83 protein-coding genes and 16 pseudogenes (1 of these 99 only partly in view) are annotated in these 115,343 nt (G+C 69.2%); 43 read left to right on the top strand and 56 right to left on the bottom strand.

Annotated features, from left to right (window positions below; genetic code table 11):
- Together PBV52_RS04550 and PBV52_RS04545 are read left to right on the top strand one after the other, a co-directional pair.
- On the top strand, positions 1-964 hold the 3' portion of the coding sequence (locus PBV52_RS04550; protein ID WP_274236966.1) for an SGNH/GDSL hydrolase family protein. The gene continues 125 nt to the left of window position 1, outside the view; the window shows 964 of its 1,089 coding nt (coding positions 126-1,089); the start codon falls outside the window, past its left edge; it ends in the stop codon at positions 962-964.
- A 295-nt stretch (positions 965-1,259) separates the two neighbouring features.
- Positions 1,260-1,502, top strand: coding sequence for a hypothetical protein (locus PBV52_RS04545; RefSeq protein WP_274236965.1), 243 nt, complete (start codon positions 1,260-1,262; stop codon positions 1,500-1,502).
- Here the strand turns inward: PBV52_RS04545 and PBV52_RS04540 are convergent.
- Complete coding sequence (locus PBV52_RS04540) at positions 1,496-2,461, bottom strand: glycoside hydrolase family 6 protein (RefSeq protein ID WP_274236964.1); 966 nt, start codon at positions 2,459-2,461, stop codon at positions 1,496-1,498. The two genes, PBV52_RS04545 and PBV52_RS04540, sit on opposite strands and share 7 nt — an antisense overlap.
- 212 nt (positions 2,462-2,673) lie before the next feature.
- Here PBV52_RS04540 and PBV52_RS04535 point away from each other — a divergent pair, with 212 nt between their 5' ends.
- The gene (locus PBV52_RS04535; RefSeq protein ID WP_274236963.1) at positions 2,674-3,354 is read left to right on the top strand and encodes an ABC transporter permease; all 681 of its coding nucleotides are present in this window, start codon (positions 2,674-2,676) and stop codon (positions 3,352-3,354) included.
- On the opposite strand, the gene PBV52_RS04530 is transcribed toward PBV52_RS04535, so the two are convergent.
- Together PBV52_RS04530 and PBV52_RS04525 are read right to left on the bottom strand one after the other, a co-directional pair.
- Entirely contained in the window at positions 3,290-4,243 is a 954-nt protein-coding gene (locus tag PBV52_RS04530) for an expansin EXLX1 family cellulose-binding protein (RefSeq protein ID WP_274236962.1), read from the bottom strand. The two genes, PBV52_RS04535 and PBV52_RS04530, sit on opposite strands and share 65 nt — an antisense overlap.
- A 228-nt stretch (positions 4,244-4,471) precedes the next feature.
- On the bottom strand, positions 4,472-6,703 hold the full coding sequence (locus PBV52_RS04525; RefSeq protein ID WP_274236961.1) for an alpha-L-fucosidase: 2,232 nt from the start codon (positions 6,701-6,703) through the stop codon (positions 4,472-4,474).
- A gap of 456 nt (positions 6,704-7,159) precedes the next feature.
- Between PBV52_RS04525 and PBV52_RS04520 the strand changes: the two genes are divergently transcribed.
- The 12 genes from PBV52_RS04520 to PBV52_RS04465 all read left to right on the top strand — a co-directional run bounded on the left by PBV52_RS04520 (position 7,160) and on the right by PBV52_RS04465 (position 18,838).
- Complete coding sequence (locus PBV52_RS04520) at positions 7,160-8,221, top strand: sugar ABC transporter substrate-binding protein (RefSeq protein WP_274236960.1); 1,062 nt, start codon at positions 7,160-7,162, stop codon at positions 8,219-8,221.
- 48 nt (positions 8,222-8,269) lie between these two features.
- Positions 8,270-9,835 (top strand): sugar ABC transporter ATP-binding protein, encoded by a 1,566-nt coding sequence (locus PBV52_RS04515; RefSeq protein WP_274236959.1) that lies wholly within the window; start codon positions 8,270-8,272, stop codon positions 9,833-9,835.
- Entirely contained in the window at positions 9,828-10,871 is a 1,044-nt protein-coding gene (locus PBV52_RS04510; protein WP_274236958.1) for an ABC transporter permease, read from the top strand. Before PBV52_RS04515 ends, PBV52_RS04510 begins: the two co-directional genes overlap by 8 nt.
- 95 nt (positions 10,872-10,966) lie before the next feature.
- Positions 10,967-12,292: an L-fuconate dehydratase gene (locus tag PBV52_RS04505; protein ID WP_274236956.1), complete on the top strand. Its 1,326-nt coding sequence runs from the start codon at positions 10,967-10,969 to the stop codon at positions 12,290-12,292.
- Positions 12,285-13,187 carry an amidohydrolase gene (locus PBV52_RS04500; RefSeq protein WP_274236955.1) on the top strand — a complete coding sequence of 301 codons (903 nt, stop codon included), beginning with the start codon at positions 12,285-12,287 and terminating at the stop codon, positions 13,185-13,187. The genes PBV52_RS04505 and PBV52_RS04500 overlap by 8 nt, the downstream gene beginning before the upstream one ends.
- The gene (locus PBV52_RS04495; RefSeq protein WP_274236954.1) at positions 13,178-13,615 is read left to right on the top strand and encodes an RbsD/FucU domain-containing protein; all 438 of its coding nucleotides are present in this window, start codon (positions 13,178-13,180) and stop codon (positions 13,613-13,615) included. Before PBV52_RS04500 ends, PBV52_RS04495 begins: the two co-directional genes overlap by 10 nt.
- Positions 13,612-14,655 (top strand): zinc-binding dehydrogenase, encoded by a 1,044-nt coding sequence (locus tag PBV52_RS04490; protein ID WP_274236953.1) that lies wholly within the window; start codon positions 13,612-13,614, stop codon positions 14,653-14,655. Before PBV52_RS04495 ends, PBV52_RS04490 begins: the two co-directional genes overlap by 4 nt.
- Positions 14,652-15,413, top strand: coding sequence for an SDR family NAD(P)-dependent oxidoreductase (locus PBV52_RS04485; RefSeq protein ID WP_274236952.1), 762 nt, complete (start codon positions 14,652-14,654; stop codon positions 15,411-15,413). Before PBV52_RS04490 ends, PBV52_RS04485 begins: the two co-directional genes overlap by 4 nt.
- Positions 15,410-16,042: a bifunctional 4-hydroxy-2-oxoglutarate aldolase/2-dehydro-3-deoxy-phosphogluconate aldolase gene (locus PBV52_RS04480; RefSeq protein WP_274236951.1), complete on the top strand. Its 633-nt coding sequence runs from the start codon at positions 15,410-15,412 to the stop codon at positions 16,040-16,042. Before PBV52_RS04485 ends, PBV52_RS04480 begins: the two co-directional genes overlap by 4 nt.
- The gene (locus PBV52_RS04475) at positions 16,039-17,076 is read left to right on the top strand and encodes a sugar kinase (RefSeq protein ID WP_274236950.1); all 1,038 of its coding nucleotides are present in this window, start codon (positions 16,039-16,041) and stop codon (positions 17,074-17,076) included. The genes PBV52_RS04480 and PBV52_RS04475 overlap by 4 nt, the downstream gene beginning before the upstream one ends.
- A gap of 35 nt (positions 17,077-17,111) precedes the next feature.
- The gene (locus tag PBV52_RS04470) at positions 17,112-18,125 is read left to right on the top strand and encodes an aldo/keto reductase (protein ID WP_274236949.1); all 1,014 of its coding nucleotides are present in this window, start codon (positions 17,112-17,114) and stop codon (positions 18,123-18,125) included.
- Positions 18,116-18,838, top strand: a complete 723-nt coding sequence (locus PBV52_RS04465) for a FadR/GntR family transcriptional regulator (protein WP_274236948.1) — start codon at positions 18,116-18,118, stop codon at positions 18,836-18,838. The genes PBV52_RS04470 and PBV52_RS04465 overlap by 10 nt, the downstream gene beginning before the upstream one ends.
- A 63-nt stretch (positions 18,839-18,901) precedes the next feature.
- On the opposite strand, the gene PBV52_RS51630 is transcribed toward PBV52_RS04465, so the two are convergent.
- The 4 genes and pseudogenes from PBV52_RS51630 to PBV52_RS04450 all read right to left on the bottom strand — a co-directional run bounded on the left by PBV52_RS51630 (position 18,902) and on the right by PBV52_RS04450 (position 21,489).
- On the bottom strand, positions 18,902-19,069 hold the full coding sequence (locus PBV52_RS51630; RefSeq protein ID WP_373921825.1) for a DUF6805 domain-containing protein: 168 nt from the start codon (positions 19,067-19,069) through the stop codon (positions 18,902-18,904).
- 61 nt (positions 19,070-19,130) lie between these two features.
- A complete protein-coding gene (locus tag PBV52_RS04460; protein WP_373922004.1) occupies positions 19,131-19,400 on the bottom strand; it encodes a hypothetical protein in 270 nt (89 codons plus the stop codon).
- Positions 19,401-19,557: 157 nt separating this feature from the next.
- Positions 19,558-20,355 (bottom strand): annotated as a pseudogene (locus PBV52_RS04455) (TIM-barrel domain-containing protein); the annotation flags it as partial.
- 546 nt (positions 20,356-20,901) lie between these two features.
- Positions 20,902-21,489: a TetR/AcrR family transcriptional regulator gene (locus PBV52_RS04450; RefSeq protein ID WP_274236947.1), complete on the bottom strand. Its 588-nt coding sequence runs from the start codon at positions 21,487-21,489 to the stop codon at positions 20,902-20,904.
- 235 nt (positions 21,490-21,724) lie between these two features.
- Between PBV52_RS04450 and PBV52_RS04445 the strand changes: the two genes are divergently transcribed.
- Both PBV52_RS04445 and PBV52_RS04440 read left to right on the top strand, forming a co-directional pair.
- Positions 21,725-24,937, top strand: a complete 3,213-nt coding sequence (locus tag PBV52_RS04445) for a cytochrome P450 (RefSeq protein ID WP_274236946.1) — start codon at positions 21,725-21,727, stop codon at positions 24,935-24,937.
- A gap of 197 nt (positions 24,938-25,134) precedes the next feature.
- Positions 25,135-26,328, top strand: coding sequence for an MFS transporter (locus tag PBV52_RS04440; protein ID WP_274236945.1), 1,194 nt, complete (start codon positions 25,135-25,137; stop codon positions 26,326-26,328).
- Between the two features lie 81 nt (positions 26,329-26,409).
- Here PBV52_RS04440 and PBV52_RS04435 read toward each other — a convergent pair whose 3' ends face one another.
- From PBV52_RS04435 to PBV52_RS04420, 4 genes and pseudogenes are all read right to left on the bottom strand, one after another.
- Positions 26,410-26,919 carry a WD40 repeat domain-containing protein gene (locus PBV52_RS04435; RefSeq protein ID WP_274236944.1) on the bottom strand — a complete coding sequence of 170 codons (510 nt, stop codon included), beginning with the start codon at positions 26,917-26,919 and terminating at the stop codon, positions 26,410-26,412.
- Positions 26,916-28,082: a WD40 repeat domain-containing protein gene (locus tag PBV52_RS04430; RefSeq protein WP_274236943.1), complete on the bottom strand. Its 1,167-nt coding sequence runs from the start codon at positions 28,080-28,082 to the stop codon at positions 26,916-26,918. Before PBV52_RS04430 ends, PBV52_RS04435 begins: the two co-directional genes overlap by 4 nt.
- Positions 28,083-28,301: 219 nt before the next feature.
- A pseudogene (locus tag PBV52_RS04425) lies at positions 28,302-29,149 on the bottom strand (glycoside hydrolase family 43 protein); the annotation flags it as partial.
- A gap of 633 nt (positions 29,150-29,782) precedes the next feature.
- A pseudogene (locus tag PBV52_RS04420) lies at positions 29,783-30,360 on the bottom strand (fuconate dehydratase); the annotation flags it as partial.
- 403 nt (positions 30,361-30,763) lie between these two features.
- Between PBV52_RS04420 and PBV52_RS04415 the strand changes: the two are divergent.
- Both PBV52_RS04415 and PBV52_RS51625 read left to right on the top strand, forming a co-directional pair.
- Positions 30,764-32,604: pseudogene (locus PBV52_RS04415) on the top strand (RICIN domain-containing protein).
- Positions 32,605-33,131: 527 nt separating this feature from the next.
- Positions 33,132-33,875: pseudogene (locus PBV52_RS51625) on the top strand (aldehyde dehydrogenase family protein).
- A 17-nt stretch (positions 33,876-33,892) separates the two neighbouring features.
- Here PBV52_RS51625 and PBV52_RS04400 read toward each other — a convergent pair.
- A pseudogene (locus PBV52_RS04400) lies at positions 33,893-34,138 on the bottom strand (LysR family transcriptional regulator); the annotation flags it as partial.
- Between PBV52_RS04400 and PBV52_RS04395 the strand changes: the two are divergent.
- The gene (locus PBV52_RS04395) at positions 34,115-34,315 is read left to right on the top strand and encodes a hypothetical protein (protein WP_274250014.1); all 201 of its coding nucleotides are present in this window, start codon (positions 34,115-34,117) and stop codon (positions 34,313-34,315) included. The pseudogene PBV52_RS04400 and the gene PBV52_RS04395 overlap by 24 nt on opposite strands.
- 470 nt (positions 34,316-34,785) lie before the next feature.
- Here PBV52_RS04395 and PBV52_RS04390 read toward each other — a convergent pair.
- The 20 genes and pseudogenes from PBV52_RS04390 to PBV52_RS04295 all read right to left on the bottom strand — a co-directional run bounded on the left by PBV52_RS04390 (position 34,786) and on the right by PBV52_RS04295 (position 54,850).
- Positions 34,786-35,478 (bottom strand): annotated as a pseudogene (locus PBV52_RS04390) (aldehyde dehydrogenase family protein).
- Positions 35,473-35,842, bottom strand: a pseudogene (locus tag PBV52_RS51620) (ATP-binding cassette domain-containing protein); the annotation flags it as partial. The pseudogenes PBV52_RS04390 and PBV52_RS51620, both read right to left, overlap by 6 nt.
- The gene (locus tag PBV52_RS04380; protein ID WP_274249271.1) at positions 35,835-36,935 is read right to left on the bottom strand and encodes an ABC transporter substrate-binding protein; all 1,101 of its coding nucleotides are present in this window, start codon (positions 36,933-36,935) and stop codon (positions 35,835-35,837) included. The gene PBV52_RS04380 and the pseudogene PBV52_RS51620, both read right to left, overlap by 8 nt.
- Positions 36,936-36,950: 15 nt before the next feature.
- A pseudogene (locus PBV52_RS04375) lies at positions 36,951-37,206 on the bottom strand (IS110 family transposase); the annotation flags it as partial.
- Positions 37,207-37,417: 211 nt separating this feature from the next.
- Positions 37,418-38,152: an SDR family NAD(P)-dependent oxidoreductase gene (locus PBV52_RS04370; RefSeq protein WP_274236941.1), complete on the bottom strand. Its 735-nt coding sequence runs from the start codon at positions 38,150-38,152 to the stop codon at positions 37,418-37,420.
- A gap of 72 nt (positions 38,153-38,224) precedes the next feature.
- Positions 38,225-39,331 (bottom strand): alanine racemase, encoded by a 1,107-nt coding sequence (locus tag PBV52_RS04365; protein WP_274236940.1) that lies wholly within the window; start codon positions 39,329-39,331, stop codon positions 38,225-38,227.
- A gap of 120 nt (positions 39,332-39,451) precedes the next feature.
- Entirely contained in the window at positions 39,452-39,937 is a 486-nt protein-coding gene (locus tag PBV52_RS04360) for a RidA family protein (protein ID WP_274236939.1), read from the bottom strand.
- Between the two features lie 1,387 nt (positions 39,938-41,324).
- Positions 41,325-41,473, bottom strand: a pseudogene (locus PBV52_RS51615) (transposase); the annotation flags it as partial.
- 476 nt (positions 41,474-41,949) lie between these two features.
- Positions 41,950-42,435: pseudogene (locus PBV52_RS04350) on the bottom strand (FAD-dependent oxidoreductase); the annotation flags it as partial.
- A gap of 336 nt (positions 42,436-42,771) precedes the next feature.
- On the bottom strand, positions 42,772-43,506 hold the full coding sequence (locus PBV52_RS04345) for a nitroreductase (protein WP_274236938.1): 735 nt from the start codon (positions 43,504-43,506) through the stop codon (positions 42,772-42,774).
- A 64-nt stretch (positions 43,507-43,570) separates the two neighbouring features.
- On the bottom strand, positions 43,571-44,719 hold the full coding sequence (locus PBV52_RS04340) for a CaiB/BaiF CoA-transferase family protein (protein ID WP_274236936.1): 1,149 nt from the start codon (positions 44,717-44,719) through the stop codon (positions 43,571-43,573).
- Positions 44,720-44,747: 28 nt separating this feature from the next.
- Complete coding sequence (locus PBV52_RS04335; protein ID WP_274236935.1) at positions 44,748-45,998, bottom strand: acyl-CoA dehydrogenase family protein; 1,251 nt, start codon at positions 45,996-45,998, stop codon at positions 44,748-44,750.
- Positions 45,999-46,015: 17 nt separating this feature from the next.
- Positions 46,016-46,885 carry an SDR family oxidoreductase gene (locus tag PBV52_RS04330; protein WP_274236934.1) on the bottom strand — a complete coding sequence of 290 codons (870 nt, stop codon included), beginning with the start codon at positions 46,883-46,885 and terminating at the stop codon, positions 46,016-46,018.
- Between the two features lie 31 nt (positions 46,886-46,916).
- Positions 46,917-47,783 carry a MaoC/PaaZ C-terminal domain-containing protein gene (locus tag PBV52_RS04325; RefSeq protein WP_274236933.1) on the bottom strand — a complete coding sequence of 289 codons (867 nt, stop codon included), beginning with the start codon at positions 47,781-47,783 and terminating at the stop codon, positions 46,917-46,919.
- Between the two features lie 7 nt (positions 47,784-47,790).
- Positions 47,791-48,222: an SRPBCC family protein gene (locus tag PBV52_RS04320; RefSeq protein ID WP_274236932.1), complete on the bottom strand. Its 432-nt coding sequence runs from the start codon at positions 48,220-48,222 to the stop codon at positions 47,791-47,793.
- Positions 48,223-48,253: 31 nt separating this feature from the next.
- Positions 48,254-49,444, bottom strand: a complete 1,191-nt coding sequence (locus PBV52_RS04315) for a lipid-transfer protein (protein ID WP_274236931.1) — start codon at positions 49,442-49,444, stop codon at positions 48,254-48,256.
- A 98-nt stretch (positions 49,445-49,542) separates the two neighbouring features.
- Entirely contained in the window at positions 49,543-50,505 is a 963-nt protein-coding gene (locus PBV52_RS04310) for a triacylglycerol lipase (RefSeq protein ID WP_274236930.1), read from the bottom strand.
- A gap of 87 nt (positions 50,506-50,592) precedes the next feature.
- Positions 50,593-52,392, bottom strand: coding sequence for a long-chain fatty acid--CoA ligase (locus PBV52_RS04305; RefSeq protein ID WP_274236929.1), 1,800 nt, complete (start codon positions 52,390-52,392; stop codon positions 50,593-50,595).
- A gap of 46 nt (positions 52,393-52,438) precedes the next feature.
- Positions 52,439-53,278, bottom strand: coding sequence for an SDR family oxidoreductase (locus tag PBV52_RS04300; protein ID WP_274236928.1), 840 nt, complete (start codon positions 53,276-53,278; stop codon positions 52,439-52,441).
- Positions 53,279-53,353: 75 nt separating this feature from the next.
- Positions 53,354-54,850, bottom strand: a complete 1,497-nt coding sequence (locus tag PBV52_RS04295; RefSeq protein ID WP_274236926.1) for an aldehyde dehydrogenase family protein — start codon at positions 54,848-54,850, stop codon at positions 53,354-53,356.
- A 121-nt stretch (positions 54,851-54,971) separates the two neighbouring features.
- Here PBV52_RS04295 and PBV52_RS04290 point away from each other — a divergent pair, with 121 nt between their 5' ends.
- Both PBV52_RS04290 and PBV52_RS04285 read left to right on the top strand, forming a co-directional pair.
- Positions 54,972-56,048, top strand: coding sequence for a hypothetical protein (locus tag PBV52_RS04290; protein ID WP_274236925.1), 1,077 nt, complete (start codon positions 54,972-54,974; stop codon positions 56,046-56,048).
- Positions 55,961-56,197 (top strand): helix-turn-helix domain-containing protein, encoded by a 237-nt coding sequence (locus PBV52_RS04285; RefSeq protein WP_274249269.1) that lies wholly within the window; start codon positions 55,961-55,963, stop codon positions 56,195-56,197. The genes PBV52_RS04290 and PBV52_RS04285 overlap by 88 nt, the downstream gene beginning before the upstream one ends.
- Positions 56,198-57,357: 1,160 nt before the next feature.
- Here the strand turns inward: PBV52_RS04285 and PBV52_RS51610 are convergent.
- The 3 genes and pseudogenes from PBV52_RS51610 to PBV52_RS04270 form a co-directional block, all read right to left on the bottom strand.
- On the bottom strand, positions 57,358-59,811 hold the full coding sequence (locus PBV52_RS51610) for a tetratricopeptide repeat protein (protein WP_346283460.1): 2,454 nt from the start codon (positions 59,809-59,811) through the stop codon (positions 57,358-57,360).
- Positions 59,806-60,009, bottom strand: a pseudogene (locus PBV52_RS51605) (BTAD domain-containing putative transcriptional regulator); the annotation flags it as partial. The gene PBV52_RS51610 and the pseudogene PBV52_RS51605, both read right to left, overlap by 6 nt.
- Entirely contained in the window at positions 59,954-60,331 is a 378-nt protein-coding gene (locus tag PBV52_RS04270) for a helix-turn-helix domain-containing protein (protein WP_274249265.1), read from the bottom strand. The pseudogene PBV52_RS51605 and the gene PBV52_RS04270, both read right to left, overlap by 56 nt.
- A 338-nt stretch (positions 60,332-60,669) precedes the next feature.
- Between PBV52_RS04270 and PBV52_RS04265 the strand changes: the two genes are divergently transcribed.
- The 6 genes from PBV52_RS04265 (at position 60,670) to PBV52_RS04240 (ending at position 67,179) form a co-directional block, all read left to right on the top strand.
- On the top strand, positions 60,670-61,245 hold the full coding sequence (locus PBV52_RS04265) for a peptidoglycan-binding protein (protein WP_274236924.1): 576 nt from the start codon (positions 60,670-60,672) through the stop codon (positions 61,243-61,245).
- Between the two features lie 1,248 nt (positions 61,246-62,493).
- Positions 62,494-63,072, top strand: coding sequence for a GNAT family N-acetyltransferase (locus tag PBV52_RS04260; RefSeq protein WP_274236923.1), 579 nt, complete (start codon positions 62,494-62,496; stop codon positions 63,070-63,072).
- Entirely contained in the window at positions 63,069-63,356 is a 288-nt protein-coding gene (locus PBV52_RS04255) for an ATP-binding cassette domain-containing protein (RefSeq protein ID WP_274236922.1), read from the top strand. The genes PBV52_RS04260 and PBV52_RS04255 overlap by 4 nt, the downstream gene beginning before the upstream one ends.
- On the top strand, positions 63,356-64,678 hold the full coding sequence (locus PBV52_RS04250) for an MFS transporter (RefSeq protein WP_274236921.1): 1,323 nt from the start codon (positions 63,356-63,358) through the stop codon (positions 64,676-64,678). The genes PBV52_RS04255 and PBV52_RS04250 overlap by 1 nt, the downstream gene beginning before the upstream one ends.
- Before the next feature lie 331 nt (positions 64,679-65,009).
- Positions 65,010-65,429 carry a hypothetical protein gene (locus PBV52_RS04245; RefSeq protein ID WP_274236920.1) on the top strand — a complete coding sequence of 140 codons (420 nt, stop codon included), beginning with the start codon at positions 65,010-65,012 and terminating at the stop codon, positions 65,427-65,429.
- Positions 65,430-67,050: 1,621 nt separating this feature from the next.
- The gene (locus tag PBV52_RS04240; protein WP_274236919.1) at positions 67,051-67,179 is read left to right on the top strand and encodes a hypothetical protein; all 129 of its coding nucleotides are present in this window, start codon (positions 67,051-67,053) and stop codon (positions 67,177-67,179) included.
- A gap of 268 nt (positions 67,180-67,447) precedes the next feature.
- On the opposite strand, the gene PBV52_RS04235 is transcribed toward PBV52_RS04240, so the two are convergent.
- The 12 genes and pseudogenes from PBV52_RS04235 to PBV52_RS04180 all read right to left on the bottom strand — a co-directional run bounded on the left by PBV52_RS04235 (position 67,448) and on the right by PBV52_RS04180 (position 78,713).
- The gene (locus PBV52_RS04235; protein ID WP_274236917.1) at positions 67,448-68,083 is read right to left on the bottom strand and encodes an LUD domain-containing protein; all 636 of its coding nucleotides are present in this window, start codon (positions 68,081-68,083) and stop codon (positions 67,448-67,450) included.
- Positions 68,080-69,565: pseudogene (locus PBV52_RS04230) on the bottom strand (LutB/LldF family L-lactate oxidation iron-sulfur protein). The gene PBV52_RS04235 and the pseudogene PBV52_RS04230 overlap by 4 nt, the downstream one beginning before the upstream one ends.
- Positions 69,562-70,302 carry a (Fe-S)-binding protein gene (locus PBV52_RS04225; RefSeq protein ID WP_274236916.1) on the bottom strand — a complete coding sequence of 247 codons (741 nt, stop codon included), beginning with the start codon at positions 70,300-70,302 and terminating at the stop codon, positions 69,562-69,564. The pseudogene PBV52_RS04230 and the gene PBV52_RS04225 overlap by 4 nt, the downstream one beginning before the upstream one ends.
- Positions 70,293-71,195: an amidohydrolase gene (locus PBV52_RS04220; RefSeq protein WP_274236914.1), complete on the bottom strand. Its 903-nt coding sequence runs from the start codon at positions 71,193-71,195 to the stop codon at positions 70,293-70,295. The genes PBV52_RS04225 and PBV52_RS04220 overlap by 10 nt, the downstream gene beginning before the upstream one ends.
- Positions 71,196-71,206: 11 nt before the next feature.
- A complete protein-coding gene (locus PBV52_RS04215) occupies positions 71,207-72,208 on the bottom strand; it encodes an aldo/keto reductase (RefSeq protein WP_274236913.1) in 1,002 nt (333 codons plus the stop codon).
- On the bottom strand, positions 72,205-72,963 hold the full coding sequence (locus PBV52_RS04210; RefSeq protein WP_274236912.1) for an SDR family NAD(P)-dependent oxidoreductase: 759 nt from the start codon (positions 72,961-72,963) through the stop codon (positions 72,205-72,207). The genes PBV52_RS04215 and PBV52_RS04210 overlap by 4 nt, the downstream gene beginning before the upstream one ends.
- Before the next feature lie 29 nt (positions 72,964-72,992).
- Positions 72,993-73,844, bottom strand: coding sequence for a fumarylacetoacetate hydrolase family protein (locus tag PBV52_RS04205; protein WP_274236911.1), 852 nt, complete (start codon positions 73,842-73,844; stop codon positions 72,993-72,995).
- Positions 73,841-74,185 (bottom strand): L-rhamnose mutarotase, encoded by a 345-nt coding sequence (locus PBV52_RS04200; protein ID WP_274236909.1) that lies wholly within the window; start codon positions 74,183-74,185, stop codon positions 73,841-73,843. The genes PBV52_RS04205 and PBV52_RS04200 overlap by 4 nt, the downstream gene beginning before the upstream one ends.
- Positions 74,186-74,192: 7 nt before the next feature.
- Complete coding sequence (locus PBV52_RS04195) at positions 74,193-75,077, bottom strand: carbohydrate ABC transporter permease (RefSeq protein WP_274249264.1); 885 nt, start codon at positions 75,075-75,077, stop codon at positions 74,193-74,195.
- 77 nt (positions 75,078-75,154) lie between these two features.
- Complete coding sequence (locus PBV52_RS04190) at positions 75,155-76,075, bottom strand: carbohydrate ABC transporter permease (RefSeq protein WP_274236908.1); 921 nt, start codon at positions 76,073-76,075, stop codon at positions 75,155-75,157.
- A gap of 12 nt (positions 76,076-76,087) precedes the next feature.
- Positions 76,088-77,455: an ABC transporter substrate-binding protein gene (locus PBV52_RS04185; protein ID WP_274236907.1), complete on the bottom strand. Its 1,368-nt coding sequence runs from the start codon at positions 77,453-77,455 to the stop codon at positions 76,088-76,090.
- 142 nt (positions 77,456-77,597) lie between these two features.
- On the bottom strand, positions 77,598-78,713 hold the full coding sequence (locus tag PBV52_RS04180; RefSeq protein WP_274236906.1) for an enolase C-terminal domain-like protein: 1,116 nt from the start codon (positions 78,711-78,713) through the stop codon (positions 77,598-77,600).
- A 126-nt stretch (positions 78,714-78,839) separates the two neighbouring features.
- Here PBV52_RS04180 and PBV52_RS04175 point away from each other — a divergent pair, with 126 nt between their 5' ends.
- The 4 genes from PBV52_RS04175 (at position 78,840) to PBV52_RS04155 (ending at position 88,517) form a co-directional block, all read left to right on the top strand.
- A complete protein-coding gene (locus tag PBV52_RS04175) occupies positions 78,840-79,604 on the top strand; it encodes a FadR/GntR family transcriptional regulator (protein ID WP_274236905.1) in 765 nt (254 codons plus the stop codon).
- A 228-nt stretch (positions 79,605-79,832) separates the two neighbouring features.
- Entirely contained in the window at positions 79,833-82,988 is a 3,156-nt protein-coding gene (locus tag PBV52_RS51390; protein ID WP_306801420.1) for a right-handed parallel beta-helix repeat-containing protein, read from the top strand.
- Positions 82,989-83,363: 375 nt separating this feature from the next.
- Positions 83,364-86,444: an RICIN domain-containing protein gene (locus tag PBV52_RS04160; RefSeq protein WP_274236904.1), complete on the top strand. Its 3,081-nt coding sequence runs from the start codon at positions 83,364-83,366 to the stop codon at positions 86,442-86,444.
- Between the two features lie 21 nt (positions 86,445-86,465).
- A complete protein-coding gene (locus PBV52_RS04155) occupies positions 86,466-88,517 on the top strand; it encodes a family 43 glycosylhydrolase (protein ID WP_274236903.1) in 2,052 nt (683 codons plus the stop codon).
- Between the two features lie 124 nt (positions 88,518-88,641).
- Here PBV52_RS04155 and PBV52_RS04150 read toward each other — a convergent pair whose 3' ends face one another.
- From PBV52_RS04150 to PBV52_RS04125, 6 genes are all read right to left on the bottom strand, one after another.
- Positions 88,642-90,141, bottom strand: coding sequence for an alpha-N-arabinofuranosidase (locus PBV52_RS04150; RefSeq protein WP_274236902.1), 1,500 nt, complete (start codon positions 90,139-90,141; stop codon positions 88,642-88,644).
- Positions 90,142-90,188: 47 nt separating this feature from the next.
- Complete coding sequence (locus PBV52_RS04145; protein WP_274236901.1) at positions 90,189-91,067, bottom strand: carbohydrate ABC transporter permease; 879 nt, start codon at positions 91,065-91,067, stop codon at positions 90,189-90,191.
- Positions 91,064-92,044, bottom strand: coding sequence for a carbohydrate ABC transporter permease (locus PBV52_RS04140; protein WP_274236900.1), 981 nt, complete (start codon positions 92,042-92,044; stop codon positions 91,064-91,066). The genes PBV52_RS04145 and PBV52_RS04140 overlap by 4 nt, the downstream gene beginning before the upstream one ends.
- A gap of 100 nt (positions 92,045-92,144) precedes the next feature.
- Positions 92,145-93,455 (bottom strand): ABC transporter substrate-binding protein, encoded by a 1,311-nt coding sequence (locus PBV52_RS04135; RefSeq protein ID WP_274236899.1) that lies wholly within the window; start codon positions 93,453-93,455, stop codon positions 92,145-92,147.
- Positions 93,456-93,521: 66 nt separating this feature from the next.
- Positions 93,522-96,488 (bottom strand): glycoside hydrolase family 2 TIM barrel-domain containing protein, encoded by a 2,967-nt coding sequence (locus tag PBV52_RS04130; protein WP_274236898.1) that lies wholly within the window; start codon positions 96,486-96,488, stop codon positions 93,522-93,524.
- Between the two features lie 107 nt (positions 96,489-96,595).
- Complete coding sequence (locus tag PBV52_RS04125) at positions 96,596-97,594, bottom strand: LacI family DNA-binding transcriptional regulator (protein ID WP_274249260.1); 999 nt, start codon at positions 97,592-97,594, stop codon at positions 96,596-96,598.
- Positions 97,595-98,041: 447 nt separating this feature from the next.
- Here PBV52_RS04125 and PBV52_RS04120 point away from each other — a divergent pair, with 447 nt between their 5' ends.
- The 4 genes from PBV52_RS04120 (at position 98,042) to PBV52_RS04105 (ending at position 105,309) form a co-directional block, all read left to right on the top strand.
- Positions 98,042-100,849 (top strand): DNRLRE domain-containing protein, encoded by a 2,808-nt coding sequence (locus tag PBV52_RS04120; protein WP_274236897.1) that lies wholly within the window; start codon positions 98,042-98,044, stop codon positions 100,847-100,849.
- A gap of 176 nt (positions 100,850-101,025) precedes the next feature.
- Positions 101,026-103,923 (top strand): RICIN domain-containing protein, encoded by a 2,898-nt coding sequence (locus PBV52_RS04115; RefSeq protein ID WP_274236896.1) that lies wholly within the window; start codon positions 101,026-101,028, stop codon positions 103,921-103,923.
- Positions 103,924-103,988: 65 nt separating this feature from the next.
- A complete protein-coding gene (locus tag PBV52_RS04110) occupies positions 103,989-104,399 on the top strand; it encodes a hypothetical protein (protein ID WP_274236895.1) in 411 nt (136 codons plus the stop codon).
- Between the two features lie 343 nt (positions 104,400-104,742).
- The gene (locus PBV52_RS04105; protein ID WP_274236893.1) at positions 104,743-105,309 is read left to right on the top strand and encodes a Uma2 family endonuclease; all 567 of its coding nucleotides are present in this window, start codon (positions 104,743-104,745) and stop codon (positions 105,307-105,309) included.
- Between the two features lie 522 nt (positions 105,310-105,831).
- On the opposite strand, the gene PBV52_RS04100 is transcribed toward PBV52_RS04105, so the two are convergent.
- Complete coding sequence (locus PBV52_RS04100; protein WP_274236892.1) at positions 105,832-106,518, bottom strand: GntR family transcriptional regulator; 687 nt, start codon at positions 106,516-106,518, stop codon at positions 105,832-105,834.
- A gap of 1,045 nt (positions 106,519-107,563) precedes the next feature.
- Here PBV52_RS04100 and PBV52_RS04095 point away from each other — a divergent pair.
- The 5 genes and pseudogenes from PBV52_RS04095 to solA all read left to right on the top strand — a co-directional run bounded on the left by PBV52_RS04095 (position 107,564) and on the right by solA (position 111,919).
- The gene (locus PBV52_RS04095) at positions 107,564-108,244 is read left to right on the top strand and encodes a haloacid dehalogenase type II (protein WP_274236891.1); all 681 of its coding nucleotides are present in this window, start codon (positions 107,564-107,566) and stop codon (positions 108,242-108,244) included.
- A 73-nt stretch (positions 108,245-108,317) separates the two neighbouring features.
- Positions 108,318-108,803, top strand: a complete 486-nt coding sequence (locus PBV52_RS04090) for a RidA family protein (RefSeq protein WP_274236890.1) — start codon at positions 108,318-108,320, stop codon at positions 108,801-108,803.
- Between the two features lie 110 nt (positions 108,804-108,913).
- A pseudogene (locus PBV52_RS04085) lies at positions 108,914-109,210 on the top strand (hypothetical protein); the annotation flags it as partial.
- Between the two features lie 136 nt (positions 109,211-109,346).
- Complete coding sequence (locus PBV52_RS04080; protein WP_274236888.1) at positions 109,347-110,753, top strand: FAD-binding oxidoreductase; 1,407 nt, start codon at positions 109,347-109,349, stop codon at positions 110,751-110,753.
- A gap of 20 nt (positions 110,754-110,773) precedes the next feature.
- The gene (solA, locus tag PBV52_RS04075) at positions 110,774-111,919 is read left to right on the top strand and encodes an N-methyl-L-tryptophan oxidase (RefSeq protein WP_274236887.1); all 1,146 of its coding nucleotides are present in this window, start codon (positions 110,774-110,776) and stop codon (positions 111,917-111,919) included.
- 118 nt (positions 111,920-112,037) lie between these two features.
- On the opposite strand, the pseudogene PBV52_RS04070 reads toward solA, so the two are convergent.
- Together PBV52_RS04070 and PBV52_RS04065 are read right to left on the bottom strand one after the other, a co-directional pair.
- Positions 112,038-112,202, bottom strand: a pseudogene (locus PBV52_RS04070) (MFS transporter); the annotation flags it as partial.
- A gap of 602 nt (positions 112,203-112,804) precedes the next feature.
- Positions 112,805-113,289 (bottom strand): annotated as a pseudogene (locus PBV52_RS04065) (SpoIIE family protein phosphatase); the annotation flags it as partial.
- Positions 113,290-113,703: 414 nt separating this feature from the next.
- On the opposite strand from PBV52_RS04065, the gene PBV52_RS04060 reads away from it, so the two are divergent.
- Positions 113,704-114,300: a YceI family protein gene (locus PBV52_RS04060; RefSeq protein ID WP_274236886.1), complete on the top strand. Its 597-nt coding sequence runs from the start codon at positions 113,704-113,706 to the stop codon at positions 114,298-114,300.
- A gap of 78 nt (positions 114,301-114,378) precedes the next feature.
- Positions 114,379-114,657, top strand: coding sequence for a hypothetical protein (locus PBV52_RS04055; protein ID WP_274236884.1), 279 nt, complete (start codon positions 114,379-114,381; stop codon positions 114,655-114,657).
- Positions 114,658-115,343 lie beyond the last annotated feature (686 nt).

Below are 115,343 nucleotides of genomic sequence, written 5' to 3'. Positions count from 1 at the left end.
GGACACCGACGTCGCCTACACCGACCAGCTCTACACGCAGCTCAAGCAGCGCACCCCCGGACTGAAGCACATACGCCTGGGCTGCACCGCGGAGACCACCGAGTCGCTGATCAACGGCGGGAAGTGCGACTACCCGAACGCCAAGTCCCAGCTTGACGCCGCGCTGAAGGCCATGGCCCAGCACCCGGGCAAGGTCGCCTACGTGACGCTCAGCGTGGGCGCGAACGACATCCTGCTGAACTGTGTCAGCCCGGCCGGCACCCTCGACGGGGCGTGCCTGAACAGCCGGAGCCAGACCATGGCGAAGAACCTCGCGCAGATCGCGGGCGCGCTCCGTAAGGCGGGTACGGAGAACACCCAGTTCGTGGGCTCGACGTACCAGAACCCGTTCCTGGCGGCCTGGTTGCAGGGCGCCCCGGGGCAGCAGGCGGCCAAGGAGTCGGCACCCCTGGTCGGGGCCGCCAACGCCGGGATCGCCCAGGTGTACAAGTCCACCGGCTTCAAGGTGGCGGACGTGGCCGGGGCCTTCTCCTCGGACGACTTCACCACCCAGGTGAACGTGCCCGGCGCGGGCGAGGTGCCGGCGAACGTGGCCAAGATCTGCCAGCTGACCTGGGCGTGCACGAAGCAGGACCCGCACCCCAACGCCGACGGCCACAAGGTGATCGCAGGCGTCTTCGCGGCGCAGCTCGCTACGAACGACGCGCCCGGTGCGGGTGCGTCACCGACCCCCACCGAGCCGGCCACGCCCGGTGCGGGCGAGTCCCCGACCCCCAGCGAGTCGGCCGCGCCCGGGTCCGGCACGGACACGGGGGCGAACAGCCCGACCGCGAACGGAGACCTCGCCGAGACCGGCGCGTCGAGCAGCACTCCGGTCCTCGCGGGTGCCGGTCTCGCGGTCGTGGCGGTCGGCACCGCCGCGGTCTACTTCGCGCGCAGGCGGCGTGCGGGCGAGGAGAGCTGACGGGCAGTCAGTAGATCGAGTCCGAAGAGCAGGCCGCTCGCGGTGTCGCGGGCGGCCTGCTCGGCTCGGCTACGGACCGCCGGGATGCAGACCCCGTCACCCAGGCGGACCGTTCCCCCGGCGAACTCACCGACACAGCGCGTCAGCCGCCGACGGAAGGGGCCGCGCAGGGCGAACAGCAAGCGGGCCCTCGGTGAGACGTCCGACGCGGGCGTCCGGACTGTCCTCCTCTCGGCCTTCCCTGCGCGGGTCGACGGCCGGACCGGGGAACTCGTAGCGTCCCTTGGACGGGGAGATGTTCCCCCCGGCCCCGCGGGCCGGCGTGTACTTCCACGCCGAACCCGCCGTCACGCCGTTGGGTCCGAGGGCGTTGGTGTACGTCAGGCTTGCCCCGCTGCACGACGGGTGGCGCCTGTTCCAGTCCGGCCACGAGTACGTCGTCTCCCTCCTCAGCGCGAGTTCCTCTTCGAGCAGCCGGAGGAACGCTCTCGCCCTGACCTGCCGCGGGACCCGCGCCCGAGCGGACCCGGATCAGTAGCCGTAGACCATCTTGTAGGCGACCTCCGGGAGGAACTGCCCGGCCGAGGAGCCGGTTCCCACGCCACAGTTGCCGTCGGACTCGCCCGGAACCTTGATCCACAAGAGCATCTCGGCGCCTCCGCCCAGCTGGGAGGGGGTGCCGATACGGCGGCCCGAAGGGTTGCACCACTGGCCGTTGGAGCCGTTGCCGTTGCGACTGGTGTCCACCACGAACGGCTTGGTGTAGCCGTACCGGGCGCCGAGTTCCCTGTTGACGGCGTTGCCGTAGGCGGTGTTCTCGGCCGTGGTCAGGTAGTTGGAGACGTTGAGCGAGAAGCCGTGGGCCTGCCGCAGGCCCGCTTCGTGGAGGCGCCCGGCCATGGTCGCCGCGCTCGCCCAGGCCGGGTTGCCGGCGTCCAGGTAGACCCAGGTGTTGGGGGCCTGACGGTTGAACTCGGTGAGCGCTCCGGTCAGCATGCTCTCGCGTTCGTCGATCTGCGCCTGGGTCATGCAGCCGTAGTCCCCGAGGGAGTCGGGTTCGAGGACGACGACGGCAGGGCGGGTGGCGATTCCGCCCGCGAACTGGGCGATCCAGTTCGCGTAGGCGGCAGGCGAGGAGGCTCCGCCCGCAGAGTGCCCGCCGCAGTAGTCGCGGTTGTAGATGTTGTAGGCGACCAGGACGGGCAGCTTGTCCCGGGCGTCCGCGGCGCCCACGTACGCGCCGGCGGCGGTGCCGATGGTGCCGCTCCAGGAGCCGAACCAGCGGGCCGTCGGTGTGTTGGCGATCGAGGCGTTGATCGCGGGTGTGCGGCCGTCACCGGGGTTGGTGGCGACCCATCGCTTCGCGCTGGAGTCGGGGTCCGCGTAGAACCCGTTGGTCATGGTCGTCGGGTCGGCCGCGTGGGCGGGCGGGGCGGCGGCGAGCGCCAGCGGCAGTGAGGAGAGTGCTGCCACCAGGGCGAGGAGTCTGCGGCGCATGACGGTTACCTCGGCTTTCTGACATCTGGCAGGGGGTGCGTGCGTCCGAAGGTCGGTGGCGAGTACGGAGGGGAGCGCTCCCACGGGAAGCGCTCCCCACGGCATGGTCGGTCAGCAGGTCGAGTTGGTCTGGGTCAGGAGGCCGAGCCGCCACGGGAGGAGGTTGTAGTCGCCGCCCGCGTTGGGGTTCATGCCCTGGCGCGCTGCGCACGGTGGGCGTGGCCCTCGCGGTGACCGCGGTGTGCACGCTCACCGGGCTGTTGCTCGGCATGGCGGCGCAGGTCGGCGCGGGGCTCACGGAAGTGGTGTCGACGATGCCGGCGGTCCTCGCCGGACTGCTGACCACCGCGGTGACCGGCCCGTCCGCCTCGGGTGCCGCCCTCGCGGTCTGCATGGTCGGCTGGACCCCTTACGCCGCCCAGGCCGCCGCCCTGCTCGAACAGGAGCGAGCGAGCGGCCACATGCTCGCCTCCATCTCCTTCGGCGCCGGCCCCGGATACCTGCTCCGCTACCACCTGCTGCCCGCCGTACTGCCGGGTGTCCTGCGCAACGCCCTGCTGCGCCTGCCCACCACGGTCCTCGTACTGGCCTCCCTCGGCTTTCTCGGTCTGGGCGAGCAGCCGCCCACCGCGGAGTGGGGCCGCCTGCTGTCCGAGAACCAGCCGTACGTAGAACTGGCGCCCTGGACCGTACTCGGCCCGGCGTGCGCACTCGTCCTGCTCTCCGTTCTCGCCGTATCCGGCACGGACGCCGTGGCTGTGCGCAGCTCGGCGTCCGTCCGGACGTCCCGTCGGTCCCGCGGGAGAGGTGCGCGGGCGGAGGGCGGGGTCAGTGCCGGGCGAACTGAACCCCGGTCGGTTGCACCACGTTCGGCCGCAGCGCGATCCCGGTGATGGTCAGTCGTTCTCCATAGATGTCCGTGATCCTGATCGCCTTGCCGCACCCGCTGCCGTCGGCGGAAATGAAGTAGTTGTATTCGGTGCGCGGCAACTGCCGCCAGCCACCGTCGGTCTTGACCTCCAGACGCGCGACCGGATTCCGGTGGCCGATCGACTGGATGCCGCACCAATAGGGGTTGGACCCGGTCTTGTACCTGATGGACATGGTCTCGGAGGTGTTGGGGCTCACCAGCTGCCAGGTGATCGGGATCCGGCCGACCTTGAGGTCGGCGAGCTTGGCGAAGGCCTCCTGGCTGAGGTCGAGTTGCCCGGGAGCGCAGGGCAGGGGGCATTCGTTGGTGATCCGTACGGTGATCGACTTGCCGTTGGCCGCGCGGACGAGCACGTACGCGCCGCATGCCTTGGACGTCTCGTAGTCCGTGGTGTTCATGGCCGCGATCATGAGGTCGGGACTTGGGCCGAACAGGCAGGCGCCGTCTCCGTCCTCGGCCTCGTAGGCGGTGGCGACGCCGGTGTAGGTGCTGCCGGGCCGGATCCGCCCCGCCGAGGACACCGTGGTGGACGCGGTTCGCGGGGACTGCGGGGTGCTCGTGGCCGACGGTCGTGGCGACTGGGTGCTCGCGGTGGCCGTCGGACTCGAACTGCTGCTCGCGGTCGGCGTCTCCGATGCGGTTGGGGTCCTCGTGTCGGACGGGGTTGTGGCCCTTACCTGGGTGGTGGCGACCGTCGATGCGGCGGTGGGCCCTGCCTCTTCCTTCCGGTCGGGGAGCAAGCCCATGACCAGGTAGGCGAGAACGCCCGCGGCGGTCACCGCCACCGTGCTGGCCAGCATGAGCCTGCGTCTGCGTCTGCGCTGCCGCGCGGCCTGCCTCGCTGTCGTCATTTCCCGTCCGTTCGGAAGATCGAGCCGATGGTGCACTGCTCAGTGACCGCACGAGACGAAAAGGTTGCCTTCGATTTCTCAGCCGGTTGTCGTCTGCGCGCCGCTCCGGTCCTGAAGCAGCACCACCTGCGGCGCGCCGAGCGGGCGCTGGTCGGGGCCGGAAGCCGCCAGGACCCCAACCAGCGATAGGAGTAGTACGCCGGCGCAGCCGCTCGCATGTTCCGAGGATCAGACAGCCGTGAAGCTCCACAGCAGGTTGCTGCTGTTGCCGTACGTCCACTGCTTGGTGACGGAGCCCGATGCGACGTTGCCGCCGCCGTCGAGGACCAGGCCGGTGGTGCGGTTGGCGATCGAGTAGCGGTTGCCGCCGCGGTGGGTGATCTTCCACTGCTGGTTGCTGCTGCCGCTCCAGGGGGCCTGTCGGGCCGGAGAGCCGTTGGTAGCGGCGCCCCAGCCGTCCGCGACCATGCCGTTGGTCCGGTTGACCAGCCGGTAGTAGCCGCCTCCGACCGCCTCCGCCTGCCACTGCAGGTTGGCGCTGCCGTTCCAGGTCCACTGCTTGAGGTTGGCCCCGGAGTCCACGTTGCCGCCGCTGTCCAGGGCGAGTCCGTTGGTGGCGTTGGTGATCCGGAAGTACGTCGCCGGGTTGAACTGGACCCGCAGTGAGGCGATCTGGTCGTTGTTGCCGGTGACCCGCAGGTCGGGGTTGTCGGCGGTGAAGGTCCAGGAGGTGCCGCTGAAGTTGTCCCCGGAGTAGCCGATCACCTGGTAGCCGGGGGCCGGCCGGAGGGAGGAGATGCTGCCCGCGCCCAGCCCGGCCGCGGTGAGGTCGGCCGTGGTGTGGTCACCGAGGGGGAGCACCGCCGAGTTGCCGGTGTAGTTGACGTTCGTGAAGGCGACGGCTCCACCGAGCGGCCGCAGCGCCGGGATCGTGCCGGAGAAGGTGAGCTTGAGGACGTACGCGTTCGCACTGTAGGGCGCCGAGGACGGCAGGGTGACCGTGAGGCCGGAGGAGCTCTGGGCCGGTGCGGGGAGGTCGATGTAGGTGCCGGCGGTGGTGCCGAGGAGCTTCACCGAGGTCAGCGAGGAGAGATTGATGCGGTCCGAGCTGAGGGTCTTGATCGTCAGTGAGTTGCCGGGCCAGCCCAGGACGGTGGCGTACAGGACGTTGCCGGCCTTGTTGCGGGTGAAGCGGATGTCCTGCGCGGTGCCGGCGTGCGGGGTGGTGAACGAGCCGCCGCCCATCTTCGTCGGGCCCTCGCCGTACTCGGTCCAGGCGCGGGTCGCGTACACCGACTCGCCGAAGCGCCTGAGATGGTCGCCGATGCCGAGCAGGATGTCCTTCTGAGCCTGGGGGATGGTGCCGTCGGCCATGGGGGCGATGTTGAGCAGCACGTTGCCGTTCTTGCTGACCCGGTCGATGAACGAGTGCAGCATCTGCTGGATGGTGTAGTAGCCGATGCCCTGGGTGTAGCACCAGCTGCTGCTGGAGATGCTGTCGTCGGTCAGCCAGTAAGGAGTGGTGATGTCGCCTGGGCCGCCGCGCTCGTAGTCGAACACCTCGCCCTTGCCGTTCATGCCGTCCTTGTAGGTGGCGACGACCTCACGGCCCCAGCTGTTGGCCTGGTTGTAGTAGTAGGCCAGGAACTTCAGGCGCTGCTGTTCGTCGACGGCGGGCAGGTTGAAGTCCTGCCACAGGATGTCGGGTTGGGAGCGGTCGATGACCTCCTTGAGCTTGTCGTACCAGAGTTGGTTCTCCGCGGCCGAGCCCAGCTGCCCGTAGAGCTTCTTGAGGCTGGGGTCCGTCTGGGCGGGGGCATGCTCGTAGAAGCCGGTGAAGTTGTACGCGTGGTGCATGGCCACCAGCAGCTTGAGGTTCTTGGCGCGGATGGCTGTGGTGAAGAGTTGCAGGAGGTCGAGGCCGGGGCCCTTGTCCACCGAGTTCCACTCGTTGACCTGGCTGTCCCACATGGAGAAGCCGTCGTGGTGCTCGGCGACCGGGCCGGCGAACTTGGCGCCGGCGTCGACGAAGAGCTGCACCCACTCGTCGGGGTCGAAGTTGCCGCCGGCCGACTTCAGCTTCGGCGCGAACTTCACGAAGTTGCCCGCCAGGTCCTGGGCGCCGTTGATGAAGTTGTGGTACGGCCATGCCGCGGGCTGGCCGTAGGTCGCGATGTGGTGCTGGTTGGCGTTGCCGCCCGCCTGGTACATGTTGCGCGGGTACCACTCGTTGTCGTAGGCCGGGACGCTGAAGACTCCCCAGTGGAAGTAGATCCCGAACTTCGCGTCCTGGAACCACTCCGGAGATGCAGGGTGCTGGTCGACCGAGTTCCAGTCGGGCGTGTAGGTGCTGGGCGCCGCCTGGGCGATGCCGGAACTGAACATTCCTCCGGCGACGGCCGCTGCGGCCACAGAGGTGGCGCCGGCCAGGAAGTGGCGTCTGTTGAACGAACTCGGCATGGAGACATCCCTGATACAGAGGAGGGCAGGGGAGTGCGGAGAAGGACACAAGTGGGCGTGGCTCCTGTGCGTGGAGCGTCGCTTGTTACGGACGAAGGTCCGCCATGTCTCCCTGGGATGTCAACCAGCGTGCAGGGATGAAAAACGCTGATGCTTCAGGCGTTTTGACCCTTTTCTATGGATTCGTTGCGATTCTCAATCGCCTAAACATAGCATGTCTGTCAGGTCCTCATGGCCGATTCCGCTTGTCCAGCGATGATGATTGATGGGATGGGTCTCACCTGCACTTGCCCTTGCTGGGCGAAGTGAACTGGCATTTCTTCATGATGCGCCGCAGAGGTCTGGACAGTGCGACAGGGTCAGGCCTATAAACATCCCATCTCTGCTGAACGGCGATACGCAGATGTCGTCGAGGCGAAACATCTCCCGCTACGGGACCGGCGCGAGGAAGCACCGATGAGACTCAGGACAGCCCTCTGTTCCGCAGTATCTGCCCTGCCCGCACTGGCACTGCTCAGTGCGTGCGGCAGTGGCTCCACCTCGACGTCGTCGAGCGACAAGCCGCTGGTCGGCGTCGACTACCCCCGCTCCGACACCGACTTCTGGAACTCCTACATCAAGTACACCCCCCAGTACGCCAAGGAGCTGGGGCTGGACCTGAAGACCACCAACTCGCAGAACGACGTCGCCAAGCTCACTGCCAACGCGCAGACGTTCATCAGCCAGGGCGTCAAGGGTCTGGCGATGGCGCCGCAGGACACCGCCGCCATCGCCCCGACCCTGGCGCAGCTGGAGGCGAAGAAGATCCCGGTCGTCACCGTCGACACCCGCCCTGACACGGGCAAGGTGTTCATGGTCGTGCGCGCCGACAACCGTGCCTACGGCGAAAAGGCCTGCCAGTACCTCGGGACCAAGCTCGGCGGCAAGGGCAAGGTGGTGATGCTGCAGGGCGGCCTGGACTCCATCAACGGCCGTGACCGCACCGAGGCGTTCAACGACTGCATGAAGAAGAACTACCCGGACATCAAGGTGTTCGGCGAGGCCACCAACTGGGACGGCGCCGTCGCCGCGCAGAAGCTCCAGACGCGACTGACTCAGCACCCGGACATCAAGGGCGTCTACATGCAGTCCAGCTTCGCCCTGTCCGGCACGCTGCAAGTCCTGAAGCAGAAGGGTCTGTTGGTGGACCCGAAGGACAAGAAGCACGTGTTCGTCGTGTCCAACGACGGCATCCCCGAGGAGCTGAAGGACATAGCCGCCGGGAAGATCGACGCCACGGTCTCCCAGCCGGCCGACCTCTACGCCAAGTACGCCCTGTACTACCTGAAGGCAGCGATCGACGGGAAGACCTTCAAGCCCGGCAAGACGGACCATGACAGCACGATCATCCAGGTCCGCGACGGCCTGCTCGAGGACCAGCTCTCCGCCCCGCTCGTCACCGCCGACGGCGGCACCTACGGCGGCGTGCCCAGCGTCAAGAGTGACGACAAGTCGCTGTGGGGCAACAACCTCGGCTGACATCCCTTTACCAGGAACCCAACAGATATCCAGCACAAGGCGGTTGAGATGAGTGACGGGGAGCGAGCAGCCACCCCCGCGCCCGCCCCGGCGGACGACGGACGGGCACCCTCGGACCCGCCCGTCGTCGAGGCGGCGGGCATAGTCAAACGATTCGGTCCGACGGTGGCCCTCGATGGCGCCCGGATCACCATCAGGCCCGGTGAGACCCACGCGCTCGTGGGCCGCAACGGAGCCGGCAAGTCGACGCTCGTGTCGGTCCTCACCGGCCTTCAGGCCCCCGACCAGGGAACGGTCACCTTCGGCGGCAGCCCTGCACCACGACTCGCGGACCGCGACGCCTGGCGACAGCGCGTGGCCTGCGTCTACCAGAAGTCGACGATCATTCCCACGCTGACCGTGGCCGAGAACCTCTTCCTGAACCGGCACGACCATGGCCGCAGCCGCCTGATCAGCTGGCAGGGTGTGCGTCGGCGGGCGCAGGAGTTGCTGTCGACGTGGTCGGTGGACGTCGATCCGCAGACCCCGGCCGGTGATCTGAGCGTGGAGCAGCGGCAGTTCGTGGAGATCGCGCGGGCGCTGTCCTTCGGTGCCCGGTTCATCATCCTCGACGAGCCGACCGCCCAGCTCGACGGGGCTGCCATCAACCGCCTCTTCGACCGGATCCGCGACCTGCAGCGCCAGGGCGTGACCTTCCTGTTCATCAGCCACCATCTGCAGGAGGTCTACGAGATCTGCGACATGGTGACGGTGTTCCGGGATGCCCGGCACATCGTGACTGCCCCGGTCGCGGAACTGCCCCGCACCGAGCTGGTCGCGGCGATGACCGGCGAGGCGGCGATCGACCGGCTGCAGGAGCGGTCGAGTTCCCACGACACCACCGTCACGCCCGCGCTGTCCGTGCGCGCGCTGGACAGTGGCGCCACCTACGGCGATGTCAGCTTCCAGGTGGGCGCCGGGGAGATCGTCGGCCTCGCGGGGGCCGCCGGCAGCGGGCGGACCGAGGTCGCCGAGACCGTCGTGGGGCTGCGGGCGGCAACGGCGGGCGAGGTGGAGATCGCCGGCAGGCGGCCCCGGCCCGGCAGTGTGCCCGCGGCGCTTGCCGCCGGCGCCGGGTTCGTCCCCCAGGACCGGCACCACCAGGGCTTCGTTCCCGACATGTCGATCGCGGACAACGCCACCCTGTCGGTGCCCAAGCGGCTGGGCCAGGGCGGGTTCCTGAGCCGTGGCCGCCGGGACCGGCTTGCCGAGGGCATGATCGAGCACCTGGCGATCAAGACTCCCGGTCCCGAACTGCCCGTCTCCGCCTTGTCCGGAGGCAACCAGCAGAAGGTCGTCATGGCGCGGGCCCTGGCCGACGACCCCCGGCTGCTGGTCCTGATCAACCCGACCGCGGGCGTGGACGTGCGCTCCAAGGAGTTCCTCCTCGGCAAGGTCGAGGAGACCGCGCAGACCGGCACCGGCGTGCTCATCGCCTCCGACGAACTCGACGACCTGCGCATGTGCGACCGGGTCCTGGTGATGTTCCAGGGCCGTGTGACCTCAGAGATCGCCCGCGGCTGGCACGACCACGACCTCGTGGCCGCGATGGAAGGAGTGGACCTCGATGCCTGAAACCGCCCTCGCGGACACGCCCACCCTCGAGACGGAAGCGGCCGGCCCCAAGCGAATCGCTCTGCTCGGCGGCCGGATACCCCTGGCCCGCCTGCGCGACCTCGCGCTTGTCCCGGCCATCGTGGTCATCGCGATCGTCGGACAGATCGTCAACCCGGTCTTCCTGCAGGCCGACAACCTCATCAACGTCCTGCAGACCATGTCCGAGATGGCCCTGCTGGTCCTCGCCCAGACGATGGTCCTGATCGTCAAGAAGATGGACCTGTCGCTGGAGTCCACCATGGGCCTCGCGCCCGGCGTCGCGGCCTGGCTGGTGGTCCCGGTCGGCGCGGGCCACGGACTCGGACTGCTCTCCGGCGCGTGGGCCATCCCCGTCACCCTCGCCGTGGGCGCGCTCGTCGGCGTGATCAACTCCCTGCTGATCATCCGCTTCGGCCTCAACGGCTTCATCGTCACCCTCGGCATGCTGATCGTGCTGCGCGGTGTCCTCACCGGTATCTCCGGCGGCCAGACCTTCTTCCAGCTGCCCGAGTCGATGCTCTACCTCGGCACCGCACAGTGGTTCGGGATGCCCGCCTCGATCTGGATCTGCCTGGTCCTGTTCGCCGTCGCGATCGTGGTGCTCGGCTGGACCAGCTTCGGCCGTTCGCTGTACGCCATCGGCGGCAACGTCGACGCCGCGAAAGCGGGCGGCATCCGCACCGACCGGGTGCTGTGGATCGTCATCGTCACCGGCAGCGTGCTCGCCGCCCTCGCCGGACTGATGCTGTCCGGACGCCTGGCCTCGGTGGCCTCGGCCCAGGGCAACGGGTACATCTTCACCGTCTTCGCCGCCGCCGTCATCGGCGGGATCAGCCTCAACGGCGGCAAGGGCACCATGTTCGGCGCGTTCTGCGGCATCCTGCTGCTGTTCATGATCCAGAACGTGCTCACGCTCGGCGGCGTCCCCGCCCAGTGGATCGGCGCCCTCAACGGCCTGATCATCCTGGTCGCCCTCGCCATCTCCCGTATCACCGGCGGCAAGGTCCAGGAGTGACCCGGGCGGCCGTCGCCGGCCGCCCGACCTCCGCCGCGTTCACGTCTCGTCGCAAGGGGAGCGATTCCCCCTTGCCCCTCAGAGGAGTTGCCGCCATGTCCTCCACCGTGCCCTCATCCGCCCGCATCACCGCTCTGGACGTCCTGGACGTGCGGTTCCCCACCTCCGAACACCTCGACGGCTCGGACGCCATGAACCCCGAACCCGACTACTCCGCCGCGTACGTCGTCCTGCGCACCGACGCCGGCGACGGACTGGAGGGCCACGCTCTCGCCTTCACCACCGGCCGCGGCAACGACGTGCAGGCGGCCGCCATCGCGGCCCTGGCCCCGCACGTGGTCGGCCTGTCCGTCGAGGAGGTCTGCGTCGACCTGGGCGCGTTCTCCCGCTCCCTCGTGCACGATCCCCAATTGCGCTGGCTGGGCCCGGAGAAGGGCGCCATCCACATGGCCACCGGCGCCGTCGTCAACGCCGCCTGGGACCTCGCCGCCAAGCGCGCCGGCAAGCCCGTGTGGCGCTTCCTCGGCGAGATGTCGCCCGAGGACCTGGTCGCGCAGGTGGACTTCCGCTGGCTCAGCGACGCCCTCACTCCCGAGGAGGCCCTTCAGATCCTGCGCCGCGCCGAGCCCGGCCGTGAACAGCGCATCGGCTGCCTGCTCGACCAGGGCTACCCCGCCTACACCACCACCCCCGGCTGGCTCGGCTACTCCGACGAGAAGCTGGCCCGTCTGGCGCGCGAGGCCGTCGCCGACGGCTTCACCCAGATCAAGCTGAAGGTGGGCGCGGACCTGGAGGACGACGTACGGCGCATGCGCACGGCCCGCGAGACCGTCGGCGACTCCATCCGCATCGCGGTGGACGCCAACCAGAGATGGGACGTCCAGCCCGCGATCGACTGGATGAGCGCCCTGGCACCCTACCGGCCGTACTGGATCGAGGAGCCCACCTCACCCGACGACATCCTCGGCCACGCCGCCGTCCGCAAGGCCGTCAGCCCCATCAAGGTCGCCACTGGCGAGCACATCGCCAACCGGGTCGTCTTCAAGCAGCTCCTCCAGGCCGGCGCGGTCGACATCGTGCAGATCGACTCCGCCCGGGTCGGCGGCGTCAACGAGAACATCGCGATCCTGCTGCTCGCCGCGAAGTTCGGCGTGCCGGTCTGCCCGCACGCCGGCGGGGTCGGCCTGTGCGAGATGGTCCAGCACCTGTCGATGTTCGACTACGTCGCCGTCTCCGGCACGACCGAGGACCGCGTCATCGAGTATGTCGACCACCTGCACGAGCACTTCGTCGACCCGGTGCGCATCGTCGACGGCCACTATCTCCCACCGACGCTGCCGGGACTGAGCGCACAGATGCACCCCGAATCCCTCAAGGAGTACATCTACCCCGACGGCCCCGTCTGGACCGCTCGTGTCTGACGTCCAGGCCCTCGTCGACGCCCACCACCATGTGTGGGACCTGGACATCCGGCCGCAGCCCTGGCTGGACGAACCGGGCCACGAGCCGATCCGCCGCAGCTTCAGCTCACACGCCCTGCGATCGGCCGCGACCCGGCCGATCGCCGGACGGCGACTGACGAGCACGGTGGTCGTCCAGTGCGTCGCGTCCGTGCCCGAGACACGCGATCTCCTCGCCCTGGCCGACAGCGACCCGCTGATCGACGCCGTCGTCGGCTGGGCGGACCTGACGTCCCCCGCGATCGGCGATGTACTCGACGACCTGCGGGCCGGGCGCGCGGGCCGGTACCTGCGGGCTGTACGGCACGTCGTGCAGGGCGAGTCGGACCCGCACTGGCTCCAACGACCGGACGTCGAGCGAGGGTTGAGAGCGGTCGGGGAGCGCGGGCTCGGATACGACGTGCTGATCCGCAGCCACCAGCTCCCGCAGGCGATCCGCCTCGCGGAACGGCTCCCCGAGCTGCCGCTCGTCCTGGACCATGCCGGCAAGCCGCCCATCGCGCGGCGGGAACTGACCGACTGGGCACAGCAGTTGCGGGCACTGGCCCGGTATCCCCAGGTCCGCTGCAAGGTGTCGGGTCTCGTCACGGAGGCCGACCACGAGAAGTGGACGGTCGATGACATCCGCCCGGTATGGGACGTCCTGCTCTCCGCCTTCGGCCCCGACCGGCTGATGTTCGGCTCCGACTGGCCGGTCTGCATCCTCGCCGGCGGATGGAACCGCTGGGCCGCCACCGTCGAGGAACTCCTGGACGGCTGCTCCGCCACCGAGCTCCACGCGGTGCTCGCCGGCACCGCGACCGCCTTCTACCGCCTGACCCCCGCCCCCACGAAGGAGGGGACACCGTGCTCCTGACGGAACTGCTGCACCCCGGCATCCTCGAATCGCTGGCCGGAGCCGGCCACGGCGCCCGTGTGCTGCTCGCCGACGGCCACTACCCCGCGAGCACCGCCACCGGCGAGCGCGCCAGAACCGTCCACCTCAACCTGGCACCCGGCCTGCTCGACGTCACCACCGTCCTCGACGTCCTGATACGCGCCCTGCCCGTCGAGTCGGCCCACGTGATGGTGCCGCCCGAGGGCGAACCGGAACCGCCCGCCATCGCCGAGTACCGCTCGATGCTGGTCCCCGTCCCGGTCGACACGCTCGGCCGCTTCGAGTTCTACGACGCCGCACGCTCGCCCGACCTGGCCCTCGCCATCGTCACCGCCGACACCCGTACCTACGCCAACCTGCTGCTGACCATCGGCGTCCGCGCTGAAGGGACCCTGACGACACGATGACACTCGCCGTCCGTTACACGTCCGCCCGCACCCTGGACACGGCTCCCGCCACGCCCTCCACTCCCGGTCCCGGTGAGGTGGAGCTGGCCCCCGCTTACGTCGGTATCTGCGGCACCGATCTGCACATCTTCCACGGCGACATGGACGCCCGGGTCGCCGCGCCCGCCGTCCTGGGACACGAGATGTCCGGCCGCGTGGTGCGCGTCGGAGAGGGCGTCGAGGGCTGGGCGCCCGGTGACGCGGTGACCGTGATGCCGCTGCGCTGGGACGACACCTGCCCGGCCTGCCGCGCCGGCCACCAGCACGTCTGTCAGCACCTGGACTTCATCGGGATCGACTCGCCGGGTGCGATGCAGCAGCGCTGGATCGTGCCCGCCTCGACGCTCGTCCGGCTGCCCGACGCCCTTCCCCTGGACCGGGCCGCGCTGGTCGAGCCGACGGCGGTCGCGGTGCACGACGTGGGCCGGGCCGAGGTCGCCGAAGGGGAGAAGGTGGTCGTGGTCGGCGGCGGCCCTGTCGGCATCCTCATCGCGCTGGTGGCGCGGGCCGCGGGCGCCGAGGTCCGGGTGGTGGAGCTGAGCGCCCACCGTCGGCTGCTCGCCGAGGAGTTGGGGCTGACCGCCTGGAATCCGGCCGATGTCGACGTGCCGGCGCTGGTCAGCGCGTGGACCGGGGACGCGGGTGCGGACGTCGCGTTCGAGGTGTCGGGCGCGGCGGGCGGCGTGGACACGGCGGTCGATGTGCTGGGTGTGCGCGGCCGTCTGTGCCTGGTCGCCATTCACCCGCGGCCCCGCGAGGTGAACCTGCACCGTTTCTTCTGGCGCGAACTCACCCTGGTCGGCGCCCGGTTGTACGACCGCTCCGACTTCGAGAAGGCGGTCGCCCTGGTCGCCGACGGCACCATCCCGGCCGACCGGCTGATCAGCAAGGTCGTGCCGCTCACGCAGGCGCCCGCCGCCTTCGAGGCCCTGGAGGGCGGCGGCGACGTGATGAAGATCCTCGTGGACTGCACCGACGACACCCAGGGAGCCACCGTATGACCGCCTTCGACCTCACCGGCAGGCTTGCCGTCGTCACCGGAGCGCGGCGCGGCATCGGCCGGGCTATGGCCCGCGCGCTCGCCGGGGCCGGCGCGGACGTCATCGGGGTGAGCGCCTCGCTGGAGGAGTCCGGCAGTGCGGTGGAGAAGGACGTCCTCGCCGCGGGCCGTGCGTTCGAGGCGATCCGCACCGACTTCGCCGACCCGGACGCGGTACGGGCCCTGGGCGCGGACCTGGCCGGGCGGGAGCGGCCGGTGGACATCCTGGTCAACAACGCGGGCACGATCCGCCGCGCCCCGGCCGCCGAACACAGCGACGCAGACTGGGAGTTGGTGCTCCAGGTCAACCTCAACGCACAGTTCGCGCTGACCCGGGCGGTCGGCGCGGCGATGGTGGCCCGCGGCCAGGGCAAGGTCATCTTCACGGCGTCGCTGCTCAGCTTCCAGGGCGGCATCACCGTCCCCGGCTACACGGCCGCCAAGCACGGCATCGCCGGGCTGACCAAGGCACTCGCCAACGAATGGGCCCCGCACGGCGTCAACGTCAACGCCATTGCACCCGGCTACATCGCCACCGACAACACCCAGGCGCTGCAGGACGACCCGGTGCGCAGCAAGGCGATCCTGGACCGCATCCCGGCCGCACGCTGGGGCGGCGCGGAGGACCTGGCGGGCGCCACGGTGTTCCTGGCCTCGGACGCCGCCGCCTACGTCCACGGCGTCGTCCTGCCCGTCGACGGCGGATGGCTCGGCCGATGAGCGGAACCGACCCGGCCTCCGTGCTCGACGGCGCCCGCGTGATGCCGGTACTCACGGTGCGGCGCGTCTCGACCGCCGGCCCGCTGGCCGACGCGCTCGCGGAGGGTGGTGCCCGGTGCGCCGAGGTCACCTTCCGCACTCCCGACGCCGAGCAGGTGCTCAAGGAGATGGCCGCTCACGGTGGCCTGGCCGTCGGCGCCGGCACGGTCCTCACGCCCGAGCAGGCGGAGCGGGCCGTGGCGGCCGGGGCCCGCTTCGTGGTCTCGCCCGGCTTCGACGAGGACGTCGTCGCCAAGTGCCGCGAGCTGGGGGTGCCGGTGGTGCCCGGCGTCGCCACCGCGACCGAGTTGATGCGGGCCCTGAAGGCGGGTCTCGACACCGTGAAGCTCTTCCCCGCCGAGCCGCTCGGTGGCCTGCGGACGCTGCGAGCGCTCGCGGCACCCTTCCCCGGGGTGCGCTTCGTACCGACCGGCGGGATCGCCGCCTCCCGCCTGGCCGCCTACCTCGCCCACCCGGCGGTCCTCGCCGTCGGCGGCAGCTGGATGGCCACCACCGACCAACTTCGGCGGGGCGACTACGACGAGATCCGTCGGCTGACCGCCGACGCGGTGGAGAGGAGCAGGACGTGATCGACGTGGTGGCCCTGGGTGAGGTGATGCTGCGCTTCGACCCGGGCGAGGGACGCATCCGCACCACCCGGACCTTCCAGGTCTGGGAGGGCGGCGGCGAGTACAACGTCGTCCGAGGCCTGCGCCGCTGCTTCGGCCTGCGCACAGCCGTCGTGACCGCGCTCGCCGACAACGCGGTGGGCCGACTCGTCGAGGACCTGATCCTCCAGGGAGGCGTCGACACGGCACTGATCCGCTGGGTGCCCGACGACGGCATCGGCCGCACCGCCCGCAACGGCCTCAACTTCGTCGAACGCGGCTACGGCATCCGCGGCGCGCTCGGCGTCAGCGACCGCGCCCACACCGCCGTCTCCCAGCTGCGCAAAGGGGACGTCGACTGGGACGCGGTCTTCTCGGCAGGCGTGCGCTGGTTCCACACCGGCGGTATCTTCGCGGGCCTGTCCGACACCACGGTGGACGTCGCCGACGAGGCCATGGCGGCGGCCCGCCGTCACGGGGTCACCGTCTCCTACGACCCCAACTACCGCCCCAGCCTCTGGGCCGGCCGGGGCGGAGCCGAGCGGGCCCGCGAGGTCGATCTGCGGCTGGCCCGGCACGCCGACGTCGTGGTGGGCGCCCTCGGCCTGGCCGGGAGGTATCCGGGCGACGTGCGGGTCAGTGCCGACGAGGTGCCCGACGCACTCGCCTGCGTCGCCGTCCTCCTGCCCGACGCGAAGGTACTGGCGACGACTCTGCGCGGAGTTCCCTCGGCCGGGGTCAACGACTGGTCCTCGGCCGCCTGGTCCGCCGAAACCGGCTTCGTCGCCGGCCCCCGCATGCCCGGCCTGCAGGTGCTGGACCGCATCGGCTCCGGCGACGGATTCGCCGCCGGCCTGATCCACGGGCTGCTCGACGGCGTCGGTCTGGAGCGCGCCCTGGCCTATGGCACCGCCCACGGCGCGCTCACCATGACCACGCCCGGAGACGTCTCCATGGCCTCGCTCGCCGAGGTCGAGGCGCTCATCGCGGGCGACTCGGCCCACGTCAGACGCTGACCGGCGACCCATCGTCCATAGCTCAGGAGCACGCCTTGCAGCAACGGAAGATCCAGAACACCTCCGTCTCTCTCACCGAGCTCGGCTTCGGGGCGTCCGTGATCGGCAACCTCTACCGCGTCACACCGGTAGACGACGCGACCGCCGCCGTCGACGCGGCATGGGAGGCCGGCCTGCGGTATTTCGACACCGCACCGCATTACGGCCTCGGCCTCTCCGAGCGCCGGCTGGGCGCTGCCCTGCGAGGCCGCCCACGTGACGCGTACGTCATCTCCTCCAAGGTCGGCCGGCTCCTCGTCCCCAACGAACGCCCACAGGGCGTCGACAGTGAAGGCTTCGTCGTACGGGACGATCTGCGCCGGCAGTGGGACTTCAGCCGCGACGGCGTGCTCCGTTCCATCGAGGACTCCCTGCGCCGCACCGGCGTGGACCGGCTCGACATCGTCTACCTGCACGACCCCGACGACCACTGGAGGCAGGCCGCCGAGGAAGCCATGCCCACACTCGCCGACCTGCGCGACCAGGGCGTGATCGGCGCGATCGGCGCCGGCATGAACCAGTCGGCGATGCTCGCCCGCTTCCTGCGCGAGACCGCCGCCGACGTGGTCATGCTCGCCGGGCGCTACACGCTCCTCGACCAGTCGGCGCTGGACGAAGTCCTGCCCGCCGCGCGGGAACTGGGCAAGGGCGTGGTGGCGGTGGGCGTGTTCAACTCGGGACTGCTCTCTCAAGACCGGCCCGCCGAAGGCATGAAGTACGACTACCAGGACGCCCCACCGGAACTGGTCGCCCGTGCCCGGGCGATCGCCGAGGTCTGCGCCGCACACGGGACCACCCTGCCCGCCGCCGCGATCGCCTTCCCGCACACGCATCCCAGTATCATCAACATCACTCTCGGCATGCGGACCCCGGAACAGGTCGTACGGAACGTGGAACTCCATGATCAGCGCGTCCCTGACGGTCTCTGGCACGATCTCCGCGCTCAGGGGCTGATCAGGTCGGACGTGCTCGTGGGGCACGGTGGGGGGAGGGGGGTGCGGTGTTGCTGACGGACAAGGCAATCGAGCGGATCCGTGAGCTGATCCGGACCGGTGCGCTGCCTCCGGGCTCGAAGCTCCCGCCGGAGGCGGACCTGGCCGCGCAGCTGGGCCTGTCCCGCAACCTCGCCCGGGAAGCGGTCAAGGCACTGGCCGTAGCGCGGGTTCTGGAGGTCAGGCGCGGCGACGGAACGTATGTGACCAGCCTGCAGCCGAGCCTGCTCCTGGAGGGGCTCGGCGGGGCGGTGGAGCTGCTGCAGGGCGACTCGGTCGCCCTGCAGGACCTCATGGAGGTACGGCGGCTCCTCGAACCGATGGCCACGGCGCTTGCCGCCACGCGGATCTCCGATGAACAGCTGGCCGAGGTGAAGCGGCACCTGGACGCCATGCGCGAGGCCCGCGACGACGTCGAACGGCTCAACGTCCACGACGCCGCCTTCCACCGCGCCGTCGTGTCGGCCACGGGCAACGAAAGCCTCCTCACCCTTCTCGAAGGGATCTCAGGCCGTACCCTGCGCGCCCGCATCTGGCGCGGCCTGGTCGACGACAAGGCCGCGGGCCGCACGCTCACCGAGCACGAGGCGATCTTCAACGCTTTGTCCACCCGTGACGCCGCCCTCAGCCAGGCCGCGGCACTGCTGCACGTGAGCAACACCGAGCAGTGGCTGAGGGAGCACCTGCGCTCGGGCGAACCCCTTCCCTACGGGACGACAGCGCGGAAGTGACGGGCGGGCGCCACCCGTCGCGGAAGAAGTCGGCGTCGGCCATCTGACCCGGGCACGGCGAACTCAGGTGCCCCGGTCACCTGGCCAACGGCCCACGAACCGGTGGTCGCTTCCGGGCTGTTGCTCGCCTGCGGCAACGGCGTCAACGGTTCGGTCGTGCAGCGCGAGTGCCGCTTCGTTGGCCGCGCGCAAGTCCGCTGATACGGACCGGCGGCGGCCTTTCGTGCGCACGCTTCGGCCCTGCCTGGGGAATGCTCCTCGCGGCGATCAGCAGGCCTACGTCCAAAGGAGGTCAGCCGAGCAAAGCGGCGACGTAGGCCCCCTGGCGGACGAGGACGGGAACGCGCTCCAGTGGGGCGTCCATCTCGAGTGTCGTACCGCCCTCCCGCACGTGTCCGGTGACCGGGTCGAGCCAGCGGAAACCGTCCGGCAGATACACCTGGCGGGTCCGCGCGCCCGCCTCGTAGACGGGTGCCACCAGCACGTCGGGTCCGAGCAGGAACTGGTCGTCCACGTCCCATGCCTGCTCGTCCTCGGGGAAGTCGAAGAACAGCGGGCGCATCGGCGGGGCGCCGGTGCGGTGGGCGTCCTCGGACAGCCGCATCAGATACGGGCGCAGCCGCTCGCGGAGCATCAGGTGGTCGCGGAGGATGCCGTACGCCTGCTCCCCGCCACGCGGAGCGGACGAGCGACAGCGGCCGGTCCTCGCCCGCCGCGCGCAGGCCGTCGGCCACCGCGCGGGTGTGCGACAGGGGGTAGAGGTGCGCGACCTCGGCGGCCGGTCCGGCCGCGTAGACGGCGCGGTCGGCGACCTCCCGGGACAGATCGGGCTCGCAGGCATCCAGCCAGAAGCAACTCACGCCCAGCGAACGGTAGTTGTCGTTCAGCCGCTGCCACAGCGCGGCGCGGGCTCCGGGGTGGGTGGCGTCGTAGTACGCCATCGGGAGCGTCAGCGCCTCCCCGGCCTCCCGGGACGGCCACGCGAAGGTGAGCAGACCGCCGTCCGCGTCCCGAACGAGGTGTCCGGAGGTGCGCAGCTCGTCGTAGGTGTCGCTGCCGGGTTCGACGGTCGGCCACACCGAGACCGCGAGCTTCACCCCGAGGTCTGTCAGCTCCTTGACCATGGCGGCGGGGTCGGGCCACTCGCTGTGCGCGAAACGCCAGTCGCCCATCTTCGGCCAGTGGAAGAAGTCGCAGACGATGACGGACAGCGGCAGTCCGCGCTCCTTGTGCTGCCGTGCCACCGCGAGGAGTTCGTCCTGGGTGCGGTAGCGCAGCTTCGACTGCCAGAAACCGGACGCCCACTCGGGCAGGAGGGGCGGGCGCCCGGTGACCTGAGTGTAGGCATCGAGGATCTCGGCCGGGGTGTCGCCGGCGGTGACCCAGTAGTCGACGCGCCCGCCGGCGTCGGCGGTCCACCGGGTGGTGTCGGCGCCGAGTTCGACGCGGCCGGTGGCGGGGTTGTTCCACAGCAGTCCGTAGCCGCGCGAGGAGTGCAGGAAGGGGATGGCGGCCACGGTGTTGCCCTGGACGAGGTCGATCACACAGCCCTTCTGGTCCAGGCGCCCGTGCAGATGCTGCCCGAGGCCGTGCAGCCGTTCCCCGTCGTACGCCTCGAAGTGCTGCTCCGTCCGGCCGCCCGCCGCATGGACGCGAGGGCCGGCATGGTGGCTGTACGGGGCCTTGTCGGCGAGGAGTTCACGGCCCGAGGCAGCGTGCAGAAACCTCAGCCGGCCGTGCCGGACGGTGCCGGCGTCTGCGCTGAAGGGCCGGTCGTAGACCTCCAGGCTGCGGATCGAGGCCCAGACGCCGGAGGGAAGTCCGGTGTCCGTCACCCGTACGTACCGGGCCTGAGCGCGGAAGACGGAGACCTGCACATGGCTGGTGCCGGTGGTGGCGGTCAGGTCGGTCAACCGAGGACAAGCCGGCCTCGTCGCCAACCCCTGGCCGGGCGACTCGCCCGCGGGGTCTCGGCGTTGTGTGCTGTGGTGCCACCGCGCGGCCGCTCGCCCGTGCCGGCAGGGGGCGTTCCAGGTGCGCTTCCTGCCTGCTGCGCGGCGACCTCAGGCCATGGCCAGGACGGCGGAGATCAGCGCCCGCAGGCAGACGCCTTCGGCCTCCTCGTCCGGAAGTGACAGTCGCTGCATGGTCAGCCCGTCGAAGCCCGCGAGGAAGAACCTCGCGATCGTCTCGGCGGGCTGGGCGAGCTGGTGACCGGTGCGTTCGGCGGCCTCGCTGATCAGTTTCGTCGTCACCGCCAAGACGCTGCTGTAGTGGCCGTGCAAAGCCTCCTGGAGATGGGGCGTACGCAGGGCGAACATGGAAAGCTCCGTGAGGAGCTGGTAAGACGCGGGCTGTTCGACCACGGTGCGCCACAGTGCCTCGGCGAGCGTGACGATCGTGTCCTCGAAACTCGCGTCCGTGGGCGCCGCCTGCTCCACCTGGGTGACCAGGTCCTGGGTGAGCTGCTCCATGACGGCCCGGTACAGATCTTCCTTCGTGCCGAAGGTGTAGTGCACCGTCGCCTGTGCCACACCGAGCTCGGCGGCGATGGCGCGAGTGCTGCCGGCGGCGACGCCCTCCCTGCTCATCAGGTCGATGGCCGCCTTGATCAGTTGAGGGCGGCGCTCCGCCGCGGATACATGAGCCATGACAGCATCTTATGCGACTCAGTCTGACGAACAGGTCGATCGACAAGAACCTCGACAGCACCGCTCGCCGGCAACGCCTGTGATCCGGGCATCCCGGTGCATGTCATGCACCCGCAGAAGGCGCGTTCCATCAATCGACTGTGTCGATCAACATAATCGTCTGACATTGTCGAGCGACAATGTCGCTTGTATGTTTCTGCCCAGCGACAGCCTGCGCCGAACGAAAGGCAAGCTCATGACCCACGAGGCCCTGCGCGGAACCGAGCCGATCCCTCAGCGTCCCGCCCTGCCCCTGGTCGGCCACGCGTTCGACATCCCCAGTGGTGTCGACGGCCTGCACTACGTGATGAAGGAGGCCAAGGAGCTGGGGCCGCTGTTCAAGATCCGCGTCTTCGGCAACGAGATCAACTTCGCCTCGGGCCTCGACCTGGTCACCGAGCTGGCGGACGAGAGCCGGTTCCGCAAGAACGTGCACCCCGACCTCGTCATCCTTCGGGACATCGGCGGCGACGGGCTCTTCACCGCCTTCAACGACGAGCCCAACTGGCGCAAGGCGCACGACGTCCTGATGCCGGCGTTCTCGCTCGGCGCGATGCGCGGTTACCACGCGACGATGCTCCAGGTCGCCCGCGAGCTGGTCAGGAAGTGGGACCAGGCGGCAGGTTCGGAGCCCGTGGACGTCGCCGACGACATGACGCGGCTGACGCTCGACACGATCGGCCTGTGCGGTTTCGGCTACGACTTCGAGTCGTTCAGCCGGGAGGAGCCGCACCCCTTCGTCACCGCCCTGTCGCGGGCTCTGGGCTTCGCCCAGGCCAAGGGGGAGTCCATCCCCGGCACGGAGCTGTTCAAGTGGAAGCAGACGGAGCAGTTCGGCGAGGACGTCACCCTGATGAAGGACCTGGTCGACGACGTGATCCGGCAGCGCCGGGCGTCCGGCGACCAGAGCACCGACGACCTGCTCGGACGCATGCTGCACACCCGTGACGCGGTGACGGGCGAGCCCCTGGACGACGTCAACATCCGCTACCAGGCGATCACGTTCCTCATCGCCGGTCACGAGACCACCAGCGGGGCCCTGTCCTTCGCCCTCTACTACCTGACCAAGCACCCCGAGGTCCTCGCCCGCGCCCAGGCCGAGGTCGACGCGCTGTGGGGCGACTTGGACGCCCCCGAGCCGGACTACGGGGACATCGGCAAGCTGACGTACATCCGCCAGGTGCTCAACGAAGGCCTGCGGCTGTGGCCGACGGCCCCCGCGTACGCCGTGGAGCCGCTTCAGGACACCGTCATCGGCGGCAAGTACGCCGTGCGCAAGGGCGAGTCGATCCAGATCCTCATCCCGCAGCTGCACCGCGATCCCGCCTGGGGCGAGAACGTCGAGCTGTTCGACCCCGACCGGTTCCTGCCCGAGCGGGAGGAGGAGCGGCCGGTCCACCTGTTCAAGCCGTTCGGCAGCGGCGAACGCGCCTGCATCGGCCGCCAGTTCGCGCTGCACGAGGCGACGCTGGTCCTCGCGCTGGTGATCCACCGCTACCGGCTGATCGACCACACCAACTACCAGCTGAAGATCAAGCAGTCCCTCACCCTCAAGCCCGACGAGTTCACCCTGAACCTGGCCCGGCGCACCAGCGGCGAGCGCCGCCTGCCCGCCGTCTCCGCGAGCGCCGCCCCCGCCGCCGAGGGCCGCCCCGCCGTCCGGCGCGCCACCGGGACCGCGCTGACCCTCCTGCACGGCTCCAACCTGGGCACCTGCGCCGGCATCGCCCGCGACCTGGCGACGGACGGCGACGAGCGCGGTTTCGCCCCGTCCGTCGCGCCCCTCAACGACGCCGTGGGCGAACTCTCCTCGGGTGACGGACCGGTGGTGATCGTGGCCGCCTCCTACAACGGCAGGCCCACCGACGATGCCGCGGAGTTCGTCACCTGGCTGGAGGGCCTGGAGCCCGGCGCGCTCGACGGCCTCCAGTACGCGGTACTCGGCGTCGGCGACCGCAACTGGGCCGCCACCTACCAGCGCATCCCCACCCTCATCGACGAGAAGCTCACCGCCGCAGGCGCCACCTCACTGCTGGAGCGCGGCGCCGCGGACGCCGCCGGCGACTTCGCCGGCACGGTGGACCGGTGGACCGGCGACCTGTGGACCGCCCTGCTGCAGCGGTACGGAGCCGCCGTGGAAGCGCAGGAGGCCGAGCCCGCCGACGAACAGGAGACGGGTCTGTACGAGCTGGAGGACACGACCGACTCGGTCATCGGCGGGCTCGCGGCACGGCACGGCGTCCAGCCGATGGAGGTGCTCGACGCGTACGAACTGGTCGACATGAACCACGGGCTGGGCCGTTCCAAGCGATTCCTGAGGCTCCGGCTGCCCGAGGGCGTCACCTACCGTACCGGCGACCACCTGGCCGTCCTCCCGAGCAACCCGCACGACCTCGTCCAGCGCGTGGCCGACCGCTTTTCGCTCGACCTGGACCGCACCGTCCGGCTCCGCGCCCGCCGCCGCAGCCGGGGCGCCCTGCCCGTCGACCGCCCACTGACCCTGCGCCGCCTGCTCACCGACTTCGTCGAATTGCAGGATGCCGCCACCCGGGAACAGGTCGCCGTGCTTGCCGAGCACACCGCCTGCCCGCCCGAGAAGCGTCCCCTGGCCGAACTCGCAGCGGCGGATGAGGAGACCTTCCGCGAGCAGGTGACCGCCGCCGGGCTCGGCCTCCTGGACCTGCTGGAGCGCTATCGCGCCTGCGAGCTGCCCTTCGAGGTCTTCCTGGAGCTCCTGCCCGTCCTGCGCCCGCGCCACTACTCCGTCTCCTCGTCCGCCGAAGCGGCACCCGGCGAAGTCGACCTGATGGTGTCGCTGCTCGCCGCGCCCCACCGTCGCGGCGAGGGCACCTTCCGCGGCATCGGCTCGCACTACCTGCAGACCGTGAACGCCGGCGACACCGTCCAGGCCCGGGTGCTGCCCTGCAGCGAGGCCTTCCGTCTGCCCGAGGACGATTCCATACCCGTGATCCTGGTCAGCGCCGGCACCGGCCTGGCTCCCTTCCGCGGCGCCGTCCTCGACCGCCACCACACCCGGTCGACCGGCACCCTGCTGTGCTACTTCGGCTGCGACCACCCCGACGTCGACTACCTCCACCGCGCGGAGTTCGAGGCGGCCGCGGCGGCCGGAGCCGTCAGCATGCGCCCCACCTTCTCCTGCGCCCCCGAGGACGGTGCCCGCTTCGTCCAGGACCGCATCGCCAAGGAGAGCGACGAGGTCTGGGCAGTACTGGAGGCCGGCGGACGCGTCTACATCTGCGGAGACGGCCGCCGCATGGCCCCGGCGGTGCGGGAGGCGTTCATGGCGATCTACCGCAAGAACACAGGCGCCGGCGATGAGGAGGCCACCGCCTGGCTGGCCGCCCTCACCGAGTCCGGCCACTACGTGGAAGACGTCTGGGCCGGCTGACCGCCCACGGTGCGGTGGCAGACGTCCACCGCGTCGAATCCCCGATCGACGGGCCACGGACGTCCGACGCGTCCGTGGCCCGTGCTCCGAAAACACGGCTCGTGCCCCCTGACTCGTGAGGCTCTCATGCTTGTTGCACACTCGGCGCTCCGCCGAGGGACAGTGGTAGTCCCCAACTCCTCGCAGAGGAACGGCCGGTGAGCGCGCGAAGCGCCTCCGCCCTGACCTTCGGTGTCGCCGTGGCGCTCACCGCCGGAGTCACCCTCGGCAACGGCGGGGCGAACGTGATGCCCGTGTTCGTCGACGACTTCGCGTCACGCTTCGGGTTGTCGGACTCCGGCGCCGGGCTTGTGGCCGCGACCCAGCTGATGACGACGGCGGTGGTCACGCTGTTGCTGGCAAAGCGGGCAGCGCGGCCTGGGCGGGTGCGGATGACCCGCCTCGGGCTCGCCCTCTCCGGTGCCGGCTTCCTGGGCGCGGCGGCGGCCACCGACCCGGTGACCCTGGTCCTCGCCAACCTGGTCCTCGGCGCGGGGCTCGGCGCGGTCTACGCGGCGGCCACGGCGGCGCTCGCCGCCACCGACGACGCCGACAAGGCGTCCGCGGTCACCAACTCCGGCGTGGTCGGCGTGACGGCGCTGTTGATCATGGGCGTCCCCGCAGCCAACCACGACCTGGGGGAGGGGACCGGCTTCCTGCTCATGGCGCTGTGCTGTCTCGTCGCCTGGCCACTGGTACGCCGGCTCCCGGACGGTCCCGCGACACCGGGCGCCGCCTCCGCCGGTACGGTAGTGACAACCACGGCCAAGCCGTCGGTGGTTCTGCTCCTCGGAACCGCGCTGCTGTGGACCGTCACCCAGGGCGCGTGGTCCTACGCCTCGGTCCTCGGCCGTCAGCACACCGGGCTGTCCCACTCGGCCGTGTCGGCCGTCCTCGCCATCTCCAGCGTCGTGGCGCTCGTCGGCGCGGCGGTGGGTCCGATGGCGGCGCGGCGCTTCGGGCGCATGCGGTCCATGGCCGTCTTCGTCACGGCACAGGCCCTCGCGATGGCGGCCCTGGTCCTCACCCACGACCCCGTGCTCTTCACCGTCGCGGCCGTCCTCTGGCAGGCCTGCCAACTGGCCGTCCTGGTGCAGATGCTCGCCGCCGCGGCGCTCATCGACCCGACCGGACGCCTGGTCGCCTCCCTCAGCGGCGCGGGCGCCCTGGGCACCGGCATCGGACCCCTGGCCGTCGGAGCCGTCCTCGACGCCGCCGGGGCCGACGTGCTCGGCATCGTCCTGGCGCTCGGCACCGTCATCGCCTCGCTGCCCCTGCTCCGGATGACGGTGGCCGGCACAAAGGCATCGGCCGAGCACAAGCTCGCGCCCTCCGCCGCCGAGACCGGGTGAGCACTTCAGGTGGGTTGTCCGACGGCTCGACGCCGGTGACGTCCCCCGGAGCGTGGCCGAATCCGAGATCGAGACGCCGGATCACTGGCCGCAAACCTTCTGGTAAGGCATGTCGCCGACGTACGTCCGCCACTGGGCCCGCGTCAGTTCAGCGTGTCCCGCGCGGGCGCAGACCTCGGCGACCGCTCGCCCCGGATCGATGACGTAGCGCTGCAGCGGGACATGTGCGCCGGCCGCGTACACGGTCGTGCCGTCCGGGCTGAAGGACAGGGAGGCGACCGCGTCGCCGGGTGTGGTCAACGCGTCGCCGAGAGGCTGCTGGGTCTCCGTGTCCCACAGCTGGAGCCTGCCCGCGGTGCCGCCGACGGCCAGGGTGCGGCCGTCGGGGCTGAACGCCACCTCGCTCACCGATTCCGGGACGGTGCCGAGCGAGGCGGGGAAGACATTGCGCAGGATGCCGGCGCGCTGTCGCAGCCGCCCGTCCCACAGGGCGACTTTGCCCGCGCCGTCGCCTGCGGCCAGCCGCGAGCCGTCGGCGCTGAAGGCGAGGGCGACGACCTCGTCGCCGGAAACGAGGTCCCGGTCGGTCACCGGCCCGAGGGCAGGGTGGCCCTGCGGTTGCCCATGGCCAGGAGGCGTCCGCCGGGGCGCACGGCGAGCGCCAGGCCGGTCGAGTCGGCCGGTCCGGTGAGCACCCGGACGCGGCGGGCACGTGCGGTGTCCCATACCTCGGTGTCCAGGTCGCCGGCGGGCCCGACCCGGCCGGCGTAGACGGTACGGCCGTACGGGCCGAGGGCCAAGGTCACAACGGGGCCGACCTCGGGGGTCGCCAGGTCCAGCTCGGCGCGTGCGCGGCTCTGTCGTACGTCCCAGAGAGCCAGACGTTGTGGTGACGCTTGACTGCCCGGTGCCGAGACGCCGTAGGCGAACGTCGTGCCGTCGGCGTCGAACGCCATCAACGGCCGGGTGTCCGTCCGGGCGACCGGTTCGTTAGGGTCGCGGGAGACCGGACGTGTCGGCGTCGGCAGCGTGCGCAGGATGTGGCCGTCGCGGGTGGAGCGAAGCTGAACGGTGTATCGGTTCCCCGAGAGTTGGGCGGTGGCCAGGGTGTGACCGTCCGGGCTCAGCAGGACTTCGTCGAACGGGCGGTCCTGCCAGGCGGAAGTGACCGCCGGGCCCAGGTCGAGCGAGTGGACCGTGCCGCCTTCCAGGTAGCGCAGGACCGGGCGGGAGGGGTCCCAGCCCAGGCCGCCGTACGGCTGCTGGTTGTTCAGGTCGCGCCGGAACACCGGGGCGTCGGGGGCCGACAACTGCCAGACCTGTACCTCGCTGTCGTCCGCTGTAGCCAGGAAGGCGCCGTCGGCACTCATGGACGCGTGCCGCACGCCGGAATCGGGCAGCTCGGCCACTTGACGGCCGGTGCGGGTGTTCCATACGCGGACGTCCGCCGATGAAACGGTCAGCAGACGGTCGCCGGACGCGCTCAGGCTCATCGTCGTGGCGGCGTACATCACGCCGGTGGGCTGGTCGGTCCAGTCGCACAGGCCGGAGGTGTCCTCCCAGGCGCCGGGCAGCCTGCGGCGGCTGGTGAGGTCCCAGACCTGCGGTGTGCCGTCGGCGGGACAGGCCGCGACGCAACGCCCGTCGGCGCTCAGCACAGGCGCCACATCACCAGGTGATCGGGTCTCGAAGAGGACGCTGCCGTCGCTGACGGAACGCAGCCGCACCCGGTCGTCGTCCGTGTCCCGGACCACCGCGCCACCGTTGCCGATCTACACCGCCGTCCACGGCGGCATGGGCTTCGAACCCCCCGTCCACCGGCCGGTCTTCGTGTCCCACAGCCGTACACCGCCGGGCTGGGAGACGGCGACGACGCGGCCGTCCGGGGCTGCGGCGATCGCGTCGCCCTGCGGCAACCTGCCCGTCCCGGTCTTCTCGTGTGTGGCCACGTCCCATGTCGCCCAGCGGCCGGCCTGGTCGAGGTAGAGGGCCCACTTGTTGGTGCCGTTGAACTTCATCCACATCGGGCCCTCGACCATCGACCCGGTCAGGCCGATGCCGGAGAGGTTGCCGAGGTTGGTCCAGGGCCCGAGGATCGAGTTGCTGCCTTCGAGGGTGATCTGGCCGTCGCCGGAGGCCCGCACGTAGCGGTAGTTACCCACTCCGGAGGGCACCTCGACGATCTGGGTGTCGATGAGTTCCTGGGTGCCGGGGCGGTCGATGTAGATCTGTGGGGTGGTGATGGTGCGGAAGTCGCTGGTGCGGGCGTAGAAGATGCGGTGCTTCGTCTTGCCGTTGAGGGGCACGTTGGTCGCCCAGTACATGACGTAGTCGTTGCTGGCCGGGTCCCAGATCGCCTCGGGCGCCCAGGCGTTGCGCCCGTCGGGGATGGCGCCGGCGACGTTGAGCAGCCACGGCTGCGACCAGTTGACCAGGTCCGTCGACTCCCACACCACGAGGTTGCGGCTGCCGTTGTTGATGGAGCCGTCCACGGTCGACCCGCAGCCCCAGCACAGGTCGGTCGCGATGATCCAGTACCTGCTGCCGTCAGGGGATCTCACGAGTGCGGGGTCGCGCACGCCCTTCGTGCCGACCGTGGAGCGCAGGATCGACGCTCCGCCGTTGAGGTCGTTCCAGTGCAGGCCGTCCGTGCTGTGCGAGAGGTACATCTGCTGATTGGTTGCCCGATCCCCGGTGAAGTGCACCATCAGGTAGCCGGGGTCGGCGGCGGTAGCCCGCTCAGGTGCGGCCAGTGCTTGGGAGGTGAAAGGAGGCATACGGCGAGCAATACCACCGACAACCGGGCGCGCAGCGCGGACATGTACATCTCCTGTCGTTCTGCAAAGGCCACCACCGGGCGAAGAGCGCCCGAATCGGGATGGCGGGAAAAGCTCGGTCTCGGTGTTGGAGGGACCGGACCGGCTGCCGCACGACGCGGAAGCGACCGGCTGGATCCGGGTAACGATGTGTCTCCTGCGTGCCGTCACTTCGCCGTGGTGACGGCGAGATTGGGCGCACGATGCCGGTGCGTTTCGTGATGACGGCTTGTGAGGTGTTGGCACGGTTGTCGCCCGAGTGGGGCGGGGCCGGACGGGCGGTTGTCGATTCGAGCGCGCGTGGGCGCGGTGCGGCGAGACGGTCTGGTGCTTCTTTCGGCGCCTGTGAGGCGGCTCTTCGGCTGTGCCGCTTCGGCGTCCTGTTCTCGTGCGACTCCTGTCTCTCTGCTGTCCAGGCCCAGCAGCCTTCGGAGTACGGCGCAGTCAGCGGCGGTCGACCGAGTCTCCGTCTCCAGGTCCTGACCGCAGTTGCGCCGTGCGGCGTGCCTCCCAGTGCTCGGCCGGGGGAAGCCTCCGTAGCCGAACTCCCTGCCCATCAGGTGAGTTGTTCGATAAATCGAACAATGTTCGTAAGCTCGGGCAGACGCTAAGTGTGGGAAGCGGAATGCGTCAATACCTCCGGCAGCTGTAGGCCGGTGGGCGGTGCGTATCCGCCGTACGTCGTCCTCCAACCCCGCCGATTTTCGGTTTGATCTGGGCGAAGCCGTCGGCGACGGCCTCGCGCGCGAGGCGGGCCAGCTCCTCGTCCGAGTGACCGAGGCAGCCGGTGGTGGTGTAGGCGGGGTAATCCCGCTCCAGTAGTCGTGCGATCCGCTCCTCGCGGCCGGGCTGGGCGTGGCGTAGGGCCTGAAGGGCCTCCTCGGGGGTGAGGGTGTCGCGGAGTCGGCGGAAGTCGACCTGGGCGACCGCTTCCTCGGGCGACATCTCGTCGAGGAAGCGCCATACGGGCTTGCCGGCCCGCTTGGCGGCGAGGTCCCGGGCGGCGTTGACGACGGCGTCGGTGGCTATGTGGAGGGCGCCCTTCTCCGGTGCCAGTCAGCGCAGTTGGGTATCGTGCACGAGGGAGCAGGAGAAGGCCCCGAGGTCGGCGCGGCCCTCCTCGACGGACAGGCCGACCATGCGGGGCGATGCCCGCGGTGGCGGTGGCCCGCACGTCGTTGCCCCGTCCGGTGGTGAAGGCCAGGGCGTGACCCCCAGGGTCCGTGGACCGCAAGATCTGCCCGCCGGGGTGACCGAGGTACTGCTGTCGGAGCCGATGGCGCGGGTGACAGCGTCGTAGCCACATGCGCCGCTCCTGCAAACGCTGAGGTGTCTCCGGAGGCCGTCACCAGCTTCCGCGAAACATGGCATGTCTAAGGTGGAACGAACATGCCCTTAGAGGGATGAAACCCCCCATTCCGCGATCTGTGGAAGCACTTTCATCCTCTTACCTGTTGACACGGGGTAGTTACGTCATCGAACTTCATGCGTAACATCCGGCCCTTCGGAGCCCAGAGGGAGGGCCGCGCCTGAAGGCCTGGAGACCGCGCGCCCTCGGGCTGCCGCTCCCAGCCGCCTCACCCCGACCATCCGAGCCACCCCGAACCGGGAGTACACCGATGTCGTCAGGAAGACTGTCCCGTCGCACGCTGCTGGGCGCCGCGGGCGCCGCTGTGGCCGCGACCGCGCTGCCCGTCATCCCCGCGTTGTCGCGCCTGCTGGCGGAGGCGGCCGCCGCAGACCCCCAGACCAACCTGGAAAAGCTGGTGAACATGCGGTTCGGCATGTTCAACCACTTCAGCCTGGGCACGTTCACCAATGAGGAGTGGGCCGCCCCGAACCAGAACCCTGCTCTGTTCGCGCCCACGGCCGTGGACTGTGCCCAGTGGGCTGCCGCCGCCGCGGCGGCGAAGATGAGTTACGGCATCCTGACGACCAAGCACCACGATGGCTTCGCCCTGTGGCCGAGCGCCTACGGCACCCAGAACGTCGCGAACAGCTCCTACAAGCAGGACGTGGTGAAGGCGAGATCACCGATGCCATCCAGCCCAGCGACATGACCTTCATGCTCGGTCAGATCACCGAGCTGCTCACCAACTACGGCACCATCGACATGTTCATCACGGATGGTTACGGGTGGCAGATGGGGCAGCAGGCCGTCTCCTACCAGCGAATCCGGGAGCACGTGAAGTCGCTCCAGCCGGACATCGTCATGATCGACCACGGTGCTCTGTCGGTGCCGTTCCTCGGCGACGCGATCTACTTCGAGGAGCCGCTGGGCGTCTCGGCGCCGGCCGGGAACACCTACGCGGCCACACAGGGACAGACGATCAGCAACGGCTGGTTCTGGCATCCGCACACGCCGACCCAGGACCCGATGAGCAAGGACGCGATCCTGTCCCACCTGGCCGACCTGGAACCGAAGTACACCTCGTTCATCCTCAACTGCCCGCCCAACCGCAACGGCAGGCTCGACACCAACATCGTCAACCGACTCGCCGAAGTCGGCGCGGCCTGGAGCCCCGACACCTCAAGGCCGCCACTGCCGACGCAGATGCCGCGCGCCGAGCACCCCGTCACACCGGTCAGCGCCTACGCGACCGCATTCCGCTCCGGCGAGGGACCGCTCAACGCCATCGACGGGCTGAGCGACAGGGGCTACGAGACCTGCTGGTCGACGTGGGGACTGTCCTCGGCCCTGCCCCACTCGATCACGATCGACCTGGGCGGGGTGTGGAGCAACGTCTCCACCCTGGAGTACCTGCCCAAGCAGTGGAACCGCAGCAACACCACCGACGGCGACATCACCTCGTACACCATCTCCACCAGCACCGACGGCACGAACTTCACCCAGGTCGCCACCGGCACCTGGACCGGAAACCAGGCCACCAAGGTGGCCGAATGGCCCGCCCGGAACGTGGGCTTCGTACGGATCCAGGCCAACGCGGCCACCGGCGGCTACGCCAACATCGGCGGCCTCCACATCGGCGGCCGGACCGCCAAGCCGGCCCTGGTGTCCACCACGCTGCCCGGCGACGGCACCGTCTACAGGCTGGTCGCCCGGCACAGCGGCAAGGCCGCCGACGTGCAGAGCGGGGGCACCGCCAACGGCACCAACGTCCTGCAGTGGCCCTGGCTCAACAAGGCGAACCAGAAGTGGACCTTCGCCAAAACCGGCGACGGCTACTACGAGATCAAGGGTGTGGGCAGCGGCAAGCTCCTGGAGGTCGCGGGACTCTCCCGCGCCGACGGCGGCAACGTGGCCATCTGGGGGGACGCCAACGCCCCCCAGCAGCACTGGGCCGTCACGCCCACCGGTGACGGCTACTTCTTCCTGGTCAACCGCTACAGCGGACTCTGCCTCGCCGTCGACGAGGGCAGCACCGCCAACGGAGCCAACATCGAGCAGCAGCCGTACGCGTCACTGACGCGGCAGCAATGGCGGATCATCGCCCTCTGACGATCCCGACGACGGGCGGCGCCTTCGTCGGGCCATCTGACCTGCGCCGCCCGCCCGGCGTGCCCGGCCGGCGACTGGGCCATGTGGGGCAGGCCGAGTGTGGTGGCGGGGATGTGGATCCCAGCGGTGACCAGCTCGCTCGACGCGTGTCACTCAAGGCCGTTGGGGCGTGAGAGAAGGGGCGGGTGCCGGCTGCGGCGCGACAACTTTCACTGGCCGCCTGCGGGGGACCGGCTGCCCGCGCTCGCTGTGCGGGCCGGCCGGGCCGAGGCGGACCAATGGGCCCTCCAGCAGCGGCAAGAGTCTGCTGTGCGCCGGCCTGGCGCCGCGGCCGACAGCCCGTCGACTTCGCTGAGTTCGTGAAGCGCCGACGCAATGCCGGAGGTGAGGTGGGGGCGAATCGTCATCACAACGGTGCAGATCGGCATGCCGGGTGGTCGTTGCGGCATGGAGCAGGTGACAGGCGGAGAAGCGAGGCTCTTCAGCAGCCGCACCGTGAAGGCGGCGGACTGTGAAGGAGTGAACTCATGGGCCGACCGGGCGCATCGAGACCGCCTACGCCCTGCTGTCGGACATCATCGCCATCCACCAGCGCCACGCCGACGACGCCGCCCCCGCACGTCCCGTTCTCCAGGAGACCTGCCGTGTCTGACACCGCCGTGCCCCCCGGCATCGAACTCGGCACCGACACGACGCCCGTGCACAACCCCTACACCGGCGAGGTCATCGCCTCGGTGCCCACTGTCGACGCGGGCGCTGTCGGCGGCATCCTGCAGCAGGCCAGGTGCGGGCGCCGCACCGCGGCCGCGCTGTCCCGCGCCTCCAGGGGTGCGGTCCTGGAACGCGCCGCCCACCTGATCGAGCGGCGCGCCGAGTCCTTCGCCCAGCTGATCGTCGCGAGGCAGGCAAGACCATACCCAGGCCCGCAAGGAAGTCGCCCGCGCGGTCAACACCCTGTCCCTGTCCGGAACCGAGGCACGGCGCAACGCCGGCGAGGTCATCCCCTTCGACTCCTATGAGGGCTCCGAGAAGCGGCAGGGCTGGTTCACCCGCGAACCGCTGGGCATCATCGCCGCCATCACTCCGTTCAATGACCCCCTCAACCTGGTCGCCCACAAGCTCGGCCCGGCTATCGCCGGCGGAACGCGGTCCTCCTCAAACCGTCCGCGCTGACGCCGTTGTCCGCGCTGCGGCTGGTCGCCACCCTCATCGAGGCCGGCCTGCCCGAGGAGATCGCGTCCCGGACAACGGCCGCCAACTGGCGAGCCTGAGGGATCGGGCGCAGAGCGCGTGTCTGTCGCTCGAACAGCGATATCCCAAGGGACCGTTCAAGGTTCTGGATCTGTCGGCTCACCGCGCCGTGCGTGACGTGCAGTTCCTGCGCCGCCGCCGCGATCCGCCGAGACGACTTCCCGTTCCCCGAAGAGGCGAGCCGGACCCGCTTGTTCGCAGAGCGGATCGGACCCGTCTGCCGGCCCGATCTCGCGCCCCGCCTGACCGGCTCCGGCGCGTGTCGCAGGTAGTCCTCCTCCACACCGACACGCGACCGCAGGCGTGGGACGACTGGCGACGTATCACCGGCATGAAAGCAGAGTCCGCCACCCAGCAGACCCTGGAGCACTTCTACCTGACTCTCCAGGCCGCCGCAGCCGGCGTCGGGGTCGCAATCGCCCCGTATGCCGTCGCCCGCGACGACCTGGAGCGAGGGTAACTCGTCGCACCCTTCGGTTTCGTCCCCGACGGCACCAGCTACCACCTCCTCAGCCGCCAAGCACCCGAACAGGACGGTCACGTCGGCCGGTTGACGGCATGGCTGCGGGCCAAGACGAGCCAACTCGACCACGATTCCGAACCGGTGTGACCACTGGACCCATCGCACCTTCGCCTGCTGGACGACGGTGGCGGCCTGGCGAACGGGTCAACACGAACGCGGAGCCGTCCACGCTGCGCGCAGCGCGGGGTCGATGAACAGGGCGCTGCCGGTGTTGAGGACGAGACTGTCGGGCCACAGCACAGTCCGACGCGACATCAGGCCCCAGACGCCTGCCCAGCTCCTGCACGATGCCCCTTGCTGTCGGTGACCAGGCACCCCGAGGCCGGCTCAGGCGGCGGGAACTGCTTCACGCCGCCGTTCCTGTCGAAGATCCGCCGGGCGGCCGGGCCGGCGACGTGTCGACTGGCTCAGGTGGTGAAGCCGGGCATCGACAGGTACTTGAGCTGCTGGTACTCGTGGAGGCCCTCGGGTCCGCCTTCGCGGCCCAGGCCGGACTGCTTGACCCCGCCGAAGGGTGCCGCGACCTCGGAGACCAGGCCGCGGTTGATGCCTACCATTCCGGCCTGCAGACGGGCGGCGACCCGGCGGGCGCGGTCGATGTGGGACGTCATCACGTACGACGCGAGGCCGTGCTCGGTGTCGTTGGCCACCGCGAGGGCCTCGGCCTCGGTGGAGAACCGGTGGATCGCGGCGACAGGTCAGAAGACCTCCTCGTGCATGATCGCGGCGTCGGCCGGGACGTGGTCCAGCACGGTGGGGGCGGCGTAGTGGCCCGGCCCGTCGGGGATGTCCGCCTTGCCGATGACGACGGCGCCACGGGTCACGGCGTCCTCGACGAGGTGGCGGACCTTGTCCACCGCACGGTGGTCGGCCAGCGGGCCGAGCTCGGTGTCCTCCCGGTCCGGGGGCCCCACCTTGGTGGCGGTCATCCGCTCGCCCATGGCAGCGGCGAACGCGTCGGCGATTCCCTCCTGGACCAGGAACCGGTTGGCGCCGACACAGGACTGGCCGCCCAGCCGCATCTTCGCGATCATCGCTTCGCGGACCGCGAGGTCCAGGTCGGCGTCGTCGAAGACCAGGAACGGCGCGTTGCCGCCCAAGCGGGAACGCGACGTTCTCACTGACCGTCATGTGCGGGAAGAGCAGGTACTGCTGGAAGACGAAGCCCAGGCCCCGCTTCTGCGGCGCCAGCCGCGTCACGTCACGGCTTCCGACGGTGATGGTGCCGGAGTCGGGTTCGCAGAAACCGGCGATCATCATCAACGTCGTGGTCTTGCCCGACCCCGAGGAGCCGAGGAAGGTGACGAACTCACCCGCCGCGATCTCCATCGACGCCTCGTCAACGGCGACGACATCACCGTAGGTCTTACGCAGGGCCACTACCGACAGCGCTTTGCCGGTCGCGGTGGCCGGCTTGCCGCCGGCCACCTTCACCGACGGTGCGGCGATACCGAATTCAGCCACGAGCCCACTCCAACCAGCGCTTGGTGACGGCCGATTCGTTCTTCAGCCACCAGTCGATGTCCGTGTCGAAACCCTTGTCGTAGTACTCCGGCGCACCCGCGGACGCGTTGCGCTCGTCCTCACTGAGCTTCTCGTAGGCCACCGGCGAGGACGGGTTCGACGGGAAGAACTTGACCAGAGCGGCCTGGCTCTCCGGCCGCAGCGAGAAGTCCATCAGCTGGTAGGCGGCGTCCACGTTGGCCGCACCCTTGGCGATGGCATAACCCGAGAACTGCCGACGCATACCGTTCAGTTGCCGCTCCACCGGGACGCCCTGCTTCTGCAGATCAGCCAGCCGGCCGTCCCAGACCGTGGACATCGTCACTTCCTGGCGGCTGAGCAGCACACCGGGGAGCGGGCCGCTGTCCCAGAACTTCTTGATGTCCGACCGCAGCCGCGTCAGTACCTTGAAAGCACGGTCCACATCCAGCGGATACAGCTTGTCCATGGGGACGCCATCGGCCAGCAGCGCGAACTCCAGCTCCGGCAGGTCACCATCCGGATGGACCATCGCACGGGAGCCCTGGAACGCCCTGGTGTCCCAGAAGTCCGCCCACGACTCCGGCTTCTTACCCCCGAAAGCGTCGGTGCGGTACCCGATGCACTGGCCGTAGAAGGCGTGGCTGATGGCATGGCCGGTGATCTGGTTCTCGGGGATCTTCGCGCTCTTCACGCTCTTGACCCGGTCGAGGTCCAGCGCCTCCAGCGCGTCCTGCTTGACGTACTTGGTGTGCGACATCATCGAGTTGTTGATCAGGTCGCACTGCGGCCGGCCCTGCTTGATCTGCGCCAGCAGCGGGGCATCGTCCAGGTTCAGCACCTTCACCTGGATGCCGGTCTCCTGCGTGAACGGCGTGTAGATCGCCTTCTGCAGAGCCGCACCATAGGAACCGCCACTGTCACGGACGACCACCGTCTTCCCGCCCTTACCACCGCCGGCCGAGGCGCGGCTGGTGCCGGTACCGCAGGCGGAGAGGGAGGGGAGAGCGGCGAGGGCGGCGAGGCCGCCTGCTCCGCGCAGGAGCGCTCTACGACCGATCTGGGCATCACTCATGGCAATACTCCTCATCTGGGGACGCGTGGGACCAGCTGTGCGGGGCTTTACCTCGCGGGTGCGGGGGGTGGGATCGCGCAGGGCGGCGAACGCGGACAGAGCATCTTGCGTTGCCGGTTGTCGCTTCTGGGCGCGTGTTCGCCGTGGATCGAAATCACCGACGACTTTGTTGTCCGGGCGATGCCGGCTAGAAGGCCAGGTGAACGGCGGTGGGGAAGCTGGAGCCGTCGCAGGCGGTGACCCGCAGGGTGGCGGCGGTCCTCAGCACGACGCGTCGCGGTGGCGTCCGGCCGGCCGGGGTGGCGAGGATGCGGTCCTCGGCGGGACGCACTGTGGGTGGCGCAGTTCGAGTGCGGCGATCGGGGCATGCGCTCGACTCGTGGTCGTTCGGTCATGCCGCAAACGGCGGTCGCCGGAGGTAGAACGCGAGAGGGAGAACAGGACGTTCAGACCAATGCTGGTGCTGATGCCCCAACAGGGTTTCAGAAGGCGGTGTACCCGCCGTCGACGGTCAGGACCGATCCGGTCACGTACGACGACTCCGACGACGCGAAGAAGAGCACCGCGTCAGCGACCTCTTCAGGGGTGGCGAGGCGTTGGAGCGGGATCGTGCTCTCGCGCTCGCGGCGGTAGCCCTCGGGGTCGGGCCTGCGCTGGAACGCCGCTTCGATGATCGGGGTGGCGGTCAGGCCCGGAGCGACGACATTGACACGGATGTTGCGCGGGGCCCATTCGATCGCCGCGCCCTTGGCGAGCATGATGAGGCCCCCCTTGGCGGCGGAATACAGGACCTGCCCGGACATGCCGACCATGCCCAGCCGCGAACTGACGCAGACGAACGAGCCGCCAGTCTCGGGCATCAGTGGCGCGAAGTGCTTCATTACCAGGAACGCGCTGAGCAGGTTGCTCTCGAGCACGTTCTTCGCGTCGTCGTAGGGCATATCGGTGACCGGACTGGTCGCCTGGAGGCCGTGGTTGAGGACGACGACGTCAACGCTTCCGAGCGACTCGGCGGCCTGCTTGGCCATGTGCTCGACGAACGCCTCGTCGTTGAGGTCTCCGGGAATGTACAGGTCGCCGGGCTCAGCGCTGTCGAGTCGCTCCTTGCGGCCGGTGAGCAGCAGCCGCGCGCCCTCGCGGCGGAAGTGGGAACTCACCGCCTGTCCGATGCCACTGCCGGCGCCTGTCACCAGGGCCGTGACGTTGTTGAGTCTCATGTCAGGCATTCCTTTACGGGGGAGGTCGGTCGGGTTGCGGGCTCGGCCACGGGGTCTTGTCCCTGGGGCCGGTCAGTTGAGGAATCCGCGGGCGTCGACCGGCCAGCGCTGCAGCGACGTGCCCGTGCTGTCGGTGACGATCAGTTCCTCGAAGCCGAGGACGACCGGGCACACGTGGTTCGGCACGACCGGTACGACGCTGCCGACGCCGGGGCGGAACTCGCCGTCCGGCAGCGGAAGGAACCCGTGGTACTCGTTGAGCTTGCCCAGAACCGCCTTCGTGCCGGCGATGCCGCCGTAGCCGATCTCGGGGCTGCCTTCGCGGCTGAGGGCTTTGGTGCCCACATCGAGGATGACCTGGCCGGGGACCCAGTCGCTGACCACGGTGCCGGCGACGAACAGCGCGATCTGGTCTTCCTCGCAGGAGCCCAGCCGAGCGTTGTTCAGATCGCCGAAGACGTACTCGCCGGGACGGATCTCGGTGATCACGCTGCTGGTGGAGAACTCGAGGGTGGGAGTGGAGCCGGCGCTGACCACCTCAGCGGTGACCCCGACACCGGCGAGGCTGCGTATCGCGGTGGTGAGCGCGGCCTCCTGGTCCTGCGCGGCGCGCCGGCGAACGTCCCGGCCGGCGCCGCCGTGACCTGGATAGGTGAAGACGCCCACCGGCACCAGACCGCGTTTGCGGGCGGCGAGCGCGAGATCGCCCGCAGCCTCGGGCGGCGCCCCGGAACGACGGGCGCCACAGTCGACCTCGATCACGACCTGAAGCCGGTCCGGTTCGTCTCCCATCGTGTCGGCGAGGGCCTCGATCGCCGCGCCGTTGTCGACGCCGACCCGCAGCCGTGCGGACTCGGCGAGCCGGCGGATCCGGGCTCGCTTCGTTCCCGCGGGCCAGATCGGGTAGGCGAGGAAGATGTCGTCGAAGCCGGCCGCGGCGAAGACCTCGGCCTCACCGACATTGCCCGCGGTGATCCCGACCGCGCCGGCCTCGATCTGGCGTCGGCCGATCTCCACACACTTGTGTGTCTTGACGTGCGGCCTGACCTTGAGGTTGTGCTGGTCGGCGAAGCCCTGTATGCGGTCGATGTTGCCTTGCATGACGTCGACAAGCACGATCGGCGCGGGGGTGTCGATCCGCTCGACAAGAGCGTCGAGTGCTCGTTGCAGCCGGTTCACGCTGCCCTCCTTGTGGTTCTGCCTGGGAATGATCGGGGGCGCGGATGCTGGTCCCCTCTGCCGCCGAACGCGCGCGGACCGCGACATCGCGCGCTTGCGTACACCGTCGTCACGTCCGCCCTACACCGCGGTGCAGATCATCTGGATCTCGACAGGGGTGTTGAGGGGTAGCCCGGCGACACCGATCGCGGTGCGCGCATGCCGTCCGTTCTCGCCCAGCACCTCGATGAGCAGTTCACTGGCCGCGTTGGCGACCTGCGACTGCAGACCGAAGTCCGGCGTACTGGCCACGAAGACCAGCATCTGCACGATCCGGACCCGGTCCAGGTCGCCCACCGCCTGCACAGCGGCGGCCAGGCAGTTGAGCGCGGCATGGCGCGCGAGCTCCCGAGCCCTCTCCAGCTCGACGTCCCGGCCGACAATGCCCTGACCCAGCAGCTCGCCGTTCTTGAAAGGCAGTTGGCCGGAGATGTGGATGCTGGAGTCCACCGTCCGGTGGTGCACGAAGTACGCGTTGCCGGCGAGGTCGGGGAGCTCCAGACCGAGGGCCTGGAGCCGAGCGGAAGCCGAGCCGGTGTTCGCTGCCGATGTCGCGGGCCGGTTCACTGCGCCACCGCCGCGGACGGCACAGGGCACAAACCGTCGCTGCTGACCACGAGAAACCGCTTCGTATGGATCTTGATCATCTGCACTCGGTTCTCCTCTCGAGTAACAGTGGCGGAGAAACAGCCGCAGGATGGCTTAAAACAGCCACCGTATTGTCGTTTGTCGACCATATGGCTGGCCGTCGAGCACTGTCAATACAGACTTCAGCCTCGGGCGCGACCTGGAGCACCGCGTGCGACTCGATCCGCCGCTGCTGGAAGCGACGGTCGACGCCGCGACCCGGCTCACTGGTCTCGTCCGGTTCGGCGTGGACGAGCCTGCGTAGAGCGCCTGTCGCATCACGATCGCTGACGGTGGCGGGGTTCTCGAGCGGTTGACACGGAGGGCCGACCTCACACCCGACGAGATCTCAATGCCACAAGGGTGGCTTGACCTGCTGCCCGGTTGCTCCGGCAAGGCCTGCAGCAACTGGTTGCAAGCCCGTGATGACGAGTTCGACAGCGGAGTCGAGTGGCGAGACTGGACCCGTTCCACGGCTGGAGGAACGCTGCCGGGCGTCTAGGGTCCGCGCGATGTTACGACCGTGACGCGGAGGCAACTTCCCGCCGAACAGCCGAAGTTGATCGCTCCGTTCCTGTCGATCGGCGAGTACGGCCCCTGCCCTGAGCGGCTGCGGAATCAGTTCACGGTGTGATCTGACGGTTCAGGGCAGCGCGCAATGGCGCGAGATGCCGGGCGAGTCAAGGCCTGCCCGACCGGCTGTGTGCGCTTGCGGGTCTGGAGGGGCGCCGGTCTCTTCACCGCGCTGTCGGTAAAACCTGATCGCCGAAGTCGCCCGTCAGGGCAAGGTGGATTATCCCTGGTCGGCGTGGACTTCATGACCGTGCCCGGAAGTCCCGCGGGTCCGGGCAGGGCGTCCCGCTCACGCCGCAGTCGACGTCCTGGCCCCCGGTGTCAGCTCCGTCACCGCCCTGCTCCTGCGACATCTTGTGGTCCGCGGTCGCGCTTCCAGCGTGGCGCCGAGTCGTGGCCACGGCTGAGCCCGGACGCCGCGCCAGTGATCCGGGACGACGTCCGGGCAGATCTCGGTACAGCTCAAGGTGCATCCTGTCCACTGCGTTGCCCGGGACACCCGTCGCTGCGTACACGGTCTGCCGGACTGCCTCATCACACTGCACTCATAATCCGTCGGCCGTGGGTTCGAGTCCCACCCGCCCCACCAGTGGTCATCTATGCAGGAATGTTCTGACCTGCGGAAACGCGGTTGGACGGGTGCTTTGCGTGAGGCGGTTGCCTGGAATCGGTGTGGCGAACGGGCGTCTTCGTGTGTTTCCCCCGGGCCCTGGACCTTTGTGACCTGGGCTTTTTGGGGTGGGATCAGTGGTGGACGGTCCCACGTGCCGTCCACCGGCCGGCGGTGCTGCTCCTAGACGTCTTCCAGCTGCCGACAGGCTCGGGCAGGTTGTGCTTCGGTAGGCCGGTGCGGACCCGGAACAGGATTCCGTTGATCGCCATGCGGTGGTCGTTCCCCCTCCCGGCCGCCGCGATCCGCCGGACGGAACCTGGACGGATGCTGCGGTTGTTCTCGGGTCGTCCAACCGGGGAAGCCGGCCATGAAAGTCCAGGCCGATCCGGCCGTTGAGGGCGCGAGTCCGAGGGTGGCTCCGACCGCTTTCCGGCGTCTCGACTCACGGGGTAGAGCGCGCGCTCTCTTTGCTCGCAGATGTCAGGGGTTCAAATCCCCTAGGTTCCACACACCGACACCCCCCTGACCTGCGGAAACGCAGTCAGAGGGGTGTTTTTGTCCCGATTTCCCGTGCTGACGTGTCAGCACGGGGGTGCTGACGCAAGCCTCCAGTAGCCCGTGTTTACGGGGTTTGGGGCGGCCTTTGTTTCCCTGACGGATCCCCTAGGCTCACGCGAAGTCTCGGGGAAGCCGGTGCTGTGAAGGAGGCATCGGTCACGCTCTTGAGGGCCATGTTGGTCACCTCGAATGCATGAGGTGGGTGGGATCAGACGGCGGCGGCCTCGGTGTGCACGGTCTGTGCGTCGGCGAGGGCCGCGAGGTATCGCTCGGCGTCCAGCGCGGCTGAGCAGCCGGAGCCGGCCGCAGTGATGGCCTGGCGGTAGGTGTGGTCGACGACGTCGCCCGCGCCGAAGACGCCCGGGATGCTTGTCTGCGTCGGTGGCGACTGGACCTTCAGGTAACCGTTTTTGTCCAACTTCAGCTGGTTTTTGAAGAGTTCGGTGCGTGGGCCGTGGCCTATGGCGATGAACAGGCCAGTGGCAGCCAACTGGCGCGTCTTGCGGGTGAAGGTGTCGTGCAGGGGCAGACCGGACAGCATGCTGTTCTCCTCGTGGAGCTCGGCGATCTCGCTGTCGAAGGCGAGGGAGATCTTGTCGTCGGAGAAGGCGCGGTTCTGCATGACCTGGGAAGCGCGCAGGGTGGAGCGTCGGTGGACGACGGTCACGGAGTTGGCGAAGCGGGTGAGGTAGGTGCGGCGGGGGCTCAGCAATGCACTGTGCAGCTCGTGTCGGGGGCCAAGGCGAAGGTCGAGTGCAGGGACCCGCAGACCCTGGAAGTGGTGGAGAGCGGCGAAGCCACGACCGACGCCACCGGGGCGTTCCACGTCAACCTCAGTGACGACCGCGCGAACGGTCTGCGCGACGCCGCTGTGATCAGTTCCCCGGGCACCTGCTCGGCCGAATCGTCCTGGAGAACACGTCGCGGGCTTCCGTCCCCTGCCCGGCCCGCGGGATGCCGCGGAGCAGTCCGCGGCATCGGAGCTGCCCCGCGGTACCCGGCCGTGAGCATGCGGCGGCGGTCGGCGGGGTCAGGGCTGCGTGGCCGGCTTCGTCGCGCCGCCCGTGTACCAGGTGACGGCGTTCCCGGGCTGTTCGCGGGTAGTGCGGAAGGAGTTGACCGGGTGGTCGGGGTCGGGGTGGCCGAAGGAGATACCGGCGACGACGCGACGGTTGTCGGGGATGCCGAAGTGGTCGTGGAGGAAATCGGAGTAGGAGGCGAGGGCGGCTTGGGGGGCTGCGGCCAGGCCCAGGCTGTGTGCGGCGAGCAGGAAGGTGTTGATGTAGAGGCCGCAGTCGACGGCGCCGTAGACGCCGAGGTCGGCCTCGGTGGTGATGATCGCGACGTGCGGGGCGTCGAACAGCTCGAAGTTGCGCATCAGTTGGTTCACGGTGCGTTCCTGGTCGCCCTTGGCGATGCCGAGACTGCCGTACATCTGGAGTCCGCACTCGCGTCGGCGTTCCCGGTAGACGCCGGTGTACTGGGCGGGGAAGGGGAAGTCGGGGGCGGGCAGGCTGGTGCGGACGTGGGCCAGGAGCTCTGTGCGCAGCTGCTCGGTCGCGGCGCCCTCGGTGAGGTGCACGTGCCAGGGCTGGGTGTTGCACCAGGACGGGGTGCGCTGGGCCAGCTGCAGCAGGTGCTCGATGGTGTCCCGGGGGACGGCGTCGGGCAGGAACTGGCGGCAGGTCCACCGGTCGGCGAGGATCCGGCGCAGAGCCTCGTGCTGGTCGCTGCCGATGCCGCGTTGCGTGGTGGTGGGGTGCAAGGTGGGCTCCGCTGTCAGGCGTGGTTCAGGGGTTTTGGGCGGTCGGTGCCGGTTGCTGCGGCGGTTACGACAGGGCTCCCGTCTCCGTGAGCTTAGTGACGCGTTCCGTGTCGAGGCCCCAGCTGGCCAGGGCGTGGGCCAGGGCCCGGCCGCCCTTGTCCATCGGGCGGGGAGGGGCGGAGGGGGTGCGGCTGAAGCGGGGGGCCGGGGCCGGCTGGGTCAGGCCGTCGACCTCGACGTAGGTGTTCCGGGCCTGGTGGTGGGGGTGGGTGTGGGCCTCCCAGGGGGACAGGACGGGGGTGACGCAGGCGTCAGTGTCGGCGAACAGGGCGGCCCACTCGTCGCGGGGGCGGGTGCGGAAGGCGGCGGCCAGGCGTTCGCGGAGGCGGGGCCAGCCGGTGGGGTCGAGGTAGAAGGGGGCCTCTTCGCCTCCCTCCTCGTCCTCCTCCAGGTCCAGCAGCGCCGTCAGCTGGGCGTAGAACTGCGGCTCCAGGGCGCCCACCGCGACGTACCGGCCGTCGGCGCACTCGTAGGTGTCGTAGTAGGGGGCGGCTCCGTCGAGGTGGTTGGTGCCGCGTTCGGTGTTCCACAGGCCCGCCCCTCGCATGCCGTAGAGGAACGAGGTCAGCAGGGCGCTGCCGTCGACCATGGCCGCGTCGACGACCTGGCTGGATCCGGAGCGCTCCCGTTCGTACAGGGCCGCAACGACTCCGAAGGCCAGCAGCAGGCCGCCGCCGGCGAAGTCGGCGAGGAGGTTGAGGGGCGGGACGGGGCGTTCGCCGTGGCGGCCGATCGGCTCCAGCGCTCCGGACAGGGCGATGTAGTTGATGTCGTGGCCGGCGCGGGCGGCCAGCGGGCCGTCCTGGCCCCAGCCGGTCAGACGGCCGTAGACCAGGCGGGGGTTGAGCCCCATCAGGTCGTCGGGGCCGATACCGAGGCGTTCGGCGGCGCCGGGGCGGAAGCCCTCGACGAAGACGTCGGCCGTGCGGGCGAGGTCGTGGAGGGCGGCGCGGCCGTCGGGGTGCTTGAGGTCGAGGTGGAGGGTGTGGCGGCCGCGGTCGAGCGGGCCGGGTGGCGGCGTGATGGCGGGGCCGCCGCCGGCCCGCCGGATCTGGAGGACCTCGGCGCCGAGGTCGGCGAGGAGCATGCAGCCGAAGGGGGCGGGGGCCAGGCCGGCCATCTCCAGGACGCGGACGCCTTCGAGGGGGCCCATGAACGGGTCCTTTCCTAGCGGGGGCGGTTCAGCCGGCGAGCAGGCCCTTGGCCACGTGGGTGACCTGGACCTCGTTGGAACCGGCGTAGATCATCAGGGACTTGGCGTCGCGGGCGAGCTGTTCGACGCGGTACTCGGCCATGTAGCCGTTGCCGCCGAAGAGTTGGACGGCCTCCATGGCCACGTCGGTGGCGGCCTGCGAGCAGTACAGCTTGATGGCCGATGCCTCGGTGAGGCCGGCTCGTCGGCCCTTCCTGGTCTGTTCGATGACGCGGAAGAGCATGTTGGTGACGTTGAGGCGGGCGATCTCCATCTGGGCCAGCTTGAGCTGGATCAGCTGGAAGTCGGCGATGGGCCTGCCCCACAGTTCGCGCTGCCTGGCGTAGTCGACGCACAGGCGCAGGCATTCCTCGATGATGCCGAGGGCCATGGCGCCGACGCCGATGCGTTCGGTGGTGAAGTTGGAGCGGGCGCTGTCGCGTCCGTCCCGGGCCTTGCCCTCAGTGCTGCCGAGGAGGCGGTCGGGGCCCAGGCGTACCTCGTCGAAGAACAACTCGCCGGTGGGTGAGGCGTGCAGGCCCATCTTGCGGAAGGGCTTGGACTGGGTGAGGCCCTCCATGCCGCTGTCCAGGACGAAGGTCAGGACGGGCTGGCGGCGGCGTTCGACGCCTGTGCCGTCGTCGAGTTTGGCGTAGACGACGAGGGTGTCGGCGTAGGGGCCGTTGGTGATGAAGGTCTTCTGGCCGGACAGGACGTAGCCGCCCGCGCCGTCGGGGCGCACGGTGGTGCGCATGCCGCCGAACGCGTCCGAGCCCGCGTCGGGTTCGGTGATCGCCCAGGCGCCGACCTTGTCGAAGGTGAGCAGGTCCAGGGCCCAGCGGCGCTCCTGTTCGGCGGTACCGCGGGACAGGATGGTGGTGGCGGCCAGGCCGACGCTGACGCCGAGCGCGGTGACCATGCCCATGCTGACCCGGGAGGGCTCGCTCGCGGCGATCAGCATCATGGACTCCTGGCCGCCGGACTCGGACGACTTGGACGACTGGGACTTCGTACGGTCGCGGCTCTCGCCCCGCTCCCGCGCCTTGGCCCTCGCGTTCGCCTTCTCGAAGGTGTCGCGGGCGAACTGGTCCAGGCCGAAGGCGGCGTAGAACTTGCGGATGAGGTCGTACGGCGGGAGGGCGCCGTGTTCCAGGTCGTCGACGTGGGGGCGGATCTGGTCGTCGACGAAGTTGCGGACGGCCTCCCGGACCAGGAGGTCGGTGTCGGACCACTCGATCATGTGCGTGTTCCTCTTGCTCAGGTCCAGGCGCCGAGGCGCTCGGCGACCAGGTCGATGGTCCAGGGGCCGTCGGTCTCGGTGTCCCGGGTCGCCTGCCAGCCGGCCAGCTGCTGGATGGCGCCGCCCTGGACGGCGAAGACCTGGGCGGTCCACGGGCACCGCTCGGTGGCGAGGTAGGCGACCAGCGGGGAGATGTTGGCCGGGGAGAAGGCGTCGAACTCGCCCTCGGCGACCTCCTGGGCGAAGATCGCGCCCATCCCGGGGGTGGCCAGCGTGAGCCGGGTACGGGCGATGGCGTTGACGCGGACGCCGTAGCGCTCCAGTTCCTCGGCGGCGACCAGGGTGAGGGCGGCGATGCCCGCCTTCGCGGCGCCGTAGTTGGCCTGGCCCGCGTTGGGCACGGTGAGCCCGGAGGCCGACGCGGTGTTGACGACCGACGCCGTCACCTGCTCACCCGCCTTGGTACGGGCCTTCCAGTGGGCCGCGGCATGGTGCAGGACCGCCGCGTGGGCCTTGAGGTGGACGGCGACGACGGAGTCCCACTGGGCTTCTTCAAGGCCGGCCACGAAACCGTCGCGCAGGATGCCCGCGTTGTTGACGACGACGTCCAGCCGGCCGAAGGTCTCGACGGCCTGGTCGATCAGGCGCCCGGCGCCCTGCCAGTCGGCCACGTTGTCGGTGTTGACGACGGCCTTGCCGCCCGCCGCCTCGATCTCGGCGACAACCTCCTGGGCGGGGCCGGCGTCGGTGCCTGATCCGTCGTTGGTGCCGCCGAGGTCGTTGACGACGACGTACGCGCCCTCGCGGGCGAAGAGCAGGGCGTGTTCGCGGCCGATGCCGCGGCCGGCGCCGGTGATGACGGCGACGCGGCCGTCGAGTGCTCCCATGGTGGGGGTCCTTCCTGGATGTCTACGGGGCTCAGGCCGGGTCGGCGATCTCCGCGAGGCCGTCCTTGATGACGAGTTCGCCGCGCGCGTGGGTCTCGTAGGCGTAGCGGGTGATGCCGTCGGCGGAGCCCGCGTGCCAGAAGCGGGTGTCCAGGTCCGAGTCGGGCACGACGGGGCGCGCGAAGCGGACGGCCAGGCGCTTGAGGCGTCGTACGTCGCCGTCGGCGAGCTCGGTGAGTGCCGCCCAGCCGGTGAACGCCATGGTGCACAGGCCGTGGGCGATGATGCCGGGCAGTCCGGCGTCGCGGGCGACCTCCTCGTCCGTGTGGATCGGCATCGGGTCACCGGCGGCCGGGGCGTAGCGGAAGGTCTGGTCGGCGTCGAGGTGCTGGGTGGTCGCGGCAACCGGTGCCTCGGCGCGCAGAGCCTCGTCGAAGCGGTGCCCGGGGGCGAGTTCGCCCACCCGCGTGCCCTCGTCGTGGCCGCGGACGAAGAAGGTGACGTACTGCTCGTTGACCGGATCGCCGGCCGCGTCCCGGGTCTCCAGGTAGACGCACGCGCGCGTGCCGTTGGGCAGGGACTCCCAGCCGGTCATCTGGGCGCGGGCGGTGAGCTTGTCGCCGGGCACGATCGGGCGGTGGAAGCGGAAGTCCTGTTCGCCGTGGACGATGCGGCCGATCAGCGGGAGCGGGACGATGCCGAGGGCCGGTTCGAGGAGGGACTCGAAGACCGGGACGATCGCGAAGACCGGGTTGGCCAGCTCGCCCGAACGGTGCGCGGGGATCGGGTCGTTGACGGCCTCGGCGTACTGGGCGAGGCGTTCGGCCGTCACCTCGAAGACGGTTTCCTCCGTCCACGTGCCCAACGGTTCCGGGTCGAAGCGCAGCTGCTCGCTCATGCGGGTCTCACGCGACCAGGCCGGCGAGGGCCTGGAGCGACTTGTCGAGGTTGACCACGGCGTCCTTCTCGACCGCCTTGCCGAGTGCGCCCACGATCATCTGGCCGGTGAACTCGGCCTCGGCGCGCACCTCGCAGCCGTCGGCGCCCTCCTCGACGGCGAAGGTGAACGTGGTCCGCACCCCCGCCATGCCCGTGCCGCCGATGACCAGCCGGGCCGGGGCGTCGAGCTCCTCCACGGTCCAGCTGATGGTGTTCGCCATGCCGAGCATGGTGACGACCTCGGTCATCTGTGCTCCGACGGCGAGCGGCGCCGGGGGCTCCGTCTTCCACTTGGTGTGGATGGCGAGCCACTTGTCGTATCCGGCCGGGTCGGTGATGACCTCCCAGACCTTCTCGCGGGGGGCGGCGACGGTGAGCGTGGAAGAGACGTGTCCCATGTCTTTTTCTCCGGTGGTCGTGTGAGAGTGGTCAGCGCTCGGCGCGCTGGTAGGCCGTGACGACGGCGGCGCCGCCGAGGCCGATGTTGTGCTGGAGGGCGGCGGTGACGCCCTCGACCTGGCGCCGGTCGGCGGTGCCCCGCAACTGCCAGGTGAGTTCGGCGCATTGGGCGAGTCCGGTGGCGCCCAGCGGGTGGCCCTTGGAGATCAGGCCGCCCGAGGGGTTGACCACCCAGCGCCCGCCGTACGTCGTGTCACCCGCGTCGATCAGCGAGCCCGCCTCGCCCTCCGCGCACAGGCCGAGGGCCTCGTAGAGGAGGAGTTCGTTGGCGGAGAAGCAGTCGTGCAGCTCGATGACCTGGAAGTCCTGTGGGCCGAGGCCGCTCTGCTCGTACACGCGGCGGGCGGCCTGAACGTTCATGTCATAGCCGATGATGTTCTTCGCGCTGCCGTCGAAGGTGGACGCGAAGTCGGTGACCATGCTCTGGCCGACGATCTCCACGGCCTGCCCGGCGAGGCCGTGCCGGTCGACGAAGTCCTCGCTCGCCAGGATCGCGGCCCCGGAGCCGTCCGAGGTCGGTGAGCACTGCAGCTTGGTGAGCGGGTCGTAGATCATCGGGGCCTCCAGGATCTGGTCGAGGGTGTAGACATCCTGGAACTGGGCGTAGGGGTTGCCCGCCGAGTGGCGGTGGTTCTTCTCGCCGATATTCGCGAAGTGCTCGGCGGTGGTGCCGTACTTCTGCATGTGCTCGCGGCCGGCCGCGCCGAACATCCAGGGGGCGGGCGGGAAGCGCACCTCGGAGATCCCGGCGAGGGCGTCCATGTGCCGCAGCATCGGGTTCTCACGGTCGTTGAAGGTGCTGCCCAGCGAACCGGGCTGCATCTTCTCGAAGCCGAGCGCGATAGCCACCTGCACCTGGCCGCTCGTGACCGCCTGCGCCGCCAGGTACAGGGCGGTGGAACCGGTGGAGCAGTTGTTGTTGACGTTGATCACGGGGATGCCGGTCATGCCGAGCTCGTAGACCGCGCGCTGGCCGGAGGTGGACTCGCCGTAGACGTAGCCGACGTACGCGGCCTCGACGGCGTCGTACGCGATGCCCGCGTCGGCGAGCGCCTTGGTGCCGGACTCCTTCGCCATCTGCGGGTAGTCCCAGCCCTCGCGGCGGCCGGGCTTCTCGAACTTCGTCATGCCGACGCCGATGACGTACGCGTTGCTGCTCATGCCGACGAGGAACTCCGGGCCCGCTGGCTGCGGGCCAAGGAGGGGCTGCGCACGATGATCGAGGTGCGGTGCGGGACGCTCGGGCGGGAGACAGGCGGTCAGGAGCGGGCGTAGTCGCGCAGGGGCGGCTCGGCGGTCACCCAGGGGGCCGTGCCCACGAAGGTGACGGTGTCCGCGAGGAACTTGAGCGCGCCGGTCATCTCGACCGGGTCGATGCCGTCGAATGCCGTCTTGCTGCAGGCTGAGCGGTCGACGCGGGAGAGGTCCGCGGGCCCCGGGTGGTCGAGAGCGTCCACGACGAGCGCGTAGGCGGCGGCGTCGGCGAGCTGGCTCATGTGACCGGCGAGGCGGCCCGGGCACAGGTCCTGCACCATCAGGTTGGTGGCACCGGGGAACGACGTCGACTCGGGAGCCGGTTGCACCACTTCGTCGGTGCGGGAGCCGACGGACGTGACGTCGGCGCCGGGGGCGATGGGCTGCCTGACGACCGCCCCGGACCAGGCGGAGCCCCACTTCACCTGCCAGAAGATCGGTGGGCACAGGTTCGGCAGGCAGACCGTGTAGCCGGCGACCTTCGTGCCCCGGTACGGCGCGGCCAGCGACACCGCGTCGTCCACCTTGCCCGGCAGATCCGGCCAGAACCGCAGCGCCCAGGCGGCCAGCAGCCCGCCCTGGCTGTGCCCCAGCGTGGAGATCTTCCCGCCGGACACCTCGGATATGTGCCGGATGGCGTACACCACGTACTCGGCGGTGTCCTGCATGTCACCGCTGCCCTGCGCGGGCAGGCGGACCGTGCACACCGGGTGGCCCTGCGCCCGCAGCACCTTCTGATAGCCCCAGGCGTACGCCGTGTCGGGTTCCTCCAGGGTGCCGGGTATCAGCAGGACGGGTGTCTTCTGCGGGTGGGTGAGGTCGTCGGAACAGCTGAGCGCGGAACTCAGCTGTGCCTCGGGGGTGTTCAGTGCCGGACCCGTCGCCGCCGTGGCGGTCGGGGTCAGCAAGGTCATGCCGGCGGCGAGCCCGGCGAGCAGTGCGGCGGCGCGTCTGAATGGACGGTTCACAGTGCGGCTCCTTCAGAGGTGGATTTCATACGGGTAATCCGCCAGTACGGGCGTGTCCCCAGGCCCGTACCGGCCGGACGGTCGTGATCAGGTCACGTAGAGGGCCGCTATCTCGGCGGCGTACCGCTGCTGGACCGGCTTGCGGCGGATCTTGAGGCTCGGGGTGATCTCGTCGCTGCCGGGCTCCCACTGGTCGGTCAGGAGCGTGTACTTCTTGATCTGCTCGACGCGGGAGAGCGTGGCGTTGGCGGCCGTGACACCGCGTTCGATCTCCTGACGGATCAGCGGGTGGTCGACGAGGTCCGACGGATCGGCCCGCTCCTCGTCCCGTCCGGCGAGGAAGGCGGCGGCGGCCTCGGAGTCGAGCGTCAACAGCGCGGTGACGTAGGGGCGGTCGTCCCCTATGGCGACCGCCCAGCCGATGAGCGGGCAGGCGACGCGCAGGGCGTTCTCGATGCGGGCGGGCGACATGTTCTTGCCCGCCGCGTTGATGATCAGTTCCTTCTTGCGGTCGACGATGCGCACACGGCCGTCGCGGTCGACCTCGCCGATGTCGCCGGTGTGCAACCAGCCGTCGGCGTCCAGGACTTCGGCGGTCTGCTCCGGGGCGCCGCGGTAGCCGCGCATCAGCATCGGGCCGCGCAGCAGGAGTTCGCCGTCGTCGGCGACGCGCAGTTCCACTCCGGGCAGGACCTGGCCGACGGTGCCGATGCGTACGGCTCCGGGCCGGTTGGCCGTGGCCACGCAGGTCACCTCGGTCATGCCCCACGCCTCGCAGACCGGCAGACCGATGCCGAGCAGGAAACGCAGGGCCTCGGGGGCGAGCGGTGCCGCGCCCGTCGCCGCGACGCGCAGCCGGTCCAGGCCCAGCCGGGCGCGCACCCGGGACAGCACCAGCCGTTCGGCGAGGGCGTGTTGGAGGCGCAGGGCGGGCGGGACGGTGCGTACGGCGTCCGCTTCCGGGGCGGCCTCCACGGCGGCCCGGCGTGCTCCGGTGCGCAGGGCCCAGCGGCCCAGCGCCCGCCGCACCGGGCTCGGCTGCTCCTCCACCGCCGTCTCCAGCGCGGCCTTGAGCTTGTACCAGACGTGCGGGACCGCCAGCAGGAACGTCGGGCGGGCCGCGGCCAGCGCCTCCACCAGTCGCTTGGAGTCGTCGAGGGTCGTGATGCGGGCGCCGGACAGCAGCGAGTTGTAGTGGCACATCCAGCGGTTGGCCGCGTGCGCGTCCGGCAGGTACGACACCACATGGTCGCCCGCGCCGGGCCTGAACACGGTGAACGCGGCGGCGGTGTCGGCGAGCACGGCGGCGTGGGTGAGCTCGACTCCCTTAGGCAGCCCGGTGGTTCCGGACGTGTAGACGAGGGTTGCCAGGTCGTCGGGTCCGACCGCGCGCCAGGACCGCTCGAAGTCGAAGCCCTCGAAGCCCTCCTCGCCCCGGATCTCCACCTCGTCGAGTGAAACGGTCCCCTCGGCCTCGCCGTCCACACAGACGATGTGCCGGACCCCGCCCGCCCGTTCGGCCGCCTCCCGCACCCGCTCCAGGTACTGCGCCTCGCATACGACGATCCCGCAACCGGAGTTGCGGAAGGTGTGCGCGATCGCCTCGGCCGGGTTGGTGCTGTAGACCGAGTACGGGACGGCGCCGGTGTGCAGGACCGCGGTGTCGGTGAGGTGGAACTCGGGGCGGTTGGACATCATCAGCGCCACGAACTCGCCCGGCCCCGCGCCGAGCCGGGCCAGGCCGGTCGCAATCCGGCGCACCCGCCGGCCGTACTGGCGCCAGGTGATCTCGGTGTCGCCGCCGTGCGCACGCAGGGCCACGGCGTCGGGATGGGCAGCGACCGTGCGCTGGAACGCGGCGCAGAGCGTGGTCGGCTGGTCGGTCACGGGTAGTGCTCCTCGGGATCTGACAGCTGGACGGACTCGGTACGGGTCACAGGGACCGGACGCGGTCTTCGTAGGCACGGCGGGCCTCGTCGTCGACGTCGCCGAGGAACACGCTCTCCGCGCCCAACACCCGCTGGACCCCCTCTGTCACGGACCGGGGCAGGAACCGGCCCGCCTGGACGAGGGCCCCGTGCAGGGCGGTGACCCGGACGCGGGCACGCGGCCGGCGCAGGGTGGCGGCTATGGCAGCGGCGACGTCCTCGGGTTCGGCGTTGGGCAGGAACCGGATGCCTTTGGTGCCCGAGACGAGTTCGGTGTTGGTGAACCACGGCAGGACCGACGAGAACCGCACTCCGGCGGTACGGAACTCCAGCCGGGCCGCGTCGGTGAAGCCGACCACGGCGTGCTTCGTGCCGATATAGCTGGCCACGCCCGGGACGCACATCTCGCCGCCGAGCGAGGCGACGTTGACGATGTGGCCGCTGCCGCGCGGTGCCATCCGGCGCAGGGCGAGCTTGGTGCCGGTGATCACGCCGAGGACGTTGATCTCGACCATGCGGCGGGCCACGGCGTCGGACTCGTCCAGCAGCGGGCCCACCGGCATGATCCCGGCGTTGTTCACCAGGACGTCCAGCGGCCCGAGTTCACTCTCGACACGGTCGAGGAAGGCGGCGAACGACTCCGGGTCGGTGACGTCGAGCCGGCCGTGACAGGCGAGCCCGAGCCGGCCGGCGGTCTCGGCGCAACGCTCCTCGTCGATGTCCCCGATCGCGACGCGGGCGCCGAGGCGGGTCAGCAGGCCGGCGGTCCGCTCGCCGATGCCGCGGGCACCGCCGGTGACGGCGACGACTCGGCCTCGGACAGGAAGGGGTGATGTGCGCAGCACGATGCTCCTCAGTGGGGCTCAAAAGGTGAGTGGTTCAGCGCCGCAGTCCGAGGCGTCGCCGCAGGTCCCGCGCCGTCAGCAGGCGCAGCACGGCTCCCACCAGCCGGGTACGGACGGGCGTGTACGGGTACCAGAACGGCTCCCGGGCCGGCAGGGACCGCGCGGTGCGGTGATCGCCTGCTGCCGGGTGTACTTGCGCATCCCCTGCGCGCCGCCGAGACGCACACCGGTCCCGGACTCCTTCCAACCACCGTGCGGGAGCGGGAAGTTAAGAAGGTTGGAGTAGACGTCGTTGATGTTGACCGCGCCCGCCTCCAGCCGGCGGGCGATCGCCTCGCCCCGAGCCGTGTCGCGGGTCCAGACGCTCGCGGACAGGCCGTACGGAGAGTCGTTGGCCAGCCGTACGGCCTCATCGGCGTCGGCGACCTTCATCACCGGCAGCGTCGGGCCGAAGGTCTCCTCCCGCATGCAGGCCATGGAGTGGTGGACGTCCACGAGGACGGTGGGCCGGTACGACGTGCCCACCGCGCCCGGGACACCGCCCGTCAGTGCGCGGGCCCCACCGGAGAGCGCCTCGGTGACCTGGCGGTGCACCAGGTCGCGCTGAGCCGGCGTGGCCAGGGCGCCCACGTCGAGGTGCCGTCCGCCGTCCGACTCCTCGGGCGTCCGCAGCCCCGACACCAGACGGGTCAGCCGCCGTACGAACTTGTCGTGGACCGGCGCTTCGACGTAGACGCGTTCCACGGACACACAGGTCTGCCCGGCGTTGAACATCCCGCCCCACGCGATCCCCTGCACCGCACGATCGAGGTCGGCGTCGGCGAGCACGATCGCCGCGTCCTTGCCGCCGAGTTCGAGGCTGAACGGCACCAGGCGCTCGGCGGCCCGTACGGCCACCGCCCGGCCGGTGCGGACGGAGCCGGTGAACTGCACGAAGTCCGCGTGGTCGACCACAGCGGCCCCCGTCCCCGCACCTCCGGTGACCACCTCCAGGACAGGCGGCGCGCCGATCTCCCGCCAGCCCCGGGCGAGTTCGAGGGCCGTTAGGGGCGTCACCTCGGACGGCTTGAGCAGCACCGCCGTACCGGCGAGCAAGGCCGGTACCACGTCCAGGCCGGGCATGGCGAGCGGGTAGTTCCACGGCGTGATCACCCCGGCCACGGGATACGGATGCCGGGTCACGGTCAGCCGCTTCGCGAACCCCACCGGGCCGTGCGGGCGCGGCCGTTCATCGGCGAGAAACTCCTCGGCGTGGCCGGCGTAGTAGTTGATCAGGTCGCAGACGAGCGGGATCTCCGTCGCCGCGTCCGCCCGTGCCTTGCCGGTCTCGGCGACCAGAACATCCACCACGTGCCGCTCGTGGTCGAGCAGCCAGTCCCGCAGTACGCGCAGGTGGCGTGCCCGGCCGCGGGGGCCGATCGCCCGCCAGCCGGGCTGGCTCTCCCGGAGGGCCCGCGCCCGCTCGGCGACGACCTGCGGCCCGCTGTCCGGAACCCGGCCCACGATCCGGCCGTCGACCGGGGAACGGACGGTGAGCAGGGCCTGCGTATGAGCGGAACCGAGTGCGGACACAGGTCTGCCTCCCAGGAAATGCCGGTCTCCCCGGACGTCCGGCGCTGGACGTGGCGGCGATGTTCTCGCAGGATGCGGGGACCGCGCTTGGCGCGAATCCGCAACCGACCAGGAGCTTTTTGTGGGATCTGCACAGACGGCGGACGGCTCGGCCGAGCGGGACGCCTGGTTCCGGGCCACGGTCGCCCGCCTCATGACCCCCGAGCGTCGTGACGAGCTCGCCCACGGTCTCGATACGGCTCTGGTGGCGCAGTCCCCGCCGTTCCAGGGCGACCAGGAGCTGCTGCGCGACCTCGCCGCCAGCAGCCGAGTGCAGCTCGTCTCCCTGCTGACGGCCTTGATGGCGGGCCCGGTCGACGAAGCCCCACTGCCTGCGGAAACCCGTGATCTCGCACGGACGCTCGCCGTCCGCGGCTTCGACCTGAGCGTGGCCCTCGGCCTCTACCGGGCCGCCCAGCGCTTCGCCATCGGCTACCTGAGCCGGGTGGTACAGGAATCAGCACTGCCGCCCGTGCACCAGGTCGCCCTGCTCGCCGAGGTCTGGGAACGCACCGCGATGTGGATCAGCCACACCCTCGAACAGCACATCGCGGTGCACACGGCGGAACGCGAACGGCTGCTGACCGGCGCGCTCTCCGTCCGCAGCACCCTGATCCGCACCCTCCTGCAGGACGACACCGACGAACAGGACGACCCCTCGGGCCGCCTCGGCTACCGCCTGCACCGCCACCACACCGCATTCGTGCTGCACACCCGGGCGCAGACGCCGGACGCACTGCGTGACCTGGACGGGCTCGCGGCGCGACTGGGCGAGGCCCTCGGGGCGCGGGGCCTGCTCACCCTGCCCTCCGGAGCGCACGGCCTGTGGGCCTGGGCCGGCACCGACCATGCCCCCGATCTGGGCCTGCTGGACACGGTGACGCTGCCCGACGGAATCCAGGCCGGAGTCGGGGCCCCGCCACCGGCCGCCCCGGCTTCCGCCAGAGCCACCGCGAGGCTCTCTGCGCCCTGCGCATGGCGGGCCCACCGGAGCACGCGGCCCGGCTCGTGCGCTACCCGGACGTCGAGATCAACGCCCTGCTCGCGGCCTCCCCCACGGCCGCCCGCGCCCTGGCCGAGCGGGAACTCGGCGAGCTGCTCGCCCCTACCGACTCCGCCCGCCGCCTGCGCGACACCCTGCGCACCTACCTCCGCCTGAACTGCAACCGCGAGGCCACCGCCCGCGCCCTCGGCGTCCACGCCAACACCGTCCGCTACCGCATCGGACAGCTCCGCGAGCACCTGGGCGAGGACTTCGAACAACGCCACCTCAAGCTGGAGCTGGCGCTGGAGACCCTGGAGAACTGACCACTCAACAACCAAGATCAGCCCACACACCCCAAGGTGCCCGACGCTACGATGCAGCGGTCATGCTGACGCAGTTGCAGTCCCTCTGAAGTTCTCATGATGATTTGCTCCCGTGTGCACTCTGAAGCTTGTGTTTCAACCCCGGAATCAGTGAGGAATCTGGTTATCTTCGAGAAGCCGCGATTTGTGACTGCAACGGCTTGCTGGTCCGTGCTGACGTGTCAGCACGGGGCGTGGATCGAGGAGGATCGAGCGGGACGCAGGGGGATGGAAACGGGGTTCTTTGTCCTGGTTCTCTGGTAAAATCGCAGGTCAGAAACGTAACGATTTCGGGTTCGACTCCCCTAGGCTCCACAACGCAAGACCCCCCTGACCGGCGGAAACGCTACCAGGGGGGTGTTTTTATCCCGATTTTCCGTGCTGACGTGTCAGTGCAGTGGTGCTGACGAACGCCTGCCCGACCTTGTGCTTACGGGGTCTGGATGGTGTGTGTCTCCCCCCGGTGGATCCCCTAGGCCTTGCCGGCTGGTACCTGCCGCGTCCCCCTTGCCGAGGGCTGGGCTCGTTTTCCCGTCTGTCCGGCGAGATGGTCTGGGAAGCCGGGAGGGTGTCTGCGCCAAGCGGGGCGTGAGGTCTGGGTTCGTAGCTGCCGTCGCGGAGCGTGGCGACGGCACGCTGATGCGGTGGTCGGGAGTTGGTGAGCGACGAAACTGCGTAGGTCGGCTTCAGGTCCTCGTCGGCGCGCATGCCGGTATGCCGGGGGACTTCGACGATGGCCAAGCTCGGAAGACGTATTCCTCCGCCCGGCTCCGCATGTCGTTGAAACCGCGTCGGTCACCTACAGGCCCGGGCCGCGGCCCTCCTTGCAGTGTCTCGGCTTCCGATCTTCCTGGAGCCACTCATCATCCACCACGGCACCCCGGGGTCCTTCCGCCGTCCCAGCCCAGAAGGCGGTCCAGCATGGCCAAAGCGGCCCTGCGTCGGGCCGCGTCTCGGCTCGACACGGTGGGCAGACCACACAAATGAAGAAGCACAGAGGAAGTGCTCCGGCGACGACAGAGGGGAGATATTTGCCGCTCCAAACCGCCGCGGCTGACTGAGTGACCGTCGGTGCGGTTGAGCTGGCGATGACGGCTGTGTTCCGCGTTCGCGAACGGGTGTCACTTGGGTTCGTCTGCGGGGGATGGGTGGTAGCCCGTCTCGTCCTGGATCCGCCGGGCCTGCGTGGTGTGGTCGGCGGCCTCGGCGGGGGTGCTGTTGGTGTGGGCGATCGCGGCGAGGGCGGTCAGGGCGCGGTGTTGAGCAGGGCGTAGGTCCAGGGCGCGGGCGATGATCAGGGCTTGGTGGGCGTGGTGTTTCGCGGTGGGTATGGCGCCGGAGGCGAGGTGGGCGTGGGCGTCGGCTTCCTGGTGGCGTAAACCGCTGCGGTGGGTGAGTTCGGTGGCTGCCTGGAGGCGTGTGGCGGCGCGGTCGGGGTGGCTGGTCAGGCGGTGTATGGAGCCGAGGGTGATCAGGCTGTCGGCCTCCAGGGTGGGTTCGCCCACTGCGCGGGCGGTGCGCAGGGCCTGCTCGGCGTGGGTTTGGGCGAGGTCGAGCCGGCCGGTGTCGCGGTGGATGCGGGCGAGGATCTCGTGGACGGGGGGTTCACTGTTGCGGTGCTGGTGGCTGTGGCAGAGGTGCAGTGCTTCGGTGGCGTCGGCCAGCGCTTCGGTGTAGTGGCCGAGGCCGTGTCGGGCGATGGCACGGTTGGCCAGGGGGCCGATGGTGCCCGATGGTCGGTCGTTCGCGCGGCATGTCTGGATCGCTTCCGTTATGCGGTCCACCGCCTGGTTGAACTCGCCGAGATACGCGTGGCACAGACCCATCGTGTTGAGTGCGCGGGCGAGCAGTACCGGCCGGTCGAGATCGCGGAGCAGTGTGTAGCCGTCCTGCTGGCAGTCGAGTGCCTGGCGCATCTCTCCGCGCAGGGCGTAGTGGATCGCGAGGTTCGTGAGGATGGCGACCTCACCGAGGGCGAACCCGGTGTTGCGGTATCCCTGTTGGGCTGTGCGCAGGGCCTCGCGGGCGGCCTGAGTGTCGCCGGTGTGCTGGCGTAGCAGGCCGAGGCTGTGCCACAGCACGGCCTGGGGGAGCGTCTCACTGTCGTGTTCGGCGGCGCGCAGCGCGGCAGTTGTCGTGGCCTGCCACTCTGCCGTTTGCCGTCGGCTGTAGTAGTACAGGCGTAGTTGGTCGGCCAGCTGCCAGGAGATATTGCGCGGGCCGGAATCGGCGGTGCGGATGATCAGAGCGGCCAGGTTGGCACGTTCGCTCTCCAGCCACGCGAGTGCCTGGTGCCGGTCGTTGAAGCGAGCGGATTCGGCACGCGGTCGGGGCAGTTGGACGCTGCCGGTGTAGTCGAAGGCAGTAGCGGCGTCGGTTGTCGCGAGGTACCAGTCACACAGCCGCTGCCAGGCCGCCTCGTGGTCGGGGTCTGCCATGGCGTGTTCGGCGGCGTAGAGCCGCAGCAGGTCGTGGAACTGGAACCGGCCGGCGGCGGTGTACTGCACGAGGCCGGCGGTGGCGAGCAGGCCGAGCAGGTCCTCGGCCTCGGCCCGCGGGGCATCCAGCAGGGCCGCGGCCGTCTCGGCGGTGAAGTCAGGACCGGGATGGAGGCCGAGGAGGCGGAACAGGCGCGCCGTGTCCGGCTCCAGGGCGGCGTAGGAGTGGTCGAATGCGGTCCGGACGGCGGCCTGCCGGTCTCCGGAGACAGACAGCTTGGCGAGCCGTCCGTCGTTGGCCAGTTCGGCGGCGTAAGAGGAGAGGGAGCGGTCCGGCCGGACGGCGAGGTTGGCGGCCGCGATCCGCAACGCCAGCGGAAGACGGGCGCACAGGGCGTCCAGCTGCCCGGCGGCCTCTGCTTCGTCCGCCACGCGCTGCGCACCGAGGGCCCCGGCCAGCAGGGTGTGGGCCTCGGCCGGGGCGAGCACGTCGAGGGGGACGGTGCGGGCGGCATGGCTGGCGGCCAGGCCGCGCAGGTCGGACCGGCTGGTGATGAGCACGGCGGCCCCGGCGTTTCCCGGCAGCAACAGCCGCACCTGCTCGGCGTCGGCGGCGTCGTCCAGGACGAGGAGCACCTTGCGGTCGGCCATCCGGCTGCGGAAGGTGGCCGCGCGGTCGTCCAACGGCTCGGGAATGGTCTGCGGATCCTGTCCGGAGGCGCGCAGCATCGCCGACAATGCCTCGGCCGGATCACGCGGACGGCCGCTGTTACCCGCCAGGTGTACATGCCACTGACCGTCGGGGAAAGCAGCCCGCAGGCGGTGACCGAGGTGCACCGCGAGCGCGCTCTTTCCGACGCCGGGTGAGCCGGACACGACGACGGGCGCCGTCACGGGGGCTGTCAGCTCTTCCTCTAGGCGCTCGATCAGCTCGGCTCGGCCGACGAATCCCGGTACGTCCAAGGGGAGTTGGCACTGGACGGTCCAGGTGGCCTCGGCCGGTGCCTGCACCGAGACCGGGGCTGCGGCCGGTGGAGCGGCCGGTTGCGGTTCCAGCTCCGGGTCGCCGCTGAGGATCGCCTGGTGCAGGCGCTGCAGTTCCTGTCCCGGGTCAATACCGAGTTCCTCGGCAAGCATGCGGCGAAGGTGCCGGAAGTGGGCGAGGGCGTCGGCCTGCCGCCCGCAGCGGTACAGGGCAAGCATGTACTGGGCGGCCAGCCGCTCGTCCAGCGGATGGGTGGCGCTGCGCTCGGCGAGCGTGGTAAGCAGCGCTGCGTGTTCACCGATCCGCAAGCGAAGGTCGGTGCAGTCCAGCTCGGCGGCCGACCGTTCCTTGCGGAGGGTGTCGCGGGCGGCGTTGAACCAAGGTGTGTCGGCGCCGGCGAACGGTTCCCCCCCGCCACAGCGCCAGCGCCTCCTGGAACAGCGCCACCGACCGGCCAGCGTCGGCGGACTGCCGGGCCAGCCCGAGCAGCCGGTGGAACCGGTGCACGTCCACCATCGATTCGTCGGCGGTGAGCACATAGCCGCCTGCCCGTCGGGTGATCACCCCTGGCAGTAGGCGACGCAGCCGGGACACATAGCCATACAGGGTCTGCGTCGCACGTTGCGGTGGGCCATCTCCCCATACCCGGTGCGCCAACTGATCGATCGTCACCGGCCGATTGGCGTCCACGAGCAGAGCAGCCAGCACCGTCTGCTGGCGAGCGGGCCCAAGCTCAACCGGGCCGGTATCCGTCTGTGCCTCAACACCGCCCAGCAGCCGAAAGTCCACACCCAGCCCCCGTTTGTGTCCCTGGCCGCAGACACGGCCCTACCTGCGGATTTTAGGTTCCTTGCAGGGTTGTTGCACGACGGCTCGGCATGGTTGTACCCGCCACTACGGACACCGCAACTGTCCACCCCCATCCCAACCGAGGACGAGGCTGGCCCGGCCACCGTTGAGGCACACGCACTCTGCACAAACCGAACAGCGCCAACGGGGAGAAACCACCCATGAGCCTTCGATCAGCACACGCCCGCATCGCCACGGGCGTGATCAGCGCCATCGCGGCAGGCACACTCGCCCTGAGCGCATCACCCGCCTCCGCGCATTCTGGGAGCGGTGACGGCTACGTCAGGGGCTATGACTCCTACAAGGACGACTGGGACGACGAAGGAACCCTGGGGTGGACGCCCGAGTACTTCCCGCACTCCAACGCTGCATGCCTGTGGCAGAAGATCCTCTGGGCTGAAGGTGCCCTGTACAAGGAGGGCGGAATCTACAAGAAGTTCCCCGAGAGCGAGATTGACGGAAACTTCGGGCCCAACACCCGCCACGCCACCGTCTCGCTCCAGGCCGCGTGGGACCTGGACACAGACGGCAAGGTCGGCTCCAAGACCTTCGGCCGCGCCGAGAATCAGCTCAAGGTCACCGGTGGCAGCGAGGACAGGGGCAAGCAGCTCAACTTCACCTACTACGGCGACACCCACAGCTTCTCCGTCGTGCGCAACAAGGAGGGCAAGTACGCCTTCCGGGACGGAGACGACAAGTGGAGGATCGCGGGCTACAACTACCTCAGCTGCAGCTGACACCCCTTCCACCGCACACCACAGCCCCGCAGCACCGAGGGTCTCGCCCACCGAGCCGAGCACTGTGACGTACCAACTCGGTACTGCGGGGCAGCAAGGGCTCCGGCTCTAACTCGGCCGGCCTGCAACGCCTGCAGGAGATGCCGACGCTGTTACGCGAGGCGTCCGCGACTACGCGGACGACAAGCCCCTCATGATCGAAGTCGTCGCGACGGTGTCCGCGATCGAGCGAACCGCAGCTCAGCAGGCCATCTTGAGGGCAAGGCCGGATCACGCCCACCTGACGACGCGACCCGACTCCACCGACTCACGCTGCATGTCCGAGGGCGTGCGCAGCGGAACCCTAAAACATTCCAGGTTTCCGGCAGCGTGCCATCAACTGACGATGAGTGAGCCGTCACCGAGAGGGTGACGGCGGAAACGATCCCCGCTGACCTGCCGCTGCCTGCGTTCGCGGCAGTGTCGGAACTCGCTTCGACACGAAAGGACCGTCCGCATGATCGCTCTTATGGACTCTGAGCTGTACACCGAGGCCCCCGCACCAGCCCTGGGCACACCCGTACTCCATCTGGCCACGATGAAGGGTGGCGGCTCGGGCATCGGTAGTCGCAGGTCTGTTCGCCGCCCCGCTACTGCGAAGGGCGGTCCGAGCACCGGTTCCCGCAGGGCCGTGCACCAGCCCGCTACCGCGAAGGGCACTCCGGGTGTCGATAGCCGCAGGTCTGTGTGCCACCTTGCCGTGTTGAAGGGCGGTCCGGGTGTCGACAGTCGGTACAAAGGCACGCCGGGTGCCGGTAGCCGCAGGGCCGTGCACCAGCCCGCTACCGCGAAGGGCACTCCGGGCGTCGGTAGCCGTAGGCCCGTGCACCGTCCTGCCACGGCAAAGGGCGGTCCGACCACAGGCTCCCGCGGTCCCGTAGGCCAGCCCGCCACGGCGAAGGGCGGCCCGAGCGTCGGTGGCCGCAGGCCTGTTCTTCTCCCTGCCACTGCGAAGGGCGGCCCAGGCATCGGCGGCCGTTGCAAAGGCAGTCCGGGCGTCGGTAACCGCAGGCCCGTGCACCGCCCCGCCACTGCGAAGGGCGGCCACGGCATCGGTGGCCGTAGTTCGGTCCGCTACCCCGTACCGCAGGGCGGTATCGGTATCAGGGGTGGCGTCAGCATCGGCGAGCGGTCTCGCAGGTCCATCCCTGTTGGTCCGAGCGGGTTCTAGCCGCCGGCTCGCTGGTGGCAGCAGACGGGAGGACATGAATGGGGAGCTCGCCGGTCAAGGTGGAGCGGTGGGAGGGGCTGGAGTGCGCCGTGCACCTCGACCTCGTGCTGCCGATGTACAAGGAGATCTGGACCGAACCGCCGTACCGCGAGGGCCCGAAGGAGATGGCCGAGTTCCTGGACCGCTTCGCCCAGGAGATCTTCCTTCCCCGCGCCCGCCTCGTCGTGGCCTGCTGCGGCGACCAGCCGATCGGCTACGCGTTCGGCTACCCGCTGCCGTCGGACACCGGCTGGTGGAAGGCGATGGAGGGGGAGACGACGGCGGAGTTCGCGGCCGAGAGCGGTGAGCGAACGCTGGGCATTGTCGAGCTCGCGGTACGCGCCGGGTGGCGGCGGCGGGGGGTGGCGGCCCGGATGCACGACTGTCTGCTGGAGGGCCTGGGCGTCGAGCGCGTCACGCTGGCGATGCGGCCCGATCCGGAAGCGGCACCGGCGCACGCCGCCTACGCCGCCTGGGGCTACCGCAAGGTAGGCCAATGGCAGCCGGCAGACGATGAGCCCGTGTCCCACATCATGCTGCTGACCCTGCCGGTCGCCGCGCAGGGGGCCGTCCGGTGACCGGGAACGCGATCGAGATCCGGGAGCTGACCCGGCGGTATCCGCGCATGGGTCGGCCGGACCTGTATGCGCTGGATCGGGTGTTCCTGGCCGTCGCGCCGGGTGAGGTGCGCGGGCTGCTCAGCCCGAACGGGGCGGGCAAGACGACCTTGTGCCGCATTCTGTCCTCGGTGCTGCTGTCGTCTGCCGGGCGCGGCGGGGGTGTGCCACGCGGGTGGCGGGTGAGGCGCGGTACGGGCTCCAGCTCCTGCCGCGCCTCTGACGTCACCGTCTGGGCCACCTGATGAGCAAGGCGGGTACGTGGCCGGCGCGTCGTCGGGGGAAATCTGGTGACGCGCCGCCTCGGACGGGGCTGCTGCGGGAGCGGGGGTTCCGGCTGTACTGGAGCGCGAAGAGCGTTTCGCTGGTCGGGGACGAGATCAATATCCTGGCGATACCGCTGGCCGCTGTGCTGTTGCTGGACGCGGGTGCGTCCGAGATGGGGTGGCTGACGGCGGCGGCGCTGCTGCCCTCGCTGCTGCTGTCGATACCCGGCGGGGCCTGGGCGGACCGGCAGGCCAACCGGCGCAGGGCGATGATCGTCGCTGACATCGGGCGGTTCGCCGCGGTCGCCTCCATACCGCTGGCGTATGCGGTGGGGACGCTCACGCTGGCTCACCTGTTCGTGACGGAGCTCGTCGTCGGGGCGCTCACCGTCTTGTTCCGGGTCTGCAATCACCACGTCTACGCATCCGTGGTCGCCAGAGAAAGGTACGTGGACGGCAACGCGCTGCTGTCCGGGAGCAGGTCAGTGGCCGCGGTCGCCGGGCCAAGCACGGGCGGAGTGCTGGTTCAGGCACTGTCGGCGCCGTTCGCCTTGCTGATGGATGCCATCACCTATTTGGTGTCGGCGGCTTGCCTGGGACGTATCAGGGGGGCGCGGGAGGCGCCGCCCGCCCCGCCTGGTGAGGGCGGGCTGGCGGACGGGCTGCGCTGGGTGGGAGCGCACCGCACCCCGGCCCTGCTGCTCGCCGGGGTCGCCGCGCTGAGCCTGTGCCAAACCCTCACCGCGACGCTGTTCGTGCTGTACGGAACCACCGAGCTGGGACTGACCCCCGCGGCGATAGGGGCGGTGTTCGCCGTGTTCGGGCTCGGCGGCCTGGCTGGTGCGTACGCCGCGCCCCGTGTGGTGCGGCGGATCGGCATCGGCCCGGCCATCGTCACCGGCTTCTTGGGCCTCAGCCTGCCCTTGCTGCTGGTCCCCCTGGCCGACGGCCCAGCACCGTTGGTGATCGCGACGCTGGCCGCCGCGCACCTCGGCGCCGGCTGTGGCGTCGCGGTCCTGGACATCTCTACCAACAGCTATCTGATCGCGGTCATCCCGCCCACGCTGCGCTCCCGCGTGATGGGCGTGGTGCAGACAGCCAACTTCGGCGTGCGCCCGATCGGCGCGGCGCTGGCCGGCACGCTGGGCACCGCGCTCGGCCTGCGGCCCACCCTGTGGATCGGCACGGCGGGTGCCGTGCTGAGCGTGCTGTGGGTCGCCGCATCCGAGTTGCCACGCGTCCGGGAAGTGCCAGAAAACGCCGAGCAACGTATAGACGAGCATGAAGAAGCGGGGGTCTGACAACCGCACCGTTCCGGACGAACTCCATTTCCAGGCCCATGATTTCGCCTCTGCCTCGGTTCGCCGGAGGATGCGAAAGCCAACAGGCGGACCGCGGCAAGTAGCTGACGGGGCAGGGGGCTGGGCCCCGCGACAGCATGGCGCGCACCGTGCGGAGTGGGCTCCTCAACTTGGGGTCACCCGGCCACCGGCGTGGAGGTTACGCAATGCACACGAGCGCTGATGCGCCAGCAAAGGGACACTGTGAATCACCCAACTCGCCATCACCAACAGCTACTCGGGGGATATGACGATGCGACGCTTCACTGGGAGAGCGGCGACCGTGGCCAGCGTGGCCATCATGTTGGCCGGGGTCACCCAGGCCCAGGCCGCGGACCTTCCCACGGTCACAGAGAAGACCGTGCAGGTCTCCGGCGCCAGCACCACGGGCTGCTCCTACGCAGGCGGTTCACTCACCACCACGTTCGTGTCAGCGATGCTGCCGGTCGGGGAGAACGGGGTCGGGTTCGGAGTGGGCAGCTACCGGTGGTCGCTGAAAGTCACCGATGAATGCGCCGAGACCGGCCAGGCCAACCTGCGAGCCCGGTACAGCGCCTACATCCCTGGCGCGGGCACTCACACCAGCGGCTGGTTCACCGTCGCCTCCTCCGGCACGCTGAACATCAGCACCGGCATTGCCCTGGGAGTGGAGTTCGCCGTCTGCGACCACACCCTCGCCGAAGGCAATCAGAACTGCGGCGCAGTCGACTGAGCGTTCCGCGCCGCTTTTCGCGCCGCCAACCCACCGCCGGTGGAGCAGCATCGGGTACACGCTCAGGTTGGCGCGATCAGGCAGGAGCGGAGACATGACCGGATCACTGTCCGGCAGAAGTGGCCAGGGGAGGCCCTCTTGTGTAGCGGGCGAGCGGCGGCTGGATGAGCTACGCCGCCGACGCCGCCCGTTCCAAGACTTCAGGCCAGGCCGCGAAGTGGGCCCCAGCTAGGCCTCGGTGAGCCCGGAAAGGTAACCAAGAGAGGATCTTGATCCTCGCCCAGCCAAAGGCACCCAGAGTTCCTGGCGCACTGCTGGTTCCTGGAGGCATCGGGGTCTGAGAGGGTGGCATGTGTGGTTTGCGTTAGCAATCACGACCTAGCGCTTTGTGGTGGCTCAATATGAATGGTGCTGCACGGAATGAGGCAAGTCTGAGTTCACGACTGCAACGGATGGATGGTCCGTGCTGACACGTCAGCATGGGGGCCGGATCGAGCAGGATCGAGCGGGATCCAGCAGGGTGTAAACGGGGTTGTTTGTCCGGGTTCTCGGGCGTTTTCGCAGGTCAGGTAGGTAAGAATTTCGGGTTCGACTCCCTAGGTCTAGCCCCGTTACTCGCGACTGGTGAAGACGGTCGCCAGGCCGCTCCGGTAGACGGCCCTGTTCGACGAAGGCGCTCTGCTGGTGGAGCGGGGCGTGGATGGTGCGGGTGCCGGGTCCGAGGTGGTGCCGTTGGCGCACGTCGGGGCGTGGGTCGAGGCGGATAGTGGATGGCGGCGAACGGTGTTCGGGGGCAATCACTTGCTACAGAACGTAACCACGGCGTGGGTGTACTTGAGAGCCGCAGACTGGGAAGCCTCAACGCGGAGCAAGGGCCTTCTGGCGGAGCCGGAGGTGGTCGCGGGCTTGTGGCCCTGGGCCTCCAGCTCTGCTGGGCGGGCAGGGAGCGGTGTGGCGAACGCCTAACGGCCCCCGATCGAGCAGGATCGAGCAGGATGCAGCCGGATGGAAACGGATGGATATGTCTGTTCCGTCGGTAGAATCGCAGGTGAGACGCGTCACCAATTTTGGTTCGAGTCCCACCCGCCCCACCCGTGCAGGCTTCTGACCTGCCGAAACGTTCATTTTTGGGTGTCGGATCGTCAACTTTGCCTGAACGGACTGAATCCGCTGCCCGCGGGTGCGGAGTCGGGCGGTGCTCGGGGGAGCTTCAACCCCTCTGACCTGCGGCTGAGTAGATGATCGAGGGTGTCGCTCGCGGTCGGGGTGACTGCTCTGAGGGCCGATGCGGAGACTCAGGGGCCGTACAGGGGCCGTACAGGGGCCGGGACGGCGCAGACGTGTCCAGGCCGACGGTGTCTCGGGGTCGATTCTTTGTCCCATTTGATGGTGGCGCTGCTGGGGCAGCCATCCACGGGGCGCCCGTTGAGCACCGGGCCGGTGGCGGAGGCAGTGCTGATACCGGCGCGGCCGGTGCGCGGACGCGGGTAGGGCGAGTCGCCTGGTGTCTGCGCTGTGGAGAGCCCGTCGCTGCTGAGGAAGTGTCCCGGCGACGGCCGAGGGGCAAGGAAACGGCCCGAAGAGGAAACGGCCCCGATGGGGTTACTCGACCCTCTCTCGTATGGCCCCCTCGCCCGGGCGGCGGGACCGGCATGTGGGCCCGTCACCGGTGCTGCGCCATGCCCAGCTCGTCGGTGTACCGGCCGAGGCCGTCCTCGGCGGTGGGGCGGGGCCGAACAGCTGCTCCTGACGGCGGGGGTCGGCGACGCAGCGGCCGTTGTCGAACCAGCTGAACATCGAGTCGCTGCCGGCGTACGTCGATGTCTTCGCCGGTCATCGAGGACCACAGCCAGACCGGTTTCGGGTCACGGTCGCCGGGCAGGCGATCGACCTTCAGCCAGATCAACGTGCCGTGGATCGCGGAGTCCGCCGCAGTGCTCGAGCCAGGGGCCGGCCGTCAGGCGCGGGTGCATCCGGTGCTGGGACATGCCGTCCATGGACGGCCCTGTGTCCGAGACCTAGTCGTCCGCGATCACGACGAGGTCGAGCGTTCGCGGTCCGTGCACGCCCTCCACCCGGTCCAGTTCGATGTCGCTGGTGGCTGAGGGACCGGAGATCAGGGTCAGCGGCCGGCGCGGGTGGAGCAGGCTCAACGCCTCGGGCACATCAGCGGCGATCTGGCTGGCCCTGACCACGCAGACATGTTGATCCGGGAGCAAGGTCAGCACACGGCGTCCTTGTCCCGGTCCGCTGTCGAGGACGACGGTGCCGGTGAGGGCGATCGCTGCGGCGACGGTGGTGAGCACGGCGTCCGCCGCGTCGAGCTGTCTGACCGTGAGCGGCGGAGCGTCCTCCAACCGGGACCAGGGCCCTTCGGGTACGAGGTCGTCTGGGAAACCCGGCGGCAGCACAACTGACCTTGCTCCGGTGCGGGCCAGCGCGCGGCCCACGGCGGCGACGGCGTCGGACGGCGGAACCCGGACGACGGTGGCGCGGTAGTCGGCGGCGCGTTGGACGAACAGCTCGACGACGTCCAGCCCCGCCTGCTGGGAGCGCGGATCGTGCGGGGCGGGGTCGCCGTCGGGAACCTCGGCATCCGGCACGTCGACCAGCGCGCTCCGGATGTCGCCCAGTACGGTGTCGCGGCCGCTCATCGGCCCTTCCCTTCCGTCGCCGTACGGCCTGCTTCCCTCGTCCGTCGCCACCAGGCGCGCAGGGACTCGCGCGCCGGCGCGGGGGTGTCACGGGTGCCGGACCAGCGGGCGAACGGGCCGGGCAGAACTCCGATCCGGCCGTCGCGGGCCACCAGCAGGGAGCCCAGTGCGGCGAGTCGCTGAACCGCCGCCAGCCGCCTCGGGGAGGACAGCACCGCGCCTGCGGCCTTCATGGCGAGCGCCTCGGGGGTGGGCAGCAGCCGGTCCCGCCGCTTGGCCTCCACGGCCTTCGCCCGCAGATGGACGAGCACCTCGGGAATGTCGATCTTGACCGGGCAGGCGTCGTAGCAGGCTCCGCACAGGGTGGAGGCGAAGGGCAGCGAGGCCGCGTTCTCCACGCCGACGAGCTGCGGGGTGAGTACAGCGCCGATGGGGCCGGGGTAGACCGACCCGTAGGCGTGGCCGCCGGTGCGCTCGTACACCGGGCAGACGTTCAGGCAGGCCGAGCAGCGGATGCAGGACAGCGCCTGCCGGCCCACCTCGTCGGCCAGGGTCGCGGTGCGGCCGTTGTCGAGGAGCACCAGATGGAAGTCCTGCGGCCCGTCTCCCTCCGTGACGCCGGTCCGCAGGGAGGTGTACGGGTTCATGCGCTCGCCCGTGGAAGAGCGGGGCAGGAGCTGGAGGAAGACGTCCAGGTCGGCGAAGGAGGGGAGGACCTTCTCGATGCCCATGACGGTGATCAGGGTCTCCGGCAGGGTCAGGCACATCCGCCCGTTGCCCTCGGACTCCACGACCACCACCGTTCCGGTGTCGGCGGCCGCGAAGTTGGCGCCGGAGACGGCCACCTTGGCGCGCAGGAACTTCTCCCGCAGATGGAGCCGGGCCGCTTCGGCCAGGTCGCGCGGGTCGTCGGTGAGTCCCTCGGCAGCGGGCCGGCCCCACTTGCCCATCTGCCGCCGGAAGATCTCCCGGATCTCGGAGCGGCCCCGGTGGATGGCCGGTACGAGGATGTGCGTGGGCCGGTCGCCGCCCAACTGCACGATCAGTTCGGCGAGATCGGTCTCGTAGGCGCGAATGCCGGCCTCGGCGAGCGCCTCGTTGAGGCCGATCTCCTGGGTCGCCATCGACTTGACCTTGACGATCTCGCTCTCGCCGGTCGCCTTGACCAGCCGCGTGACGATGGCGTTCGCCTCGGCTGCGTCCGCCGCCCAGTGGACCGTGCCGCCGGCGGCGGTCACCGTCTCCTCCAGCCGCAGGAGATGGCGGTCGAGGTGACGCAGGGTGCGGCGCTTGACGGTCGCCGCTGTCTCCCGCAGGTCCTCCCAGTCGTCGAGTTCGGCGGTGACCGCCAGCCTCCGGTCCCGGATGGTGCCAGTGGCCCGGCGCAGGTTCGCGCGCAGCCGGGTGTCGGCGAGCGCAGCGCGCGCCGCTTCGGGGAAGGGGCGGGGTGCCCAGCCATACGACGTTGTCGGCGCCGCTCACCTTACGTTCCCTTCCGTGGAGGCCAGGATCTCGGCCAGGTGCATCGTGCCGACGCCGGTCCGCAGCCGGGACAGGCCGCCGCCGATGTGTGTCAGGCAGGAGTTGTCGCCCGCGCACAGGTATTCGGCGCCGGTGTCCAGGACATGGCGCAACTTGTCAGCCAGCATCGCGTTGGACACGTCCGGGTTCTTCAGCGCGAAGGTTCCGCCGAAGCCGCAGCAGGACTCGGCGGCGGGCAGTTCGACGAGGTCGATGCCCTTCACCGCGCGCAGCAGCGTGAGCGGCCGGTCGCCGACGCGCAGCATGCGCAGCGAGTGGCAGGTCGGGTGGTAGGTGACGCGGTGCGGGAAGTGGGCGCCGACGTCGGTGACGCCGAGGACGTCGACGAGGAGTTCCGACAGCTCGTACACCGTCGGCACCACCCGCTCGACCGCCTCGACGAGCGCGGCGTCCCCCAACTGGGCTGCGACCACCCGGTGTTGGTCGCGGACCATGCCCGCGCAGGAGCCGGAAGGGGTGACCACGGCGTCGTAACCCGCGAAGACCTCCGAGAAACGGCGCACCATGGGCAGGGTCTCGGGGCGGTAGCCGGTGTTGAAGTGCATCTGGCCGCAGCAGGTCTGGCCCTGCGGGAACTCCACGGTGTGGCCGAGCCGTTCCAGCAGTTCGGTCACCGCGCGGCCGGTGCGGGGGAACATCGTGTCGTTGAAGCAGGTGATGAAGAGAGCTATGCGCATGGTGCTTCCTGAGCGGCCGGGGAGCCGATGACGGTCAGGCCGTAGGTCCGCAGTGCGGTTCCGGTGAAGACCTCACGGCGTTCGGTGAGGTGGAGTTCGGCAGTCAACTCCCTTACTGTGGCGACTACTTCGGCGTAGGTGGCGGCCAGTCGACAGACGGGCCAGTCGGAGCCGAACATCAGCCGCCGCGGGCCGAAGGCGTCCAGCACGGTGTCCGTGTACGGCCGGAGGTCCTCGACGCTCCACCGGTCCCAGTCGGCCTCGGTCACCATGCCGGAGAGCTTGCAGACGGTGTTGGGCAGCGAGGCCAGCAGGCGCACCGCGCCCGCCCACGGCCGCAGCTCGCCCGAGGCGATGGGGGGCTTGCCCGCGTGATCGAGTACGAACGTGAGGCCGGGAAGCAGGCGGGCGGTCTCATACGCGGCCGCGAGCTGGTGTGGCCTGACGACCAGGTCGTACACGAGCCCCGCCTCGGCCACCGCGGCCAGCCCACGCAGCACGTCCGGCCGCATCAGCCAACGAGGATCGGATTGGCCTTGTACCTGGTGGCGGATGCCCACCAGGTACTCACCTCCCGGCCTCTCCCGCAGCGCCGCGAGCGCGCGGGCGACATCCGGGGAGGTCAGGTCGGTCCAGCCCACGACGCCGGCCACCAGGTCGCTGCCCTGGGCCAACGCCAGGAACTCGGGTGTCTCCTCCGGCACGTCGATCGTCTGGACCAGGACGGTCGCCGTGACGCCGGCGGCCCGGGCCTCGGACTCCAGATCGGCGAGCAGGAAGTCGCGGCGCAGCAGGCCGAGTTCCTGTCCGGTGATCCAGTCCTGGTCGCGGACGGAGAGGTCCCACACGTGGTGGTGTGCGTCGATGACGCCCTCAGCGGTGCTTGTCTCCATGGCGGTCACCCTCACGACTGAGGTGCGGCGGCGGGGACGGGGACGTGCGGGGGCAGCAGCTCCTCGGCACGTAGTTCGTCCCAGAGCGCGGCCGGTACCGTTCGCCGCATCTGGTCCACCGTGTCCCGGACCTCCTTGGCGCAACGCGCGCCGGACAGCACGCTCGCGACCGCCGGATGGCCGAGCGGGAAGCGCAAAGCGGATGCGCGCAGCGGTACGCCGTGGCGTTCGGTGATCGCCTTCATGCGCAGGGCTCGGTCGAGTATGTGCAGTGGGGCGGGCGCGTAGTCGTACATGGCCCCGGGCTTGGGGTCGGTGAGCAGACCCGAGTTGAACACCCCGCCGACGATGACACTCCTGCCGCGGGCGGCGGCCTCCGGCAGTACTTCCGCCATTCCCTCCTGCTCCAGGAGGGTGTAGCGGCCGGCGAGCAGCACGACGTCGATGTCGGTCTCGCGCAGGAAGCGGGCGGGGAGCGCGCACTGGTTCACTCCGATGCCGATCGCCTTGACGACGCCTTCACCGCGCAGCCGTTCCAGCGCAGGGTACGCCTCGGTGAGGGCCTGCTCGGCGTGGTGGTCCGGGTCGTGCAGCAGGGCGATGTCCACCCGGTCCAGACTGAGGCGCTCCAGGCTCGCTTCCAGGGAGCGCAGGACGCCGTCGGAGCTGAAGTCCCAGACGCGGCGGTGAGTGTCGGGCACGGCGAAGCCCTGGGCGAGATCGTCGCCACGGCCACCCTCCGGGCGGGGTTCGAGCAGCCGCCCGACCTTGGTGGAGACGGTGTACGCGTCCCGGTCCCGGTCGCGCAGCGCGGCGCCCAGGCGGCGCTCGGACAATCCGAGTCCGTAGTGCGGGGCGGTGTCGAAGGTGCGGACGCCCGCGTCCCAGGCCGCCTCCACCGCGGCGAACGCGGCCTCGTCGGTGACCGGGCGGAAGAGGTTGCCGATGCCGGCGGCCCCGAACGACAGCTCGGTGACCCTGACGTCGGTGGTGCCCAGCGTGGTCGTTCTCATGAGCCGGCCGCCGGGCGCAGCCGGAGCCCCTGCACGCCGCCGTCGACGGCGAGGGCGGTGCCGGTGACGGAGGCCGCGGCGGGGCTCGCCAGGTAGACCACGGCCGCTGCCACATCGTCCGCGGTGATCAGGCGGCCCAGGGGCTGGCGTGCGTCGAGGGCGGCGCGTTCCGCCTCCGGGTCGTCGGCGGCGTCGAGGAGCCGGGTCACCCAGGGTGTGTCGGCGGTGCCGGGGTTGACGCAGTTGACGCGGATGCCCTCGCGGACGTGGTCGGCGGCCATCGCCAGGGTCAGCGACAGCACCGCGCCCTTGCTCGCGGAGTACAGGGCACGCTGGGGCAGTCCCGCGGTGGCCGCGATGGAGCAGATGTTGACGACCGCCGCGTGCGACGAGCGCCGCAGATACGGCAGGGCGGCCCGGGTGGTGCGTACCGTCCCGAGGACGTTGACGTCGAGGACGCGGTGCCACTCCTCGTCCGGGTTGTCCTCGACGCTGCCGATGGCGCCGATGCCCGCGTTGTTGACCAGGATGTCCAGGCCACCGAGCCGCTCGGCGGCCTCCGCCACGCCCGGACGCACCGAGGCGTCGTCGCCGAGGTCGGCCTTGATGGCGATCAGCGGCTCGGGGGCGCCGGAGGGGTCGAGGTCGAGGACGGCCACCGTGGCGCCGTGCTCGGCCAGCATCCGGGATGTGGCCAGCCCGATGCCGGACGCGCCGCCGGTGACGACGGCCTTGAGCCCTGACAGGCCGCTCAAGCTCCTCAAGCTGCTCAAAGGGGTGCCTTTCACGCTTGGCCGAAGGTCTGGCGCTGGGCGCCGAGGCCGTCGACGGAGAGCTCGACGCTGTCGCCGGGGCGGAGATAGGGGGTGCCCGGGAGGCCGAGGGCCACGCCCGCCGGAGTACCGGTGTTGATCACGTCACCCGGCTCCAGGACCATGTACTGGCTCAGGTACGACACGATGTGGTCGACCGGGAAGATCATGTCGCCGGTGTGGCCCTCCTGCCGCTTCACGCCGTTGACGCTCAGGTGCAGGCCGAGGTCCTGCGGATCGCCCACCTCGTCGGCGGTCACCAGCCACGGTCCGAGCGGGTTGAACGTCTCGCAGGACTTGCCCAGGTCCCACTGCGGCGAGTACTCCAGCTGGAACTCCCGCTCCGAGACGTCATGGCTGATCGCGTACCCCGCGATCACGTCCCGCGCGGCCTCGGGTCCGTCGAGATAGCGGGCCCGTCGTCCGATGACGACCGCCAGTTCGACCTCCCAGTCGGTCTTCACGGAGCCGCGGGGGATCAGCACCTCGTCGTAGGGGCCGATCACCGTGCCCGGGTCCTTCATGAACACCACCGGGCGCTCGGGGATCGCAAGGCCGGTCTCGGCGGCGTGGTCGCGGTAGTTCAGGCCGACGCAGACGATCTTGCCAGGGCGGGCGAGAGGGGCACCGATCCGCAGACCGTCCGGGTCCAGCTCGGGCAGACTTCCCGCCGCGACCTCCGCCCGGGCCCGGTCGACACCGTCCGAGGCGAGGAAAGCGCCGTCGATGTCGGAGGTCACGGGGGACAGGTCGAGCAGCCGGCCGTCCTCGGTGCGGACTGCGGGACGCTCCTCGCCGGGCGCGCCGACTCGTAGAAGTTTCACCGGGCGTCTCCTTGCGATGGGTGCAGATGCCAGATCTCGGTCAGGTCGGACCAGTTGCCCCCGGTGCCGGTATCTGCCCAGGGCTCCTGGCAGGGGTCGGTGAGCTTCCACCAGGCCTGGGTGGTCGCGTCGGTGCTGATCGCGGCCATGTCGGCCTCGAAGTCGTCGCCGTGGTACTCGAAGTAGGCGAACAGCGTGTCCTCGCGCAGGAAGATGCTGTAGTTGCGGATGTTCGCGGCCCGCAGCGCGGCCTCGACGCCCGGCCAGACCGCGGAGTGCAGCCGCAGATACAGCTCACGGTGTTCGGGCCGCAGGCGGATCGTCTGGGCAATCCGTTTCATCTGTGCCTCACTCCTTGGTCGCGCCGGCGAGCATGCCGGCCACGAGGGCGCGCTGGGAGAAGAGGAAGACGATCAGCACGGGGACGATGGTGACCAGGGTGGCCAGGGCCAGTTCGGGCCGCATGATCTGGTTGCCGGTGCCGCTGGAGGTGTTGAACAGCGGCGAGGCGGCGAGCAGGTTGTTCAGCCCCACCTGCGCCGGATACTGCGAGCTGTCGGGGAGCATCACGAACGGCAGGAAGAAGTTGTTCCAGTTGCCGACGAAGTTGAAGAACCCGACCAGGGCGATCACCGGCTTGGCCAGCGGCATCGCGACGAGACGGAAGACCTGCCACTCCGAGCAGCCGTCGATCCGCGCGGCGGACAGCAGGTCGGCGGGGACGTTGGAGGAGAAGTAGATGTAGGTGAGGTAGACCCCGAACGGGAAGAAGGAGAAGGGCAGGATCACCGACCAGATCGTGCCGTCCAGGTGCACGGCGTTCATCCCCAGGTACAGGGGAAGCACCATCGCGGCCGTCGGCATGAGCATCACGAGCATGGTGATGGTCAACAGCATCCGGCACCCGATGAACTGTGTGAGAGCCAGCGCGTACCCGGCGGGGATCGATGTCACCAGCGTGATGGCCAGTGCGCCGAACGTGTAGAGCGCCGAGTTCCTCAGCCAGGTGAGGATGGCGCCTTCCTGGAAGGCGTAGAGATGGTGCCAGGCGTCGGCGATCGAGGTGAGGGAGCCGAAGGAGAACGGGTTGTCCCGCACGATCTGGCCGTCGGTCTTGGTCGTGGCCAGCAGGAGCCACACCACCGGCACACAGAAGAACAGCACGGCCAGGGTCATGACGATGAGCCAGGCCAGCCGGGCGGCCAGTGAGCGTGGGCGGCGCGTCCGGTGCATGGGCTTCCTCGGGCTGGTGCGGGCGCCGGCGGTACGGGGCGGCGGGGTGCGGCGGGCTGTGGTCGTGGGAGCCGTGGTCATCGTTCGTCCCTGTCGAACAGGCCGGTACGGAAGACGACGAGCGCCGCGCAGGCCAGGCCCAGGATGAGGAGGTCGACGGAGAGCGCCGCCGCGCCGTTGAAGTCGCCCGCCTGGAAGGCGTACTGGTAGGACAGCTGGTTCGGTGACCAGCTGTCGGGGATCATGCCCCAGCTGGCGAGGGAGACCAGTTGTGGCTCGACGAAGAGCTGGGTGCCGGCCGCGAAGGCCAGGATCAGCATGTACGCGATCCACTTGGTGATCATGGGGATCTGGATGCGCAGGGCGATCTGGAGCGTGCTGGCGCCGTCGATGCGGGCGGCCTCCAGGATCTCGTCCGGGATGCTGTTGAGCGCGCCGTACATGACCACGATCCAGCCGCCGGCCCCGGTCCAGAAGGCGATGACGGTGAAGAGAACCGGCAGGTGGCCGGGGGCGTTGACCTGGGCGAGGGTGTTCCAGCCGAAGCCCTTCAGCAGCCAGCCGACGGGACTGGCGGCCGGGTCGAGGAGGATCAGGAAGAGCAGGACGCTCGCCACCCCGGCGAGGGCGCCCGGCAGGTAGAACAGGAACCTCAGGGTGGTGGAGGCCCTGCGCATACGGCCGTGCAGCATCAGGGAGAGCAGCACCACCAGGATCATCAGGCTGGCCAGCCAGATCACCAGGTACAGGCCGATGTGGAGGAAGGCCGGCCCGAAGCGGTAGTCGGTGAACGTCCGGGTGAAGTTGCCGACCCCGACGAGTTGGTTGCGGGAGTTGGACAGCGCCAGCCACACCGCGTAACCGGTGGGCAGGACGCCGAAGGCGAGCAGGAGGAGGACGTAGCCGGAGACGAAGACGTAACCGGCGCGTCCGACCGGGTTGCGGGCCGAGCGGCCGCCGCGGCGGCCGCTCCGCTCCGTTGCGAGGTGGGTGGTCATCGGTCCGCTTCGCTAGTTGACGGTGTATCCGAGGGACTTGGCCTTGTCGGTGATGGCCGTCTGCCAGGTGCCCAGGGTGTCGGTGAGGGGCTTGCCCGAGTTCAGGGCCGGGACCACGGTGGAGGAGTAGATCGCTTCCTGGCTGTACTGGGTGGCGGACCAGCCGGGCCAGATGAGTTCCGCCGCCTCCTGGAAGACCGGGCTGACGTCCTGGGCGAAGTAGCCGGTCTTCTTCTGGCCGGCGAGCCAGGCGACGGCTGCTTCCTTGTACGCGGGGTAGGTGCCCGCGGTGGCCTGGTAGTCGTTGGAGGTCGCCATCCAGGTGACCAGGTCGGCGGACGCCTTGAGGTTCTTGCTGTGGGAGGAGACGAACCACAGCCCGCCGCCGACGTTGCCGGTGTAGTTCTTGGCGTCGGCCTCGAACTTCAGCGGCGAGGCAGCCGCGATCTGCCCCTTGGGGATCTTGAAGGTGGAGTTGAAGAGCACCTGGCCGTACCAGGAAGGGCCGGGGAGCAGAAGGACCTTGCTCGCCTCCTTCTTGATGAAGCCGGCGCTGAAGACGGTGTCCTTGGACACCGAGCCCTTGGCGATCAGGCTGTCGAGCAGCTTGGCCATCCGGGTGCACTTGGCGTCCTGCAGGTCGACCTTGACCTTGTTGGCGTCGGTCACTGTGCTGGCAGGGCACTGGCTCGCCCAGAAGTACACCTCGGGGCTCCAGGCGTCCCCGGCGGTTCCGACCAGGTAACCGGGGTGCTCCTTGGCGACCTTCTTGCCGAGTGCCTCGTACTCCTCCCAGGTGGTCGGGACGGAGTAGCCGAACTTGTCCAGGAGCTTCTTGTTGTACCAGAGCACGTTCTGGGCCAGGTCGTTGCGCAGGCAGTAGGTGGCGCCGTTGACCTTGCAGGGGTTCAGCGCGCCGTCCGCGAAGCCGTTCAGCGTGGAGTCGGGGATCAGGCCCTTGTCGACAGGCGCCGCATAGGGGGTCTTGCCCTGGGAGGCCCAGGTGCCGTCGTTGACGTTGGCGCTGAAGGCGACGTCCGGCCAGCCGCTGCCGCTCCGGTCGAACAGCCGGACCTTGGTCTGCAGGTCATTGGCGCCGTTGGCGTCCCCGCTGTACGTGACGATCTTGATCTTCACGTCCGGGTGAGCCTTCTGATAGGCCTGCACGCCGGGGACTCGGGCGGCGTCCGCCCAGACCGTGATCTGGCTGCCTTCCTCCTGCTTCACAGGCTTGAAGGTCGCGGGGGAGGAGGACGCCCCGGCGGCTGCGGGATCAGCGCTGCCGCAGGCGGCGAGTGCGAGAAGGGAGACGGCGCCCAGGGCCGCGCCGGCAACGCGTCTGACCTGGCGGCGGGAGGTGACGGGAACGTCGCTGTTCATGACTGACCTCATGTCTGCGTTCTGCGGAGATCCGCGGGATGTCGGCGCAAGCACCGGAGCGGGGAGGTGTGGAGGGATCAGGTACCGAAGGCGTGGAGGGTCGGGTACGGGGCGATCGTGAGAGTGGGGTGGACTGGGCGGATCAGGCCTTCGGCGGCGTCAAAGTCTCCTTGTCGACAAACCGCTGAAGGGCGGGAGGGTAGTCCAGGCCGGCGGGCAGCGCCACGCCGGGCCCGGTGGGGGCGTGGACGAGTCCCTGGGCGTCGATGCCGCTCTCGCGGCTGATCGGATTGCCCATGACCAGGGACTCGTAGTAGGTGGTGTTCGAGATGGCCATGCACAGGTGTCGGTTGGGGATCTCCGGACCGTGCACCTCGGCGCGCAGCCGGTAGGCGTCGGCGAGGTGGGCGGTGCGCATGGCGCCGGTGAAGCCGCCGCGCAGTTGGGTGGAGGCGCGGACGCCGAAGGTGGCGGCGCCGGCCTGGATGAAGTCGGCCGAGTTCATGTGGGCCCCGTCGGAGGTCTCGGCCACCAGCAGGGGCACCGCCACCGCGTCGGAGAGGCGCTTGTACGCGGTGATGCTGAACTCCCGGATCGGCTCCTCGTACCAGAGGTAATCCGCGTCGGACAGGGCGTGTCCGAGATAGATCGCGTCGGGGAGGTCGAATCCGGCGGACCCGTCGAACATCAGGGGGATCGCGTCCCCCACGTGTTCCCGCAGGGCCACCGACAGCCGGGCGTCGCGGCGTGCGTCGCCCCAGGCGTGGAGCTTGATGGCGGGGTATCCGAGCTCCAGGGCCTGGTCGGCGATGTCCAGGTACTCCTCCACCGAGGAGTAGGTGACGGTCGAGGCGTAGGCGGGGATCGAGGTGCGGAAACCGCCCAGCATCTGCCAGGTGGGCCGGTCCGCGAGCCTGCCGGCCAGGTCCCACAGCGCGGTGTCGACGAGGCCGAGCAGGTAGAGGGGCAGCTCCTCGGTGCGGTCCAGCTCCCACATGCGGTGCCACAGCCATTCCCGCTGCAGCGGGTCCTGGCCCACGAGCTCCTTGCGCAGGAAGCGGTCCAGCAGGTCCGCCAGGATGACGGCGCTGCCCCGGCGGGGGGCCATCGCGATGCCCTCGACCCCTTCGTCGGTGCAGATCCGCAGCACCGCGGCCTCGCCGTCCGGCGGGCTGCCCAGCAACCCGTCACGCCAGACGAACGGCGGACTGGCGCCCGGAATCCGGACCGGATAGCTCTCCACGTCGGCAATGCGCACGGTCTTTACCCCTTGCAGTGGCAGCTACTGCTGCGAAATTTTCGTGTAACGTAAGTCGTCATACGAATGCTGTCAAGGTGTTCGGAGCGTAGAATCGGCGATCGTCCACACCGGTGAGGGGGCCATATGGCGAAGAGCGGTCGAAGCGGCGTCGAGGATCCGTCGGCCCTGAAACCCTGGCCCAGGCGCCCGGCTCGGCTGGCCCATGCGGTGGTGGAGTCCCTTACCGACAGCATTGTCGCGGGTGCCATTCCATCGGGCTCCACCTTGCCGGTCGAACCCGAACTGTGCGAGACGTTCGGCGTCAGCCGCATCACGATCCGTGAGGCGGTCAAGTCGCTGGAGGCCAAGGGGCTGGTTCGGGCCCGGCAGGGTTCCGGCACGACGGTCACCCCGTCCGAGGAGTGGAATCTCCTGGATCCTGTCGTGCTGGCGGCCACCGTCCAGCACGACGACGAACTCGTCGTGCTGGACCAGCTTGTCGGCGTGCGTTCGGTCCTTGAAGCACAGATGGCGGCCCAGGCCGCCGAGCTCGCCACCGATGACGATCTCCGGGAGGTGGGGCGGCTGCTCGGCCGCCTCGACGAGGAGATCGCCACTCCCGCCCGGTTCATCGAGACCGATGTGCTCTTCCATGACCGGATCATGCAGGCGTCCCGGAACAGGCTGGGTCGTTCCATCATCCGGACCGTCCACACCCAGGCCCGCAGTACGTTCCTGTACACCGGCACTCCTGACGGCCACGCGTGCGAGCAGGCGAACGCCGAGCACCGCCGGATCGCCGAGCGGCTTCTGGCCCGCGACCCCCAGGGTGCAGCGCAGGCCATGACGGCCCATATCGAAGCGGCCTGGAGCCGCCGCCGTATCCCGCACACCGGTCTCACCGGTTGAGCGCATCCCGGCCGGCCCTTGCGTGCGCCGGAACCCGCCCCCGAGCCGTCAGGCCGGGGGGCGGGTTTCTTTTGTGGTGCAGATCTATTTCTGCGGCACATATTGACAGCATACGTATGACGACTAACGTTACGACGCCGTATCACCTCCGCAATCACCGCAGGGCTGCATTCCCATGAGTGGGAGGACGCCCCGCGCGTGCCCTCTTGCGTAATCGGAAGGTGCCAGATGCGCCCAACCCGCTTCCGCCCCGCAGTGCGTGACCGGCTCAGACCATGTCTGGCCGCACTCGCGCTCCTCACCGCCTCTGCCGGGGCCGTCGTCGCGCAGGCCGTGCCCGCGTACGCGGCCACCACGACGCTGTACGTGTCCCCGAACGGCACCGGTACCGCCTGCTCGACCAGCCAGCCGTGCTCCCTCACCCAGGCCAAGACCAACGTCCGGGCCATGAACAACTCCATGACGGGCGACATCGTCGTGGAGGTCGCGGACGGCACGTACCGGCTGACGAACCCCCTCACCTTCACAGCGGCGGATTCCGGCACCGGCGGTTACTCGGTGATCTGGAAGGCCGCGCTGGGCGCCCGTCCGGTCATCACCGGCGCGCAGCGGGCCACGGGCTGGACGCTGCGCGACTCGGCGAAGAACATCTGGCAGGCCAGCGTCGGGACCGGGTTCGACACCCGGCAGCTGTACGTCGACGGCGTCCTGGCGACCAGGGCCCGCTCCACGGTCAACCGCACCGACCTGACCGCGACCACCACCGGCTACACCTTCACCAACACCGCGCTGAACTACCTCAACAGCCTGGCCGCCCCGAGCCGCACCGAGATCCACGGCATCGGATCCTTCACCGACCGCTACGCCCCGGTGTCCGGCATCAGCAACGGCACCATCACCATGAACCAGCCGTCCTGGGACAACAACACCTTCGGCTACGACACCCTGACCAAGCCCTTCCGGTCGGCAGCGCTCTACATCGAGAACGCCTACGAATTGCTCGACGCGGCCGGGGAGTGGCACCTCGACACGGGCTCCGGCACCTTGTACTACAAGCCGCTCGCCGGGCAGAACATGAGCACCGCGGACGTCGAGGTGCCGAAGCTGCAGTCGCTCGTCAACGTCGGGGGAAGCTATGCCTCTCCCGCCACCCACATCACGTTCTCGGGTCTGCAGTTCTCGGGCACCAGCTGGCTGGGCCCCAACAGTCACGGCTACGCCAGCCAGCAGACCGGCGCGTACCTCACCGGTACCTGGGACCGTCCCTCCGACGCGCTGACCTCCTGCCAGAGCGGCTGCCCGCTGTTCGAGGCGACGCGTCCGCACTGGGACCAGATGCCGGCCGCCGTCCAGGTGTCGGCCGCCGACCACATCACCTTCACCGGCAACCGGTTCACCCAGCTCGGGCAGGTGGGCCTCGGCATCGGCCAGGACGCCAACGCCCACGCCACCGGGGTCGGCCTCGGTGCCGACACCGTCACCGCCACCGGCAACGTCTTCACTCAGGACGCGGGCGGAGGCATCGTCGTCGGCGGACTCCAGGCGGACGCGCATCACCCCAGCGACAGCCGGATGACCAACAAGAACATCACACTGAGCAACAACGTCATTCACGACGTGGCGATCGACTACCGGGACATGTCGGCCATCCTGGTCACCTACGCCAACGGCGCCACGGTGTCGCACAACGAGGTGTACAACCTGCCCTACTCGGGGCTGACCATCGGTTACGGCTGGGGCGTCAACGACCCGGGCGGCAGCCAGGACTACGCGAACCGCGGTCTGTACGACTACCAGCCCGTCTACACGACCCCCACCACCGCCGCGAACAACCACATCACCGACAACTACCTCCACGACATCATGCAGCAGATGAACGACGGCGGTTGTCTGTACACCCTGTCGGCGTCGCCCGGCAGCACCTTCGAACGCAACTACTGCCACACCAACAACAACTACTACGGCTTCTACCACGACGAGGGATCCAGGGACTTCACGGACACCAACAACGTCTTCCGCAACACGGGCCGGTGGGCCCACCAGAACGGCAGCTCCACCAACAACACCGGTGCCCTCACCCTCCGGGACAACTGGTCGACCACGTCCTCGACCAACATCGTCAACGGTGACCGCGGCAATGTGGTGAGCGGCACGGTGGTCGTCACCAACGGCAACTGGCCCTCCGGCGCCCGCACGGTCATGGACAACGCGGGCATCCAGCCCCAATACCGGCCCCTGACCACGGACCCCGTCACGGCCCCCTACAGCAGCTACTCCTCCACTCCCGCCCTGACGGGCCAGAGCGGCGGTCGCTTCACCATCACCGACGCGGGAGCCGACATCTGGGGTGCCGGCGGACAGCACGACGACGCCTACGGCACCGTCTACCTGGCGAACTCCGCTGCCAACGGCACCTCGGTGACCGCGCGGGTCGACAACATCGACAACACCAACGCCTGGGCCAAGGCGGGCGTCGTCCTGCGCAACAGCCTCACCGGCAACGGCTCTTCCCCGGGATACGCGGTCGCCACGGCGGCCCCGAGCCGCGGCGTGTGCTTCCAGTGGGACTCCACCGCGGACGGCTACCTGGACCAGATGTCGTGTACGTCCTCGACGGTCAAGGCGCCGGTGTGGGTGCGGCTCACCCGCACGGCCACCCAGGTGTCCGCCTTCTATTCCACCAACGGATCCAGCTTCACGCAGATCGGCTCGGCGGTCACCCTGCCGTCCATGGCCGCCACCCAGGACGCCGGTGTCATCCACAGCGCCCACAGCACCACCGTCGGTAGCGCGGCCTTCAGCAATCTGCGGATCGTCACCTCCCCCTCCAAGGCCTACAGCTCCGTCCCGGCCGCGGTGGGCCAGAGCCAAGGAGTGACCTCCCTGACCAACGCGGGCATCGACACATGGGCCTCGGGCGCGCAACGCGACGACGACTACTCCGCGGCCTACCAGTCGGGCGCGGCGGGAACGTCGTCGACCGTCACCGTCCACGTCGACAGCCAGGACAACACCAATGGCTGGGGCAAGGCCGGCCTGATGCTGCGCAACGACATCACCGGCACCGCCTCCTCCACCGGATACCTCGTCCTCGCCGCCACGCCGAGCAAGGGCGTCACGATGTCGTGGGACTCCAACAGTGACGGCTACCTCGACTCCGGCACCACCAAGACCGGCAGTGCCGCCATCGCCCCGGTCTGGCTCCGCCTGGTCAGGAACGGCGACTCGGTCACCGGCTCCTACTCGGCCAACGGGACCACCTGGACCACGGTGGGCACCGCGACGCTGACCGGTGCCAACAGCACCCAGGACGCGGGCATGTTCTTCAGTGCTCACACCGGAGCGCCCGGCAGCGCGAAGTTCAGCCAGTTCTCCGTGAGCTGAAGAAACTGCCCTGAGCGACCGTTGACGGATCCCGCAACCGGCCCCGCGTGGTGGTGCTGCATCACCATCACGCGGGGCACCGCGGCGCTGGGATCAGTTCTTCCGAGGGCTGCCCGTGCCGGGCAGGCTCCCACGCCGCGTCCCTGACGAGGGAAGCTCGCACCACTTCTGTCGCTGCGAAGTCACCCCCCGATCCGCGAGGTTGTGCCGCTCACCGACGCTCCTGTGCCCTCGGAACGCTCAAGGGCCGGACGCTGAAGATCAACGTCAACCGCACTGACAACACCCCCGGAGCCGCCACATGAACGCTTTCCCTACCGTCCGCACCAGTAGGAGGGGGAGACGTTGAAACCCGTCACTTCCACCACCCGCACCGTGTCAGCAGCGCTGGCGACGGCTCTCTCCGCGCTGCTGCTGGCATCCCTCACGACGCCGACCCCGGCCTCGGCCGCGACCCAGGCGACCTACTACGTCGCCCCCAACGGCGACGACGCCAACGCCGGGACGATCACCGCGCCGTTCAAGACCCTGCAGCACGCCCGGGACGTCGTGCGCACGGTCAACGACAACATGACCGGAGACATCAACGTCTATCTCCGCGGCGGCAACTACCCGGTGAGCAGCACCATCGACTTCACACCGGCCGACTCCGGAACGAACGGCCACCATGTCGTCTACGCCGCCTACCAGAACGAGAAGCCGATCCTGGACGGAGGCGTTCAGGTGACCGGCTGGACTCAGCACAGCGGGAACATCTGGAAAGCCACGCTCAACCGCGACAACAAGCTCCGCGCGCTCTACGTCAACGGCAAGCGCGCCCAGATGGCCTCGAAGACGGTCAACTCGGCCGGATGCCACGGGACCTACTCCGTCACGGCCGGCCAGGCTCCCTGGGCCTGGGAGTCGGGTTCGCAGTGCGACGGAGCCAAGTACAGCCTCTCCGACCTGCCCGCCGTCGCCGCCAACCAGGACGACGTCGAGATCAAGTCGGCGACGACCTGGACCACGGCCATCGTGGGGGTCCGTCAGATCACCACGAGCTCGGACGGCGCCAACCGCGTGGCCCTGTTCCAGCAGCCGGGTGCGGCCATCGCCCAGGCAGCGCCGTACGGCCCGTTCAAAGCCGGCGGCAGTCATACGTTCATGAACGCGTACGAGTTCCTGGACAAGCCGGGCGAGTTCTACTTCGACAAGACGAATCACGCGCTGTACTACTACAAGTCCAGCTCCGAGGACATGACCACGGCGAAGGTCTTCGCGCCGAACAGCGTGTCCACTCTCCTCAAGATCGCCGGTACGTCCAGGACCGACCACGCGCGGAACATCACGTTCTCCGGGCTCACGGTCGAGCACTCCGACTGGAACCTGGTCAATGTCGCGGGCTCCGTCTTCCGGCAGAGCCAGCAGGGCAACACCATCTCGACCGTGTACGCGAGGCAGAACTTCCACGCGTACACCTACCGCAACGTCGACCTGCCGCCGGGCATCATCCAGATCGAGAACGCCGACGGGATCGTCCTGCAGCGCAACACGGTGCAGCACACCGGCGCCGACGGGATCAACATGGTCAACGACGTGACGGACTCACAGTTGACCGGCAACTACGTCAACGACATAGCCGGATCCGCCATCACCGTGGGACACCCCCAGCACGTGTACATCGGGGACTACACCTCGACCAACCACGAGAAGTACCCGGTGAACGTCGAGGGCGTCTGCAAGAACATCACCGTCACGGACAACTACCTCTACGACAGCGCGGTGTTGTTCGAGGCGTCCAGCCCGGTGTCGGCGTACTTCGTCGATTCCCTTTCCGTGCAGCACAACCGGATCGAGAAGTCCCCGTGGGCGGGCATCACGCTCGGCTGGGGATGGTGGAACTTCGACGGCTCGACGAACTCCATCAATCCCGGGAACCCGACCACCACGGCGAAGAACAACAGCGTCAAGTACAACGAACTCATCGACACCATGCAGGTGCTCGGTGACTCCGCTCCCATCTACACGCTGGGCAACCAGCCGGGCACCGAGATCAGCAACAACTACATCCAGGGCGTTCCGGCGGGCAAGAAGTACGGACTCCACCCCGATGAAGGCTCCGCCTACCTCAACTTCCACGACAACGTGCTCGACGTGGACAAGGACGTGACGTCCACCATCCACTCCGGTACGTGGGGCCGCCAGCACGACCTGAGCATCACCAACACCTACGGCACCGTCAACAAGATCTGGGACAAGAGGGTCCCGAACAGCACCATCCAGGACGTGCGCGCGTACGCGGACAACGTGTGGCCGTCGCAGGCGTACGGCATCGCCGTGAACGCGGGTCTGGAGGACGCCTACAAGGACCTCGTCCCCCAGAGCAGAGTGGCCCTCCAGGACTACGCGCTGCCCGCCAGCACGTTCACCGGCAAGGGTGTCATGACCATTCCGGTGCGTAGCCCCGGAGACGGGACCAAGACCCTGTGGCTGGCTCCCTCCGGTACGAGGACGTTCGCCGCCGGTCCCACCATGACCAGCGCGAGCGGCACCTCGACGAGCATCGGCGTCCCGCAGGCGGCGGGTGACTACCGCCTCTACGTCGTGGACGCCCAGGGGAACGCGTCCGCCGCGTCGAAGGCGCTCGTGCGGCAGCGCTGGAACCACGTCGACGACAAGGCGGCCGGCGTGACCTACTCCGGCACCTGGTCGAACTGGAACGACACGAAGGACATGAACGGGTCCGAGAAGTACACGACCGGCGTCGGCAACTACGCCGAGTACGCGTTCACCGGCTCGGGCGTCCGGTACCTCAGCATGAAGCAGCCGAACATGGGCAAGGTGGACGTCTACATCGACGGCACGCTCGCCCAGTCGGGCATCGACGCCTATGCCTCGACGGTGACGAAGCAGGTGCCGCTGTTCGAGGAGACGGATCTCGCCGCGGGCCCCCACACGATCAGGGTGGTGTGCACCGGCACGAAGAACGCTTCCTCGTCCAACACCGTCTGCGCGCTGGACGCGTTCGCCTCCATCTCGTTCCCCGCGACGAACGCCAACTACAAGGTGCTCAACAAGAACAGCGCCAAGGCGATCGATGTCTCAGGTGCGTCGATGACCGCCGGAGCCAACATCACCCAGTGGAACGACACCGGAGCCCCGAACCAGAACTGGCGCTTCGTCCCGGTGGGTGACGGCAGCTACGAGATCGTCAGCCGGAACAGCGCTCTGCTCATGGACGTCAGCGGTGCCGCCACCACGGACGGCGCGTCCATCGTCCAGGCGACCGACAACAACGCCGCCAGCCAGCACTGGACACTGGTCGCCACCGGAAACGGCTACTACAAGATCAAGAATGTGAACAGCGGCAAGCTGCTCGCGGTGTCCGGCTCGTCCACGACAGCAGGCGCCCAACTCGTACAGACCACGGACACGAACGCCGCAAGCCAGCTGTGGCAAGCGGTCAACGTGGACTGACTCCCCCCAAGGACGGATATCGTGGACATCACCAGACGACAACTCGGCCGGCTCGCCGCGGTCGGCACCGGGGCGCTCCTGCTGCCGGGCCTGCTGTCACCGGGCAGGGCAGCGGCGGCCCCGCTGTCGGCCGGCAAGTGGGGCGACCAGGGCGACGGCACCTACGTCAACCCCATTCTCCCGTGCGATTTCAGCGACTGGGACTGCATCCGGGTCGGCGACGACTACTACGGCATCACCAGCACGTTCGGGTACTCGCCCGGCGTGGCCGTGCTGCACTCCAAGGATCTGGTCAACTGGCGCACGCTCGGCGGCGCGGTCGGTGACGTGACCCAGATCGGACCACTGCTGAACTGGGACCGGATGAACCGCTTCGGCCGCGGTGTGTGGGCCGGCGCCATCCGCTACCACGCGGGGCGGTACTGGGTGTACTTCAACACCCCCGACGAAGGCTTCTTCATGACGTCGGCCCCCTCGCCGTCCGGGCCGTGGGATCCGCTGACGGCGGTGTGGCGGACCTCCGGCTGGGACGACCCGTGCCCGTTCTGGGACGACGACGGACAGGGCTACCTGGTCACCACGCACTACTCGGACAGCTACAAGATCAACCTGTTCAAGCTGTCCGCGGACGGCAAGTCCCTGGTCGGCACGCCCACGGTCATCCACCAGTCGCCGGGCAGCGAGGCCAACAAGCTGTACAAGATCAACGGCCTGTACTACCACCTGTACAGCGAGGTGAAGTCCGAGGGCCGGGTGCTGATGATGAACCGCAGCTCCAACCTCTACGGCCCCTACGAGACCAAGCAGCTCGAGCACGTCAACGGCTCGGTGGACCGCGAGCCCAATCAGGGCGGCCTGGTGCAGACCCCTGACGGCACCTGGTACTTCGTCACCCACCACGGCCGCGGCGACTGGGAGGGGCGTCCGCTGTCCCTTCTGCCGGTGACCTGGGTGGACGGCTGGCCGATCCTGGGCCGGGTGGGCGCGGACGGCATCGGCAACATGGTGTGGACCGGCCAGGTCCCCGCAGGCGGCACCCCGGGTCTGCCCCTGGACGCCCTGCCCCCCGTGGTGACCAGCGACCTGTTCACCGACACCCGCCTCAAGCCGCAGTGGGAGTGGCACTATCAACCGCGCGCGGACCATTGGTCGTTGACCGAACGCCCCGGCTACCTCCGGCTCAAGGCGTTCGCCCCGCTGGCGACCGACAACCTGACCAAGGTCGGCAACACTCTCACCCAACGGGTGCTGCGCACCGCGGGCGGCGCGACGGTGACCGTCCGCCTCGAGCTGGCCGGCCTCGCCGACGGCCAGCACGCCGGACTGTGCCACTACGCGGGCACCTACGCAGGCCTGGGCGTCCGCCGCTCCGGGACCACCACCACGATCGCGCACAACTCCGGCGGCACCCTGACCAATGGCCCGGTGGTCACGCAGGACGCCGTGTGGCTGCGCACCACCTGGGACGTCAACGGAGTCAGCCAGTTCTCCTACAGCCTCGACGGCACCACGTACACCGCCTTCGGCGGCACTTACCAGCTCACCTGGGGCGGATACCGCGGCGACCGGATCGGCCTGTACACCTACAACCCCAACAACACGGGCTACGTCGACGTCGACTCCGTGCAGTACACCATCGCCCCCACCAGGGCCTACAAATGCGTCAGCGCGCGCAGCGGCAAGGTCGCCGACGTCTCCGGCGGGTCGACCGCGGACGGCGCCGGCCTGATCCAGTGGCGCGACACCGACGCGGTGAACCAGCACTGGACCTTCCAGTCCACAGCGGACGGCTACCACACCATCACCTGCGTCCGCAGCGGCAAGGTCCTCGACGTATCAGGCTCCTCGACCGCGGACGGCGCGCGGATCGTGCAGACGACCGCCGACGGCCGCACCAGCCAGCAATGGCAACTGCGCCCGCTGACCGGTGGCGCGTTCGTCGTGGTCAACCGCAACAGCGGCAAGGTCCTCGACGTCAGCGGAGGCAGCACGGCCGACGGCGCCGCGCTGATCCAGTACACCGACAGGGGCAGCACCAACCAGCAGTGGACCTTCCAACGCGTCACCGGATAGGGACCCGGACAGCAAGCAGTGGGGCCGGAAAGCGATCGCTTTCCGGCCCCACTGCTTGCTGTCCCGCGTCAGGTCACCTCTCCCGACGTCGCGGATGACGTACCCACCGCTGGTCGCACGGTACTCAGCCCAGCGCGATTGCCGTCCACGACACCGGCGGCAGCTCGATGCTGAGCAGCCCGTCGGACAGGCTCGCGCTCGGGTTCGCGTGCGGGGTCACGCGGTTCTGCTCGGTGAGTGTGTTCTTCGCATACGCGTCCGGGTCGGCGAGTGTGACCGCCTCCAGAATCCGCGAGGAGCCAAGGCTGCGCACATCGACCGTGACCTGAGTGGCCTGCGAAAGCCCGCGGTTGACGAGGAAGACCGCGGCCCGGTCCTCGTCGACGGTCGCGACGGCGTCGACGACGGACGCCTCGCCATGGCGTGCCGTCGTGTAGGTCGGCGCCTCGACAACGGGCCGGATCACCTCACCGGCGGCAAGCCGGCTGGTGATCGAGAACGGGTAGAACGTCGTCTGCCGCCAGGCCGGGCCGCCGGGCTCGGTCATGATCGGCGCGATCACGTTGACCAGTTGCGCGAGCGAGGCCGAGGTGACGCGGTCGCTGTGCTTGAGCAGCGTCATCAGCAGGTTGCCGACGACGACGGCGTCCGCCACCGAGTAGACGTCCTCCAGCTGCCGGGGGGCGTGCCGCCACTCGTCGTTGACCTCGTCGGACTCCGCGTGCTCCTTTTGGTACCAGACGTTCCACTCGTCGAACGAGAGGTTGATCTTCTTGTTGGAGCGTTTCTTGTAGCCCACGTGGTCGGCGGTCGCGACGACGGTGTCGATGAAGTAGTCCATGTCGGTCGCCGAGGCGAGGAAGGAGCCGAGGTCGCCGTCGAGCTCCTGGTAGTAGGCGTGGCAGGAGACGTAGTCGACGTGGTCGTAGGTGTGCTCGAGCACCGTGCGCTCCCAGTCGCCGAAGGTCGGCATCCAGGAGCCGGAGGAGCCGCAGACCACGAGTTCGAGGTCCTTGTCGGCCATCTTCATCGCGCCGGCGGTACGGGCGGCGAGCTTGCCGTAGTCGTCGGCCGTCATGAAGCCGGTCTGCCAGCGTCCGTCCATCTCGTTGCCGAGGCACCACATGCGCACGTTGTGCGGCTCCGGCGTGCCGTTGGCGATACGCAGATCCGACAGCGCCGTACCGGAGGGGTGGTTGGCGTACTCGAGCAGGTCCAGGGCGGGCAGGATGCCCCGCGTGCCGAGGTTCAGCGCGAGCATCATCTCGGAGTCGGTGAGCTTGAGCCAGCGGGCGAACTCGTCCAGGCCGACCTGGTTCGACTCCAGCGAATGCCAGGCGAGGTCGCGGCGCACCGGGCGCTTGTCGCGGGGGCCGACCGAGTCCTCCCAGCGGAAGCCGGAGACGAAGTTGCCGCCCGGGTAGCGGACGGTCCTGGTGCCGAGCTCCCTGACCAGTTCGACGACGTCCATACGGAACCCGTCGTCGTTCGCGCTCGGGTGTTCCGGCTCGTAGAGCCCGGTGTACACGCAGCGGCCGAGGTGTTCGACGAACGAGCCGAAGGTGCGGCGTCGGACGGGAGCGATGACGGCATGCTTGTCGAGAATGACGTGGGCGCGGGGCAATGCAGTGGTCCTTTGCAGTTCAGGAGGGGCGTGGGGCAGCGAACGCGCTACTTGACGGCGCCTGCGGTCAGGCCCTTGCGCCAGAACCGCTGGAGACTGACGAAGGCGACGAGCAGAGGGATCAGCGACAGGAACGCACCGGTGATCGGCAGCAACGGCGGCACTCCGCTGGCGAACTCCGCGCGCCACTGCACCAGGCCCACCGTGACGGGCTGCAGTGAGGGGGTGTTGAGCATGAGCGAGGGCAGCAGGTAGTTGTTCCAGATGCCGACGAACTGGAACAGGAAGACGGTCACCAGTGCCGGGGACATCAGCGGCAGGGCGATCCGGAAGAAGGTGCGCTGTTCGCCTGCTCCGTCGATCCGTGCGGCCTCAAGGAGTTCGTCCGGGACGGACGCCGCGGCGAAGATCCGGCACAGGTAGACGCCGAACGGGCTGACACAGCTGGGCAGCAGCACCGACCAGTAGGAGTTGGTGATGTCGAGCTTGGCCATGAGCAGGAACAACGGCAGGGCGAACATCGGCGCCGGGATGAGAACCGAGGCGAGGACGACGTTGAACACGCTTTCCCGGCCGCGGAAGCTGAACTTGGACAGCGCGTAGCCGGCCATCGCGGACAGCAGGGTGCCGACGGTGGCGCCGACGAAACTGTACAGCGCGCTGTTGGCGAGCCAGGTGGAGAAGATGCCGCCCTCGAAGCTGAACACGTCTCTGATGTTGGTGACCAGGTCGAAGTGGGAGAACCACAGCGGCGTACCGGTATAGAGGTAGCCCGAGGCTTTGGTCGCGGAGACGAACAGCCACCACAGCGGGATCAGCGTGTACAGGGCCATCAGGCCCAGCATGCCGTTGACGACGACCTTGCTCGCGATGTCGGTGCCGCGGCGGGTCGGTCGGGTCGGTCGGTCGGCCGAAATCACGCTCATGCCATCGCTCCCTTGCGCTGGTTGTACTTGAGAAAGCCGAACGAGAGCACGAGGGTGATCAGCGCGAGCACGACGGACTGGGCGGCGGCCAGGTTCTGGCCGCCCACGTCCATGCCCAGGGTCGCGTTCATGATCGGGGAGAACTTCGGGTCGATGCCCGGGATGCGCGCGCTGACCAGCACCGCCGGCTCGGTGTACAGCTGCGCCGTCCCGATGATGGAGAAGATCGTGGTCAGCACCAGCGCGGGACGTACCAGCGGGATCTTCACCGCCCACGCCAGGCGCCATCCGGTGCAGCCGTCGAGCGCGGCGGCCTCCATCACCTCCGCCGGGATCGTCTGCAGCGCGGAGTAGATGATCAGCATGTTGTAGCCGGTCCAGCCCCACGTGATCATGTTCCCGATCGAGACCGGAACCCACGACGGCGACAGGAAGTCGACGTCGATCCCGAGGTGGGACAGCGGTCCGGTGAACGGCGAGAGGTCTTTCGCCAGGAGGAAGGACCACATCAACGCGGCGATCGCACCCGGCAGCGCGTAGGGCAGGAAGAACGTGAGCCGGTAGGTCTTCCGCAGCCGGGCCGAGCGGGAGTCCAGCAGGAGCGCGAGCAAGAGGGCCAGGCCGAGCATGACCGGGACCTGGACGCAGCCCAGCAGCACGACCCGGACGATCGACGCGGTGAAGTCGTGGTCGCCGAAGGCGGCGGCGTAGTTGGACAGTCCCGCGAACTCTGTGGACTGCGCACCGCCGAACAGCCCGGCGCGGCGGACGGTGAAGAAGCTCTGGTAGATCGCGTAACAGATCGGCGCGACCATCATGGTCAGGAAGAGCACCGCGAACGGCGCCAGGAAAACCGACGCGGTCAACGCGGTACGGCGGCCGGTGCGCCGAGGCCGGCCGAAGGCGGAGACCCGGGGGGTGCCCGCGGGCACCGGCCGCGGCGGTGACGCGGCCCGGGTGCTGCTGGGACTGCTCATGGAAACCTCGCTGGGCGGTTCGTCGTCAGGGAGCGGGTCCCCGCGGCGCCGGGTACGGGCGGCCGCGGGAACCCTTCGGGGCGGCTGGAGTTCCGCGGCCTCAGCCGTTGGTCACCGACAGCCCGAGCTTCTTGATCGCGGCGACCGTCGAGGCCTGGACCTTGGTGACCGCGTCCGGCAGGGTGCCCTTGCCCATGGCGCCGGTGAGGTCCGTCTGGACCTGCTGATAGGTCGGGCCGTTGGTCCAGGTGCTGGGCACCTGCGCGGCGGAGGCCTTGTACAGGTCGCCGACCTTCTGGCCGCCGAAGTACGGGTCGCCTGCCTTCAGCGCCGGGTCGTCCTGTCCGGCCTTCGACGCCGGGTACAGCCCGCTTTCGATGCCCGTCTTCACGGCCTGCGGGTCGCTGGACAGGAACGCGGCGAACTGCGCGGCTTCGCGGGGCGACTTGCACCCGGTCATCACCGAGGTGGCCGAGCCGCCGTTGCTGGAGCTCTTGCCGTCGCCGGCCTCCCAGGTCGGCATCGGGGCGACCGCCCACTTGCCGGACAGGTCCTTCAGGTCAGACTTCAGGCCGCCGGCGGCCCAGGACGCGTTGACGAACGTCAGTACCTTGCCGGCTGTGGCGGCCTTGTTGAACTTCGGGTCCCAGGCGTTGCCGGTCTTCGACACCAGACCCTTGTCCGTCAGGTCCTGCCAGAAGGCGGCGACCTTGCGGGTGCCGGGGTTGTCGATGCTGACGGTCCAGCTGTCTCCCTGGACCGAGTACCAGGACTGGCCAGTCTGCAGGCTGTAGGCCGCCAGATCGTTGCCCTCGCTAGGCGCGTTGCCGAACTTCACGCTCGGATCGGCGGCGGCGACCTTCTTGGCGTCGGCCTTGTACTCGGCCCAGGTGGCCGGCGGCTTGGTGATGCCGTACTTGGCGAACAGATCCTTGCGGTAGAAGAGGACCATCGGGCCGACGTCCACCGGGACTCCGTAGATCTTGCCGCCGATGCTGGAGGCGGAGACCGCCGACGGGACGAACTTGGCCATGTCGGCGCTCGCGTACTTCGTGATGTCCATGACCGTGTTCTTCACGAGCATCGACGGGATGGCCTGGTACTCGATCTGGGCCAGGCACGGGCCCTCGCCGGCGGTGATCGCGTTGCTGATCTGGGTGTAGCCGCCCGTGCCGCCCGACGGAATCTTCTTGAAGGTGACCTTGGCGTTCGGGTGGGAGGCGTTCCACTGGTCGACGATCTTCTCGTAGCCGGCCCAGCCCCAGAACTCCATCTTCACCGGCCCGGCCTGGCTCTTCTCCGAGTTGTCGGAGGTGCTCTCGGTGCTGCTGCACGCGCCGAGGCCGGCCACGAGGAGCGCCGCGGTGGTGATCGTCAGGAGTCTGCGGGTGCGTATGGTGGTGCTGTTCATGTGAGGAACCTTCTGTGACAGGGGCGGACTTGCTGGATGGCCGGTGGGCGGGCGGGCAAGGCCCGTCTACCGGCTGGTGCCGAACTCCACGCCGAACGCGGTGGTGACCGCGGCCAGGACGTCCGGTGCCGACGGGCCCGGGCCGCAGGCTGTGCTGCCGAGGCCGTGGTGGGCGTGGTCAAGGTGCAGATGGAGTCTGCCGTCGCGAACCAGGTCGTGCTGGTGGGCCGCGGCGGCCAGGGCTTCGGTGCTCCAGGGGCGAACGGTCAGGTCGATGACCGGGGCGCCGGTGATGAGCAGCGTGCCGCCTGGGGTTGTGATCCTGGCGCGGCGGACTTGGTGGCGGTTGCCGTTCTCCTGCGGGCGGATCTGAGGGACCTGCATCGCCGAGACGGTCGACAGGTGGCGGCCGACGCGGGCCGAGGCGCGGGAGTCGCGGTACGCCTCACCGGGGCCGGGACCGAACCACTCGACTTCGGCGTCGGTGCCGGGCAGCGACATCGCGACCCCCAGCCGGGGCAGCGGCACCGACCATGGGCCGTCGGGGGTGACGACGGCTTCCAGCCGGAGCCGGGCCTGGCCCGCGTTCGGTGTGTCGCAGGCCGTCCAGCGGTAGACCACGCCGAGCCCGCAGGAGGACCCGGCGGCGGCCAGCCGGGCGGTGACCGTGAGCCCCGACGCGTCGGGCTCGACACCCAGGACGTCGTGGCGCATCCGGTGCAGTCCGGCGGCGAACCAAGCGTCGGTCTGCGGCTCGCCGAAGGCGCTGAGCAGGTCGTTGTCGATCGGGGCCCGCCAGACGTCCAGTCGCGGACCGTCGAGCTCCAGGTCGCCGAGCCGTGTCAGCACTCCGCTGCGGGCGTCGAACCGCGCGGGACCCAGTGCGATGTACCCGTCGTGGGCGATCGCCGGCGCCGGCGTGAAGGGCACCGGCGAGGCGGCCGGAGCCACGACCAGCCCCTGGGCCCAGGCGATCTCGTGGCCGGCCCCGGCCCAGGTCTCGTCGGCGGCGAGCACCGCGGTCACGGTCAGCCACACCTCGTGGCCGGAGTCGTTCTTGCGCGCCGCATCGAGCGCGGCGGTGACGTCGGCGGGCCATGCGAGGGTTGTCGTCGCGCCCGGAGCGGTCGCGGGCACGGTCAGGCCGCCGGAGCCCACCGGCTCGCCGCCGTCCTCGACGGTCCACTGGAAGTCCAGGTAGCCGCTGTCGCGGACGTGGTGCAGGTTGTGCACGCCGATCTGCCGAGTCGCCGGGTCGATGTGGATCCGGACCGGTTCGATGACCTTCTTGTACTCGACCAGGCCCGGCGACGGCGTGCGGTCGGGGAAGAGCAGCCCGTCGGCGACGAAATTGCCGTCGTGGACCTCCTCGCCGAAGTCGCCGCCGTAGGCGTAGAACGAGTGGGGGTCCTCCTGCCCGGTGAGCCGGGCGATCCCGTGGTCGATCCACTCCCAGATGAATCCACCGGCCAGGCGCGGATGTGCCTCGATGACCTGCTGGTACTCGGACAGCCCGCCGGGGCCGGTGCCCATGGCGTGTCCGTACTCGCACAGCACGGCCGGCAGGGCGCGGCGGTGTGCGTCGTCGGCCGGATCCGCCGTCGGCGCCTCCTGGCCGCGTCCCACGGCGGCCAGCTCGTCCACACCGATGTACATGCGGGAGTACAGGTCGACGTACGCGCAGCTCGCGAAGTCGCCCTCGTAGTGGATCAGGCGGCTGTCGTCGCGCTGCCGGATCCACGCGGCCGCGGCGGCCAGGTTGGCTCCGGTGCCGGACTCGTTCCCCAGCGACCAGACGATGACCGAGGGGTGGTTCTTGTCGCGCTCCACCAGCCGCGCGGCCCGGTCCAGGTAGGCCTCGTGCCACGCGGGGTCGTCGCTGGGGTTGCGCTGCCAGCCGCCGGGTTCGAAGCCGTGCGTCTCGAGGTCACCCTCGCAGAACACCCACAGGCCGTGCTCGTCGCACAGGTCCAGGAAACGGTGGTCGGGTGGGTAGTGGGCGGTGCGCACCGCGTTGATGTTGTGCTGCTTCATGAGCAGCACGTCGGTCAGCATGGTGTCCTCGGTCAGGGTCCGCCCCGTCAGCGGGTGCCACTCGTGGCGGTTGACGCCCCGCAGGGAGATCGGCCTGCCGTTCGCGGTCAGCACACCGTCCACGACGGCCACGGTGCGGAAGCCGATGCGCAGCGGTATCCGCTCCCCGGCTTCGGAGACCAGTTCCCCCTTGTACAGGCGCGGCTGCTCGTCCGACCAGGGCTCGACGCCGTCGATCACGTGCGGGCCGGCCGGATCGGCGCCGGATATGCCGAGCTCGGGCACCGACAGGGACACCCGGGCAGGGGCGGTGACGTCGACGGCCAGGGTGCCCTGCCCCGTCGTGTGGTCGTAGGCGGCGTGGACGAAGAAGTCCTCGACACCGCGGGCGGCCACGGAAACCGACCGGAAGATCCCGGACAGCCACCACATGTCCTGGTCTTCCAGGTAACTGCCGGACGACCACTGGTGCACGCGGACCGCGAGTACGTTCCGGCCGGGCCGCAGACCGGCCGAGACGTCGAACTCGGTGGTCAGGCGGCTGCCCTTGCCGTCGCCGAGCCGGATCCCGTTGAGCCACACCGCGAACGCGGAGTCGACGCCCTCGAACCGGAGCACCGCGGCCGATGCCGGGAACCCGTCCGGAACGTCGAACTCACGGCGGTACTCGCCGGTCGGGTTCTGCCGGGGCACCCGCGGCGGGTCGACCGGGAACGGGTACAGGATGTTGGTGTAGGCGGGGGCACCGTAGCGCGGCTCGCCGGGCAGGCCGTTCATCTGCCAGCAGGACGGCACGGCGAGCAGGTCCCAGGAGGTGTCGTCGAAGTCCGGCGCGGCGAAGTCACCGGTGAGGTCGTCCAGCCCTGACGCCAGTCGGAATCTCCAGTCGCCGTCGAGCGCGATCGTGGGCACGTCGGAAGCGAACGCGGCGCGCGGTCGCAGTCGTCCGATGCCCGGCGACCGGTCTTCGACGTAGGCGTTGGGGTCGAGGTCTTTCATCAGTGGACGTGCCTTCTGTCGCAACTCGTAGCGGTGGCGTGAGGCCGGCCCGGCAGGAGCGTGCCGGCGGCTCATGGGGTGACGTGCAGGTCGAGCGGTGCAAGGTGCTATCCGGTCGCCCGGGGCGGGGCGCTGCTGTCCCGGATGGTCAGGGTCGGGCGCAGCAGCGTGAGAACGTTGGTCGGCGGCCGGCCGGAGTCGACGGCGCGCAGCAGCAGCTCGACTGCCTGCTGGGCCATCTCCCGCTTCGGGACGGTGACCGTGGTCAGCGCTGGTTGGATCTGTCCGACCTGGGCGATGTCGTCGAAGCCGACAACACTGACGTCGCTGGGGACCCGCCGCCCGGACCGGACCACCGCCTCGACGGCACCGAGGGCCAGGATGTCGTGGGTGGCGAAGATCGCCGTCAGCTCCGGATCCGCCTCCAGTGCCGCACGGCCCGCGTCGAACCCGCCGGCGGCGTCGTCCCTGGTGCAGGCGAACACCTTGCGGTCGTCGATGGCCAGCCCGTGGTCGGCGAACGCCCGGCGCAACCCGGCCACGCGCGGCTCGTGCGCGGGGAGATCGGCGATCACCGCGACGTTCCGGTGGCCGAGATCCCTCAGGTAGCGCCCGGCCAGGAACCCGGCGTGTTCGTAGTCGATGGACACCACCGGCAGCATGGTCGGCCAGTCCCCCTCCCAGGCGAACAGCGCGACCGGGAAGGCGGCCTCGACGAGCATCGGCAGCTGCTGTGCGACGCCGTTGTCGCAGGCGACCAGCAGTGCGTCCACCGAGCGCGCGGCGAGGTTCTCCAGGTGGGCCCGGGTGTAGTCGGGATCGTCGCGCGTCGTGGCGAGCAGCAGGTTGTATCCGCGGCCGACCAGGAGGTTCTCCACCTCCTCGACCACCTCCGAATAGAACGGGTTGGCCACCGACGGCACGAACAGCCCCACCGTCGACGTGCTGCCGGTGCGCAGCGAGCGCGCCACCAGGTTCGGCTTGTAGCCGAGGTCGGCGATCGCCTTGTTCACCTTCGCCAGGGTCTCCGGCCGCACCTTCTTGCCGGACACCACGTTGGAGACGGTCTGCTTGGTAACGCCCGCCCGAGCTGCCACCTCCGCCATTGTCACCACGTACGCCCCCTGAAACGTTTATCGATCCACGAAAGTGGCGTCAGCGTAGGGCGACTGTCGCAACAGGGCAAGTCTTCGCGCGGCGGCCGTGATTCAGCCGTTACGGAGCATGGTGAGGGCGTCGCAGGCCGCTCACGACTGTTTCCGCGACTTGAAGTGTACGGAGCATTGACGGTTCCGGAAATACGACAGTAACGTCCCCGCCATGCCCGATCCCGTGGATCGGTCAATGCGGTGGAGCCACCCTGACCCACCGTGCGAAACACCACTCGACCTCACCCGCGTCACCCCGCTCGGTGCGTCGTGGTGGTCCCCTCGACCGCGACGGCCCCGACGGCCGCGGTCCGGCCGCGGCATCGCGAATGCTCCGCGCCGTCTCCAGCAGACGGCGAGCGCCTGAACAGACCTGCAAAGGTCTCGTCCTGAGGAGAGACAGGCATGATCAGACCGGCCGGCGACGCCGCCGACCCGAACCCCGCCCCGGCGCGACGCAGCTCGCGCGTGAAGCGCTTCATCGCGGCCGCTGCCGGCGCCACCATCGCGGTGGCGAGCCTCGTGCTCACCGGCACCGGTCCCGCACACGCCGCCACCACCGTCCACACGTACGCGCCGACGGGTGTGGGAGGCGGTACGACGACGTCCCCGGACCAGGCGTCCACCAAGTACCAGGTGCAAGTCGCCGGCACTCCCGTCCAGGCTGTGCGGTACACCGCGAACCGCAACAACTTCGACATCGCGCGCTTCGCGTCGGACTCCCGGACACCGACGATCACGGTCACGCTGCCCAACACCACGATTGACACGGTGAACGTCTACCCGGCGCGCTACTACCCGTCCGGCAGCGTCTCGGTGAGCGCGGACAAGCACACCCTGACGTTCCAGATGTCAGCCGACGCCGGGTTGAACCAAGCGATCGTGATGGTCAACGGCGACTCGACCAGCGTGACGGGACAGCCCTACCTGGCGGTCATCAACGACCCTCTGGAAGACCCGGCGCAGCGTCCGAACACCTCGAGCGCACCGGACGGTTCCGGCGTCAACCTGCAGACCGGTGTCCTCAACTTCCAGGAGTTCGCCGCGAAGTACCTCGCGGCGAACCCGAACAGCACGGCTCAGAAGGCTCCCGCCGCGACGACGAGCTCCATGGCCGGCAAGACCGTCAACGGCACCGCCATCCCCGCCGGTCAGAAGACCTCGGCCGGGACCCTGGTGAGCGCGAGCACCGTCAATGTGCGGTACCCGAATGTGCGGGCGATGGCCGCCAACGACGTCACGTACGCCCTGAAGGCCGCCATCGACACCATCAAGGCCAACCCCACGGCGCTCAACACGCTCTACTTCCCGAACGGCACGTACACGTGGTCCGGTCTCATGGTCAACGGTGTGGACGGCAGCAAGCTCAAGGGCGGCAAGCTGAAGATCTACACCGGCGAAGGGGCCCTGCTGAAGAACCGCATCCAGGGGTACATGGAGGCGTTCGAGCCGGCGGTCGGGATCATCAACTCGAGCAACATCGAAATCGACGGTCGCGGTGTCTTCGACGGCAACGGCGTGGCGAACTACAACGCCCGCAGCGTCGGTGACTCGCACGACGCCTACCGCAGCCAGCACCAGGGCGGCGTCATGGTCATGCACTCGTCGGACATCACGTTCAACGAAACCTACCTGCGCGACTCGAAGCAGTGGAACTACGAGACCCACAGCGCCAACAGGGTGACGTTCAACAACATCAAGGCCCTCACCCCGTACCCCCAGCCGTGGATCGACGGGATCGACTTCGCGAGCGGCCAGGACATCACCGCCAACGGCGTCTTCACCCTCGGCAACGACGACGCGTTCGCCTCCGGCCACTACAACCCCAGCGACGGATTCACCCCGATGGCCGCCGGCGTGTGGGGCAACTTCCAGCTCGGCACCGCCACCCCCGACGTCCAGGGCTATGCCAACGCGGTAGGGGCCCACGACGCCGTCGCCGACGAGCTCGGGTTCGACAACTACCACTGGGACAACGCGGAATCGAAGAACATCTCGGTCAGCAACACGCTGAGCTGGTCCGCCGGCGCCGGCAACTCGATCCGCATCGGATGGAGTTCGTGGGGATACAAGCTCAACAACTACACGTTCGACAACTTCAACTCCATCTCGCAGGGGGCCGGCGGCATCTTCACGCAGAACAGCCCCAAGCCGTACCCGCGTATCTCGAGCATCGTGATCAAGAACAGCTCGTTCGACACCTCCCGGTACGGGTCGGGACCGATCAGGCTCAACGGCGGCAACGGGTCCACCCAGACCATCACCGCCGAGGACCAGGCGACCTACGGGTTCGCCCCCAACCCTGACGGGTCGGGCGCCACGTACACGTACACCAAGACCCCGATCAGCACCTTCAAGCTCGACAACGTGTGGTTCACGGAGCAGAAGACGAACAGCAGCCCGTTGAACGGCGCCACGAACGTGACGCTGAACAACCTGCGCGTCGCCGGCGAGCTCGTCAGATACACCAGCCAGTTCCCGCTGGCGCCGAGCGGGATCGGCACGCTGACCAGCACCTACACGGGCGCGAACGGCCAGACCCAGAACGTCAAGACCGGCGCCCCGACCAACGGCGACACCTGGGTGGGTGCGTGGTGGGGCGACCAGACCAAGAACTCCTCCTCGGACCTGACCCTCATCACCCGCAACACCGGGGTCGGCCTGATGGGCGAGCAGTACACCACAGGATCCGGAGACGGAAAGCTCTCCTACATCCAGTTCCCTCTCAACGGCCTCACCAAGGCACCGACCCAGGCGACACTCCATCTCACCTACGTCGGCCACCGCTATTCGTCGGTCCCGTCGACTGACACCGACCAACTCCTCGTGCAACCCGTCAGCGACACCACCTGCACCGGCGGCGGCACGTCCTGCCCGGTCAACGCGATGACCTGGCAGAACCGGCCGAGCTTCACCGCCACGAGCTCCTCCGTCGCGAAGTCGGCCACCTTCACCCTCGGTTCGACCATCGTCCCCGAGGGCGGCGGGACCCATCAGGGCAACGCCATCGACGGCCGCGACATCACCGTCGACATCACCTCCTTCGTCCAGCAGGCCTACGCGGCCAATCAGTCCACGCTCCTGCTCGCCGTCGGCAACGCGGGGGGCACCAACCACGAGCTGCGCTTCGTCAGCTCCGAAGGCGCGACCGGCTCCGGGAAGCTCACCAACGGGACCGCCGAAATGGCGCCCGCGGTGACCGTGACCCCGTAGACACTCGAGGCCGGCCCGTCCCCCGTGGGACGGGCCGGCCTCAGCCGTCCGGTTCTGCCGTCGACGGCTGATCCAGCCACCGCATGTCTGACAAAGCGCTGTTGTCCACCACCGCACCCGCACCGGTGGCACCTCTGTGCCCAGTTGTACTCACCGTCCGACAACGGAGTCGCCCCATGTCGCTGCCCGACATTCCCCTCAACCGTCGGCGTTTCCTCACCACGGCCGCCCTCACCGCCGGCGCCGCGGCCCTGCCCGGCTTCGTCTTCGCCTCCCAGGCCTCCGCGGCCGTACCGCCCCAGGTCACCCTGCCCGACCGCGGCATCTGGGACAACGCCACCGCCTCCGCCTGGACCGACGGGTTCCTGAGCGGAAACGGCGAGTACGGGGCCGTCTACTACGGGGCGCCGACGCTCGAGAAGATGATCTTCAATCATCACCGGTTCGTGCTGCCCAACGGCACCCGCAGCGTCATGCCCCCGGTGATCTCCGGCAAGCTCGAAGCCGCCCGGGACAAGGCGCTGGCAGGCGACTACTCCGGAGCCTCCACGACCTTCGCAGGCGGCTGGAGCCTGCGCTGGACGCAGACCTTCCACCCCGGCTACGAGTTGCAGCTGAGCACTCCCGGCATGACCACCGTCAACGACTTCGCCCGCATCACCGACTTCCGCACCGGAGAGGTCACCCACACCTGGACCGACCAGTACGGCACCTGGAAGCGCCACGTCTTCGTCTCCCGCCCCGACCAGGTCATCGTCCACGAGCTGCTGCCCGCCACCGGCCGCACCGTGGACACCACCATCAGCGTCAACACCGCTCTTGCGGGCGTGCCGACCAGAGTGTCCTTCTCCACCACCGCCACCGTCACCAGCGGCGACGGCTACCTGAACCTGCGCGGCACCTACCCCTCCGGCGGTGCCTACGGCTACGAGGGCGTCACCCGCGTCGTGGTCTCCGGCAGCGGCTCCTCCGTCACCGCCGACGGGCAGACCCTGGTGGTCGCCAAGGCCACCAAGGTGCTGCTGCTGACCAAGCTCGGCCGGTACGAGACCTCCACCGGCTGGAACAGCCAGCCCCTGCAGACCGCCCTCGCCGCGCTGACGGCCGATTACGCCACTCTCCTGGGCCGCCACGCACCGAAGCACCAGGCCATGTACGACCGCTCCAGCATCGACCTGAACGTCTCCGCCGCCGACCGCCGGCTGGCCACCAGCGAGCTCATAGCCCGCCAGAACAGCAACGCGTCCGCCATCGACGTCGCACTGCTGGAGCGGATGTACGACTCCGGCCGCTATCTCTTCATCAGTTCCAGTGGTGTCCTGCCACCACGCCTGACCGGCATCTGGACCGGCACCTGGAACGGCTCCTGGGCCGACGACTTCACCACCGACGCCAACATCAACCTGCAGGTCGCCGGCGGCAACATCCTCGACCTCACCGACGCCATGCAGGGCTACTTCGACCTGGTCCTCGGGCAGCTGCAGCACTGGCGTGACAACGCCACCAACCTCTACGGCGCCCGCGGCTTCCTCGCCCCGTCCCGCACCGACGGCGAGTACGGGCACATGCTGCACTTCAACAGCGGCAGCTTCCCCGGCGAGGCCTGGACCGGCGGCGCCGACTGGCTGCTCTACCCACTGCTGGAGTACTACCAGGTCACCGGCGACGCGGACTTCTACAAGAACAAGCTCGGCCCGGCCCTGATGGAACTGGCCCTGTTCTACGAGGACTTCCTCACCCGCACCGACTCCAGCGGCAAGGCTGTCTTCGTCCCCTCCTACTCCATGGAGAACACCCCGCTCAGCACCAGCCAGGCGTTCTCCATCAACGCCACCGGCGACATCATGGCCGGCCGGCACGCCCTCCAGGCCGCCATCGACGCGGCCAACACCCTCGGCCTGGAGCAGGGCAGCGGCCAGGGCGTGCAACGCTGGACCGCCCTGCTCGCCAAGCTGCCCGACTACACCGTCAACAGCGACGGGGCGCTCGCCGAGTGGTCCTGGCCGGGCCTGACCGACCGCTACAACCACCGGCACGTCCAGCACCTGTACGGCGCCTGGCCGCTGCACGAGATCAACCCCGAGGACAAGCCCGACCTGGTCAAGTACGCCCGCACGGCCCTGGACAAGCGAGGCGACCAGAACTATTCCGCCCACGGCAGCCTCCACCGGGCGCTGGCCCGCGCCCGCCTGAAGGACGGCCCCGGCGTCTACGGCAACCTGCTGAAGATCTACGGCAAGAACATGGTGTGGCGGAGTCTGATGACCTCCCACAACCCCAACCTGGACATCTACAACTGCGACGCCGCCAACGCCATCCCCGGCGTCCTCGGCGAAGCACTCGTCTACAGCCGTCCCGGAGTCCTGGAGATCCTCCCCGCCCTCCCCGACCAACTGGACAAGGGCACCATCAACGGCGTCCGCGGCCGCAACCGCATCACCGTCGAATCCCTGACCTGGGACACGGCGGCCCGCACCGCCACCGTCACGCTCACCTCCGACATCGACCAGAACATCACCTTCATCTGCCGGCGCGGCATCACATCCATCAGCACCGGCGCGACGGTCACCACGTCGTCGCTGGGCAACCACGCCCGCATCGTCTCGCTGACCGCAGGAACGAGCACCACGATCACGATCGGCCTGCTGACCGGCCCCTTCAAGCTGGTCAACCGCAAGAGCGGCAAGGTCATGGACGTCTCCGGCTCCTCCACCTCCGACGGCGGGCCCGTCATCCAGTACACGTGGTCCGGCAGCGCCAACCAACAGTGGAAGCTGCTCCCCGACTACGACGGGTCCTACCGCCTGTCCAACGTCAACAGCGGCAAGGTGCTCGACGTCCCGGGCAGCTCCACCAGCAGCGGCACAGCCCTGGACCAGTGGTCGGACACCAACGCCGCCAACCAGAGGTGGAAGCTCGTTCCGGCGGCCACCAGCGGCTACTACCGCCTCGTCAACATCAAGAGCGGGCTGTGCGCGGACGTACAGAGTGGATCCACCGCCGACGGCGCCAAGGTCATCCAGTGGCCCGCCAACAGCGGCTCCAACCAGGAATGGCAGCCAGTGGGGCTGTGACGGCCCTGGGCACGTGAGCGGCGGCGATCCGACTCGCCGCCGCGGCCTGGCTCCGGCATCACAGGATGGCCAGGTGGCGGCCGGTCAACGGCGCGGGCGTACCCGCGCGCCGCCTGCTGACCGAGTGGGGCACCCCTGTCCACGTCCAGCGGCAGGACGAGGGCGAGTGGGCCGACGGGGCCAACTGGAGCGAACGCCTGCTGGACGAGACGTACGGTTCGGGCTACGTCCGCGCCCTGGTCCTGCGCCTGGAGCGTGGCGGTGCGGCCGCTGACTCGAAGACCGCCGTGTCGGCGCCGAGCCAGTGTCGACCGTGGGTGAAGTCCTCGACCAAGCGGCGGGCGGTCTCGGTCAGCGGCGGCTCGCCCGCAGGCGTGCTCCGCAGCCGGGCCGGCACCGGCGCCCAGTCGCGCCGGACGGTGAACAGCGGTTGGTGTCCACGGCTCGTATGCAGAGCGGGCCGTTGCTCGTCGTAGTCCGGTCCCTCGCTGTCGCCTACCGGGACGCCTCGAACGGCCCGCCCTTGCCGGTCGGTAGTGCGATCACCAGCTGCGTGAACCGCCGGGAGATGGGGCGGGCTTTGTCGATGAGGCGGTAGGGATGGCAGCTGCGGCAGCGGTCGTCGCGCAGAGCCAGCCCGTCGCGGCCGCAGCGGCAGCACCGGCCCCGCCTCGTCCGCTCCCGCCAGTGCCGGCACGGGTGGCCGGAGGACGGCCGGCGTGGAGGGTGCGTGAGCGGGACAAGCGTGCCGGACGGATGGCAGACAGTACGCTCGATCCAGCGGGATCGGGCCGCGGCACAGTGTCCGGGAGGTGCTTCATGACAGCCGAGATGGTGGCCCCGGCGTGGATGCATGAGCAGATCACGGCGGAGGAGTACGACTCCTGGTCCGAGGAGCAGTGCGCTGGCATCGAGATCGTGGACGGGATGGTCGTCGTGAGTCCGAGTGCCTCCAAGCGGCTCAACCGTCTGGCCCGGATTCTGGCGAACGCCCTGGATGCCGCCGCGGGCCCGGAGTGGAACGCCGACACCGGCTTCGACGTCCGGCTTCAGGACGTCCCGCTCACCAATCGCCGCCCGGACGTCGTCGTGTACCGCGCGGACACGATCGACATCACCCCCACCCGCCCTGAGCACGTGCTGCTGGTCGCGGAGGTGGTGTCGCCGGGCTCGGAGACCACCGACCGGATCGTGAAGGTCGACCAGTACGCCAAGGCAGGCATCGGCTTCTACTGGCGGATCGAGCAGGCCGCGACAGGCGTTCCTCTCGTGCACACCTACGTTCTCGACCCCGCGACGAAGACCTACCGGGACGGAGACGTGTTCACCGGCGTCCTCAAGGTAGTGGCCCCCTTCCCGGTGGAGATCGACCTCGGCCAGATCTGACCACGCACTGCTCAGCAGTCGGCGGCGCGTGAGCGATGCGTGAGCGGACGGCCCGATGCAGGGCGGCATGAGCCGGATCAAGTGGCTCGACGCACGGTTCTGACCAGGGGAAACAGCACCGCGCGGCAGCGCCAGGCATCCCCCGGCAAAGATCCAATCCCACTCCGAACGCAGGGGGCCGGGCATTCGCATAAACCCCTCGAAGGTGCAGCCCCATCAGGTCGGCGACCTCAGCCGGCGAACACCGGTTCACGCGAGCCATCCGATCCACCCACGATGCGAACGCTTCATCTGCTTGCGGGGCTGTGACCAGCGCTAATCTCCGTGGCAGCATGCGTCCACCTCCTGAGAGTGACCTGCGTCACTAACATTTTGAGGTATCCGCTCTCATTTGCACTCTCATGTTGAGGTATCCACTCTCATTTTGAGATGCCGCACTCACCGTGGTCCTTGACTCCCGGCATTGGTCTACAACGTCCCGGTGACGAGTGGGGTTGGACACTTCACGCAGGCGGCATGGCCTCATGCATGGCGAGGCGTGCGGTCCCCTGGATCTCCCGTCTGGGCTCGCAGCCCCATGGGGAAGTGGGCAGCCAGTTCCTGGCGGAACGAGTGGGTGTCGCCTTCCAGGGCAACCGTGGCCAACCTCTCGTGCTCGACGACCAATTGATGCGGGTTGTCGCTGTAAGTGCGGTGATCGACGCTGAGGTAGAGGCGCAGCTTGGTCTCCCAGCCGTTCCAGAGACTCTGCAGGACGCCGTGCCCCGAGAGATCGTAGAAGAGCCTGTGGAAGCGAAGGTGCGCGTCGATGCTGGCCGGGATGTCGTCCTTCTCCATTGCCCGGCGGAGATCCTCGACGGTTTGCAGCAACTGAGGCCGCTCAGGACCGCGCAGTGCTTCGGCCGAGAGCTCGGCGGCGTACGGTTCGACATGTAGCCGGACCGAGTCGATCTCGGCGACCTCACGCGCGCTCACCTCTACCACGAACGCTCCACGGTAGGGGATCTTGACGACGAGCCCTTCCTCCTCCAGCTTGGTCAGCGCCTCGCGCAGCGGGGACCGGCTGATCCCGAGATCCGTGGCGATGTGCGCCTCGCGCAGCTGGCCGCCGGGAGGTACGGTCCCGTCGAGGATGGCGGCACGCAGTGTGCGGTAGACACCGTCCGGCGTCGTCGTCCGCTGCTCCTGCCACTCGAACTTGTGGTCCACCCCGTCGCCCTCCCTTGCTCATTGTCGACCACTTGGTCGTTTGTCGACTATACCTCCGCTGGTTTTTCATCTACACCGCAAGGCGGTTACCGCGCACGGAGCTCCCTGAAGGCACAGCTGCGTCCCTTCCGGCTCACGAGTCGCGGCGACAGGTCGGTGTCTGGGGTGGCGCCGTTTGGGGTCAGGCCGGTGCCGGTCCGGCGAAGCGGGTACCTGGGGACCTGCCGTAGAGGGCAGCCGACCATGTAGGCGCCGTGGTTGGCGGAACCGGACCAGCTGGCCGTGCCAGGGCGTGTCCAGCAGAGTCGACGTGGTTGACCGGGCGGCGGTTCGGTGACCTGCTCGGTCTCCGCGGCGATGAGCGAGGGGGAGCGCGGCGGTCCGTGGCTCGTGCGTGAGACGCCGAGCACCTGGCAGATCGGTGACGTTTCCGATCCGCGCGGCCTCTCGATGAGCCACCCGGCGCTCGTACACCCTGTCCTTGTGGGTCACGGGTGGCCTTCCTCTCTGAATCTCAGCAGTCCAGGACTGCCTCCGTGACCCACACTCGCACGGAGGCCGGTCGCGCCGGGTGTCACTCCAGCTGTGATCCCCGAGCCCTGGGCAGTCGGAGATGTCGGTGATGCGCTCGTAGCCGGGCCAGTACTCGTGTGCTCGAAGCCGCGGTCCGTGGACATCTTGTTCTGTTCTTGATGCCCAGGGTGGCCGCGGAGCGCAGGTCGTACATGGGGCTCGCGGAGACGTGCACGATCTCGTCGAGTGCCACACCGAGCGTGGCCAGCGTGTATTCGAAGGCGCGCAGCCGGGGCCCGTAGACGCCCGTCATCGGTGGCGATCACGACCTCGAACGCTCCTCGGGCCTCATGGCAACGACGGAGAGGAGCGCCGAGGAATGGGGCAGGCAGCGGTTCGAGGGAACGCTGGCTGGCCATGAAGTCGTTGACAGTCGATGGCCACATGGTCGACAATCGACCTCCAGATGGTCGACAATCGACCAGGGAGGCCCGGTCTCAGGTCGCTTCCCCCTGAAGAACCAGGAGGACTCGTGGTATTCGACATCAAGCCCAGGTTCGTGACGTTCGACATGAACGGAACGCTGATCAAGTTCAGCATCAACGACGCGATGCGTGAGGTCCTGGGGGACCGGCTGCCGGCCGAGGTTGCCGATGAGTTCCTGCGGATCTGCAAGGCGTACCGGATCGACGAGTGCACGGGCGCGTACCAGCCGTTCCACCAGGTCGTTGCGCGTTCCATGGAACGCGCATTGCGCAAGGTCGGCCTCGAGTACCGCGAGGACGAGGCGCGGGCGGTGTACGAGCGCATCCCCACCTGGGGCCCGTACCCCGGTGTCACCGAGGCGCTGAACCGCCTGGCCGAGGAGGTCCCGCTGGTCATCATCACGAACAGCGACACCGCCCATGCCGTGCGCCTCGCGGAGAACCTCGAGGCCCCGTTCGAGGTCGTCATCAGCGCCGAGGAGATGGGCGTCTACAAGCCGCGACTCCGCGCCTTCGAGTACATGTTTGACAAGCTCGGCGTGGCACCCGACGAGATCGTCCACGTCTCCGCGAGCCCGATGTACGACCACCGCTCCGCGGCCATCATGGGCATCGAGAACAAGGTGTACGTCGACCGCGGCTGGGAGCACGACGAGCACTGGCTCGGCTACGAGCGGATCACCGACATCGCCGACCTCCCGGCCCTCTTCGGTCTGCCGCGCCCCTGACGCCCGAGCGGAGAACTGGAGAACTCGAGAACAGGAGAACTGAGGAAATGGTCCACAGCAAGGCGGTGGCGGCATGAGCCTGCCCCTGCCGCAGACCGTCAAGGGCGACTCGGCTTCGGAAAGGCTCCAGAACCTCGGCCTGGAGCTGCCCGACCTCGCCGGCAACGCGTACTTCGTGCACCACCGGACGGTGGACTCCAGCATCCACATCTCCGGCCAACTGCCTTTCAAGAACGGCGAGCTGCTGGGTCAGGGCATTGTCGGCCGGGACGTCGAGCTGGAGAGGGCTCGGGAGCTCGCGCGCCATGCCGCGCTCAACTGCCTGGCCGCCGCTGTGCAGGCGGTGGGCGACCTGGACCGGGTCCGGATCGTGCAGATGCTGGTCTTCGTGGCCAGTACGCCGGACTTCGGTCTGCAGTCGCAGGTCGCCAACGCGGCCAGTGAACTGCTCATCGAGGTGCTGGGCGAGAACGGACGGCATGCGCGCACCGCGATCGGTGTCGCCGGGCTACCCCTCAACACCCCTGTCGAGATCCAGATGATCTGCACCGCGGTGTAGCGGCGAACCAATCATGAGCTGTACAGCTGTGAACCGGCTCCAACAGGCACTCGGCACCCTCGTCGAGTGAATCGCCACCCCAGCCGGCGCCGATCGTGCTGGCCGGCGTGATGCGGGACACCATCGACCGTATGCAGGGCCGCCGAGGCACAGCCTCGACGTCAGGCCACACGTCAAGACGTGCACATGCCTGGCCCGCGAAGCCCCGGAGACCTTCGGCACCGTCGACGCCAGCGCCCTCAACCAGAGGCCTGCACGTCAGCTGCCCTCTGGTCAACGTCGTCGTCCCGGCCCGCACCACGACCCCGGTCATCGAGGCCTCCTTCCAGCCCAGGTCCGACCCCGAGGCCACCCGCCGCGAGCGTGAGGGGCAGATCCCGCTCCAACGCCTCGCCACCCCCGAGGAGATCGCCGACGCGGTCCTATCCCTCGCATCGTCGGAGCCCTTGTACATCACCGGGGCAATCCGCCCCCCCTCGACGGCGGCCACACCGCCTTCCGGCGCCGGCCCACACGGTTCCCAGACACGGAAGAAGGACACACATGAACGCCGTTGCGGCACCACCCCGAAACGGAGAGCTCGGCTTCTGGATGGCCCAACTGGCCGCCGAGAGGCCGTCGTTCCCCCGCTTCGCCGGCCAGGACTCCGTCGACGTGGCCATTGTCGGTGGCGGCTACACCGGTCTGTGGGCGGCTTACTTCGCCAAGAAGCTCGAACCGTCGCTCTCGGTCGCCGTCTTCGAGGCCGAACAGGTGGGCTACGGCGCATCAGGCCGCAACGGTGGCTGGCTCTCGGCGATGCCACCAGGAAACCGTGCCACCTTCGCCTGCGCATCCGGGGGAGGGCTGGAAGCGAGCCGGGCGCTGCAGCAGGAATTCGTCGCCGGCGTCGACTCCGTCCTGGACATCCTCCAGGCCGAAGGTATCAACGCCGATCAGCACAAGGGGGGCGCGCTCGTCGCCGCACACACGGAGGCGGGGCTGGGTCGGCTTGTCACCAGGCGTGATGCCGACCTGAAGTACGGGCTGACCGAAGACGAAATCCAGATGCTCGACCGGGAGGAGTTCCGGAGCCGGATCAACATCTCCACCGTCCACGGCGGGCTCTTCTACAAGCACTGCGCGCGGATTCACCCCGCGAAGCTCGTCCACGGCCTCGCCGACACCCTGACCTCCATGGGGGTGAGGATCTACGAGGGCAGCCGAGTGGACAGTGTCGGGGGCAAGACCCTCACCCTGGCCAACGGACGCGTCACCGCGGCCAAGACGTTCATCTGCACTGAAGGCTATTCGGGACAGCTGCTGGGCCGCCGAAGCCTGATCCCGGTCAATTCCTCGTTGATCGTGACCAAGCCTCTGCCGGAGAAGGCATGGCAGGAGATCGGCTGGGACGGACGCCAGTGCCTCAGCGACTCCGCGCACACGTTCATCTACTCCCAGCGGACGTCGGACGGCCGTATCGCCATGGGGGGCCGTGGTGTCCCCTACCGCTTCGGGTCCGGCACAGGGGGAGCAGGTGCAACCGCTCAGTCCACCGTTGACCTCATCTCGCACAAGCTCAGCACCTTCTTCCCGGGCATCCCCTTCGAGGTGGACCACGCCTGGTCGGGAGTCCTGGGCGTCACGCGTGACTGGAACGGCGGCGTGCACTGGGATCCGGCATCGGGGATCGGATCGTCCACCGGCTACGCAGGACACGGCGTCACGTCGGCCTACGTCGGCGGCAGGACTCTCGTGGAGCTCGCCTTCGAGAAGGAAACCGAGCGGACCACCCTTCCCTGGGTCGGCTACCGGGCACGGAAGTGGGAACCGGAACCCATCCGCTGGCTGGGCGTTCACGCCATGTACCGGCTCTTCGGCATTGCCGACCGGTGGGAAGAAAGCAGGGGTTCCAGCAAGACCTCACTGCTGGCCCGATTCGGGAGCAGGCTCGCCGGACTTCACGAGTAGACGAAAAGGAAACTGCTTTCATGGACGCAGAACTCGCAGTCATCGGCTTGGGCAGCATCGGAAGCATGGCCCTGTGGCAGGCCTCCCGACTGTCCGACTCGGTAGTGGGCTTCGAGGCCGCCACCCCCGCCCACGGCCGCAGTGCCGTGGGCGGGGACACCCGCCTGTTCCGCATGGTCTACTTCGGGAAGCCCGACTACTACCCCATTCTGGAACGCTCACGCAGCCTCTGGGCCGAGCTCGAAGCGGAAACCGGGCAGGAAATCCTCACGCCTACCGGGGGCCTGTCCATCGGGACGGCGAACGGCAGCTTCATCAACAGCCTCCTCGAGACAACGCGCCTCAACGGAGCCGAGCACTACGTCCTCAGCCGGGAGGAGTTGGCGGAACGCTACCCCCAGCACAACCTCCGCCCAGACGACTGCGCCGTCTACGATCCCCGCGCCGGCGTCCTGCGTACAGACCGCGCCGTCAGCGCCGCCGTCGCGGCGGCACAGGCGAATGGCGCCACCGTCCTTCAGAACACACCGGTGGACAGCATCACCGAAACCGAACACGGCGTGGTCGTCACCTCGGGCGACAGAACCTGGACGTTCGAGAAGGTCATCGTCGCCTCGGGCGGCTGGTCCCGAAGGCTCATGCCCGACCACCTCAAGGCCGTCACGGAAACCCATCGGATCGTCCTGACCTGGTTCGTCGCCCAGGACGGCACGCAGTTCTCACCGGAGAACTTCCCCGTCTTCAGTCGGCTGTACGGCGATCGCTCCCTGTACGGCGCGCCCGCCGTCGACGGCGCGACGGTCAAGGCATCGGTGGACGGACCACTGGACGGACGCGGAAGGGAAACTCCCGACCCGGACTCCGTGCCCAGGGAACTCACCCCGCAAGAAGTCGAAAAGGTCACCGAGATCGTCACCGACTTCTTCCCCGGCCTGATCCCCACCATCGTGCGCTCCGACGCCTTCCCCGACCTCTTCACCGAGGACAGGCATCCCCTCCTCGGCTGGCTGGACGAGAACAGCAGGGTCTACTGCGCCACCGGATTCTCCGGGAAGGGCTTCAAGATGGCCACCGGCTATGGCCACATCGCCGCGCACGAGGCGCTCGGCAAACAGACCATCGAGGGCCTGGCCTTCGTGCGTCCGGACCGGTTCAAGACCAGGTAGCCCACCCACTTCCGCCGCCTCGGCGCAGCAACGTCGCGACCGTCTGTCATCTGCTGAATTGTCCACCTGTGAAAAGACGTCGCCTTTACGCTGACCCGGCGTACCGGAAACGGGAACTACTGAGTGTTCCGCCGACCACGAAGAGGCCCTGCTGGCTGAAGGTCCGCAGGCCCGGGACGAAGCCGACCATCCACCCCGCCATGCCGAACGCGGTGCCGAGGTGCTCGGCCAGTAACGGCAGGACGGCGTAGAAGCTGATGCTGAAGGTGAGTTGGGTCAGGACCGGATGGTTCGGCGGGTCAGGACGAGGGAGATGAGATCGGTCATGGAGGTGTCCGTCATTCTCCGAGGTCCCGTCAGTGACCGGCCTCCGTTTGGCCGTGGTCGGCCAGACCTGGACATCTCATCGGGCCGAGTCTCGCCCGCCGCGGGTCTGGTCGATGGTGCGGGCGCCCACACCAGCAGGTCCACACCGGTTACCTGATTGGTGCTGACCCCGATACCCCGAGCGTTGCTGTCGCTCTCTGCGCCTTGCATCCCACGAGGCCGTCCCGAGGACCTGCCCTTTGCCGCCGTCGACGACAACAGTGGTCGGCGGCTCCACCTTGTCCTTCGCCATCTGTGCGCCGAGTACCGGCTGGACCCGCTGTGGCCGCGCCGTCAGTTCCGCCGGACCGCCCCGAGCTGGGCCCGGTGCAGGTCCGGGGTGGTGAATCGTTGCGCGACCGTGCGCAGGACGCGGGCCATCGCCTGGGCGGGTGGGGTGGCGGGGCGTGCCGCGGCGCGTGCGAGGAGGATGCGGCGGGTGGGGGCCGGGACGTCGGAGGCGAACGGCAGGAGGCGTACGTCGCTGCGTCGGCTGGTGAGGGCCAGGCGGGGTGCGAGTTCGAGGCCGGTGGTGCTGTGGTCGAGGTGTTGCAGAACCTGGGCCGATTCGAGGTCCAGGTCGGCCAGCGCGCGTGCGGCGTTGCTCAGCTGGCCCATGGTCGCGGCGGCGGTGAGGCCGCTGCCCATGACGTCGCCGACGACGAGGGCGGTCTTGTCCGCGGTGAGGGGATGACGTCGAACCAGTCGCCGCCGACTTCACTGGCGGCTCCGGCGGGCTGGTAGCGGTAGGCGATCTCCAGGCCGGGCCGGTCCGGGGGCTGCTGGGGCAGGAGCGTGCGCTGGAGGGTCAGGGCAGCGTCACGCTCGTGCTGGTACCAGCGGGCGTTGTCGATGGACACCGCGGCGCGGGCGGCCAGCTCGCGAGCCAGAACCAGGTCGTCCTCGTCGAAGGGCAGCGGGTTGCGGATACGTTTGAGGTCGAGGACGCCGAGCACGTCGCCGCGGGCAGCGAGAGGTACGGCCAGATAGGAGTGGAGGCCGGCCTAAGTGACCTGCCCAGTGCCGGATCAGTCCGGCGCCGCCGCGTTCAGTATCCCCCGTTAACCGATGCTCGCCCAGAATTTCCATAATTTAGAAGTGGGCAAGGAGCGCCGCCCAGTTGGGCAGTCCGGCGCTGCGGGGAGCCAGAGGTGATCACATCGGATCCCTGGCCGCCCCGTCTCACGCCCCGTCCTGAATGCCACACCACGGCCGTGCCGACTGCCCGAAACCGCCGCAACGGCTTCTCCTCGGCAAGTGCAGGCCCGCCCCCTTCGGCTTCTCGCGGTGCCTGCCGGCACCGTGACCGTGATCCGATATCCGGCTCCGCTGCGACGTCACCTCGCGCCGAGGGGGGGGGACACGCCGACCGGACATCGTCGACCGCCCCGGCCGGGTCCGCCCGTACGCTCGGCACTGTGACGCTGACCGACGGAACATACCGACTCGGGCCGTCGACCGGCCGCCTCTTGATCAAGACCGGCCGCGCCGGGCTGGGACGCCGGGCGGGGCACGACCTCACGATCGAAGCCACCCGGTGGTCCGGGGAGGCTGCTGTGGCCGTCGATGACCCCGACAGGTCGTCCGTGAGTGTGACGGTAGAGACGGACTCGCTGGAGGTCCGGGAAGGAACCGGCGGACTGAAAGCACTTACAGACGCGGACCGGGCCCAGATCAAACGGACGCTGGCGGACGAGGCCCTGCTACACACCGCAGAACATCCCACGATCGCCTTTCGCTCCACACGCATCACGGGAACCCCGCAGACCTTCGAGATCACCGGGGAGCTCATCATCAAGGGACGCACCCACCCGGTGACGGTGCACGGCAAGGAAAGTGACGCCGGGCCATTGCGCGGCTGGGCGACCGTCACGCAGTCCGCCTGGGGAATCAAGCCCTACACCGCGTTCTTGGGTGCGTTGCGGCTGGCCGACGACGTCCGGGTGGAATTCGAGGCGGCCAGGCTCGAACCGGCGGATGGCACCGCATTGCCGCCACGCGCGGGCCAGGTGTGAGAGCCTCACCAGCCGAACACAGCCACCCGCCCTCAAGGCTGCACACGGATCGGCCCCTCGGCCTCCTACGGTGGGGGCATGAGCAACATCGTCGTCGTGTACGAACTCGACAAGCCGGTGGCTCCACGCGCCTCCCCGGAGATCCAGCGTGGCGAGGAACGGCACGTCCGCAAGGTGCACGCGGCGCCCACCGCCCCGGGGGAGCCCGCCTCCACGGGCCCGCGGACCCTCTGCGGGAAAGACACCTTCGCCATGGAAACGGGCCCCTGGATCATCGAGCACCCTGGGGCGCCCTGGTACCCCGCGCAATACGCATCCGTGGTCTGCCCCGACTGCGATGCCGTGATCGAGACCTGACGTGCGTCATGCAGTCTGCGCCGGTTCTCCCGCTGACGCTGACGGCAGCAGCGCTACGCCGCCTTGAGCAACCTGGGCCGAGCGGTTGCCCTGCTCGCCCCAGTCTTCGTGCTGCTGGTGCCCCGGACAGCGCGTGCCAGCACTACCTGTCCCGGGGCGCCCCGGCCCCGGGACAGGAGCGACATGCTCCTTGCAACTCATCCCACGCCCTGGGTCAGGCCAAGGCGGTGGCGGTCGCAGCTCCGTGGCAGGCGCGCCGACTGCCGTCTGGTCCTCCTCTGCGGGCTTATCGGCGACGACGGCTCCTGGAGCGTGGATGGAGGGGAGGCGTTGAACGATGGCACGCATACACACCGACGGCGATCGCCTGGTCATCCGCCTGGCATGGTGGGAAAAGGCGGCCGCCCGCCGGGGTGACGTGCGCGTGCCGCTGACGGCTGTGCGCCGGGTGACGGTCGACCCCGACTGGTGGCGTGCCCTGCGCGGAACCCATAGGCGCGGCATCTGCCTGATGGCCACGTGCTTGGTGACAGTGGCCACGCGGACCCTGGGAGAGGGCGCTTGCGTCCTGAGAAGTGGTGTACGCGCTCCCACCTCCCCCATCCGCGTGCGGTGCGCGGTGATCAGGCTCGCCTCCCTCCCAAAGGGAGCCGTCCTGGTCTCACGGCCCGGGTCACGGCCTGCGC

The organism is Streptomyces sp. T12, from assembly GCF_028736035.1.
Classification (GTDB): domain Bacteria; phylum Actinomycetota; class Actinomycetes; order Streptomycetales; family Streptomycetaceae; genus Streptomyces.
Note: the sequence above shows the minus strand (reverse complement) of the source record. Positions and strands in the feature narration are given on the sequence as shown.

What these genes read in the sequence shown, in the direction of transcription:
- PBV52_RS04545 (WP_274236965.1), top strand. Translation starts at nt 1,260, where the DNA reads ATGTTCCCCCCGGCCCCGCGGGCCGGCGTGTACTTCCACGCCGAACCC.
- PBV52_RS04540 (WP_274236964.1), bottom strand. Translation starts at nt 2,461, where the DNA reads ATGCGCCGCAGACTCCTCGCCCTGGTGGCAGCACTCTCCTCACTGCCG.
- PBV52_RS04530 (WP_274236962.1), bottom strand. Translation starts at nt 4,243, where the DNA reads ATGACGACAGCGAGGCAGGCCGCGCGGCAGCGCAGACGCAGACGCAGG.
- PBV52_RS04525 (WP_274236961.1), bottom strand. Translation starts at nt 6,703, where the DNA reads ATGCCGAGTTCGTTCAACAGACGCCACTTCCTGGCCGGCGCCACCTCT.
- PBV52_RS04520 (WP_274236960.1), top strand. Translation starts at nt 7,160, where the DNA reads ATGAGACTCAGGACAGCCCTCTGTTCCGCAGTATCTGCCCTGCCCGCA.
- PBV52_RS04515 (WP_274236959.1), top strand. Translation starts at nt 8,270, where the DNA reads ATGAGTGACGGGGAGCGAGCAGCCACCCCCGCGCCCGCCCCGGCGGAC.
- PBV52_RS04510 (WP_274236958.1), top strand. Translation starts at nt 9,828, where the DNA reads ATGCCTGAAACCGCCCTCGCGGACACGCCCACCCTCGAGACGGAAGCG.
- PBV52_RS04505 (WP_274236956.1), top strand. Translation starts at nt 10,967, where the DNA reads ATGTCCTCCACCGTGCCCTCATCCGCCCGCATCACCGCTCTGGACGTC.
- PBV52_RS04490 (WP_274236953.1), top strand. Translation starts at nt 13,612, where the DNA reads ATGACACTCGCCGTCCGTTACACGTCCGCCCGCACCCTGGACACGGCT.
- PBV52_RS04485 (WP_274236952.1), top strand. Translation starts at nt 14,652, where the DNA reads ATGACCGCCTTCGACCTCACCGGCAGGCTTGCCGTCGTCACCGGAGCG.
- PBV52_RS04480 (WP_274236951.1), top strand. Translation starts at nt 15,410, where the DNA reads ATGAGCGGAACCGACCCGGCCTCCGTGCTCGACGGCGCCCGCGTGATG.
- PBV52_RS04460 (WP_373922004.1), bottom strand. Translation starts at nt 19,400, where the DNA reads ATGCGCCCGCTGTTCTTCGACTTCCCCGAGGACGAGCAGGCATGGGAC.
- PBV52_RS04450 (WP_274236947.1), bottom strand. Translation starts at nt 21,489, where the DNA reads ATGGCTCATGTATCCGCGGCGGAGCGCCGCCCTCAACTGATCAAGGCG.
- PBV52_RS04445 (WP_274236946.1), top strand. Translation starts at nt 21,725, where the DNA reads ATGACCCACGAGGCCCTGCGCGGAACCGAGCCGATCCCTCAGCGTCCC.
- PBV52_RS04380 (WP_274249271.1), bottom strand. Translation starts at nt 36,935, where the DNA reads ATGAGTGATGCCCAGATCGGTCGTAGAGCGCTCCTGCGCGGAGCAGGC.
- PBV52_RS04370 (WP_274236941.1), bottom strand. Translation starts at nt 38,152, where the DNA reads ATGAGACTCAACAACGTCACGGCCCTGGTGACAGGCGCCGGCAGTGGC.
- PBV52_RS04340 (WP_274236936.1), bottom strand. Translation starts at nt 44,719, where the DNA reads ATGGGCCCCCTCGAAGGCGTCCGCGTCCTGGAGATGGCCGGCCTGGCC.
- PBV52_RS04335 (WP_274236935.1), bottom strand. Translation starts at nt 45,998, where the DNA reads ATGATCGAGTGGTCCGACACCGACCTCCTGGTCCGGGAGGCCGTCCGC.
- PBV52_RS04330 (WP_274236934.1), bottom strand. Translation starts at nt 46,885, where the DNA reads ATGGGAGCACTCGACGGCCGCGTCGCCGTCATCACCGGCGCCGGCCGC.
- PBV52_RS04325 (WP_274236933.1), bottom strand. Translation starts at nt 47,783, where the DNA reads ATGAGCGAGCAGCTGCGCTTCGACCCGGAACCGTTGGGCACGTGGACG.
- PBV52_RS04320 (WP_274236932.1), bottom strand. Translation starts at nt 48,222, where the DNA reads ATGGGACACGTCTCTTCCACGCTCACCGTCGCCGCCCCCCGCGAGAAG.
- PBV52_RS04315 (WP_274236931.1), bottom strand. Translation starts at nt 49,444, where the DNA reads ATGAGCAGCAACGCGTACGTCATCGGCGTCGGCATGACGAAGTTCGAG.
- PBV52_RS51610 (WP_346283460.1), bottom strand. Translation starts at nt 59,811, where the DNA reads ATGCTTGCCGAGGAACTCGGTATTGACCCGGGACAGGAACTGCAGCGC.
- PBV52_RS04265 (WP_274236924.1), top strand. Translation starts at nt 60,670, where the DNA reads ATGAGCCTTCGATCAGCACACGCCCGCATCGCCACGGGCGTGATCAGC.
- PBV52_RS04260 (WP_274236923.1), top strand. Translation starts at nt 62,494, where the DNA reads ATGGGGAGCTCGCCGGTCAAGGTGGAGCGGTGGGAGGGGCTGGAGTGC.
- PBV52_RS04250 (WP_274236921.1), top strand. Translation starts at nt 63,356, where the DNA reads ATGAGCAAGGCGGGTACGTGGCCGGCGCGTCGTCGGGGGAAATCTGGT.
- PBV52_RS04240 (WP_274236919.1), top strand. Translation starts at nt 67,051, where the DNA reads ATGGCCCCCTCGCCCGGGCGGCGGGACCGGCATGTGGGCCCGTCACCG.
- PBV52_RS04235 (WP_274236917.1), bottom strand. Translation starts at nt 68,083, where the DNA reads ATGAGCGGCCGCGACACCGTACTGGGCGACATCCGGAGCGCGCTGGTC.
- PBV52_RS04225 (WP_274236916.1), bottom strand. Translation starts at nt 70,302, where the DNA reads ATGCGCATAGCTCTCTTCATCACCTGCTTCAACGACACGATGTTCCCC.
- PBV52_RS04220 (WP_274236914.1), bottom strand. Translation starts at nt 71,195, where the DNA reads ATGGAGACAAGCACCGCTGAGGGCGTCATCGACGCACACCACCACGTG.
- PBV52_RS04215 (WP_274236913.1), bottom strand. Translation starts at nt 72,208, where the DNA reads ATGAGAACGACCACGCTGGGCACCACCGACGTCAGGGTCACCGAGCTG.
- PBV52_RS04200 (WP_274236909.1), bottom strand. Translation starts at nt 74,185, where the DNA reads ATGAAACGGATTGCCCAGACGATCCGCCTGCGGCCCGAACACCGTGAG.
- PBV52_RS04195 (WP_274249264.1), bottom strand. Translation starts at nt 75,077, where the DNA reads ATGCACCGGACGCGCCGCCCACGCTCACTGGCCGCCCGGCTGGCCTGG.
- PBV52_RS04190 (WP_274236908.1), bottom strand. Translation starts at nt 76,075, where the DNA reads ATGACCACCCACCTCGCAACGGAGCGGAGCGGCCGCCGCGGCGGCCGC.
- PBV52_RS04185 (WP_274236907.1), bottom strand. Translation starts at nt 77,455, where the DNA reads ATGAACAGCGACGTTCCCGTCACCTCCCGCCGCCAGGTCAGACGCGTT.
- PBV52_RS04175 (WP_274236905.1), top strand. Translation starts at nt 78,840, where the DNA reads ATGGCGAAGAGCGGTCGAAGCGGCGTCGAGGATCCGTCGGCCCTGAAA.
- PBV52_RS51390 (WP_306801420.1), top strand. Translation starts at nt 79,833, where the DNA reads ATGCGCCCAACCCGCTTCCGCCCCGCAGTGCGTGACCGGCTCAGACCA.
- PBV52_RS04145 (WP_274236901.1), bottom strand. Translation starts at nt 91,067, where the DNA reads ATGAGCGTGATTTCGGCCGACCGACCGACCCGACCGACCCGCCGCGGC.
- PBV52_RS04140 (WP_274236900.1), bottom strand. Translation starts at nt 92,044, where the DNA reads ATGAGCAGTCCCAGCAGCACCCGGGCCGCGTCACCGCCGCGGCCGGTG.
- PBV52_RS04135 (WP_274236899.1), bottom strand. Translation starts at nt 93,455, where the DNA reads ATGAACAGCACCACCATACGCACCCGCAGACTCCTGACGATCACCACC.
- PBV52_RS04130 (WP_274236898.1), bottom strand. Translation starts at nt 96,488, where the DNA reads ATGAAAGACCTCGACCCCAACGCCTACGTCGAAGACCGGTCGCCGGGC.
- PBV52_RS04125 (WP_274249260.1), bottom strand. Translation starts at nt 97,594, where the DNA reads ATGGCGGAGGTGGCAGCTCGGGCGGGCGTTACCAAGCAGACCGTCTCC.
- PBV52_RS04120 (WP_274236897.1), top strand. Translation starts at nt 98,042, where the DNA reads ATGATCAGACCGGCCGGCGACGCCGCCGACCCGAACCCCGCCCCGGCG.
- PBV52_RS04115 (WP_274236896.1), top strand. Translation starts at nt 101,026, where the DNA reads ATGTCGCTGCCCGACATTCCCCTCAACCGTCGGCGTTTCCTCACCACG.
- PBV52_RS04110 (WP_274236895.1), top strand. Translation starts at nt 103,989, where the DNA reads ATGGCCAGGTGGCGGCCGGTCAACGGCGCGGGCGTACCCGCGCGCCGC.
- PBV52_RS04105 (WP_274236893.1), top strand. Translation starts at nt 104,743, where the DNA reads ATGACAGCCGAGATGGTGGCCCCGGCGTGGATGCATGAGCAGATCACG.
- PBV52_RS04090 (WP_274236890.1), top strand. Translation starts at nt 108,318, where the DNA reads ATGAGCCTGCCCCTGCCGCAGACCGTCAAGGGCGACTCGGCTTCGGAA.
- PBV52_RS04080 (WP_274236888.1), top strand. Translation starts at nt 109,347, where the DNA reads ATGAACGCCGTTGCGGCACCACCCCGAAACGGAGAGCTCGGCTTCTGG.
- solA (WP_274236887.1), top strand. Translation starts at nt 110,774, where the DNA reads ATGGACGCAGAACTCGCAGTCATCGGCTTGGGCAGCATCGGAAGCATG.
- PBV52_RS04055 (WP_274236884.1), top strand. Translation starts at nt 114,379, where the DNA reads ATGAGCAACATCGTCGTCGTGTACGAACTCGACAAGCCGGTGGCTCCA.